Here is a 94,763-nt window from a genome sequence, read left to right as displayed (position 1 = left end):
TCGCATGGCGTCCGTTCGGTGTGTGGAAACGCGAACGTACCGCCATCGCCGGGGAGGCGGCGATATGAGTTTTCAGATTCGCCCGCGAGCAGGCCGCGCCTGTTGGACGAAGTTCGCGGCCGCTTGCGGCTGGAACGCTACAGCTTGCGTACCGAGCACGCATACCTCTACTGGATTCGCCGCTATATCCGTGAGAACGGCGTCCGCCACCCGCGCGAGTTGGGCGGTCCGGCGGTGGAGCGGTTCCTGACCAATCTGGCGGTGCGCGACAGGGTGGCGCCCAGCACCCAGAACCAGGCGTTGGCGGCGCTGCTGTTCCTCTACCGCAAGGTGCTGCTGCTGGACCTGCCGTGGATGGAGGACGTGGTGCGCGCCAAGCGCCAGCCGCGACTGCCTGTGGTGCTGTCGCGCGCGGAAGCCTCGGAACTGCTGCGGCACATGGCAGGCCGGGATGCGTTGATGGCCGGGCTGCTGTACGGCAGTGGCCTGCGGTTGATGGAGTGCCTGCGCCTGCGGGTCAAGGACGTGGACTTCGCCCGCAACGAGATCACGGTCCGCGAGGGCAAGGGCGGCAAGGATCGCAAGACCGTGCTGCCCGGTCGGCTGCACCAGGCATTGCAGCTGCAGCTGGCGGAGGTGCGTGCGCTGCATGCGCAGGACCTCGATGCCGGCCACGGGGCCGTGCAGTTGCCGCATGCGCTGGCCCGCAAGTATCGGCAGGCGGCATGGCTGCTGGACTGGCAGTTCGTGTTCCCGGCGACGCGGCGTTCGAACGATCCGCTCGACGGGCAGGAGAAGCGCCACCATCTCGACCCCGGCGTCCTGCAGCAGGCGGTGCGCCGTGCGGCGCGGGCCTGCGGTTTCAGCAAGCCGGTCACGCCGCATACGCTGCGTCACAGCTTCGCCACCCATCTGCTCGAGGCCGGCGCCGACCTGCGCACGATCCAGGAGCTGCTGGGACACAAGGATGTCAGCACTACGCAGGTCTACACCCATGTCCTCAACCGGGGCCCCGCTGGCGTGCTCAGTCCGCTGGATCGTTGACGCCTCTACGACATGACGGCATGGCGAAGCACCGGCGGGACTGCCGACTCGCCGGGAGACGTCAGGAAGCTGGCAGGGGCAGGCCGCGGAAGGCCTTGACCGTGCGCAGCACGAAGCTGGAGTTGACGTCGGCCACGCCGGCCTGGGCCAGCAGCTTGTCGAGCAGGAAGCGCGAGAAGTGCTCCAGCCCGCCGACCGCCACGTGCAGCAGGTAGTCCATGTCGCCGGTGAGCGCATGGCAGGCCACCACTTCGGGCCAGTCGTTGACGTGGGCGGCGAAGGCGGCGATGGATGCCGCATCGTGGCGCGCCAGATGCACGCGCACGAAGGCCTGCAGGCCCAGGCCCAGGCGATCCCCATCGAGTTCGGCGCGATAGCCGGCGATCACCCCCTCGCGCTCGAGCCGCTGCACGCGGCGCAGGCACGCCGAGGCGGACAGGTGCACGCGTTCGGCCAGTTCGGCATTGGTCTGGCGGCCTGCCCGCTGCAGCTCGGCCAGGAGCATCAGATCGGTGCGATCGAGGTGGATTGCCGCCATTTCATGCTCCAGATCCTGCCGTTGCGCAACAATCCTGCGCCATCGCCGCGCCTGTGTGCAACTTTGCAAGCCTGTTGCGCGCCGGCCCGGCTACCCTGCGGTGAGATCCCCTCCAACGCGCCCCGTCCCGGCGGCAGGCGCCCAGCGCCGGAGTCGAGCCATGTCCCTGCAACAGCCGCGTCGCGTCGAGAACCTGCACACCGACAAGGGCAAGGTGCCGGTCTATGCGACCGGCATCGTCGCGCAGCCCTGGGACGACTACACCGCCGAGGACCACGCCACCTGGGCCACCCTGTTCGAACGGCAGCGCGAGATCCTGCCCGGTCGCGCCAGCCAGGCCTTCCTGCACGCGCAGGACGCCATGGGCATGAGCCCGCACGCGATCCCCCGCTACACCGAGCTCAACCGGGTGCTGGGCGAGGCCACCGGCTGGCAGCTGATCGGCGTGGAAGGCCTGCTGCCGGAGCTGGATTTCTTCGACCACCTGGCCAATCGCCGCTTCCCGGTGACCTGGTGGATCCGCAAGCCCGACCAGATCGACTACATCGAAGAGCCCGACCTGTTCCACGATCTGTTCGGCCACGTGCCGCTGCTGATGGATCCGCTGTTCGCCGACTACATGCAGGCCTACGGCCGCGGCGGGGTCAAGGCGCACGCCATCGGCCCCGATGCGCTGCAGAACCTGACGCGGCTGTACTGGTACACCGTCGAGTTCGGCCTGATCCGCGAGGCCGAGGGCCTGCGCATCTACGGCAGCGGCATCGTGTCCTCGAAGGGCGAGTCGATCCACGCGCTCGAAAGCGATGCCCCCAACCGCATCGGCTTCGACCTGGAGCGGATCATGCGCACGCGCTACCGCATCGACAGCTACCAGAAGACCTATTTCGTGATCGACAGCTTCGAGCAGCTGATCGAGGCCACCCGGCCGGACTTCACCCCGATCTACGCGCGCCTGGCCGACCAGCCGTCGATCCCGGCCGGCGAGATCCTCGCCACCGACCAGGTCCTGCAGCGCGGCACGGGTGCAGGCTGGGCCAGCGACGGGGACGTGTAGCCCGGGGGCTTGCGGGGCCGCATCGCACAGCGTGGTTCGCCGCGCGCTCGACCCTGCACCGCCACGGTCCGCCACCCGCGGACGGTCGTTCGGGGCAGCCGGCACCCGGCCGCCGACCTCGACGGTTCCGTCCGCAACCGCCCGGGCCCGCGTCCACGCAACTGCTAGAATCACGCGGTTTTTCGCCGCATGCCGGCGCCCCTCCCCTTCCTTCTGCGACGACTTGCCGTGCCCTTTTTCGCGAATGTTGAACTGGTTCCCGGTGATCCGATCCTGGGCCTGACCGAGGCCTACAACGCCGACACCCGCGCCACGCGCGTCAACCTCGGCGTGGGCATCTACTACGACGAGGACGGCCGCATTCCGGTGCTGGGCGCGGTGCAGCAGGTCGAGCGCCAGCTGGCCGAAGCCAGCAAGCCGCGCGGCTACCTGCCGATCGACGGCATGCCCGACTACACGCGCGCCACCCGCGAACTGCTGTTCGGCGCCGGGTCGCCGCTGATCGCCGAGGGCCGCGCCGCGACCACCCAGACCATCGGCGGCAGCGGCGCGCTGCGCACCGGCGCGGAACTGCTGAAGAAGGCGCTGCCGTTCGCGCGCATCGCGATCAGCAATCCGAGCTGGGAAAACCACCGTGCGGTGTTCGGCGCGGTCGGTTTCGAAGTCGTGGACTACACCTACTTCGACGCGGCGGCGCACGGGCTCGACTTCGACGGCATGCTCGCCGACCTGCGCAGGCTCGAGGCCGGCACCGTGGTGCTGCTGCACGCCTGCTGCCACAACCCCACCGGCGCCGACCTGACCGCGCCGCAATGGGAACAGGTGATTGCGCTGCTGCACGAGCGCAACCTGTTTCCGTTCATCGACATGGCCTACCAGGGCTTCGACCGCGGGATTGCCGAGGACGCACTGGCGATCCGCCTGCTGGCTGCCTCGCCGATCCGCAACTTCGTCGTCGCCAGTTCGTACTCGAAGTCGTTCTCGCTGTACGGCGAGCGCGTCGGCGCCTTGACCGTGGTCAGCGACAGCGCCGACGAGAGCAAGCGCGTGCAGTCGCAGATCAAGCGCCTGATCCGCGCGAACTACTCCAGCCCGTCCACGCACGGCGCGGCGCTGGTGGCCGGCGTACTCAACGATCCGGCGCTGCGCGCACAGTGGGAGGACGAACTGGGGCAGATGCGCACACGCATCCACGCCCTGCGTGCGGGCCTGGTCGAACGACTGGCTGCGCACGGCGCGCCGCAATACGGCTTCATCGAGCGCCAGGCCGGCATGTTCTCGTACTCGGGCCTGTCGAAGGCGCAGGTGGATCGCCTGCGCGAGGAGTTCGGCATCTACGCCGTCGGCACCGGGCGTATCTGCGTGGCCGCGCTGAGCGCGAAGAACCTGGACTACGTGGCGCAGGCGGTGGCGGCGGTCAGCTGAGCGGGCCGGCGGCGACCTGGTGCCGGACTCGAGCCTCGCGGTCGTTTCCATGCGCGGTCGCGGCGCGGGTTGCACCCGTCGCCTCATGCGCATCCCGCATGACGCCCTCTGCCGGCACCGACTGAAAGCGGGGATGTGGTGCACGCGTGCGCCCGGTCCCGGCGCCGTGCGATCCACCAATGCTGCGCAGTCCCACCACGCAGGTGGCCTGCCACGACGACCCGTTCATGCCGCGCGCCGGACACTGCCGACGATGATTCCCCGCCTCCTTTCATGATGCCCGCGATCCGTTCAGGGCACCGCCGCCGCCACCTGCGCGGGCGGTTGCCGATGCTCCTGGCGCTGGCGCTGCCGGCCGCTGCACTGTCCGCAGCCGAGCCCGTTGCGCTCACCCTCGACCGCATCGAGGTGTCCGCCGCGCGATTGCAGCGGGTCGCGCCGTTCGACGTGCCCGCGTCCTTCGATCGCATCGAACTCGACGGTGGCGAGGCCGGCGCCGGCGTGGCGGTGTCCGAGGCGCTGGCCGGCGTGCCCGGGCTCGCCGCGCGCGAGCGGCAGAATTTCGCCCAGGACACGCAGCTGTCGATCCGCGGATTCGGCGCGCGTTCCACCTTTGGCGTGCGCGGGCTGCGGCTGTACGCAGACGGGATCCCGGCGACCATGCCCGACGGCCAGGGCCAGGTCTCGCATTTCGTGCTGGCGGGCGCCGAGCGCGTCGAGGTGCTGCGTGGTCCGTTCTCCGCGCTGCACGGCAACTCGTCCGGCGGCGTGGTGCAGATCTTCAGCGCGGACGGGGACGCGCCCACGCGCGGCCACCTGCAGGCGAGCGCGGGACGCGACGCTGCCCGCGCGATCACGGCCAGCCTGCGCGGCGCCGGCGACGTGCTGGGTTACGCGCTGGCGGCCAGTCACTTCGAGACCGACGGCTGGCGCGACCACAGCGCCGCGCGGCGCAGCTGGCTCAACCTCAAGCTGCATGCGCCGCTGCCGCGCGACGGCCGCCTGCAGCTGGTGGCCAATCATTTCGATGCGCCCGGCGCGCTCGATCCGCTGGGCCTGTCCTGGGACCAGGTGCAGGACGATCCGCGCCAGGCCACCGCGGTCGCCACGCAGTACCGCACGCGCAAGTCGGCGCGCCAGGACCAGCTGGGCCTGCGCTGGGAGCAGCCGCTGGCGGGTGGCCATGCGCTCGAGGCCATGAGCTACGGCGGGCGTCGCGAGATCGAGCAGTTCCTGTCGGTGCCGGTGGGCGCGCAGGGCAATCCGCTCAGCTCCGGCGGCGTGATCGACCTGGACAACGACTACGGCGGCGTCGACCTGCGCTGGCGTTGGTCCGGGTCGCTGGCCGGGCGTGCGCTCGAGTTCACCGCCGGCGGCAACGCCGACCGCCAGCGCCAGCACCGGCGCGGCTACGAGAACTTCGTCGGCGACACGCTGGGCGTGCGCGGCGCGCTGCGGCGCGACGAGCGCAACCGCGTCGACAACCGCGATCTCTACGCGCAGGCCTGGTGGCAGTTCGCGCAGCGGTGGTCGCTGCTGGCCGGCGTGCGCCGCAGCCAGCTGCGCTTCGAGTCGAGCGACCGCTACATCACCGCCAGCAATCCCGACGACAGCGGCCGCGTGGACTACGCCGAGACGACGCCGGTGCTGGGGCTCATCTTCGCGCCGGCGCAGGACTGGCGCGTGTATGCCTCGGCGGGGCGCGGCTTCGAGACGCCCACCTTCAACGAACTGGGTTACCGCGCCGACGGCGGCGCCGGGCTGGCGTTCGACCTCGCGCCAGCGACGAGCCGCAACCTCGAACTCGGCGCCAAGTGGCGCAGCGACGGCGGCGCGCACGTGGAGGCGGCGCTGTTCCGCGCCGACACCGACGACGAACTGGCGGTCGCGCGCAACGTCGGCGGCCGCAGCAGCTACCGCAACGTCGGCCGCGCGCGGCGCGAGGGCGCCGAACTCTCGGCGACGCTGCCGCTCGCCGAGGCCTGGTCGCTGCGGCTGGCCTGGACCTGGCTGGACGCACGCTTCCGCGACGCGTTCCCGATCTGTACCGGGGCCGGCTGCACCGACCCGTCGGTCCTGGTCGCGGCCGGGACAACGATCCCCGGTACCGCGCGACGCCAGGGCCATCTTCGCCTGCAGTGGCAGCCGCGCGACTGGCAGCTTGCGCTCGAAGCCACCGGCAGTTCGTCGATCAGCGTCAGCGACACCGGCGCCCGGCACGCACCGGGCCACGTGCTGCTGCATCTGCAAGCCGCGCGCGACTGGCGCACCGCGCACGGGCGGCTGCGCGGTTTCGCCCGCCTCGACAACGTGTTCGACCGCGGCCATGTCGGGTCGGTCATCGTCAACGAAGGCAACGGCCGCTACTACGAACCCGGTCCCGGCCGCGGGCTGCTGCTGGGGCTGCGCTGGGACTGGCAGGCGCGCGCAGACTGAACCACGGCGACGCGTCCGCGACCGGGGCGGGCGCCTGGCTGGACGCACATGCGCGGTCGGCATGGCCGCGCCAGCGCTAGAATCGGGCCGTGCATCCCCCCGACTTCATCGAGGTGTATCCGGGCGCGCTGGCGACCGAGGCCTGTGCGGCGATCGTGGCGCGGCTGCGCGCCAGCGATGCGCTGCAGCCCGGCCAGGTGGGCGGCGGCGTGCATCCCGAGCTCAAGCACAGCCGCGACCTCTCCATCAGCGACCGACCCGACTGGGCCGATGTCGCGCAGGCGCTCAACGTCGCCGTGTATGGCGGCCTGCTGGCCTACCTGCGCCGCTATCCGCAGGCCCTGGTCGCGCCACTGATGCTGCAGCAGCCCGACGGCAACGGCGGGCTGCGTCGCCTCTCGGCCGAGGACCTCGCCGCGCTCGACGATCGCGCGCTCGGCCAGCTGGCGCGCACCTGCCTGCGCCCGGGTCCGGTCAACCTGCAGTGGTACCGCGCCGGCGAAGGCGGCTATCCCTACTGGCACTGCGAGCTGTACCCGCGCGTAGGCGATGGCGACACCCTGCACCGCCACCTGCTGTGGACGCTCTATCTCAACGACGGCTTCGAAGGCGGCGAGACCGAATTCCTGTTCCAGCAGCGCAGGATCGAACCCCGCACCGGCCACCTGCTGATCGCGCCGACCGCCTTTACCCATACCCACCGCGGCAATCGCCCGCAGGGCCGGGACAAGTTCATCGCCACCAGCTGGATCCTGTTCCAGCGCGCGGAGGCGCTGTACGGGGCCGGATAGGCGGATCCGCCGTTGCAGGCGCGCATCATCCCGCGTCGCGGGAGCGGCGCCAGCCGCGACCGGAGTCCGGCCTCAGCCGGCCACGCGCGGCTGGTTGAGCACCAGCCAGTACAGCCCGATCTGCTTGACCACGCCGACGAACTGGTCGAACTCCACCGGCTTGCGGATGTAGCTGTTCACGCCCAGCGCGTAGGTGGCCTCGACGTCGAAAGGCTCGTCGCTGGTGGTCAGCACCACCACCGGCAGCGAGCGGGTCCGCGCATCGCCGCGGATCGCCTGCAGCACCTCGCGTCCGTCGATCTTGGGCAGGTTGAGGTCCAGCAACACGATCGCCGGCAGCTGGCTCACGTCGCGCGAGCCGTGCGCGCCGCGCGCGAACAGGTAGTCCAGCGCCTCCGCCCCGTCGCGCACCACCACCAGCTGCCGATCGATGCCGGCCTCGGAAAAGGCGATGCGGGTCAGCTCCGCGTCGTCCGGGTTGTCTTCGATCAGCAGGATCTCGCTATGCGTCATTGCGCTCATCCAGGTCGCGACCGGTCGCGGCCGGCAGGTCGATGAAAAAGGTGCTGCCCTGGCCGGGACGCGACGTGCCCCGGATCCGGCCCCCATGGCGCTCGGCGACCAGTTGCGCGATCGCCAGGCCGAGGCCGTTGCCGCCCCCCTGTTCCGATCCATGCAGGCGCTGGAAGGGAACGAACAGCTTGTCAGCATAACGCATGTCGAAACCGCAGCCGGCATCGTGCACGGCCAGCTGCAGGCGGTCTTCGGCGACCGTTCCCTCGACGCGGATGTCGACGTGATCGCGCGTCGCCGAGAATTTCCAGGCGTTGTCCAGCAGGTGCCCCAGCATCGTCTTGAGCCAGTGTTCGTCGCCGCGGGCGAACAGGTCCGGCGCCACCTCGATCTGCGCCTTGCGCGCGGGGTTGGCATCGCGCAGTTCGCCGGCCACCCAGTCGCACAGCAAGCTCACGTCGACCTCGTCCGCGCGCAGCGGCTGCCGCGCCGCGCGCAGCAGTTCCAGCAGCCCGTCGACCAGATGTTCGGCACGCATCGCGGCCGCACGGATGCGGGCGAGGTCGGTTCTTCCGGATTCGGACACCGCGCCCGACTCGTCCAGGCGCGCCGCGAACCCGGCGATGCTGCGCAGCGGTGCGCGCAGATCGTGGGAGATGCCGTGGCCCAGGTGCTCCTGCATCCGCTCCGTGGCCGCACGCGCCTGCGCACCCGCATCGACATCCAGCTGCAGCAGCAGTCCGCCCGCTGCCAGGCGCACCAGCGACAGCCGCCAGGCTTGGCCGTCCGCTCGCTCCACGGTGAAGCCGCGACGCGGCTCGCCTCCGGCCAGCGCCGCGTCGATGCGCTGCGCGGTGTCCACGTCGAACACGGTCTCGTGCGCGCGCGTCCCCAGCAGTTCCGCGGCCGGCGTTCCGAGCTGCGTGCACAGCGCCGGATTGGCCGAGCGCCACGCGCCATCGGGCGCGAGCAGCGCCAGGCCAGCGTCGGCCTGGGCAAACGCTTCCTGATACAAGGACACATCAACCTGCACGATCGGTCACGTCGAGACGGCAAGAGCGCCGGCGGCCGACAGTCTACGGAACAACGGTGTGCAGGGTCGGTGCAGGATCGGTGAAACAGGCGGCCTTCAGAACAGCCGGCCCTGGTCGCCGGCGGCGGCGGGCGCGCGGAAGCGGCCGCATTCCAGCGGCGGCAGCCGGCCATAGCCCAGCCGTCGCCGCGCGCGCTGGAAACGCGCCTGGATCAGCTCCGCGAACGGCCCCTGCCCGCGCATCCGGGTGCCGTATCCGCTGTCGTAGTCGCGGCCGCCGCGCATCTGCTGGACCAGGCTCATCACGTGCGCGGCGCGGTCGGGATGGTGCAGCTGCAACCATTCGCGCCAGATCTCCTTGAGCTCGTGCGGCAGCCGCAGCAGCACGTAGCCGGCCGACCGGGCGCCGGCCGCGTGCGCGGCCTCCAGGATCGCCTCGATCTCGTGGTCGTTGATCTTCGGGATCACCGGCGCGGCCATCACCCCGACCGGAATGCCGGCCTCGGCGACCTGCCGCATTGCCCGCAGCCTGGCGTGCGGCGCAGAGGCGCGCGGCTCCATCGTCGCCGACAGCCGGTTGTCGAGCGTGGTCACCGAGAAATGCACGGTCACCAGGCCCTGCTCCGCCAGCGGCGCCAGCAGGTCGAGGTCGCGCGTGACCAGCGCGTTCTTGGTCAACAGGCTGAACGGATGCTGGAATTCGGCCATCACCTCGATCAGCGACCGCGTGATCCGGTAGCGGCGTTCGATCGGCTGGTAGGCATCGGTGTTGATGCCCAGCGCGATCGGCGAACAGCGGTAGCCCTTGCGCGAGAACTCGGCGCGCAGCCGCTCGGCCGCGTTGGTCTTGGCGAACAGGCGGGTCTCGAAGTCGAGTCCCGGCGACAGCTGGAGGTAGGCGTGCGACGGCCGCGCGAAGCAGTACACGCAGCCGTGCTCGCAGCCGCGGTAGGGATTGACCGACTGGCTGAAGCCGACGTCGGGCGAATCGTTGCGGCTGACGATGCCGCGCGCGGTCTCCTCGTGCACGCGGGTGTCGGGATGCGGCGCGGGATCGGTCTCGTCGCGCGCCTGCAGGCAGTCCCAGCCGTCGTCCTCGGCGTGCACGGTGGCGGTCTCGTAGCGGCCGGGCACGTAGGAGGCCGCGCCGCGGCCCTTGAGCGGCGCGGCGGGCACGGCCCTGGCTTTGGTCGCCATCGACATCGGCGCAGTGTGCGGCAGCGTCGTCTCAGCCGTTGCGACAACTCCGGAGACTGGCCAGCCACCCCGCACCACCGCGCCCGGCCACGACGGAGCGTTCAGATCACCCGCAGGGTGATCGCCTTCAACACCGCTCGGGTGCGGTCGCGGGTGTCGAGCTTGTCGAGGATGGCCGAGACATAGTTCTTCACCGTGCCCTCGGCGAGGAACAGCGAGCGGGCGATCTCGCGATTGGAGTAGCCGCCCGCGAGCAGGCGCAGGATCGCGACCTCCCGGACGCTGAAGGGTTCAGCGGGCGCATCGGCGGCGTGGTAGCGATAGCGCGCGCGCACAGGGCCGGTACTCACCGGCTGCAGCAGCGCCTCGCCGGCGGCGATGCGCACGATGGCCTCGCGCAGGTCTTGCGGCGCGGCGTCCTTGAGCAGGAAACCCTGCGCGCCGGCATCGGTGGCACGCAGCAGCAGGTCGCTGTCGTCGAAGGTGGTGAGCAGCAGCACCGGGGTGGCGTCGCCGCGTTCGCGCAGCCGCACCAGGGCTTCGATGCCGTCGATCCCGGGCATGCGGATGTCGCTGAGCACCACATCGACCGGGCTGGTGGCGAGGCCGTCGAGGAGCGCCGCGCCATCGTCCGCTTCGAAGGCGATGGCGATCCCCTGGCGTTCGAGCAGGGCGCGCAGTCCCGCACGCACCAGCGCCTGGTCGTCGGCGAGCGCGATCCGAGGCGCGCTCATGCAGGCAGGCTCGCATCGATGCGCATCCCGCCGCACGCCGATACCGACAGCGCCAGGGTGCCGCCAGCCTCGGCCAGGCGCTCGCGCATTCCCGACAGGCCGTTGCCCTCGCGCAGCGGCACCTGCGCGCGGCCGTCATCCTCGATCGTGACCGCGATGCGGCCGCTCTCCTGCCGGATCGCCACGTGCAGATGGCGGGCCTGCCCGTGGCGGGCGGCATTGGTCAGCGCCTCCTGCACCATGCGCAGCAGGACTTCCGCGGTGCCCGCCTCCTCGACGCAGACGTCATCGGCCATCGCCAGCCGCAGCGACGGGCGCGGGAACGGCGCGGCGATGGCGTGCAGCGCGGTGGCGAGGTCGAGGCCGCGATCGTGGCGCAGCGCCTGCACCACCTGCCGCAGGTCCGCCATCAGCTCGGCGGCCATCGTCCGCGCGACCTGCAGTTCCGCGCGTCCGGCCAGCGCCGGCACGTCGGCCAGTGCCCGCAGGTTCAGCGTCAGGGCGGTGAGCCGGTGCCCGGCCACGTCATGCAGCTCGCGCGCGACCCGCATCCGCTCCGCGTCGCGGATGCTGTCGCTCAGCAAGGCGCGGGTGGCAAGGAGATCGGCGTTGACCTGGGCAAGGCGATCGCGCGCGAGTTCGGTGCCACGCGCGTAGTAGGCCACCAGCGCGGCGAACCCCTGGAATCCCAGGAACACGCCGACGGCGTGGCCGGGGGCGCCGTGGCCGCCCGCACGGAGCACCAGGTACAGGGCCAGGTTCAGCAGTGCGGCCATCACCAGCACCCGCCAGGCCGGGTAGTCCACGGCCAGCGCCGCGACCAGCACCACGACCAGGATCGGCGACGTACCGGTGCGCGGGGCGAGGGCCACCACCGCCATCGCGCAGGCCACAAGTACCACGTAGCCGGCCACGCGCAGTCGCGGGCGCGACCCCAGCCGGTCCAGCAGCAGCAGGATGGTCCCGAACAGCCCCAGCAATCCCCACCCGAGCGGTCGCTGCGCGCCCAGTTCCCCATGGATCGACCAGGCGACGGTCGCCAGCGTCACCAGGGCGGCGAGGGTCAGCGGTTGCAGCAGCGGCTTGAGCTGGCCGTGCATGGCAGGCCTCCGGGTCGGACGGCCATCCTGCGGCCCGCGGCGCCGCACGGCAACGACACGCCCGCAGAAAGTGACTTCCGGCACCCCGGATCGATGACACCCGGCACTGCGGCCGCGGCCCCGCGCACAGCATGCTGGCCGTCCCGCCGCAGAGGTGCCGCCATGACCGGTTCCACCAGCTTCGTCGTCATGCACGTCGCCGCCGGCACCTTCGCGCTGGGCACGTTCTGGCTGTCGGCGATGTTGCGCAAGGGCAGCGGGCCCCACCGGCTGTGCGGCCGCGTCTACCTGCTGGCCATGGTGCTGGTGGTGGCGAGCGGCGTTCCGCTCACGCTCGCACGCCTGGCCGCCGGGCAACTGGCCGGCGCAGCCTTCCTGGGCTACCTGCTGCTCCTGGTGGGCACCTCGGTGTGGCTGTCGTGGCGCGCGATCCGCGACCGGCCGCATCCGGCACGCTATCTGGGCCCGACCTACCTCGCCCTGGCGATGGCCAACCCGCTGGCCGGGCTGGCGGTGCTGTGGCTGGGCCTGGATCGCGGCCAGCCGCTGCTCGCCGGATTCTCGCTCGTCGGGATCCTCACCGGCGTGGACATGCTGCGCCGCCGGCGGATCATCCCGACCCTTCCGCGCTGGTGGCTGCAGGAACACTACGGCGCGATGGTCGCCAATGGCGCCGCCACCCATGTCGCGTTCCTGTCGATCGGCCTGCCGCGGCTGGTCCCGGCGCTGCAGGGGCCGGTGTGGTTCTACCTGGCCTGGTTCGGACCGGTGCTGCTGGCCGTGGCGGCGCGGCTCTGGCTGGACCGACGCTACCGCATGGCGTCGCCACCCCGCGGCGCACGGATCGTGCCCGCCTGACTCACCTTCCCCACTGTCGGAGCCCCTCCATGGATCCATCGCGCCGCCTGCGGCCGCTGCTGCTCGCGCCCCTGCTCGCCACCGCGGTGGCCGTGCCCGCGTTCGCGGTCGAACTGGTCGTGGACATCGAGCGCGTCGGCGCCCAGACCGGAAGGTTGACGGTCTTTCTCTACGATTCCGCGGAGGCCTGGGACCACCAGCGCGATGCACTGCGGATGCAGCGTGCCTACCCCGACGGCAGCGACCGGCTGCAGGTGCGCTTCGACGGCCTGAAGGCGGGCCGCTACGGGGTGATGGTGCTGCACGACAAGGACGGCAACCGCAGGTTCGACGTCGGGCCCCTTGGCATCCCCAGGGACGATTACGGGTTCTCCAACAACCCCACCGTGTTCTCGCGCCCCGGCTTCGACCGCATCGCTTTCGAGTTGCCGGTGCAGGGCGGTCGCGTCACCGTACGCATGAAGTGAACGACGAGGCTCGCACGCTGCACCGGCTCGCATGGGGATGGATGGTGCTGGGTGCGCTGGCGCTCTCGGCCGGCACGCTGTTGTCGGCGGCAGCGTGGCAGTTCTACCGCGAAAGCACGCACACGCCGGGTGTGGTCGTCGCACACCAGGGTCGTGCCGGCGGCACCCGCGACCTGGGTGGGCGTTACGTGAGCTCGAACGTGGTGCCCGTCGTCGCCTACCGCGGTGCCGGCGGCCTGAGGGCTCGCGTCGTCGGCAGCTTGCCCAGGGACGAAACGAAGGCGCCGCCCATCGGTGGTGCGCTGGCGGTCCGCTACCGTGTGCTGCCCGATGGCACGACGCACGCGCGCATCGATTCTGCCTTCGAGATCGCGGGTATCCCGGCGCTGCTGCTCCTGTCCGGCGCCGGTCTGGCGGCCGTCGGTTGGTACGCGCGGCGGGTGGCGCTGGGCCGGCAGCCTGGGTCTCTGGGCCCGCGCCATCCCGGCATGGAAGACTGGGACCGGGTGCAACGCACCGCCGCCCTGCGCGCTGGATCGCCGGCACGACGCGGGCGCAGGGATGACGGATAGCTTCGCCTGTGCCTGCTGGCGCCGGGCCTGGCGCGGTTTCATGCGCTGGCGTCCCGTGGCCGCGCGGGCCTGCACATGCTTCCGCCATCGTCGGCATCCCGCTAGCCTAGTTCCGGGCGTCGCAGCCGCAGCGACGACGGAAGCGCCGTGCCGATTCTCGACCTCCTACGCCAGGGCTGGGACGCGCTCGCCTCGGTGCCGCACCTGCGCCTGTACCTGACCCTGGGCTGGGCGCTGTACATGCTGCTGCTGGGCGGCTGGATCATCCTGCAGAAGCGCGAGCCGGTGGCGACCGTGAGCTGGCTGCTGGGCCTGGCGCTGCTGCCGTACGTGGGCTTCCTCGTCTACCACGTGTTCGGCCCGCAGAAGATCGAACGCCAGCGGCTGCGCCGGGCGCGCGTGCGCGGCGAACTGCCCGCGCAGGCGCTGGCGGAAAACGAGGAGGTGGCCGAGCTGGCGCGCATGGTACGCACGGCCACCGGCCTGCCGATGACCACCGCCAGCGACGTGCGCCTGCTGGTGGACGGCGCGGCCAAGTACGACGCGCTCATCGCCGACATCGCCCGCGCGCGCGAACACATCCACCTCGAGTACTACATCTGGCATCCGGACGGGAGCGGGACCGCGCTGCGCGACGCGCTGGTCGAACGCGCCCGTGCCGGGGTCAAGGTGCGGCTGCTGGTCGATGCGCTGGGCGGGGCCCGCTGCCAGCGCTTCTTCGCCAGCCTGGTCGAGGCCGGCGGCGAGCTGGCGTGGTTCCACCCCACCCGGTTCGGCCGCATCTGGCAACGGCCGTGGACCAACCTGCGCAACCACCGCAAGATCGTCGTGATCGACGGCCGCATCGGCTACACCGGCGGCATGAACATCACCGACGACCAGAACGACCGGCTCAATGCCGCCGCCTACCGCGACCTGCACCTGCGCGTGGAAGGCAACCTGGTGCGGGCGCTGCAGCTGGTGTTCGTCGAGGACTGGGCCTACGCCACCGGCGAGCGCGACTTCATCGGCGACGTGGTCCGGCAGACCCCGCTCCTGCCGCGCGGCGAGGTCTGCGCGCAGGTGATCACCTCCGGTCCCGACACGCACTGGGAGGCGATCCACCGCGCCCACGTGGGCGCCATCCACGGCGCCCGCGAGCGCGTCTGGCTGGTGACGCCGTATTTCGTGCCGGGCGAGGCGGCGATGATGTCGCTGACCTCGGCCGCGCTGGCCGGGCTGGACGTGCGCCTGCTGGTGCCGCGCATGAGCGACTCGCGGCTGGTGACGCTGGCCGCGCGGTCCTACTTCGGTCCGCTGCTGGTGGCCGGGGTCAAGGTCTACGAGTACGGGCCGCGCATGCTGCACACCAAGGCGCTGCTGGTGGACCAGAGCACGGTGCTGATCGGCAGTGCCAACTTCGACCATCGCAGCTTCCGGCTCAACTTCGAGGTGTCGGTGCTGTTCGACGACGCGCAGCTGGGCGCGGCGCTGGCGCAGCTGATCGAAGTCGAACTCGCCAGCGCCCCGCGCGTGCGCCAGGGCCGCCATCGCGGCCTGCTCGGCGCGCGGCTGCCCGAGGCCCTCGCCCGGTTGATGTCGCCGCTGCTCTAGACGCGCCGGCTCGGGGCGCGGTCTCCCCGGCGTCGGCAGCGCTTGCACCACAGCCCGGCCCACTGCCCTGCGCTGGTCGCGGGCGGGCGGCGGCCCGCGACCAGCGGCCGCGGCGGATGGCCCAACGGCATGCCGGCGCAACGGTTGGCGTTAGACTGGCGGCTCGTCCGCAGCGGAGCCTGCCCATGCCCTGGTTGTTCCTGTTGCTCGCGATCGCCGCGCTCGCGATCGCCTTCATGACCTCGTCCATGGCACTGGTGGCGATCTGCCTGGTCGCGGCGCTGGTGCTGCTTTGCCTGTGGATCCTGGGACTGCTGTCGCAGCGGATCGATACCCAGAGCCGCGACGACAGCCAGATGCTCGACCCGCGCGAACTGCAGCGCCTGCGCGAGCTGGCCGAAGCGCGCCGCGCGGCCGCCGCGGGCGTCGCGCCGGCCACCGCCGACGAGCCGCAGGCGCCATGATGCGTCCGGTTCGCGGCGGCGCATGAGCTGCCGCCTCAGCGTCAACCTCAACAAGATCGCGGTGCTGCGCAATTCGCGCGGCGGCGGCGATCCCGACATGCTGCGCGCCGCCCGCACCTGCCTGGATGCCGGCGCGCACGGCATCACCGTGCACCCGCGCCCCGATGCCCGCCACACCCGCCACGACGACGTGCTGGCGCTGGCCGACCTGTGCCGTGCACGGGGCGTCGAGTTCAACCTGGAGGGCAATCCCTTCGCCCCGCCGCGCGAAGGCTATGCCGGCTTCATGGCCCTGTGCGAACGGGTGCGCCCGGCCCAGGCGACCCTGGTCCCCGACGCCGACGCGCAGCTCACCTCCGACCACGGCTTCGACTTTGCCCGCGACGGCGATGCGCTGCGGCCGCTGGTCGCCCGGCTCGGCACGCTGGGCTGCCGGGTCAGCCTGTTTGCCGACGCGAGCTGCGATGTCGCGCACGCGGCCGCGATCGGCGCCGATCGCATCGAGCTGTATACCGGCCCCTGGGCCGAAGCGTTTGCCGCGGGCCGCGGCGCCGGGGCCCTGCCCGCCTTCGCGGACACTGCCCGGGCCGCCCGCGCGGCAGGTCTCGGCGTCAATGCCGGCCACGACCTCAGCCAGGCCAACCTGGGCGCCTTTCTCGCCGCGGTGCCCGAGGTGGAGGAAGTGTCGATCGGCCACGCCCTGATCGGCGAGGCCCTGTACGAGGGCCTCGCCACCACGGTCTCGCGCTACCTGGCCATCATCGACGGCGCCGGCTGAGCCGGCTTACTGTCGCAGGAAGCCGATCCGCTGCAGGCCGGCGTTCTCCGCCGCCGCCAGGACCTGCACGACCGCCTGGTAGTCGGCGTCGCCGGCGGCATCGATCTGCAGCATCGCCTGGTTGCGCCGTCGCGCCTCGTCCTGCATCCGCGCCTGCAGCTGGCTGCGGTCGGCCTCCTCGCCATTCCAGAACAGCTGCCCGGATGCGGCGATCCGCAGCGTCACCGGAGGCGGCGGCACTTCGTCCGGCGCCGGGCCGGCCTGCGGCAGGGTCAGGTCGACCTGCTGCGACAGGGCCGGGGCGGTGACCATGAAGATGATCAGCAGCACCAGCAGCACGTCGCACAGCGGGATGATGTTGATCTCGGCCATCGCGGGCGTCCCGCGACCGGCCTGGTGGGCGAATGCCATGACGCACCTCCTGACGGAATGGATGCGCCCCCGACGCTACGCCGGCCCGCGGCGCGCCGCAAGCGCCGCGAGCGGGCGCACGCATCCGCACGGAGGGCGGAGTCCACGTGGAACGCTGCGCGGCCGGCAGCGCTGTCCGGAAACCTGCCGGAAGAGTCCGGCACGGCCGACCGACCAGCTCCGGATCGCGCCGACAGCGAGACGCGAGGTTGAAGATCTGGCGCGACGCGACCCCACCCGGCCCGGCCGAACCCGCGGGCGCGCCTGGCGCCGGACAAAAAAACGCCGCCCGGTGGGCGGCGTTGAAGCTGTTGCGGTAAGCGGCCGGCGCGCTGCAGGCGACGCCGGACGGTCGTGCGCTACTTCTTGACGAAACCGATCTTCTGCATGTGCGCGTTCTTGGCCGAGGCGAGCACCTTGGCCAGCACGCCGTACTCCGCATCCTCGCTCATGTCGATCTCCAGCGTGGGCTGGTTGGCGACATCGCGCTGGACCTCGGCATCCATCATGGCGCGCAGCGCCGACACCGGGGTCGGGCTGTCGTTCCAGTAGATGGTGCCGCCGGCGTCGATCCGCAGGCGGATCGGCTCGGGCGGATCCTGCGGATTGGCCGGCGGGTTCAACGAGCGCTGCGGCAGGTCGATGTCGATCGGGTAGGACACCTGCGGCGCGGTGACCATGAAGATGATCAGCAGCACCAGCATGATGTCGCACAGCGGGATGATGTTGATTTCGGCCATCGGCGCGCCGTCACCACCACCGGATGAAAAAGCCATCGTGCGTTCTCCCGATCAGTTCTTTTCGCGGGCCGAGACGAAGCCCACCTTGCGCATGCCCTTCTGCTGCGCAAGGGTCACCACTTCGTTGACGGTCCTGTACGGCGTGGTGGCATCGCCACGCACGTTGACGGCCGGCTGCGGCGTCTTCTGCGCTTCCACCGCCAGCGTGCTGTCGAGCAGGTCCATCGTCACCGGCTGGTCGTTGAGGTAGAGGTCGCCGTTGGACGTGATCGCGACGGTCAGCGGAGGCGCCGGAGGCGCCTCGCTGGGACGTTCGTCGAGATTGGCCTGCGGCAGGTCGACCTTCACCTTGTGCGCCATCAGCGGCGCGGTGACCATGAAGATGATCAGCAGCACCAGCATGACGTCCACCAACGGCACGATGTTGATCGTGGCATTGACGTTGTCGTGGCCGCCGTCACCGCCTGAACTGAAGGCCATGTCGGATCTCCGTCAGTCTGAGTCGATCAGCGATTTTCGCCGACGCGTGCGCCGGTGGCGAAGAAGTCGTGCAGATCGTGGGCGAAGGTGTCGAGCTTGTTGTTCACGCCGCGGTTGAGGCGGACGAAGAAGTTGTAGCCCAGCACCGCCGGGATCGCGACCGCAAGACCGATGGCCGTCATGATCAGCGCCTCGCCCACCGGACCGGCGACCGCGCCGATGTCGGCCTGGCCGGTGGCACCGATGCGGATCAGGGCGTTGTAGATGCCCCACACCGTACCGAGCAGGCCCACGAACGGTGCGGTCGCACCGACGGTGGCGAGCACGGTCAGGCCGGCTTCCAGGCCCAGCGATTCGCGGGTCACCGCCTGGCGCAGGGCCCGGTCGACGAACTCGGAGCGGCTGAGCGATTCGGCCAGGCGCGAAGCGTCATGGCGCTGGTGGTGCGCGGCGGCCTGGGCGGCATCGAGCGCGACCTTGGAGAACGGCTCGCTGCGCGGCTGCTCTTCCATGTAGCGGATGGCGTCCTGCGCGTTCGGGGTTTCCCAGAACGTGGCGATGACACGGTCGGAATTCTTCTTCAGCCGGATGTGCTTGAAGAAGTTGTAGATGATCCAGTAGATCGAGAGCACCGACATGAGGATCAGCACGATGAACACGATCCAGTTGACCACTGTCATGTGTTCGATCAGGTTCGCGAAGCCCATCTGGGTCAGTGCTTCGGCGTTGCCTCCGGTCGATGGGGCGGCGGTGGTTTCCTGCAGCATGACGCTTACCTTTTTGAATGTTGTTGAAGTGTAGGAGTGGAACGGTGTAACGCGGAAGGTGTTACGTGACGATCAGCCGCCGAGGTTGAAGTCCACCGGCACGCGCACGCGGCCGGCGGCCGGCTGGCCATTGACGATCGAGGGGTTGAACCGCCAGCGGCGCGCGGCCTGCATCGCGGCGCGGTCGAGGTCGCGGTTGCGGCTCGACTTCTCCACCGACACGTTGGTGACGTTGCCGTTCGCGTCGACGTCCACGACCAGGATCACGGTGCCCTGGATGCCGGCGCGCAGGGCGGACGGCGGGTACTGCGGCGGGTTCATGTTCCTGGAGGAGATGTCCACGCTGGCACCGATGTCGGGCGTCGCCTGCGGCGGCGCGGGCGGGGCCGGCGGCGGCGCGGGCGTGTCGACCGGCGACGGCTCGTCGAACACCACCGGCGGCTCTTCGGGCGGCGGCGGCAGCGGCGAAGGCTGCGGCGGCACCAGCTCCTTGATCGGCGTGGGCTTCGGCGGTTCCGGCGGCGGCGGCGGAGGCGGCGGAGGCGGCGGCGGCGGCTCGATGATCACCACGCGGGTGGCATCGTCGTCCGGCCGTTCGGCCTGGGGCGGAGTGGCGGGCGCCAGCAGCAGCAGCAGGGCCGCGGCGTGGATCGCCACCACCAGGGTGAATCCGGCGATTCGCGCCCAGTCCAGACCTTCGTCTTCGTCTTTCTTGTCGGCGGTCGGCAAGCGTTCGGTCATGCGTTGAACTCAAGTCTGGCCGGACGCCGCGCGTCCGGGGTCATGTCGTATCCGCTGCCGGCTTTTCGGCGACGGGAATTTCCAAGCTTATACCAATCCATGGGCGCGATACCAACCGGTTTCCTACGTGACGAAGGCTCAGTTGTTCCGGGCAAGAATGCGCTTGGCCTCGTCCGGATTGCGGACGCCCTTGTCAAGTGCCGACTGGGCGGCCTGCTTGGCTTCCGCCAGCCGTCCCTCGTTGGCCAGGAGCTTGGAAAGGTTGAGCCAGGTCTCGCCGGTCGGCGCCAGCGGCGCCGCTTTCTGGTAGGCGCCGATGGCCTGGTCGATCTGCTGCGGCTCGCCGAAATAATAGGCCTGCGCGAGGGCGACGTAGGTCTGGTAGTCGGGCTTGAGGATGTTCTTGGACAGGCCCTCGTTGATGATCTCGATGGCCTTGGCCTGGGCATCGTCCATGCTCAGGTAGGAGGCCATCAGGTTGCGGTATTCGCGCTCCTCGGTGAGCTCGCCCCTGGCGCGCAGCGCCTCCAGCACCGCCGCCGCCTTGTCGTACTGGTCGGTCTGCAGGTAGGTGGCGACGAGATTGAGCTGCGAGCGCTTGTCGTCGGGCGTGGCGGCGGCGATCTGCTCGGCCAGCCTGGCCGCTTCGGCGCCCTGGCCAGACTCGGCATAGGCCGCCATCAGCAGCTGCTGGTACTCGGGCTTGGCGTCGGGCGAGTCGACCAGCGGGCGCAGCGCCGCGATCGCCTCGGGGTAGCGTTCCAGGCGCAGCAGCACGTTGCCCTTGAGCGCGGCGATGGCCGGATCCTGGGTGCGCGTCTCGGCCTGCAGGCGATCGATGGTGGCGAGCGATTCGGCGTAGCGCTCGTCCTGCGCGTGCAGCTGGGCGACGATGTTCATCACCTCGTAGTGGTCGTCGTTCTTGAGCCCGTCGAACTGCAGGGCACGTTGGAAGTAGTCCAGCGCCTTGGCGTCGTCATGCCCGATCAGGCCGGCGCCGGCGATGCGCGCGGCCATGGACTTGTCGTAGCCGTTCGATTTCTCGTCGGCGATGATCTCGTCGGCCAGGGTCCGGGTCTTCTCCAGGTCCTGCGCCTCGTAGGCCTCGGACAGCTTGTTGAGCCGCGTGCCGGCCGAGCGCGAGGCCTTGGCCTCGGGCTCCTCGCGGGTGGCGTCGGGATAGCGCGGCTCGGACTTGCCCGCCTCGCCACGCGCTTCGTTCTTCTTCGCGCGCTCGGCCCGGCGCTCCTCGGCACGGGTCGTGCCCTGCGCCATCGCGGCGGTGGTGGCCAGCATCAGGCCGGTGGCCAGCATCGCGGTCAGCAGGCGGGTCGGAAGGATCGTCTTGGGCATGGGTCTCACCTTGATTCATGCGCCAGGGGCGCAAGGGCTGGAAAGGATGTCGCGAAGAAGGGTCGCGCGGGAAGCCCCGCGGGAGGTCAGCCGCAGCTGGGACGGCGTCCGGCGGCGCGCGCCTGTTCCCAGGTCGGCACCAGCTGGTTGGCGCGCACCTGCAGTTCGGAGATCCGGCTCTGCGGATCCGGGTGCGTGGACAGCCACTGCGGCGGACGGTTGCCGCCGGCGCCGATCATGTTCTGCCACAGCGCGACGGCCGCGCGCGGATCGAAGCCGGCCTGCGCCATCATCCGCTGGCCGACCACGTCGGCCTCGGTTTCCTGCGCGCGCGAGCCGGGCAGCAGGAAACCGGTCTGCGCCAGGATGCTGCCGCCCTGGGTGGCCAGCTGGCCGTAGTCGCCGGCGAGCGCGCCGATCAGCTGGACCGCACCGGAGGCGCCCATCTGGCGGGTGATGCGCTCGTCATGATGGCGCTCGACCACGTGGCCGATCTCGTGGGCGACCACCGCCGCCAGCTGGTCCTGGTTCTTGGCCACGGCAAACAGGCCGGTGTTGATGCCCACCTTGCCACCCGGCAACGCGTAGGCGTTGGGCTCCTTCTCGGCAAAGACCGCGCTCTCCCAGGCGAAGGCGCGCTGGTCGGCCGGCAGCTGCCGCACCAGCGCGTCGACCACGCAGCGCACGTAGCGGTTCTGCCGCGCGTCGTTGCTGAGCGGCCCCTTCTGCTTGGCCTCGGTGAAGGCCTGCGCGCCAAGCTGGTTGAGCTGCGCCTGCGAGACCCCGCCCACGTACTGGGTACGCCCGGTGGACGAGGTGGTGGTGGCACACGCCGCAAGTGATGCGACGATGACCAGCGCTGCGATGGTGTGCCTCATGTGGGGGACCCCTGCGGTTCGCCGCGAGTGTGGCGGCGGGCATCTTAAGTTTTCGTCAACCCGGCGACGGCGGCGGGCCGACGGCGGGCAGGCTGCGCAGGGTCCCTTGCGCATGGCCGGGCGGACGTGGACGGTCCGCGCGGCGGCACGGCCGCCGCTAGATGTCGAGGTTGGACACCTTCAGCGCATTGTCCTCGATGAAGGCGCGGCGCGGTTCCACCACGTCGCCCATCAGGGTGCTGAAGATCTGGTCGGCCGCCACCGCGTCCTCGATCCGCACCTGCAGCAGGCGCCGGGTCTCGGGATTGACGGTGGTGTCCCACAACTGCTCCGGGTTCATCTCGCCCAGGCCCTTGAAGCGCTGGATCTGGCGACCCTTCTTGGCCTCTTCCAGCAGCCAGGCCTGCGCCTGGGCGAAGCTGGTGATCGCCTGCGCGCGGTTGCCGCGCAGGATCTGCGCACCTTCGCGCACCAGGCCGTGCAGCAGCGCCGCGGCCTCCTTGAGCGCGCGCAACTCGCCACCCTCGAAGGCCGACAGCGGCAGCACCTGGATCGCTTCCACACCCATGTGCCGGCGCCTGGCGATCAGCGCCGCGGGACGATCCTCGCGCGCCGGCTGCCATTCCAGCGCATAGCGCGGACGGCCCAGCCCCTCGCGGTTGAGGCGCGTTTCCAGCACATCGAGCTCATGACGCTCGTCGGTGTTGGCGCTGAGCGCTTCGGGATCGAGCGGGGTGAAGTCGATCAGGGCCTCGAGCACCAGCGGATCGTAGCGGTGCGCATTGCGCGCGATCGCCTCGCGCGCGCCGGCATAGGCCAGCAGCAGCTTCTCCAGCGCCGCGCCCTCGATCGGCGGCTCGCCGGTCGCCGGCACCAGCGCCGCGCCCTCGACCGCGTTGCCTGCGAGGTAGGCGTCGAGCGCCGCGTCGTCCTTGAGGTAGAGCTCGGTCTTGCCCTGCTTGATCTTGTACAGCGGCGGCAGCCCGATGTAGATGTGGCCGCGCTCGAGCAGCTCGGGCATCTGCCGGTAGAAGAAGGTCAGCAGCAGGGTGCGGATGTGCGAGCCGTCCACGTCCGCGTCGGTCATGATGATGATGCGGTGGTAGCGCAGCTTGTCCGGGTTGTACTCGTCCTTGCCGATGCCGGTGCCCAGCGCGGTGATCAGGGTGCCCACCTCCGCCGACGACAGCATGCGGTCGAAGCGCGCGCGCTCGACGTTGAGGATCTTGCCGCGCAGCGGCAGCACTGCCTGGTTCTTGCGGTTGCGGCCCTGCTTGGCCGAGCCGCCGGCCGAGTCGCCCTCGACGATGAACAGTTCCGACAGCGCCGGATCCTTCTCCTGGCAGTCGGCGAGCTTGCCCGGGAGGCCGGCGATATCCAGCGCGCCCTTGCGGCGGGTCAGGTCGCGGGCCTTGCGCGCGGCCTCGCGGGCGCGCGCGGCGTCGACGATCTTGCCGGCGATGGCCTTCGCCTCGTGGGGGTGTTCCTGCAGGAACTCCTCCAAACGTGCAGCGAACGTGCTGTCAACGACCGGCCTGACGTCGGAGCTGACCAGTTTTTCCTTGGTCTGCGAGGAAAAGCTGGGGTCGGGCACCTTCACCGACAGCACCGCGATCAGGCCCTCACGCATGTCGTCACCCGAGAAGCTGACCTTGGCCTGTTTGGCTACGCCGTTCTGCTCGATGTAATGGGTCAGGGTGCGGGTGAGCGCCGAGCGGAAGCCCTGCAGGTGGGTGCCGCCGTCCTTCTGCGGGATGTTGTTGGTGAAGCAGAACATCGTCTCCTGGTAGGAGTCGGTCCACTGCAGCGCCACCTCGACGGTGATGCCGTTCTGCTCGCCCGACACCGAGATCACGTTCGGGTGCAGCGGGGTCTTGAGCTGGGCCAGGTGCTCGACGAAGCTGGCGATGCCGCCTTCGTACTGGAACACGTCGCGACGGCCCTCGCCGCGCTCGTCCGACAGGACGATCTTGACCCCGGAGTTGAGGAAGGACAGCTCGCGCAGCCGCCGCGCCAGGATGTCGTAGTGGAACTCGACGTCGCTGAATGTCTCGGTCGAGGGCCAGAAGCGCAGCGTGGTGCCCTTGCGCGGGGACGCCTCCAGCTGCCGCAGCGGATACACCGGCTCGCCGAGCGCGTACTCCTGCTGGTGGTGGAAGCCGTCGCGCCAGATGTCGAGCATCAGCTTGGACGACAGCGCGTTGACCACCGACACGCCCACGCCGTGCAGGCCGCCGGACACCTTGTAGCTGTTGTCGTCGAACTTGCCGCCGGCGTGCAGCACGGTGAGGATCACCTCGGCCGCCGAGCGGTTTTCTTCCTTGTGGATATCGACCGGGATGCCGCGGCCGTTGTCCGAGACCGACACCGACCCGTCCTCGTGGATCGTCACCACGACCTCGTCGGCGTGGCCGGCCAGGGCCTCGTCGATCGAGTTGTCGACCACCTCGAACACCATGTGGTGCAGGCCGGTGCCGTCGTGGACGTCGCCGATGTACATGCCGGGCCGCTTGCGCACGGCCTCAAGCCCGCGCAGCACGGTGATCCGGCTGGAATCGTAGGCCTGGCTGGGGGCAGCCGCGGGGATCTGGGTTTCTTCGGTCATTCGCACCACCGTCGCGCCGCGGCGCGGCTCGGGGCCGCGCTGCACGACACTTTAGTTATTGGAACGGAAGCGCGAATTATACCGCGCCGGGGCGGCGGGCTGGGCCGGGCGCCCCGGCCCCGGCGAAGCACCGGGATCCCCGGTTCAGGCGGCCCGGATCCGCCCGTGTTCCACGTGGAACACGGCCAGCGGCCAGTCCTGCCCGCCCATCAGGACCGGCCCGGCCTCGGTTCCGGTGACGAAGACCTGGGCGCCGCTGGCACGCAGGCGATCGAGCAGACGCCCCTGGTGGTCCTGGTCCAGCTCCGAGGCGAGGTCGTCCAGCAGGAACACCGGCCAATGGCCGCGGCTGGCGGCGAAGTCCTCCGCCTGCGCCAGCAGGCAGGCCAGCGCGGTGAGCTTGGCCTGGCCGCGCGACAGGGCCTCCCCGGCGGGGCGCTGGGCATGGAGCACGCGCCAGTCCGCGCGATGCGGGCCGACCGAAGTGAAGCCGGCCGCCTGGTCGCGTTCGCGCGCCAGCAGGAGCGCGTCGGCCAACGGCAGCTGCTCGCGGCGCCAGCCGGGGCGATAGTCGAGCAACCCCTCACCGAGCTGCGGCGCCAGCGAGATCGACAGTGCGCCAAAGCGCGGCTGCAGGCGTTCGACATATTCGCGCCGGCGCTGGTCCAGCTGTTCCCCGGCGGCGGCCAGCTCCGTATCCCAGGCATCGAGCTGCGCCGCGGGCGAACGCTGCTTGAGCAGGGCGTTGCGCTGCTTCAAGGCGCGGGCATAGCGCCGCCACAGCGGGTGGAACCGGTCCTCGCCGTGTTCCACGTGGAACAAGCCCCAATCCAGGTATCGCCGGCGCGCCTCCGCGCCGGCCGTGACCAGGGCATGGCTGCCCGGCTCGAAGCTGATGGCGGCCAGGGCTGCGCACAGGTCGCCGAGCTGCTGCACCGATTCGCCGTCGAGGCGTCCGGTCCAGGACTGCCCGCCGTGGCGGAGCCCCGCGCGCCGGCGCACGTCGTTGGGTTCGGCCCATTCGGCGAAGACTTCCAGCGCCTCGGCGCCGGTGCGGACCAGGCCATCTCGCACCCGGCCACGGAAGCTGCGGCCGTAGGCCAGCAGGTGGATGGCCTCGAGCAGGCTGGTCTTGCCGGCTCCGTTGGCGCCCAGCACCAGGTTCAGCTGCGGACCCGGGCTCAGCTCCAGCGGCTCCAGGTTGCGCACTCCCGAGACAGCCAGGCGGATCAGCCGCACCGCGAGCATCCACGTTGGTGGCGGCAGCGGGCTGCGGTTTGCCCTGCCACGAAACGACTTCGCCCGGCCGAAGCCGGGCGAAGCGCAGGTTCCACGTGGAACACTGCCGCCTGCATCACAGGCGCAGCGGCATCACCACGTGCCGGCAGCGCTCGCTGGACGCCTCGCGGACCAGGGCCGACGAGTTGGCGTCGCGCAGCTGCAGCACCACCTGTTCGTCGCGCAGGGCGGACAGGGCATCGAGCAGGTAGTTGACGTTGAAGCCCACGGCCAGGCCGTCGACCTTGGTCTCGGCCTCGACCTCTTCCTGAGCCTCTTCCTGCTCGGGATTGTGCGCATTGATCCGCACCAGGCCGGGCGACATCTCCAGCCGCACGCCGCGGTACTTTTCGTTGGACAGGATCGCGGCACGCTGCAGCGAGGCGCGCAGGGCTTCGCGGTCGATCAGCACCTCGCGATCGGCGCCGATCGGGATCACCGCCTCGTAGTCCGGGAAGCGGCCGTCGATCAGCTTGCTGGTGAAGGTCACGTCGTCGCGCTTGATGCGGATGTGGTTGCGGCCCATTTCCAGCACCACGGCGCGGTCGCCGCCCTCGAGCAGGCGCTGCAGTTCCTGCACGCCCTTGCGCGGCACGATGATCTGGCGCTTGGTCGGCACCGTCTCCTCAAGCCCGGTTTCGCACAGCGCCAGCCTGTGACCGTCGGTGGCGACGCAGCGCAGGCGCTTGTCGGCCAGGTCGAACAGCAGGCCGTTGAGGTAATAGCGCACGTCCTGCTGCGCCATCGCGAAGGCGGTGCGCTCGATCAGCTCCTTGAGCGCGGTCTCGGGCACGCTGACCCGCTCGGTCGCCTCGACCTCGTCGACCGACGGGAAATCGTTGGCCGGCAGGCTGGACAGGGTGAAGCGGCTGCGCCCCGCCTGCACGGTGATCTTGTCGCCCGACTGGCTGAGGGTGACCTTGCTGCCGTCGGGGAGGGCGCGAACGATGTCGAACAGCTTGCGCGCCGGGATCGTGGTCTCGCCGTCCTGGGCGTCGTCGACCGCGACCCGCGAGACCATCTCGACCTCGAGGTCGGTGCCGGTCAGTGACAGCTGGCCGCCCGAGACCTGGGTCAGCAGGTTGGCCAGGACCGGCAGGGTCTGGCGCCGCTCGACGACGTTGACCACTTGCGCGAGCGGTTTCAGGAGGGCTTCGCGTTGCAGGCTGAAACGCATGCGTTGGGTTCCTGTAGCAATGCTTTTAAACGGTAAGAACTTAAAAAGCGGTGGTGCTGGGGGGCCTGCACAACGGGAACAACTCTACAACTTGTTGTTTTCGCTGGATTTTTCAGGGGTCATCGGGTGTGGACAAACAACATGGCCGGAGGGGAGCAAGCTGTGGATGGTTTGTCCCCCTCGAGCTTGTCCACAGCTTGTGCGCCTGCTGTCCACGGACACCACAACATCTAGTGTAGCGAAGGTTTCAGGGCGCGGGGCGGCGGCTTCTGCACAGGTCGGAGGCGGTCGCTGCGAGCCGGTGGGAGGGGTGGCGAGGGGTCGGGCGCGGGAGGATCCCCAGCGCAGGCAAGCGAGCCCCCAGGCGGGCGGGGCGGCAGAGCAATGCCTGCGGATGCGGCCATCTCCGACGATCAGCACGAGGTTGCGGGCGGAGTCTCGTGCGCACGGATGTCCGTCGGTGTGCCGTCGACCTGCGACATGCCGGCCCGGGTGCCGGCCTCGATCACGCCAGGCCCGGCGTTGACGTAGGGATCGCACCCGGGGATCGTGCGCGCCCGGCAGGGCGAACAGCCCGTCGACCATCCGCGTGCAGCGATCGTGCTGCTGTAACCCCGGAAAATGTGCTCGCCGGTCACCAGCACGCTGGCCGCGCGCGCGCGTACGGGATGCCGTGGAAGAGGCGCACGTCGTGTGGCAGCAGCGCGGCGCGGCCTGGGCTGCGACAGGGGGCGTGGGGCGGGGCGACCGCGGCCAGCGCGTCGGCCGCGACCGGCGCAAGTTCCTGCGATGGAGGGACGTGTGCCGGGGCTGCTTTCGGACCGGCGGGACTACGTCGCGTGCCTCGCACGAAGCCCGGAAACGCGCGCTGCCGACCGGCAGCCGCACGCCGCCACGGCACGGTCCGCGAACGGCCCCTTGCGGTGCGGACGGAACGCCTTCGACCACGGGCGCATGGCGCCGGCGGGACGGTCCGTCTACTCGCTCAGCTTGCGGATGAGCTTGTCCCTCGCTGCCAACCGCGCCGGAGCGCGTGCGTCATCCGACTATTCGGACAGCTTGCGGATGAGCTTGTCTTTCGCTCCCTGCCAACCGCGCCGGAGCGCGTGCGTCATCCGTCTATTCGGACAGCTTGCGGATGAGTTTATCCCAGTCCTCGCGCAGCTTGCCGTCGGTTTCCATCAGGTTGCGGATCTGGCGGCAGGCGTGCAGGACGGTGGTGTGGTCGCGGCCGGCGAAGGCGTCGCCGATCTCGGGCAGGCTGTGCTCGGTCAGCTCCTTGGCCAGGGCCATGGCCATCTGCCGCGGCCGGGCCAGCGAGCGGGTCCTGCGCTTGGACAGCAGGTCCTTCATCTGCAGGCCGTAGTAGTCGGCCACGACCTTCTGGATGTTGGGGATGCCGATCGACTGCTGCTGCGCACGCAGCAGGTCGCGCAGGGTTTCCTGGGCGAACTCGACGGTGATCGTGCGCCCGGTGAAGTTGGCGCGCGCGGCCAGCGAATTGAGCGCGCCCTCGAGGTCGCGGACGTTGCCGTGCATCTTCTTGGCCAGCAGGAAGGCGACCTCGTCGGGCACCAGCGTGCCGCGCTCGCGCGACTTGGCGAGCACGATCGCCGCGCGCGTCTCGAAGTCGGGCGGATCGATCGCCACCGACAGGCCCCAGGCCAGGCGCGACTTCAACCGCGGCTCCAGGCCTTCGACTTCGCGCGGATAGCGGTCGCAGGTCATGATGATCTGCTGGCGGCTGTCGAACAGCGTGTTGAAGGTGTGGAAGAACTCTTCCTGGGTGCGGTCCTTGCCGGCAAAGAACTGGATGTCGTCGATCAGCAGCGCGTCGATCTGGCGGAACTGGCGCTTGAACTGGTCGGACGTCTTCTCCTGGATCGAGCGGAAGAACGCGCTGTAGAACTCCTCCGAGCGCAGGTACAGCACGCGCGCGGCCGGATTGGCCTGGCGCATCGCGTTGCCGGCGGCGAACATCAGGTGGGTCTTGCCCAGGCCGGTGCCGCCGTACAGCAGCAGCGGGTTGTGCGCGCGGTCGCCGGGCTTGAGCGCGGCCTGCCAGGCGGCGGCGCGGCCGAGCTGGTTGCTGCGTCCCTCGACGAAGTTGTCGAAGGTGTAGTGGCTGTCCAGGTGGCCGGCGAAGGACACCATCGGCGCGGGTGTCGCGGCAGCCGGCGCGCTGGCCGCCGGACCGGCCGCCGCAACGGCCGCGGCACGCGGCAGCGAGCCGATCTCCAGCTGTACGTCGCCGCTGCCGGCGAAGTGCGCCAGCAGCTCGCGGATGCGCTGCAGGTAGCGGCTTTCCACTTCGTCGCGCACGAATGCATTGGGCGCATACAGCACGGTCCGGCTGTCGTGGCGGCGCGCCTGCAGCGGCTTGAGCCAGGTGTGCACATCCTCGGCCGGCAGTTCGGCTTCCAGGCGTTCGAGGCAGCGGGGCCAGGCATCCATAAAACGTTCGCGTCGCTGTCGTGGTGGAAAAGGAGAGCGCCCGGCGCGCGGCTGCGGCCGGTCGGCGAGGTCGAAAAGGGGAGGGCAGACTACCACCCGCCCCCGGCCGGCGCATCCGCCGGCGCCGGGTGGCGAGCGGGGCGGACTTGACCGGCGACGGGGCACGTCGCTAGAATTGCCGGTTCTTTCCGCCCGCTGCACGTCAGTACACGCCATGGCCACCAAGCGCACCTACCAGCCCAGCAACCTCAAGCGCAAGCGCGACCACGGCTTCCGTGCCCGCATGGCGACCGCCGACGGCCGCAAGATCCTTGCCCGCCGCCGTGCCAAGGGCCGCAAGCGCCTGTCGGCCTGAGCCGACGAGCTGCTGCCACCGGGTCGCATGACGGCCCGGGGCCCCACCGATCGATGACCGACGCCTGCTTCCCGAGACAGGCGCGGGTCCGCGCGAGCGCGGATTTCGACCGCATCTTCCGCGACGGCCGCCGCGTGGCGCTGCCCATGCTGGCGCTGCACTGGCTGGCCGACGGACAGGCGCCGCGCATGGGACTGGCCGTTTCGCGCAAGGTCGATCGCCGCGCGGTGGGCCGCAACCGCATCAAGCGGATCCTGCGCGACGCGTTCCGACACGACCGGGCCAGCCTCGCCGCGGGCGCGTACGTATTCGTGGCGCGGCCGCCGGCGGCTACGGCGACGTCCACCGCCCTGCGCGATGCCATGACCAGCCTGCTGCGCCGTGCCGGTGCGTTGCCGCACCCGGCCCCGGACGGCACAATGCCCGCCGCGGATTCCCGCACGGCATCCCCGCCTCCTCCCACCGCGCCGCGTCCTTCCGGCGAATGAGCCTGCCTGCCCGATGAACCAGACCCGCACCTTCCTGATCGTTGCCTGGCTGATGGTGGCGGTGCTGCTGTGGATGGCATGGAACAAGGAACAGACCGCGCCGCCGGTCCAGGAGATCGCGCAGGCCCTGCCCGCGGGCGGCAGCGCGGTCCCGGTATCGCCGCCGGCCGGCCAAGCCACCGTGCCCGGCGCGCCCGCGGTGCCGCAGGCCCCGGCCACGGGGCCGGAAAGCAGCGCCACGCCGCAGCGGGCCAGCGCGGTGCAGGTCGAGACCGACGTGCTGCGCCTGGTCATCGACGGCGGCAGCGTGTTGCGCGCCGAACTGCTGACCTACCCGCAGACCCGCGACGAGGCCAGCCCGCCGGTGCTGCTGTTCGACAGCGCCCCACAGCACTTCTATGCGGCGCAGAGCGGCTGGGTCAGCACCGCCGGCCCGGCGCCCAACCATGAGCAGGGCTTCGTGCCGGCTGGCGACGCGCGCAGCTTCAGCCTCGCGCCGGGACAGGACGAACTGGTGGTGCCGTTCGTCTGGCGCGGCCCGGACGGCGTCGAGATCCGGCGCAGCTACGTGCTGGCGCGCGGGCAGTACGCCATCACCGTGCGCGACGAGGTGGTCAACACCGGCAGCCAGCCCTGGCAGGGCTTCGCCTATCGCCAGCTGCTGCGCGGCTCGCCCGACGTCAAGCGCGGCATGACCAACCCCGAGTCGTTCAGCCTGACCGGCGCGACCTGGTACGGCGACGAGGGCGGCTATGCGCGGCGCTGGTTCACCGACTACGAAGATGGCGCGATCAACGCCACCGACAGCAACACCTGGATCGCCTTCGTCCAGCACCACTTCTTCGGCGCCTGGCTGCCGGGCGAAGCCGGCGGCGCGAAGAACGCGATCACACTCGACACCGATACCAGCAGCGGCGTGCCGCGCTACCTGATCCGCGAGATGGCCACCACGCCGGTGGTGGTCGCGCCGGGCCAGCAGGCGGTCGACAGCGCACGCCTGTGGGTCGGGCCCAAGCTGGTCGGCCAGATCAAAGCGCAGCAGGTGCCAGGCCTGGACCGCGTGGTCGACTACAGCCGCTTCTCGATCATGGCCTGGCTGGGCGAAGGCCTGTTCTGGGTGCTGGAGAAGCTGCACGGCCTGTTCGGCAACTGGGGCTGGGCGATCGTCGGCCTGGTGGTCCTGGTCAAGATCCTGCTGTTCCCGCTGGCGACCGCGCAGTACAGGTCGATGGCGAAGATGCGCAAGTTCCAGCCGCGCATGCAGCAGCTCAAGGAGCGCTACGGCGACGACAAGCAGAAGTTCCAGGTCGCCATGATGGAGCTGTACAAGAAGGAGAAGATCAATCCCGTCGGCGGCTGCCTGCCGGTGCTGCTGCAGATGCCGATCTTCTTCGCCCTGTACTGGGTGCTGCTCGAGTCGGTGGAGCTGCGGCACGCGCCGTGGATCGGCTGGATCCAGGACCTCACCGCGCGCGATCCCTGGTTCATCCTGCCGGTGATCAACATCGCGGTGTTGTGGGCCACGCAGAAGCTCTCGCCGATGACCGGCATGGACCCGATGCAGCAGCGCATGATGCAGCTGATGCCGCTGGTGTTCGGCGTCATGATGGTGTTCTTCCCGGCCGGCCTGGTGCTGTACTGGGTCACCAACGGCGGTCTGGGCCTGCTGCAGCAGTGGTACATGCTGCGCAAGTACGGCGACGCCGCGCCGTCCAAGGCCTGACGCACGCGCCGATGCCCGAAGCCCGCCGCCCGGCGGGCTTCTTCATTCCGCAGGTCCCATGAACGTCCGTTCCGCCGATACCTCCGACACCATCGCCGCGATCGCCACGCCCGCGGGCGCGGGCGGCGTCGGCATCGTGCGGCTGTCCGGCCCGGACGCGCTGGCGATCGGGCGCCAGCTGTGCGCGCTTGCGCTACGCCCGCGGCATGCCCACCACGTGCGGTTCCGCGACGGCGACGGCGACGTGCTCGACGACGGCATCGCGCTGGCCTTCGCCGCGCCGGCCAGCTTCACCGGCGAGGACGTGGTCGAACTGCAGGCGCACGGCAGCGCGCCGGTGCTGCGCCAGCTGCTCGCGCGCTGCTGCGCGCTGGGCGCGCGGATCGCGCGGCCGGGCGAGTTCAGCGAGCGCGCCTATCTCAACGGCCGTCTCGACCTGGCCCAGGCCGAGGCCGTCGCCGACCTGATCGCGGCCGGCGATGAGCGTGCCGCGCGCGCCGCCCGGCGCGCGCTCGACGGCGAGTTCTCGCAGCGCGTGGATGCGCTGGCCGAACGCCTGCTGGCGCTGCGCGTGCACGTGGAGGCGGCGATCGATTTCGCCGACGAGCCGATCGACACGCTCGGCGGCTCCGCGCTGCGCAAGGGCCTGGCCGAAGCGCGCGCGCAGCTGGACACGCTGATGGCCGCCGCCGAGCGCGGGCGCAAGCTGCGCGAGGGCCTGCATGCGGTGATCGTCGGCCCGCCCAACGCGGGCAAGAGCTCGCTGCTCAACGCGCTGGCCGGCAGCGAGCGTGCGATCGTCACCGAGATCGCCGGCACCACCCGCGACCTGCTGCACGAAACGCTGCGCATCGACGGCTTCGAACTCAACCTGGTCGACACCGCCGGCCTGCGCGAGGACGGCGACGCGATCGAGCGCGAGGGCATGCGCCGCGCGCGCGCCGAACTGCGCCGCGCCGACCTGGCGCTGGTGGTGCTGGACGCGCGCGACCCCGGCGCCGGCCTGCGCGCGGTGGCCGCCGACATCGTCGGCGTGCCGCAGCGCATCGTCGTGCACAACAAGTGCGACCTGGTGGACGCGCCGGCGCTGACCGAGGGCGCGCTCGCGGTGTCCGCCCGCACCGGCGCCGGCCTGGACCTGCTGCATGCGCGGCTGCGCGAGGCGGCCGAAGGCAACACGCCGGCCGAAGGCGCGTTCACCGCGCGCGCGCGCCACGTCGACGCCCTGCGCCGGGCCGCGCAGGCGCTGGTCGATGCCGCGGCGGTGCTGGCGCACGACCAGCTCGACCTCGCCGCCGAGGCGCTGCGCCTGGCCCACGACGCGCTCGGCGAAATCACCGGCCGGACCCTGCCCGACGAACTGCTGGGGCGGATCTTCTCCACCTTCTGCATCGGCAAGTAGCCGCCGCGGCCGCGCACGCCGGGCGCCGGCCGCGAACGCGGCGGGCGCGACCCTTTTCGCAAACCCCATCACAGTTTGCGGGCGCCTGGCCGCGCAGACTCGACGCCGGCCGCGGCGCCAGTTGACAATCGCAGCGCGCTGTCGCGTCCTAGACGTACACGGGAACCGTCTCAACAGGGGAAAATCGATGTCCACCAACACCACCGCGGGCGGCCGGAGGGGGTCGCGTCGGCTGCTGACCGGCACCGCGCTCGCACTGAGCCTGGCCGGCCTGCTGGCCTCTTGCGGAAAGGACGAGGCGCCACAGCAGGCCGCCACGCCGGCCGCGACACCGACGCCGGCCGCGGAGCAGCCGCCTGCCGAAGCGGTCTCGGCCGAAGTGGCCGCGCTCAGCTCCGAGCAACTGCGCGAGGCCGCGTCCAAGGCCTACCAGGAAAGCCGGCTGTACGCCCCCGGTGGGGACAACGCGATGGAGTACTACCTGGCCCTGCGCGACAAGGAGCCGGCCAACGCCGGCGTGTCCAGCGCGCTGGTCGACCTGCTGCCGATGACGGTGATCGCGACCGAGCAGAGCCGCGATCGCGGCGATTTCGACGAGGCCCGCCGCCTGCTGGCCCTGATCGAGAAGACCGATTCGTCCTACCCGGCGGTCGAGCGCCTGAAGACCACCATCGCCAGCGCCGAGACCGAAGCCGAGCGCCGCGCGCAGCAGGAACAGCTCACCGCCGAGCAGGAAGCCGAACGCCGCCAGCAGCTCGAGCGCGAGCGCCAGGAGCAGCAGCGCCAGGCCCAGGAACAGGCCGCGCGCGACCTGGCCGCGCAGCAGCAGCAGGCGACCCAGGAAGCGGCCCGGCAGGAAGCCGCGCGCCAGGAAGCGGCCCGCCAGGAGGCCGCGCGCCAGGAAGCGGCCCGCCAGGAAGCCGCGCGCCAGCAGGCCGCCAGCCCGTCGCCGGCCAACCGTCCGGCCGCGAGCGCCAGCGACCTGCGCGCGATCAGTACGCCGGCGCCGCGCTATCCGCCCGACGCCCTGCGCTCGGGCACGTCGGGCGAGGTGCAGGTCGAGTTCACCGTCGGCGTCGACGGCTCGGTGAGTGCGGTGCGCGTGGTCCGCGCCGATCCGCCGCGGGTGTTCGACCGCGAAGCGATCAACGCGGTCCGCCGCTGGCGCTTCGAGCCGGTGCCGGCGTCGGTCACCACCCGCCGCACCATCAACTTCAGCCCGACGCAGTAATTCGCACGGCCGTCGCGGAAAAAGAAGAAGCCCGGCATCCGCCGGGCTTCTTCGTGATGGACATACCGCTGCCGGCTCGGGCGCCGGCCGGCCTGCATCAGGCCGAGATCGCCAGCTTCTCGCGGTGGTACAGGCGCGCCGCCAGCAGCCACAGCACCAGGCCCAGGCCGAAGCCCGCGCCCATGTACACCGCCCACTCCTGAACCGGGATCGCCTCGCTGCGCACCAGCTTGAGGATCATCTGGTTCTGCGCCAGGAACGGCACCGCGAACTGCCACAGCTGGTTCTTGACCGGGTTCACCATCAGCACGATGGTCGGGATGATCGGCAGGAACATCAGCACGCTCATGTAGCTCTGCGCTTCCTTCACCGACTTCACGCTGGCCGCGATCAGGGTCAGCAGGGTGGTGCCGATCAGCACCATCGGCAGCAGCACCAGCAGCAGCTTGGCCATCACCGGCGCCGATACGTCCACCAGCTGCATCGGCCCGGGCGCCAGCTGGAACGACAGCTTCAGCGACAGCACGATCAGCAGCAGCGAAAGCATGCCGAACAGGCAGGCGGCGAGGATCTTGCCGCTCATGATCGAGGCGCGCGCGGCCGGCGTGGCCAGCAGCGGTTCGAGCGACTGCCGCTCGCGCTCGCCGGCGGTCACGTCGATCACCAGCGCCGCGCCGCCGAGGAAGCTCAGCAGGATCAGCAGGTAGGGCAGGAACGCCAGCAGCATGCCGCGCCGTGCTTCGGGCGTGGCGACGTCGCGCTGGCCCACCTGCACCGCGAACCCGGCCTCGGGGCTGACCCCGCGGTTGATCCCGCGCAGCACGCCGACGGTGCGGCTGTACTCGACCAGCACCCCGCGCAGGCGGTCGACCGGGATCTGCGAATCCTGGCGCGAACTGTCGTAGATCAGTTCCACCCGCGCCGGCCGGCTGCCGCGCCACTGCTCGCCGAAATCCGGATCGATCTTGAGCACCACGTCGAAGTCCTGCTCGCGCACCGCGCGGTCGGGATCGGCGGGCGCGGCCTGCGCCTCGATGTTGCGGCCCTTGAGGAAGGCCACCAGGTTGGGCGCGTGTTCGGCGCCGATCACCGGCAGCTCGAGCGTGGACTCGAGCTGGGTGCGCATCTTCTTCTCGGCCAGCGCGCCCATGCCCAGGATCAGCGCCGGGATCACGATCGGGCCCATGAACAGGCCCAGCGCCATGGTCTTGCGGTCGCGGAACAGGTCCAGCAGTTCCTTCTTGGCCACGGTCCAGATCGACTTCATGCGCGTGCTCCCGCGTTGGCTTCCGCTTCGAGGTCGGCAAGACGCACGAAGACGTCCTCCAGGTCGGCCAGGCCGGTCTGTTCGCGCAGCTCGTCGGGCGAGCCGATCGCGCGCACCTCGCCATGCGCGACCACCACGATGCGATCGCACAGCGCGGCGACCTCCTGCATGATGTGGCTGGAGAAGATCACGCAGCGGCCGTCGTCGCGCAGCCCGCGCAGGAAGCCGCGCAGGCCTCGCGTGGTCATCACGTCCAGGCCATTGGTGGGTTCGTCGAGGATCACGTTGCGCGGGTCGTGCACCAGCGCGCGCGCGATCGCGGTCTTGGTGCGCTGGCCTTGGCTGAAGCCCTCGGTGCGGCGGTCGAGGAAGTCCTCCATCACCAGGGTGCGCGCCATCGCCTCGGTGCGGGCGCGGATGGTCGCCTCGTCCAGCCCGTGCAGGCGGCCGAAGTAGGCGATGTTCTCGCGCGCGGTCAGGCGCTTGTAGATGCCGCGCGCATCGGGCAGCACGCCGAGCTGGCGGCGGACCGATGTGGGGTCGCGCGCCACGTCGATGCCGTCGACCTCGATGCGGCCCTGGTCGGGCGCCATCAGCGTATAGAGCATGCGCAGCGTGGTGGTCTTGCCGGCGCCGTTGGGGCCGAGCAGGCCGGTGATCTCGCCGTCGCGCGCCTCGAAGCCGACGCCCTTCACCGCGTGCACGGTGCCGGTCTTGCTCTTGAAGGATTTATGCAGGTTGTCGATGCGGATCATGGGAATGCCGTGATTGGGGATTGGGGATTCGGGATTCGAAGACGGGGCGGACGGGAACGAGGATGGGGATCGGGCTGTTCCGAATCCCCAATCTCCAATCCCGAATCCCGGCCTTCAGGGCTCCCAGCCGTAGTTGCCGGCGAACGGCGGCTGCGCGCTCAACCGCTCCAGGCACTGGGCGTCGAGCGAGCCGGCATCGGCGGTCTCGATGAACTGGGCGAACAGCTTGGGCATGCAGCCGGTACCCAGCACGCTGTGGCCCTGGCCGGGCAGCACCAGGTGGCGGGCGTTGGGCAGGCCTTCCACCACCTCGTCGCCATAGCGCGGCGGGGTGACCGGGTCGTACTCGCCGCTGACCGCGAGCAGCGGCACGTCGCCGGCCAGCGGCTCGCGGAAGCGCTCGGCGCGGGCGCCCCTGGGCCAGACCTCGCACTGCGCGCGCAGCGTGTCGGTCAGCACCGCGCCGAGCACGGTGGCGTCGTCGCCGCCATCGTCCTCGCCGAACTCGGCCGCGTCCTCGCTGCAGCTCACCGACAGGCCCATGCCCATCGCCATGGCGTCGCTCATCTGCACGCTCAGCATGCGCGACTGCGCGAGCAGGCTTTCGTAGCGCTGCTGCGAGGCTTCGTGCAGCACCAGCGGCAGGGTCGCGGCCATCGACGGCTGGTAGGCGTACATGCGCAGCAGGCCGACCAGGTGCATGTAGCGCGGCACCTCCTCGCGCCACTCGCCCGAGACCGGGTCGCGATAGCGCACCGGGGCGATCCCGCCGGCCTGCAGCCGCTCGCGCACCAGCACCAGCTGCTGGCGCGGATCGCCGAGGTTGGTCAGGCAGGCTTCGTTGGCGCGGCAGCGCTGGAACTGCGCGTCGAGCGCGTCCTCCAGGTTGCGCGCATGGTCGCGTCCGAGCACCAGCGAGTTGGGCACCACCGAGTCGAGCACCACCGCGCGGGTGTGCTGCGGATACGTGGCGGCGTACTGCTGGGCCACGCGCGTGCCGTAGGAGACGCCGACCAGGTTGATGCGCGGCGCGCCCAGCTTCCCGCGCACCAGCTCGAGGTCGCGCACGTGGTCGCCGGTGGTGTAGAAGCGCAGGTCGCTGCTTTGCTGCAGCCGGTCGCGGCAGGCTTCGGTCAGGCGCACCATCGCCTCGATGCTGTCGTTGCCCGGGTCGGCGAGCATCTCCTCGTCGCTGAAGTCGGGGCAGTGCAGCGGGTTGGATCCGCCGGTGCCGCGCGCGTCGATGAGCACCACGTGGCGGTTGCGGCGTGCGTCGGAGAAGGCGCGTTCGATCTGGGGATAGCTCTCGAGCGCCGACTGGCCCGGCCCGCCGGCGATCATGTAGATCGGGTCGGCTTCGGCCATTCCCTTGGCCGGCACCAGCGCGATCGCCAGCGCGATGCTGCGGCCGTCGGGTGCGTCGTGGTTCTCGGGCACTTCCAGCGTGGTGCACTGCGCTTCGACGGCGTTGCCGCCGGGCGCCGGCAGCGAACAGGGTTCGAAGGCCAGTTCGCCGTAGTGGAGGCGGCCCTGGGCGTCAGCGTGGGGGCCGGCCTGGCGGCCATCGCCGCCGTCGCAGGACGCCAGCAGCAGGGTGCCGGCGACAAGGGGGAGCAGGTACTGCAGGCGCTTCATGCGGATGCCTCCGGGAAGAAGATCGTTTCGATGGTGGCGTCGAACACGGCGGCGATCCGGAATGCCAGCGGCAGGCTCGGGTCGTACTTTCCGGTCTCGATCGCGTTGACTGTCTGTCGTGACACATCCAGACGTTCGCCGAGCTGCGCCTGTGACCAGCCGCGCGCTTCGCGCAGTTCGCGGACCCGGCTCTTCATGACCGTGCCCTCAGCGGTAGCGCCGCGCCACGAAGGACTTGGCGATGCCGTAGACCGCGCAGACCAGCGGGAACACCCAGATCATCGCCACGTCGCCGGCCACATGGATCAGCCGCGCCGACTGCAGCAGGCCGGCGGTCATGTACAGCATCGACACCAGCACCGTGGCCACGCCGACCGCTTCGAGTTCGATGCGCTGCTGCATCTCGTCCAGCCCGCGCATGTAGCCGACCATGGCGCGGACCGCGAAACCGATCGGCATCACCGGCGCCAGCGCGATGATCGCGCGCAACGCCGGGACGTCGACCCGCTTGAGCAGCCAGATCGAGGCGCACAGCACCAGCACGTACAGCGACATCGATCCCAGCAGCGCGCGCAGGTAGCGGCGGGTGAGCCCCGGCGGTGCGGCATCGCAGTCGCCGCCGCGGTGCGTCATGGCCATCGCGCCCAGCAGCAGGGCGCCGACCAGCAGGATGATGGCCACATCGCGCGGCGTGCCCGGCGACAGCCGCGGCAGCAGCAGCGCAGCGGCCGCCAGCAGGATCGCCAGCCCGGCCAGCGCGCGCATGGCGGTCGGGCGGAACAGGGAGCGTGCGGTGTCGTCGGGCGGGTGGGGCATGGCAGGTGTGTCAAGCAAGCTTGACAGCAGCTTGCCCGCTGCCCGGTAGGCTGTCAAGCAAACTTGACTCCGACGGGGCCTCCGTCCGATCGCGCGATTGCAGGCGCTGCCGCAGCCCGCCACGCCCTGACCCGGATGGCGCGCGAGACTACTTGCTGCTGACGTACTTCTCGCGACGGATCTGCGGCACCGCCAGCCCCGCCTCCTTCAACGCCTCGAAGCAGGCATCGACCATGTTCGGGTTGCCGCACAGGTAGGCGATGTCGGTGGCCGGGTCGGGCGCGAACTCGGCCAGGAACTGCTGCACGTAACCGTGGCGCACGTCTTCGTGCGCCTGCAGCGAACCGGCGGCGGGCAGCTCGCGCGAGAAACAGGGCACGAAGCGGAAGGCCGGGTGGCGCTGCGCGAACGCGCGGAACTCGTCGCCGTACAGCAGTTCGGCCGGAGTGCGTGCGCCGAACAGCAGCACCACCTCGATGCCGCGTTCGGCGATCGCCTGCTCCAGCAGCGGCAGCATCGCGCGATAGGGCGTCACGCCCGTGCCGGTGCCGATCAGCAGGTAGCGGCGATTGGCGTCCTGCGGCATCAGGCAGAAGCGCCCGAACGGGCCGCTGGCCTGCACCGTGCCGCCGTCTTCCAGCCCTTCGAACAGCGCGGTCGCCGCGCCGCCGGGCACGTAGCTCACCGCGATCTCGACCGCCTCGCCCGGGCCGCGCGCATGGTCGTGGATCGTGGCCAGCGAATACGAGCGCTTGGTCGCGGTGCCGTCGGCGTACTGGAAGTGCACCTGGATGAACTGGCCGGGGATGAAATCCAGCGGCTGCCCGTCGTCGCGGGCAAACGTGAGGTGCGCGACCGAGGGCGCGAGCATGCGCCGGCCGGTGAGCCTGAGGGGGAACTGGACGATGGCCAAGACGGATTTGGGACGCTCCGGCCCGGGAGTAGGCCGATGGGCCGCCTATACTAGCGGCTTGCCGCGAACGGCGCGGCCAAGGCCCACGCGATGATCCCAGAATCCATGGCGGCTCCGGGCGCGCCCGCGCTGCGGATCCGCGACCTCCGCAAGACCTACGACAACGGCGTGCAGGCGCTCAAGGGCGTCTCGCTCGACGTGCAGCCGGGCGACTTCTACGCCCTGCTCGGCCCCAACGGCGCCGGCAAGAGCACCCTGATCGGCGTGATCTCCTCGCTGGTGAACAAGAGCGGCGGCGAGGTCTCGGTGTTCGGCATCGACCTGGCCGCCCAGCGCGGCGCGGCCATGCGCCAGGTCGGGCTGGTGCCGCAGGAAATCAACTTCAACATGTTCGAGAAGCCGCTCGACATCCTGGTCAACTACGCCGGCTTCTACGGCGTGCCGCGCGCGCAGGCGCTGGTGCGCGCCGAGGAGGAACTCAAGCGCGCCTTCCTGTGGGACAAGGCGCGGATGATGAGCCGCACGCTCTCGGGCGGCATGAAGCGGCGGCTGATGATCGCGCGGGCGATGATGACCCGGCCGCGGCTGCTGATCCTGGACGAGCCCACCGCCGGCGTGGACATCGAGATCCGCCGCGACATGTGGCGCGTGCTGCGCGAGATCAACGCCGCCGGCACCACCATCATCCTGACCACCCATTACCTGGAAGAAGCCGAGTCGCTGTGCCGCAACCTGGCGATCATCGACCGCGGCGTCATCGTCGAGCAGGGGCCGATGCGCGCGCTGCTGGCCAAGCTCGACGTCGAAGGTTTCCTGTTCGACGTCGAGGGCGCGTTGCCCGCGACGCTGCCGCCGATCGAGGGCGCCACACTGGCCGCGCTCGACGACCACACGCTCGATCTGGACATGCCGCGGGCGATGGACCTCAACCGCGTATTCGCCACGTTCGACGCGGCCGGGATCCGCGTGCGCTCGATGCGCACCAAGTCCAACCGGCTGGAGGAACTGTTCGTGCGCATGACCGGCAGCGGCGCCAGGCCGCAGGAGCAGGCCGCATGAGCCGCGTGGAGACGGGCGCCGTCGCGGTCGAGGATGCCGCGCGCCGCAACTGGATCGCGCTGGGCACCGTCACCCGTCGCGAGATCATGCGCATCCTGCGCATCTGGAGCCAGACCCTGGTGCCGCCGGCGATCACCATGGTGCTGTACTTCCTGATCTTCGGCCAGCTGATCGGATCGCGCATCGGCGACATGGGCGGCTACACCTACATGGAGTTCATCGTCCCGGGCCTGGTGATGATGAGCGTGATCCAGAACAGCTACGGCAACATCTCCTCGAGCTTCTTCGGCGCCAAGTTCGGCCGCCACGTCGAGGAACTGCTGGTCAGCCCGATGCCGAGCTGGGTGATCCTGGGCGGCTACGTGGCCGGCGCGGTGACGCGCGGGCTGATGGTCGGCGTGATCGTGCTGGGCATCGCGATGCTGTTCACCGACGTGCGCGTGCCGCATCCGCTGGTCACGCTGTCGACCGTGCTGCTGGGCGCGACCATCTTCTCGCTGGCCGGCTTCGTCAACGCCATCTACGCCAAGAAGTTCGACGACGTGGCGATCGTGCCGACCTTCATCCTGACCCCGCTCACCTACCTGGGTGGCGTGTTCTATTCGATCACCCTGCTGCCGGGCTGGGCGCAGGCGGCGACCCACGCCAACCCGATCTTCTACATGGTCAACGCGTTCCGCTACGGCCTGCTGGGCGACAGCGACGTGCCGCTGTGGATCGCCTACACGCTGATGCTGTTCTTCGTGGCCGCGCTCGGCGGCCTGTCGCTGTGGCTGCTCAAGCGCGGCGTCGGACTGCGCAGCTGATGCGCGTGCTGGTGCTCGGCGCCGGCGGCACCGGCGGCTACTTCGGTGGCCGCCTGGCGCAGGCCGGGGCCGACGTCAGCTTCCTCGTGCGTCCGGCGCGCGCAGCGCAGCTCGAACGCTGCGGCCTGCGTCTCCGCAGCCCGCTGGGCGACGCCGACATCGCGGTGCGCGTGCTGACCGCCGGCACGCTGTCCGGGGCCGTGGCGCAGGCGCCGTTCGACCTGGTGATGCTGTCGTGCAAGGCCTACGACCTCGACGGCGCGATCGAGGCCGTGGCCCCGGCGATGGGCGACGGCACGACGCTGCTGCCGATCCTCAACGGCCTGCTGCACTACGACGCGCTGGATGCGCGCTTCGGCCGCGACCGCGTGCTGGGCGGGCTGTGCTTCATCAGCGTGGTCAAGCACGACGACGGCAGCATCGCGCACCTGGGCCGGCCCGCCTCGATCACCTTCGGCGAACGTGGCGGCGGTAGCAGCGCACGCGTGGAGGCGTTCGCGGCACTGTGCGCGCAGGCGGGCATCGACCACCGCGCCAGCGACGCCATCGGCCAGGAGCAGTGGAACAAGTTCAGCTTCCTCGCCACGCTCGCCGCCGGCACCTGCCTGATGCGCGACAGCGTTGGCGGGATCGTGGCCTGCGAGGGCGGCGCGGAATGGATGGCCGCGCTGCACGACGAATGCCTGGCCGTGGCCGCCGCGGCGGGCCGGCCAGTGCCGGAGAAGGCGCGCGACCTCGCCCGCGCCAGCCTGGCCGACCCGGCATCGGATGTGAAAGCATCGATGCTGCGCGACCTCGAAGCCGGCGCCCGCGTGGAAGCGGCGCACATCGTCGGCGACATGCTGCGACGCGCGCAGGCGGCAGGACTCGATGCACCACGGCTGCAGGCGGCGTGGGTGCACCTGCAGTGCTACGAAACCGCGATCGGATAACCTTTCCGCTTCCATCCAAGGGAGCAGGACGAATGGGGATCAGGTACACGCTCGCCGCCGGCATGCTGGCGGTGGCGCTGGTTGCATGCGGAGGCGGCGAATCGCAGGACCAGGCGCAATCGCCGTCCGACGTGGTGCAGGCGGACGAAGACGCGGTGGTGCAGGAAGCGGGGGCGCCGGACGCGCCTGCCCCGGAGTCCGGCGCAACGGCCAGAGAGGCGGACGCCGCCGCAACTGCCGACGTGCTGCTGGACAAGGCCGGCAACCCGATTGCGCTGCTGCCCTTCGACATCGAAAGCGTGCCGGTCAGCAACGCCACGCTCGGCGAGCTGCCGTTCTTCTCCATGCCGGACGGCTATGGCCTGGTGAACAGGCCCGATACCCGTGCCTTCGCGCGTTTCCCCGTGCGCATGGGCGAGGGCCTGCACTGGGTCGAGGGGGCGACCTGGGCAGGGCGCCTGGGCGTCGCGCGCGACCGGCGCCGCGACAAGGAGTTCTCGGCGCTGGAGCTGCGCCGCAACTTGGAAGCGGTGCTCGAGCAGGCCGGCGCGCACAAGGTCTTCGACGGGCCGCTGCTGCGCGACCTGTACTACGGCCAGCTCAATGACGAGATCGGCCAGGGCTTCATCGAGGGCGTCAACCTGGACAGCAAGATCCCGACCTGGGTGTACGTGATCCGCCAGCCGCAGCGCACGGCCTGGGTGCAGTTGTCGATCGGTCCGCGACAGGCGGCGATGGTGGTCATCGACCAGCAGCCGTTCGAGCAGAGCGCGCACTGGGGCGACGCGTTTCCATGGCTGTCCACGCCCGCCGGCTATGGCGGCCCGACGAAGCAGCGCGACTTCGACATGTATCCGTTCTGGACCGGATCGGACTTCGAGGAGGTCGAGGGCAAGGCCTGGATCGCGCGGGTTGACCACGACGAGCGCGGCTCGCATTCGATGTACGAAGTGCGCCGCAACCTGCAGGCGATGATGGACGAGGCCGGTGCCGCGCTGGTGTTCGAAGGCCGCATCCCGAAGCAGGCGGCCGAGCGTTATGGCGCCGACCTCCGGAGCCCCTACAGCACCGGCACCGGGCACAGCTGGCACGGCTACGACTCGATGGTCTATCGGGTCGACCGTCCCGGCGGCCGCGAGGTCTGGGTGCATGCGCGCCTGGAGTACAGCGGCGCCGGGTGGGTGGTGGTGGAGCGCGAGGGCTTCGTGCAGACAGCGGCGCTGCTGCCGGCCGCTGCGCTGAAGCAGCAGCTCGATGCCGATGGCCGGGTCGCGATCCAGGTCAACTTCGCGGTCGACCGCGCCGAGATCCTGCCCGACTCGCAGCCGCAGATCGAACAGGTGCTGGCGCTGCTGCAGCAGGATCCCTCGTTGCGACTGTCGGTGGAAGGGCATACCGACAACACCGGGGGCGCCGACCACAATCGCAGCCTGTCGCAGGCGCGCGCGGCCTCGGTGGTGGCCGCGCTGACCGCGCAGGGCATCGACGCCGCACGGCTGTCCGCAGCCGGCTTCGGCGCGGACCGGCCGGTCGCCGACAACGGCAGCGATGACGGCAAGGCCAGGAACCGCCGGGTCGAGCTGGTCAAGCGCGGCTGAACTGCCCGCAGGATCGTCCTCGCCGGACGCCGCGCACCGATGGCGCGACGTTGGCGGGGCTGGCGACCTGGCGCCAAGCTGAGGCAGTTCGCCGACCACCGCATCGGATCGTCGGGGTTGCCGTCCTGGAACAGCGCGGCGCCGCGGCCGTCGCTGTTCAGCCCCAGGCCGGGCAGGTGGTGGTCGCTGGTGGTGAAGGTGAATTCGACGCCCTCCAGGGTGTCGATGCGGGGAGGCAGGCAGGCGGCACCTCGCCTGGCTTCAGCCGGGCAGGCGGAAGAACGCGGCCGCGGTCGCGGTGGTCGCCGCGGCCGTGGCCGCCGTCGTCTCGCCGCGGTCGCGCGCCAGCTCCTCGACGATGTGGGGCAGGAACGCCGGCTCGTTGCGCCGGTCCTTGGGCAGCGGCCGCAGCGTGCGCGGCAGCAGGTAGGGCGCGTCGGTCTCGACCATCAGCCGGTTGGCCGGGATGTTCCCCACGATCTCGCGCAGGTGCTGCCCACGGCGTTCGTCGCACAGCCAGCCGGTGATGCCGACGTGCCAGTCCTGGTCGAGGTAGTCGAACAGCTCCTCGCGCGTGCCGGTGAAGCAGTGCACCACCGCCGGCGCGAGCCGGCCGTCGAACTGTTTCATGATCGCCATGAAGTCCGCGTGTGCGTCGCGCTGGTGCAGGAACACCGGCTTGCCGGTGTCCACCGCGATCTGCAGCTGCTGCTCGAAGGCCCGGCGCTGCGCCGGGCGCGGCGAGAAGTCGCGGAAGTAGTCCAGCCCGCATTCGCCCACCGCCACCACTTCCGGGTGCGCGTGTAGCGCGCGCATCTCCGCGTCGCATTCGGCGGTGTATTCGGCTGCGTGGTGCGGATGCACGCCGGCGGTGGCGAACCACTCGCCCGGGCGCGTGCGCGCCAGTTCGAGCGCGGCCGGCGAATGCGCGCGGCTGGCGCCGGTGAGGATGGCGCGGCCCACGCCGGCGTCGCACGCGCGCTGCCAGACCGCGGCGCGGTCGCGGTCGAAGCTGTCGTGGGTGAGGTTGAGGCCGATGTCGATCAGTTCCATGCGCCTATTGTAGGAGCGCGGCCGCAAGCGTCCGCATGCGCGCGTGCGGGCGCGCGTCCCCGCCGCGTCGGTGTGCCCGGCGCTCCTACAATGGCGCGATGACGTTTCCGATCACGCCGCTGCTGCCGCAGATCCAGCGCAGCCTCGCCGGGCATCCGCGGCTGGTGCTGGAGGCGCCGCCGGGCGCGGGCAAGACCACCCAGGTGCCGTTGGCGCTGCTTGATGCGTCGTGGCTGGCGGGCGGCCGCATCGTGATGCTCGAGCCGCGCCGCGTAGCCGCGCGCAGCGCCGCGATGTTCATGGCGCGGCAGCTGGGCGAAGAGGTCGGCGGGACGGTCGGCTACCGCATCCGCTTCGAGAAGCGCGTGTCCGCGCGCACCCGCATCGAAGTGGTCACCGAAGGCATCCTGACCCGGATGCTGCAGGACGATCCGATGCTCGAAGGCATCGGCGCGCTGGTGTTCGACGAATTCCACGAACGCCACCTGGCCGGCGACCTGGGCCTGGCGCTGGCGTTGGACGTGCAGGCCGGCCTGCGCGAGGACCTGCGGCTGCTGGTGATGTCGGCCACCCTCGACGGCGAGCGCCTGGCCGCCTTCCTCGATGCGCCGCGGCTGACGAGCGCCGGGCGCAGCTTCGACGTGCAGGTCGCGTTCTTCCCGGCCCGGCGCGAGGAGGCGCTGGAGGTGCAGGCGCGGCGCGCGGTGGAGCACGCGCTGGCGCGGCATCCGGGCGACGTGCTGGTGTTCCTGCCGGGCCGGCGCGAGATCGCGCGGCTGGCGGCGGCGCTGGCGCGGCCCGATGCCGCCGCCTTGACGGACACCGCGGCCGTGGACGTGCTCGAACTGCACGGCGACCTGCCCGTCGAGCAGCAGGCGCGGGTGCTGCAGCCTGCCGCCGATGGCCGCCGCCGCGTGGTGCTGGCGACCAATGTCGCCGAATCCAGCGTCACCCTGCCCGGCGTGCGCGTGGTGATCGACAGCGGCCTGGCGCGCGAGCCGCGCTACGACCCCAACAGCGGCTTCTCGCGGCTGGAGGTGGTGGCGATCTCGCAGGCCTCGGCCGACCAGCGCGCCGGCCGCGCCGGCCGCGTGGCCGAAGGCTGGGCCTATCGCCTGTGGCCGCAGTCGCAGCGGCTGGAGCCGCAGCGGCGCGCGGAGATCGGCCAGAGCGAACTGGCGCCGCTGGCGCTGGAACTGGCCGCCTGGGGCAGCGACGCGTTGCGCTTCGTCGATCCGCCGCCGCCGGGCGCGATGGCGGCGGCGCGCGACCTGCTGCGACGGCTGGAAGCGCTCGACGAGGGCGGCGCGATCACCGCGCCGGGCCGGCGCATGCTCGCGCTGGGCACGCATCCGCGCCTGGCCGCGATGCTGCTGGCCGCCAGCGGCGGGACGGAGCGCGCGCTGGCCTGCGACCTGGCGGCGCTGGTCGAGGCACGCGATCCGCTGCGCACGCGCAGCGACGGCTGGCGCCAGCGCTGGCTTGCGCTTGCCGCGTTCCGGGGCGGTCGCCTGCAGGCCGATGCCAACCGCGCCACGTTGGCGACCATCGACCAGGCCGCGCGCCAGTGGCGTCGCCGGCTCGGCCTGGATGGCGCGCCGCCGGCGGACGCATCGGCGCACGCGCTGGGCGCGCTGCTCGCGCGCGCCTTCCCCGACCGCATCGGCCGCGCGCATCCGCGCGACCGGCTGCGCTATCCGCTCAGCAATGGCCGCATGGCGCGCCTGGCCGACGACAGCAGCCTGTGCGGCGAGGCCTGGCTGGTGGCCAGCGAACTGCGCCTGGAAGCGCGCGACTCGCTGGTGCTGCGCGGCGCGCCGGTCGACGAGGCGGCGCTGCGCTCGGCCTTCGGCGAACGCTTCGTCGAACGCGACGAAGTGCGCTGGGATGCCGGCCGCCGCGCCCTGGTGGCCGAACGCGTGCGCCGGTTCGACGGCATCGTGCTCGACGCGCGGCCCGCCGGTCGCGTCGATCCGGCGCAGGCCGCGCAGGCGCTCACCGACGCGGTTGGCGAACTCGGCCTCGACGCGCTGCCCTGGAGCGACGGGCTGCGCCAGTGGCGCGCACGCGTGCAGTCGCTGCGCGCCTGGATGCCCGGCCTGGATCTGCCGGACCTGTCCGATGCGGCCCTGCTGGCCAGTCGCGACCGCTGGCTGCGGCCGCTGTTCGCGGGCGCCAGCCGGATCGACGCCCTGTCTGCCGAGGCGCTGGCCGAGGGCCTGCGCGGGCGCCTGGACTGGGGCCAGCGCCAGCGGCTCGAACAGCTCGCGCCCGCCCGCATCCGCGTGCCTTCAGGCATGGAACGCGCCATCGAGTACGCGCTCGACCACGACGGCGCGCCGCAACCGCCGGTGCTCGCGGTGAAGCTGCAGGAACTGTTCGGCCTGGGCGAAACGCCGGCGATCGTCGAAGGCCGGATCCCGCTCACCCTGCACCTGCTCTCGCCCGCCGGACGCCCGCTGCAGGTCACCAGCGACCTGCGCGGCTTCTGGGAACGGACCTGGCCGGAAGTGCGCAGGGAAATGAAGGGGCGCTATCCGAAGCACCCGTGGCCGGAGGATCCCTGGAACGCGGCGCCGACGCATCGCGCCAAGCCGCGCGGCACCTGAGCGTCGCCGCCCAGGAGCGATGCAAGCGCTTGCGCAAGGGTCCGGCGGCGGCGGGCCGGAAAGGCAGCGGGGGCCTCTTCCGCTCCGCCGTGGCGACGGCGAGGGGCCGGCAGCGCATCGCGGACGTCCCGCGCGGATCACGCCGCAGCCACGCGTCCTGCCGCACACTCCGCCCGTATCGACCCCCAGGACCCCCGACCCATGAGCAGACTCGACTCGATCCCAGGCAAGATGATGGACCTCGTCGGCAACGTCGGCGACAGCATCCGCGACCACATGCCGACCCGCGCCGGCACCCTGCTGCAGACCGGTGCCGCGCTCGGCATGGCCAAGACCGGCACGCGGGTGGCCGGGCACTTCCTGCGCCGCAATCCGGCGCTGGTGGTGGCCACGGTCATCGGCGCCGGCGCGGCCTGGTATGCGGTGCACCGCTATCGCAGGAAGCAGGCCGCCGGCGAGACCATCGACGGCCAGGCGCGCCGGGTCGAGCCGCGGCGTGCCCCGCGCAAGACGGCGTCGTCGCGCACGGTGCGCCAGTCCACGCAGAACACCGCGTCCGAGGAGTAGGCCCGCGTCCGAGGAGTAGGCCCGGCGCACGCGCACGGCCGCTGGCCGCTGCGCGTGCGGGGTGTGTCGGGTCCGCCGGTGCGTCGGTTTCGGTCGCGCGCCACGCGCCGACCCTGCGCCGCAGGCGTCAGGCGGCTTCGCGCAGTTCCAGCACGAAGCAGGCGCCGCCGCCCTCGCGGTCTTCGTAGCGCAGTTCGCCGCCCGATGCGGCCACGATCTGGCGCGCCAGCGACAGCCCGAGGCCGGTGGAGATGCCGTCGGTGGCGGCGTCGCCGGAACTGATCCGGAAGAACGGGGTGAACAGCTCCGACTGCTGGCTGGGCGGAATCCCCGGCCCGCGGTCTTCCACGCGCAGCTGCCAGTAACCCGGCGCACTGGGCCGCACCACCAGGTCGATGTCGCTGCCCGGCGCGTACTTGATCGCGTTGCTGATCAGGTTTTCGCAGACCTGCCGCACCACCAGCGCGTCGATGGCGACCTCGGTGCGCCCCGGCAGTTCCCCGATGCGCAGGCGCGACCCGCGCTCCTCCAGCTGCAGCGCGTAGCGCTGCTCGATCCACTGCGCCAGCTCGGACAGGCAGGCGCGCGCAACCGGGTCGTCGCCGCGCGGCCGCGCCGAGGCCTGGGTCTCCAGGTAGCGGCGGATGTAGCCCAGCGCGTCCTCGGCGCTGTCGCGGATCATCTGCAGGTAGCGCGGGATGCGATCCTCGCGGGTCTGGCCGGTGATCAGCAGGTCGCTGGCGAAGAAGATGCTGCTCAGCGGGTTCTTCAGGTCGTGCGCGACCAGGTTCACCAGCTCCTGGCGCTCGCGCGCCACCCGCTCGAGCCGGTCGCGGGTCAGCTTCAGGCCGATGTGGGCCTGCACCCGCGCCAGCAGTTCCTCGGGCATGAACGGCTTGGTGACATAGTCGACGGCGCCCGAATCGAACGCGCGCAGCAGCAGGTCGCGATCGTGCGCGGCGGTGAGGAACACCACCGGCAGCGAGGACCAGTCCGGGTGCCGGCGCACCTCCTCCAGCAGTTCGAAGCCGTCCATGCCGGGCATCATCATGTCCAGCAGCAGCAGGTCGGCGCTCTGCTTCCCCAGCGCCTGCAGCGCCTCCTCGCCGCTCTCGGCGGTGTGCACGGTGTAGCCCTGGCGCGACAGCAGCGCGCTGATGATGCGCAGGTTCGACGGCTGGTCGTCTACGACCAGGACCCGTCCAGCGATGGTCTTGCCCGTCGGCATCTTGCGTGGAAGTCCCTGTCGAAGCCGGAAGGGCCGTGTTGGCGGTCCGGCCGGACACGTTACCAGACCGGCCGCGGGGCCGGAATCCGGTGCAGGTTCAGTTTGTTCGGCCCGGCCGGTGCAGCGCTTCCACCTCGCGCCACTGCCCCGGCGCCAGCGCCCCCAGCGACCAGTCACCGATCGCCACCCGCACCAGGCGCAGGGTGGGCAGGCCGACGGCGGCGGTCATGCGCCGCACCTGGCGGTTGCGGCCCTCGCGGATGGCGAGGCGCAGCCAGGCATCGGGGACGCTGCGTCGGAAGCGCACGGGCGGATCGCGCGGCCACAGCGCGGGTGGCTCGATGCATGCAGCCTCGGCCGGCAGGCTGCGTCCGTCGTTGAGGTCCACCCCCTCGCGCAGGCGTTGCAGCTGTGCCTCGGATGGCGCGCCTTCCACCTGCACCAGGTAGGTCTTGGCCTGCTTGTGGCGCGGATCGGTGATGCGGTGGGCGAGCGCGCCGTCGTCGGTGAGCAGCAGCAGGCCTTCGCTGTCGTGGTCGAGGCGGCCGGCGGGATAGACCCCCGCCGGCAGCCCGAACTCCGCCAGCGTGCGCCGGGGCGGCACGCTGCGGTCGGTGAACTGGCACAGCACGCCGAACGGCTTGTTGAGCGCGATCAGCGCCATCGGCCGTTACTCGTCGCTGATCACGCTGGCGCGCAGGCTGTACGCGCCCAGGTGGCCTTCGCCCATCGGCAGCGAATTGACCCGCACCGTGTAGAGGCCGGTTTCGGGCGCCGACACCACCAGCAGCGGATCGGTGCTGCCGTCCTCGCGGTCGTCGTTCTCGCCCAGCAGGTCGCCGTCGGGCTTGAACACGATCACCACGGGGTCGAAGTCGGTCGACTTCACGGTGATCGCGACCAGCTGCCCTTCGGCCAGGCGCAGGCGGTAGTCGTGGCTGCGGCCGCCGCGGTCGCTGGGCCGGTCAGTGGCCAGCAGCTGGCCCTGTACGGTGGTGCCGACCGACATCGGTTCGGCGGCGGTGGCCGCGAAGGCGGCGCTGGCGAGGCTCAGGGCGAGAAGGGTCTTGCGCATGGAAATCCTGTGGTGGGGCGTGGGGCGCGCGCGGATATGCCGCAGCCGCGGCGCGCGTCGCGGCTGCAGGGCCAGGGCGGATCGCCCGGGGTGGCTAGCTTAGTGGGGCCGCGTGCGGCCGGGGATGGGCCGCCTGCGGGCGGAGCCGGCAGGATGGATCGTTCGACCTCCGGCAGGCAGGTGCAGGCGCGGCAGGCCTGCGTCGGCGCAGGGGCGCGGCGGGCGGGCGTCGCCCGCGCGCGCGGTGCCGGGCCCGTCGCCCGTGCGGTCAGTCGCGGGCGGGCTTCACGAAGCGCAGGGTCATGCGGTCGCTTTCGCCGATCGCGCGGTACTTCTCCGCATCCGCGGCCTCGTGGTTGTTGCCCGGCGGCAGGGTCCACACGCCGTTGGGATGGTCCTTCGTGTCCCTGGGGTTGGCGTTGACCTCGCTCTTGCCGTCGAGCACGAAGCCCGCGGCCTCGGCCATCGCGATCACCTGCGCCTCGCCGACGTAGCCGCTGCGGTCGTCGGCCGGCACGTCGGCCTTCGCGCGATGCTCGACCACGCCCAGCACGCCGCCGGGCTTGAGCACGTCGAAGAAGCCCTTGAACATGCCCTCGGCCTGGCCGCTTCCGCGCCAGTTGTGCACGTTGCGGAAGGTCAGCACGAGGTCGGCCGAACCGGCGTCGCCGAACTTCGGCGCGGTCGGATCGTAGCCGACGATCTTCGCCGCATCGAACCGTGCCGGCGCCTCTGCGAAGCGCTGCTCCAGCCCGTCCTTGCTGCGCTGCTGGTAGTCGCGGCCGCGGCCTTCGGGCACCGCGGCGGGATCGACGATGGCGGCGACGTACTGGCCGCTGCCGCGCAGATAGGGCGCGAGGATCTCGGCGTACCAGCCGCCGCCGGGCGTGATCTCGACCACGGTCTGGCCGGGCGCGAGGCCGAAGAAGCCCAGCGTTTGCGCCGGGTGGCGGTAGGCATCGCGGGCGCGGTTGGCCTCGCTGCGCCAGTCGCCGGCGAGGGCGGCCTGCAGCGCGGCATCGGGTGCGGCTTCGGGTGCGGCGGCCGGCGGGTCGGCGGCCAGGGCGGGCGCGGCGCCCGCGGCGGCCAGGGCGAGGATCAGCAGGGAAGCGCGGAACGCGGAACGGGAGGCACGGCGCATCGGGAACTCCGGTGGCGACAGGTAGGCCAAGCCTGACACATCACGGCGGCGGCCGGATCACGCCGGGCCGCTGTCGACGCTGCGCGCATAGCCGGCCGCCTCGGCGAGCAGCCAGTCGCGGAATTTCGCGAAGCCCTGGTGCTGGCGCGAGCGCTCCGGATACACCAGCCAGTGGCCGTTGGCGGTGCGCAGCCGCCGCGGCGAGAGCAGCACCAGCTGGCCGGCCTCCAGCAGCAGGCGCGCGCGGGTCATCCGGCCCAGCGCCACGCCCACCCCGGCGGCCGCGGCGCGATGGTGCGCCTCGGTGTCGTCGAGCATCGCCACGTAGCGCGCCGGCGGCGGTTCCCCGGCCAGCGCGAACCAGCGGTTCCACTGCCCGTCGCTGTCGCCCAGCAACGGCCACTGCGCCAGCGGTCGCGCGTCGATCCCGCCCATGCGCGCGACCAGCTCCGGACTGGCCATCGGCGCCAGCGCGTCGTCGAACAGGTGCTCGGTCACCGTGCCTGGCCATTGCCCGCGACCGACCCGCAGCGCGGCGTCGACCTCCGGCGAGCGCTCGAAGTCCACCACCGCCGTCTGCGACTGCAGGTTGATCTCGATCGACGGATGCGCGCCCAGGAATCCGCCCAGCCGCGGCAACAGCCAGGCCGAGGCCATCGACGGCAGCAGGCTCATGGTCAGCACGTGGTCGCGCCGGGCCGGGTAGGGGTGCAGGGCCTCGGCGATCGCATCCAGGTGCGGCGCGATGCGCTCGAGCAGGCGCTGGCCGTCGGCGGTCGCCGACACGCCGCGCGCGCCGCGGGCCAGGACCGCGTAGCCCAGCCGGTCCTCCAGCGCGCGCATCTGGTGGCTCAGCGCGCTGACGGTGAGGTTGAGCGATTCGGCGGCGCGGGTGAGGTTGCCGTGGCGGACCGCCGCGACGAAGCCCTGCAGCGCATGCAGCGGGGGTCGGGACATCTTGAATCCTGTTCAAGACTGGCTTGCGAAACATTCGCTTTTTCGCTGCGGATCATGCGCCTACCTTTCGCCCTACCCAACAAGTAGGGCGAATCATGAACATCTACGGCGGCCTGCTCTTCAACCAGGGCCATGTCCAGGACCCGGCGACGGCGCGAATGCTGGCGGGCGTGCCGGAACCGGCGCCAGCGTCCCCCGACAGCGACCGGCCGCGCGGCGCGACGGCGGCGCCCGGCACGCGCGAGTACGCGGCCGGGCTGCTGCAGGGCCGCCGCTGGCACGGCTGGGTGGAGCTGGAGACGGCGCTGCTGGCGGCGCTGCGCTGAGCGGCGGACGGCTGGCCGGCCTCCCGCAGGCCGCGGGCCGGACCGGGCGGCGCCGGTCGCGGCCTGCCCCGGCGCGTGGCCGGGGCGGCGGGCCGGATCAGCCGGCGACGAAGGCCGCGAGCGCGGCGTTGAAGGTCTCGCTGGGCCGCATCGCCGCCGACACCTTGTCCTGGTCGGGGCGGTAGTAGCCGCCGATGTCGACTGCGCGGCCCTGCACGCCGTTGAGCTCGGCGACGATCTTCTCCTCGGCGTCGGCCAGCGTCTTCGCCAGTGGCGCGAACTTCGCCTTCAGGCCCGCGTCCTCGTCCTGCGCGGCCAGCGCCTGCGCCCAGTACAGGGCCAGGTAGTAGTGGCTGCCGCGGTTGTCGATGGTGCCCAGCTTGCGGCCGGGCGACTTGTCGTTGTCGAGGAAGCGGCCGTTGGCCGCGTCCAGCGCATTGGCCAGCGCCGGCGCGGCCGAATTGAGCCAGCGGTGGCTGATGTGCTCGAGCGAGGCGGCCAGCGCCAGGAACTCGCCCAGCGAATCCCAGCGCAGGTAGTTCTCTTCCAGGAACTGCTGCACGTGCTTGGGCGCGGAGCCGCCGGCGCCGGTCTCGAACAGGCCGCCGCCGGCCATCAGCGGCACGACCGACAGCATCTTGGCGCTGGTGCCCAGCTCCATGATCGGGAACAGGTCGGTGAGGTAGTCGCGCAGCACGTTGCCGGTCACCGAAATCGTGTCCTGGCCCTTGCGGATGCGCGCGAGCGAAACCTGCATCGCCTCCACCGGCGGCAGGATGCGGATGTCGAGAGCGCCGGTGCTGTGTTCCTTCAGGTACTGCTCGACCTTGGCGATCACCTGCGCATCGTGGGCGCGCGCGCGGTCGAGCCAGAACACCGCGGGCGTCTGGCTGATCGCGGCGCGGTCCACCGCCAGCTTCACCCAGTCGCGGATCGGCGCGTCCTTGGTCTGGCAGGCGCGCCAGATGTCGCCGGCCTCGACCGCGTGCTCGAACATCGTGTTGCCGGCCGCGTCGGTGACGCGGATGTGGCCGTCGCCCGGCACCTGGAAGGTCTTGTCGTGGCTGCCGTACTCCTCGGCCTTCTGCGCCATCAGGCCGACGTTGGGCACGCTGCCCATCGTGGCCGGATCGAAGGCGCCGTTGACACGGCAGTCGTCGATCACCACCTGGTAGATGCCGGCGTAGCAGCGGTCCGGGATCACCGCCTTGGCATCCTGCAGCTTGCCCTCTGCATTCCACATGCCGCCGGAGTCGCGGATCATCGCCGGCATCGAGGCGTCGACGATCACGTCGCTGGGCACGTGCAGGTTGGTGATGCCCTTGTCGGAGTTGACCATCGCCAGCGCCGGGCGCTGCGCGTACAGCGCGGCGATGTCGGCCTCGATCGCCTCGCGCGCGTCGTCGGACAGCGACTGGATGCGCGCATACAGGTCGCCGATGCCGTTGTTCGGGTTGAAGCCGGCCTCGGCCAGCGCGGCGGCATGCTTCTCCAGCACCGGGCGGTAGAACTCCTCGACCACCACGCCGAACATGATCGGGTCGGAGACCTTCATCATGGTCGCCTTCAGGTGCAGCGAGAACAGCACGCCCTGCGCCCTGGCATCCTCGATCTGGCGCGCGACGAACGCGGCCAGCGCCTTGCGCGACAGGCGCGCGGCGTCGACGATCTCGCCGGCCTGGACCTTCAGCGATTCCTTGAGCACCGCGCGGCTGCCGTCGGCGCCGTGGAAGGCGATCTGCAGGGTATCGGCTGCGGCCATCGTCGCCGACTGTTCGCTGCCGTAGAAGTCGCCCTCGTCCATGTGCGCGACGTGCGACTTCGATTCGCCCGACCACTTGCCCATGCGATGCGGATGCTTGCGCGCGTACTGCTTCACCGACAGCGGCGCGCGCCGGTCGGAGTTGCCCTCGCGCAGCACCGGGTTGACCGCGCTGCCCATGGCCTTGCCGTAGCGCGCGCGGATGTCGCGCTGGGCGTCGTCCTGCGGGTCGTCCGGGTAGTCGGGCAGCGGATATCCCTGCGCCTGCAGCTCCTTGATCGCGGCCTTGAGCTGCGGCACCGAGGCGCTGATGTTGGGCAGCTTGATGATGTTGGCTTCGGGGGTCTTGGCCAGGGCCCCCAGTTCGGCCAGGTCGTCGCTGACCTTCTGCGCATCCGCCAGCCGGTCGGGGAACTGCGCCAGGATCCTGCCCGAGAGCGAGATGTCGCGCGTCTCCACCGAGATGCCGGCGGCGCCGGCGAACGCCTGCACGATCGGCAGCAGCGAGGCGGTGGCCAGGAACGGCGCTTCGTCGGTCAGGGTGTAGAGGATCTTGGGCGTGTCGGGCATGCGCGGGTCTCGGCTCGAAGGACGGGTGCGGTCAACGCGCCATTGTCGCGCTTCGGCCACAACAGGGCAAAACGCACGGGTATGGCGCGTCGCCGCGATGCACCATGAAAAAAGGCGCGGCTCGCGCCGCGCCTTTCCGGGGATCGGACCGTGGAAGGCCTACTTCACGTCGAACTCGCTGGTGTTGATCACGCTGCCGTCCTGGGAGATCTCCACGCGATAGCGGCCGGTCGGCCAGCCGTCGGGCTTGCTGATGTGGAAGTCGGTGGTCTGCGCGCCCGCGGCGACCTGCTTGGTTTCCTCGGCCACCGTCTGGTTGCTGTCCAGGTGGGTCCACTTGGCGACCAGCGTGCTGCCGGAGGGGCTGTCGGTGGCCACCGAAGCGTGGATCGTGTCGCCGGCGGCGAACGAGGTCAGCGGGGTGGCGATGGTGTTGTTGGCATCGATCGCGTTGCCCAGCGTCACCGACGCGGTGCTGGCCGGCGCGGTCACCGGTGCGGCCGGCGGCGGCGCGGCGGGCGGCGCGGTCTCGGTCGGGGTGGTCGGCGGAACCACGGGCGCGGGTTCGTCCTTGCGGCAGCCGGCGAGGGCGGCTGCGCCGACGACGGCGACCAGCAGGGCCTGGGAAAGACGGGTCTGGTTCATGGCGGTGTCCTCTTGGATGGAGTCGTCGGGATCGGCGGTCAGGCGGAGGCGGGCGGTGGGCCCTTGCCTTCGCCGTCCTGCTCGAGCTCGGGCAGGGTGATCACCTGGCCCGGGAAGATCCGGTCGGGGTTGTCGATCGCATCGCGATTGGCCTCGAAGATCCGTCGCCAGTGGCTGGCCTTGCCGTACACCCGCTGCGCGATCGAAGACAGCGTGTCGCCCTGCTCGATCGTGTAGCTGCGCGCGCCGATGCTGCCCGGCCCGCCCTGCGCGGTGGGCACGCTGTCGGCGCCACTGGAGACGTTGGAGAAGTCGGGCCTGGCGCCGGCCAGCGTTCCGCTGCCGGCGCCTGTGCCGCTGCCGCCGCCCGGCGTGGTGCTGGCACCACTCTGGACGTTGGAGAAATCGGGTTTCCTGTCGTTGCTCATGACCGGGCGCTCCCGCCAGTGGAATGTGCGGCGACGACGGTGGCACGCGGGATGTTAAGACCGCATCGCGACGCCGATGCGCTACTGCCGCGGATCGCGCCGCGGCGGCGGCGGCGTGCGCCCCGGCGTGGCCCGCCAGGGATTGATGTCCAGGCCGCCACGGCGGGTGTAGCGCGCCTCCACCGACAGCCACTGCGGCCGGCAGCGTTCCAGCACGTCGATGAAGATCTGCTCCACGCACTGCTCGTGGAAACCGGCGTGCTCGCGGAACGAAACCAGGTAGCGCAGCAGGCCGGCGTGGTCGATGCGCGGGCCGCGGTAGGCGATGTCCACCGTGGCCCAGTCGGGCTGGCCGGTGACCGGGCAGTTGGACTTGAGCAGCGCGCTGCGCAGGCGTTCGGTGGCCTCGGCGCCGGCATCGGCCTGCAGCAGCCCGGCATCCGGCGGGCCGTAGCAGTCGATGTCCAGCTCCAGCGCGTCGATGCCGATCGCGCCGTCGTCGTCGCCCGCCAGCGGCGGCAGCCCGAACGCGACCTCGACCGGCCCGCCGGCGGCCTGCGACAGGTCCGCCGCCAGGCGCGCGCGCAGCGCCGCGGGATCATCGAAGCGGGTGGCGTTGAGCGAGTTGAGGTAGAGCTTGAACGACTTGGATTCGACCAGGTTCGGGGTATCGGCCGGCACCGTCACCGTGGCGGTGGCGGCGACCGGCTTGCCGCGCGCGTCGAGCCAGGACAGCTCGTAGGCCTGCCAGCGGTCGTGGCCGGTGAACGGCAGCGCGCCCGCGAGCCGCAGCGGCTGGCGGCCGGTGGCGCGCGGGATCGGGAACAGCAGCGACGGGTCGTACTGCCTGGGGTAGGCGACCTCGCGACCGAGCAGCGAATCTTCGGGTCGGGACATGCGCGCATTCTATCGCCGCGCGCGTCGGCCGCCCCGGCGTCCGCGCAGGACCCGTGCCGCTCAGCCGGCTGGCTGCAGGTAGTCCAGGCTGACCTGCAGCAGCGCGCGCAGGCCCACGTCCAGCGCCGATTCGTCGAGGAAGAACTCCGGCGAATGGTTGCTCGGCGCCTTCAGCGGATCCTGCCCGGCGGGCGTGGCGCCGACGAAGAAGAACATCGCCGGCACCTCGCGCGCGTAGAACGAGAAGTCCTCCGCGCCCATGGTCAGACCCGGGTCGACCACGTTGCCGGCGCCCACCACCCGGGCCAGGCTGGGCCGCATGCGCTGCGTCAGCGCCGGGTCGTTGACCGTCACCGGATTGCCCTTGCTGTCGGGCACCTGGGCCACGGCGCTGGCGCCGTGCGCCTGCGAGACCTTCTCCGCGACGTTGGCCAGGTCGGCGAAGACCTGCTGGCGCATGTCCTCGTCGAAGGTGCGGATGGTGCCGACCAGCTCCACGCTGTCGGGAATGATGTTGTAGCGGATGCCGCCGCGGATCGAGCCGAAGCTCACCACCACCGGCTGCTTCGAGATGTTCTGGCGTCGGCTGACGATGCTCTGCGCGGTGCCGATCACGTCGGCCGCGGCCACGACCGGATCGATCCCGCCCCAGGGCCGCGAGCCGTGGGTCTGGCGGCCCTGCACGACGATGTTGAAGCGGTCCGAGGCCGCCATCAGCGGCCCGCCGCGCACGCCGACCTGGCCGGCCTGCAGGGTCGAGAACACGTGCAGGCCGAACACCGCGTCGGGCTTGAAGTCCTCGAACAGGCCCTGCGCCAGCATCTCCTCGGCGCCGCCTTCCTCGCCGTCGGGCGGGCCTTCCTCGGCCGGCTGGAAGATGAAGAGCACCTCGCCGGCCAGCTGCTCGCGCATCGCGACCAGCGCCTGCGCCACGCCCATCAGGATCGCGGTGTGCGCGTCGTGGCCGCAGGCGTGCATCACCCCGGTGGTCTCGCCGCGATAGGTGGCCGTGGCGGTGGAGGCGAACGGCAGTCCGGTGCGCTCGGTGACCGGCAGCGCGTCCATGTCGGCGCGCAGGGCGATCCGCGGGCCGGGCCGGCCGCCCTTGAGCACGGCGGTCACGCCGGTGGTGGCGATGCCGGTGCGCGGCTCCAGGCCCAGCGCGCGCAGGTGGTCGGCGACCACGCCCGCGGTGCGGGTTTCGCGGTTGCCCAGTTCGGGGTGCCGGTGCAGGTCGCGGCGCCATTCCACCACCTGCGCCTGCAGCCGCTGCGCGGCCGCGGCGACTTCGGGGCGCTGTCCGTCCTGCGCCTCCTGCGCCGCCACGGGCAGGGCCAGGCAGGCCGCGAGTGCGAACCACAGCGACGACAGCGGGCGGGCAGGACGCATCGGGCTTCTCCAGTCGGGATGCGGCCGATGCTACCGGGATTGCGCCGGCGTGGCCGCGTACAATCCGGCCTCCCGCGCGGCACCCGCGCGATCTCCCTGTCCCGCTTCCGTGTACGAACTCGCCCTGCAGGCGCTGGCGTGGCTGTTCCTGGCTGCGCTGCTGGCCGGCTTCATCGATGCGATCGCCGGCGGCGGCGGCATGGTCACCATCCCGGCGATGCTGCTGGCCGGCATTCCGCCGCTGCAGGTGCTGGGCACCAACAAGCTGCAGGCGGTGTTCGGCTCGGGCGCGGCCAGCTGGAGCTATGCGAGCGGCGGCCACGTCGACCTGCGCACGCAGTGGCGCATGGCGCTGGCCGCCGCGGCCGGCGCGGCCGGCGGCGCCCTGCTCGCGACGGCGATGCCCACCGACTGGCTGCGCGCGGTGCTGCCGCTGCTGCTGGTCGCCATCGCGCTGTACTTCGGGCTCAAGCGCGGGGTCGGCGAACTCGAGCGGCACCGGCGGATCAGCCCGCTGCTGTTCGGCCTGGCGTTCGTGCCGGCGATCGGCTTCTACGACGGCGTGTTCGGGCCGGGTACCGGCTCGTTCCTGATGCTGGGCTTCGTGTCTCTGGCCGGCTTCGGCATTCTCAAGGCGACGGCCCACACCAAGTTCCTCAACTTCGGCTCCAACGTCGGCGCGCTGGCGGTGTTCCTGGCGGCCGGCGCGGTGCTGTGGAAGGTGGGCCTGGTGATGGGCGTGGGGCAGTGGATCGGCGCGCGCCTGGGGTCGCATTTCGCCATGCGCCAGGGCGCGCGCGTGATCCGGCCGCTGCTGGTGGTGGTGTCGATCGCGCTGGCGCTGCGCCTGCTGGCCGATCCGGCGCATCCGCTGCGCCAGTGGCTGGGGCTGTAGGCCTCAGCCGCCGCCCAGGAAATCCACGGTGGCCTGCAGCATCGCGCGCAGGCCCAGGTCGAGCGCGGATTCGTCCGGCGCATACTGCGGCGAGTGGTTCATCGGCGCCGATTCCAGCGGCTGGCCGCGCGGGGTGGTGCCGACGAAGAAGTACAGCCCCGGCACCACGTTGGCGAACTGCGAGAAATCCTCGGCGATGGTGTAGCGCGGCACCTCGACCACGTTGCCCTGGCCCGCGGCCGCTTCCAGCGACGGCCGCAGGCGTTCGAGCAGGGCCGGATCGTTGCTGGTCGAGGGTGCATTGCCCGCGACCTCGAGCGTGGCGGTCGCGCCGCTGGCGGCGGCGAAGTGCTCGGCCGTGTTGCGCAGGCGCGCGATCACGTCCTCGCGCACGCCCGGGTCGAAGGTGCGCAGCGTGCCCACCATCGTCGCCTCGTCGGGAATGATGTTGAAGCGGGTGCCGCCCTGGATCTGGCCGGCGGTGAGCACCACCGGGTGCGCGGTGATGTCGACCTGGCGGGCGATGATCGACTGCGCCCCCAGCAGCACCTGCGCGGCCACGGTGAGCGGATCCACGCCCGCCCACGGCTGCGAGCCGTGGGTCTGGCGGCCCCGGATTTTCAGCGTCCACTCGTCGGCGCTGGCCATGAAGGGCCCCGCGCGTACGCCGAGCTGGCCGGCATGCAGCCGAGACCACACGTGCAGGCCCAGCACCGCATCGGGCTTGAAGTCATCGAAGATGCCCTCGTCGAGCATCCGCTTCGCGCCCGCGACCTCGCCCGCCACCGGCGGGCCTTCCTCGGCCGGCTGGAATACGAACATCACCTCGCCGGCGAGCTGCTCGCGCATGCCGGCCAGGGCCTCGGCCACGCCCATCAGGATCGCCACGTGCAGGTCGTGGCCGCAGGCGTGCATCACCCCGACCGGCTGCCCGCGGTACTCGCTCTTCACGGTGGAGGCGAACGGCAGGCCGGTGGCTTCGGTCACCGGCAGCGCGTCCATGTCGGCGCGCAGGGCGATGCGCGGGCCGGGGCGCGCGCCCTTGAGCACCGCCACCACCCCGGTCGGGCCGATGCCGGTGCGCGGCTCCAGGCCCAGCGCGCGCAGGTGGTCGGCGACCACGCGCGCGGTGCGGGTTTCCTCGTTGCCCAGTTCCGGATGCCGGTGCAGGTCGCGGCGCCACTCCACGACCTTCGGCTGCACGGCCTGCGCCGCGGCATCGAGGTCGGGCCGCGCCTGCGCCAGGGACAGCGCGGGGACCAGTGCAAGTGCGAACAGGGCGAGGGCGGGACGGGGCATGGGCAGGTCCGTGGCACGGGAACCCGCATCGTATGCGAGCACGGCATCCGGGGCGGACCGTCGTGTGCGGACTACGCATTCCGACCGGGGCCGCCCGGGCCGACGGACATCTGTCCGTTTAGCGGTCATGACGGGCAAAAGCGAAACGCTCACAGCTCCTAGCCGAAGAAACGACATCCAAGTCGCGATGCCGCAGTGACCCAGGCGGAGGTGGCGCAAGCGGCACATGGATGTGCCGCGGCCGCGAGTGCGGACAAGGATGTCTGCCCGAGCGGTGCGCCACTCCCGCCCGGGGCGCTGCGGCCCATCCGGAGCTACGCGCCCCGTGGGAGGTGCATCGAAAAACCCCCGGGTGGGACGTGCTGCCCACCGTGCGACGCTACGGAAAGTTGCCCATCACCGCACTCCCGCCGCCGCCACTTGGCGGCCGCGGGCTGCTGTCGTCGCCAGCCGAGGGATCGGCGGCGCTGGCCTGGAGCTGCGGAACCGGCTCGCCGCGCCAGCGCCGGGTCGCGCGCTGGAAGAACAGGCTGTTGGGCACGCGCAGCACGCTCTCGCCGCCCGCCGGATGGGTTTCCTCGAGCGTCACGTAGACCAGGTTCATGTCGATCACCCGCCCGCGCAGCCCGGCCTTGTCGCCGCTTTCCACCAGTTCGATGTGGTCGAGCAGGCGGAACGGCCGCGTGATCAGGATCAGCAGCGCGCAGAACACGTTGGTCAGCACGCTCCACAGCGCGAAGAAGGCGACCGCCGCCACCGTGGCGAAGCCGGTGAACGCGCCCCACAGCACCGCGCCCGACACGCCCAGCACGCGCAGCACCAGCAGCAGCGCGGCGAACCCGACCAGGAAGCCGATCGTGCGCCGGGCGATGATCACGATCTCGGCCGGCAGCTCGTAGCGCGCGGCCACGCGCTTGACCACGCGCAGCAGCAGCCAGCGCAGCAGCAGGGCGCACAGCACCACCACCACCACCTGCACCAGCGCGGTGAGTTCGCCCAGCCAGGCCTGCAGCCAGGGCGGCAGGAAGCGGCTCATCGCGGGAGGACCGCGCGCACCGCCGCGCGCGCCGGGGCAGGCGTGCGGTCAAGGCGGGCGATCGTGGAGGAATGCGGGCCCATGCTGGTTCCAGACGGCGTGCGGAGGCCGGGATCGAGGGTCGGCCAGCTTGCAGCAGCGGCCCCGGGCCGGCAAGCGAACGCAAGCAAAATTATCTTCTGAACATCGGAACGCCATCTTTGATCGCAGTGTGGATTGCGCACACTGGCCGCGATCGCGGGAGGGGTGATGCGCAGCAAGCTGTTCGTACCGGGCGCACGCCCGGACCTGTTCGCCAAGGCCTGGGCCGGCGCCGCGGACGCGGTGTCGTTCGACCTCGAGGACGCCGTGGCCGAGGACCGCAAGGCCGCGGCGCGCGCCGACGTGGCCGCCTTCCTCGCCGGCCGCTCCCCCATCGCCGGCGGGAAGTTGGCGATCGTGCGGGTCAACGCCGTCGACTCGGCCCACTTCGCCGCCGACATGCAGGCACTGGCGCCGGTGCGACCGGACCTGATCAACCTGCCCAAGATCGAATCGCCCGAGCAGGTGCAGGCGGTGGGCGCGTTGCTGGAACGGCTCGAGGGCGGCACGGATGGCCCGCGCGCACCGCGCCTGCTGCTCAACATCGAGACTCCGCGCGGCCTGCGCCGGGCTGCCGCCATCGCCGCCGCGCATCCGCGCGTGGCCGGGCTGCAGCTGGGGCTGGGCGACCTGTTCGAGCCCTATGGGGTAGGACGCGACGGCGCCAACGTGCACGCGGTGATGTTCGACCTGGCCATGGCGGCGGCCGAGGCCGGGGTGTTCGCCTGCGACGGCGCCTGGCCGGCGCTGGACGACGACGCAGGCTTCGAGCGCGAGGCGCGGATGGCGCAGCGCCTGGGCTTCGTCGGCAAGAGCTGCATCCATCCGCGCCAGGTGCCGCTGGCCAACGCGGTGTTCGCCATCGACCCGGACGAGCTGGCGCGGGCACGCGACGTGGTGGCGGCGGCGGACGCGGCCGGGCGAGAATCGCGGGCGGTCTTCGCGGTGGCCGGGCGCATGATCGATGCGCCCTACCTGCAGCGTGCCCGCAACCTCGTCGAGGCCGCCGCCCGCAGGGGCGATTCCGCTGGCGCGGGCCGCTGACCGCGTGTCGTCCTTCCCCCTTCGAACGCGCCCGCCCTGGCGTGCTGTTCGTGCTTTCGCCAGGTGCCCGATGATGTTCCATCCGCCAGGTAACGCCGGCCTCCGCGCCTTGGCCGCGCTGGGCCTCTGGCTGCTGCTGTGCATTCCCGCGCTGGCGCGCGCCGAGAGCCTGGCTTCGGTCGAAGGGACCGCGCTGCCGGCGCTGCCCGCGGGGGCGCAGGTCCGATCCCTGGTCACCGTCGAGGACCGGCCGCTGGCGCTGGGCGATGGCCACGGCTGGCTGCTCGATGCCTCCGAGCGGCAATGGGCGCCGGTCGAGCTGCCTGCTCTTGCCGGCGCGCGCGTCCTCGATGCCGCCCAGCACGCCGGGCGCAGCTGGCTGCTGCTTAAGCACGACGACGCCCTGCGGATCCATTCGCTGGTCTGGCGCAACGGCGCTCTGCGCCACGCAAGCCTGGGCGCGCCTGCGCAGCTCGCTGGCGAGCCGCGCATGGCCGTGCTCGACGGCCGCCTGTACCTGGCCGGGCGCGAGGAGGGCGGTGCCGGCCTGTGGTCGCGGGCGATCGACGGCACCGATGCCGCCTGGCTCGAGCACGGCGGCTGGCCGGGAGCCGCGGCACCCGCTGCGCTGGGCGCGCAGAAATTCGCCCTGTACCTGGTCGCGCAGGACGGCCATCTGCGGCAGTGGACGCCAGCCGCGGGCTGGGCCGACCGCGGCGCGGTGCCGGCCGCGATCGTCGCGGGACCGGCCTGGCCGATCGGCCAGGCGCACCTGCTCTATGCGGCCGGCTCGGCGCGTTCCGGCGGCGTGGCGTCGCTGCGGCTGTTCCACACCATCACCGGTGCCTGGAGCGAACTGCCCGCGCAGCTGCCCGCCGGCGCCGGCCTGGTGGCCGGCTGGCGCAACGGCGTGGTCCTGCAGGACGGCGCCGGCCGCCTGCACGCGCAGCAGATCCGGACCGGCCAGCAACTGGTGGGCTGGCTGGACTGGACCGTCATCGTGGTCTACCTGGTGGCGATGCTCGGCATCGGCGGCTACTTCTACTTCAAGGGCCAGACCGGTTCGGAATCGGAGTTCTTCGTCGGCGGCCGCAGCATCCCGTTCTGGGCGGCGGGCATCAGCCTGTACGCCACCAACACCAGTTCGATCAGCTTCATCGCCATCCCGGCCAAGGCCTTCGACACCAACTGGCAGTACATGACCAACAACCTGATCGCGGTGCTCGGGTTGATGTTCGTGGCGGTGTGGATCGTCCCCCTGTTGCGGCGGCTCGACCTGATGAGCGTGTTCTCCTACCTGGAGACGCGCTTCCATCCGACCATCCGCATGCTCGCCAGCGCGCTGTGCATCGTGATGCAGATCGGCAGCCGCATGAGCGTGATCCTGTTCCTGCCGGCGCTGGCGATCTCCACCATCACCGGCCTGGACGTGGTCTGGTCGATCATGGTGATGGGCGTGTTCACCATCATCTATTCCACCATCGGCGGTTCCAGGGCGGTGATCTGGACCGACGTGGTGCAGGTGTTCGTGATGTTCGGCGGCGCCCTGTTCGCGATCGGCTTCATCTTCTGGAGCGCCGGCGGCGACCTGTCCTCGCTGATGGCCGCCGCCGCCGCGGAGGACAAGACCCGGCTGTTCGACTTCAGCTTCGACCTCACCAAGGCCACGGTCTGGGGTTTCATCTTCCTGGTCGTGTTCGACGTGGTGCTGACCTTCCCCAAGGATCAGGTGCTGATGCAGCGCACCCTGTCGACGAAGGACGACAAGGCCGCCGGGCGCTCGATCTGGACCTTCGCGGCGATCATGATCCCGGGCGGCATCGTTTTCTACGGCATCGGCACCGCGCTGTGGATGTACTACCGCGACAACCCCGAACGGCTCAACCCGCTGCTGCCGATCGACGCGACCTTCCCGTTGTTCATCGCCGCCGAGCTGCCGGCCGGCGTCACCGGCCTGATCATCGCCGGCATCTTCGCCGCCGCGATGTCGACCCTGTCGAGCATCATCAACTCGGTCTCGACCCTGGTGTCGGTGGACTTCTACCAGAAGCTGGCGCGCAACCCGGACGAGAAGACCGCCCTGCGCATCGCGGAATGGTCGGGGGTGGTGGTGGGCCTGGTCGGCATCGCGATCGCGCTGGTGATGAGCCGCTACGACATCCACTCGCTGTTCGATGTCTCCATCGAGCTGGCCGGGTTGCTCGGCGGCGGCTTCGCCGGTGCCTACACGCTGGGGATGTTCACCCGGCGGGCGAATTCGGCGGGCGTGGCGATCGGCGTGGCGGCCTCGATCCTGATCACCCTGGCGTGCTGGTCGATGGACCTGGTGCACCCGTACTTCTACCTGGCGATCTCGATCGCGCTGTGCATCGTGATCGGCTACATCGCCAGCCTGTTCTTCCCCGCCACCACGCGTTCGCTCGAAGGCCTCACCATCCATTCGCCGGCGCCCCGGCCCGGCTGAACCGGGGCCGCCCGCCGCCGCGTCCCGGCGCGCGGGCCATGCCTTTCGGCCCGCGCCGGTGCGGGCCGTTCCCGGCACACTGGCGCCGCCGCAGGGGATGTCATGGATACCCAGTTTCTCTATACGTTCGTCAACGTGGTGGACCGCGGCTCGATGGCTGCCGCGGCGAGGTTCCTCAACATCACGCCGGCGGCGGTGGCGCAGCAGATCCGCACCCTGGAGCGCGAGCTGGGCGTGCCGCTGATCGCCCGCGCCGGGCGCACGGTCAACGTCACCGAAGAGGGCGCGCGCATCCTCGAGCGCGTGCGCGGGCTGCTGCGCGACGTCTCCGACCTGCGCAGCGTCGCCAACGATGGCGCGATCGCCGGCGAACTGCGCCTGGGCGCCTGCCCGACCGTGCTGGTGGGCATGCTGCCCGACGTGCTGGCGCGCATGGTCAGCCGGCTGCCGCAGATCAACGTGTTCATCAAGCCGGGGCATTCGGCCGAACTCTACGGCGACGTCGAGCGCGGCGAGCTCGACGCGGCCCTGGTGCTGCAGGCGCCGTTCGAACTGCCGAAGACCTGTCGCTGGGAACTGCTGCGTGAGGAGCCGCTGGTGGTGCTGGTGCCCGAGGCCTTCGCCCATCGCGACCCGCACGAGGTACTCGCCAGCGAGCCGCTGATCCGCTACGACCGCCACCAGTGGGGCGGGCGCCTGGCCGAGGACTACCTGCGCCGGGTCGGCATCGTCCCGCGCGAGCGCTTCGAGCTCAATGCGCTGAACTCGATCGCGGTGATGGTCGACCGCGGCCTGGGCGTGTCGCTGGTGCCCGACTGGCTGCCGCCGTGGCCCGAGGGACTGCGGCTGGCGCGGCTGCGCCTGCCGGAGGCGAGCGAGGCGCGCTGCATCGGCATGGTCTGGTCGGCAAGCAGCGTACGCGCGCGCGTGGTCGCGGCCCTGCGCGAGGAATGCCAGGCGGTCGCGCAGGCCCTTGCCGGCGCGACGGAGCCCGGCGTGACGCCGATGTTGCAAAGCAGCAATCTTTCCTGTGTTCGTAGCCAATAAAAACTAGCTTCTGAACATAGGGCGCGCCGGTTCATTCGCGCGCAGGCGGCGCATAGGCTTCGCCGCAATGTCGCTGGCCCGCGGGCCCGCACACGACAGCACACGGGCGCCGACGGTGGGGAGGCGGACGCATCGTGGACCCTGACAGATACAGCAACGACCTGCCGGTACCCACGCGCCCGGCCGGATCGATGGAGTCGCATCCCATGCTCAAGCCCCTCAGCTCCGCGATCGCGATCGCGCTGGCCGCCTCGCTGGCGCCCGCGCCGGCCTTCGCCCAGTCCGCCCAGGACGCACAGGCCGACCGCGAGACGGAAGTCACCCGGCTCGACAACGTCATCGTCACCGGCACCCGCGTGGCGACCTCGATCGACAAGATCCCCGGCGCGATCAGCGTGATCACGCCCGAGCAGGTGCAGCGCAACCTCAACATCACCGAGGACGCGACCGCGGTGCTGGCGCGCATGGTGCCGGGCTATTCCGAATCCTCGCAGGCGATGAGCAACTCCGGCGAAACCCTGCGCGGCCGCATCGCGCTGCGCCTGTTCGACGGCGTGCCGCAGGGCTCGCCGCTGCGCGAGGGCACCCGCAACGGCACCTTCACCGACATGGGCGTGATCGGCCGCATCGAGGTGATCAACGGCCCGTCCGCGGCCGAGGGCATCGGCGGCGCCGGCGGCGTCATCAACTACCTGTCCCGCGTGCCGGACCAGGACGGCCACGAGACCACGGTCAGCACCCGCGTCGGCAGCCAGTTCGAGGGCGACAGCGCGCAGTACAAGTTCGGCGTGACCCACGCCTACCGCGGCGATGCGGCCGACTTCCTGGTCAGCGCCGCCTACATCGACCGCGGCATCTCCTACGACGGCGACGGCCGCCGGATCGGCATGAACACCTCCGGCTCGCTGTCGGATTCCTACACCAAGAACCTGTTCGTCAAGGGCGGCTACAACTTCGGCGAAGGCCAGACCCAGCGCATCCAGGCCAGCTACAGCGACTTCCACATCGGCGGCAAGCACAACTACGTGCAGGTCGAGGGCTGCCGCTTCGATCCGGTCGAGTGCCCGGTGCCGACCACCAACACCTCCGAGCGCGGCCAGATCGCCGGCTCGCTGGCCGAGTTCAACGACTTCCAGCAGTTCGCGGTGAAGTACACCAACGCCGACTTCTTCGGCGGCGACCTGAGCGTGGACGCCTACTGGGCCGACCAGGCGATGCGCTACCTGCCCGAGAACGGCTCCGACCGCCAGCTGGTCAAGCCGCCGCCGCCGGAAGCCGAGCGCATCTGGGACCAGTCCGAGATCGTCTCGGAGAAAAAGGGCCTGCGCCTGGGCTACGCCTACGGCGACCTGTTCGGCGTCGAGGGCCTGCGCGTGCGCACTGGCATCGACCTGGTCGAGGACACCGCGGCGCAGCGCCTGGCACTGACCGACCGCGTGTGGGTGCCGCCGATGGAGTACAGCAGCCTGGCGCCGTACGTGCAGCTGAGCTGGGACATCGGCCCGGTGACCCTGGACGCGGGCATCCGCCGCGAGGACGGCGAGCTGCAGATCGACAGCTACACCACCACCGCCTACCGCGACAACACGCCGGTGCAGGGCGGCACGCTGGACTACAAGGCCAACATGCCCAACTTCGGGGCGATCTGGCGCATCGGCGACGAATGGTCGGTGTTCGCCTCCTACGCCGAGGGTTTCGGCATCGCCAACGTCGGCATCCCGCTGCGCAACATCCAGGCCACCAGCCCGTGCAAGGCCGTGGCCTGCGTGGCCGACCTGCAGCCGCTGATCACCGAGAACCGCGAGGTCGGCGTGAACTGGCGCGGCGCCCGCGGCCAGTTCGGCGCCTCGGTGTACCGCTCCACCTCCGACTTCGGCTCCAGCCTGACCATCGACCCGGAGACCGAGGACTTCATCCTCACCCGCGCGCCGGTGGAGATCGAGGGCTTCGAGTTCAGCAGCGGCTGGACCTTCAGCGAGCAGTGGAAGGGCAGCCTGCTGTACTCGCGCATCCGCGGCCAGACCGAGTACTTCCCCGGTTCGGGCCTGGAGCGCGAGATGGGCATCCTCGACATCTCGCCGGACAAGGTGACCGCCTCGGTGACCTGGACGCCCACCGATGCGCTGGATGCGACCCTGGGCGTGACCCGCACCTTCTCGCGCGACCTGCGCGAGACCTACGCCAACCCGGCCAACGGCAACACCTACGCCAACGAAGAGGACACCTACGGCTACGCGCTGTGGGACCTGAGCGTGAACTACGACACCGGCCGCTTCGGCAACCTGTCGCTGGGCGTCGAGAACCTGCTCGACAAGCAGTACGTGCTGACCTGGTCGCAGCTGCCGGGCTGGCAGAACTATTGGGCCGGCCGTGGCCGCATGGTGTCGCTGACCCACACGATCAAGTTCTGATCGAAGCCCGCGGCATCCGGCCTACCGCCGGATGCCGTCCGCGGGGGCCGGTCCCGCGCCGCGCCCGTGGCGACCGCCGGGCGCGACGTGGTCGGGCCTTGCGGACGTTGTCGTTCGCGCGCCGCCACGCCGGCGTGCATGGAGAAGCCTCTTGATCCTGCCCCGCGCCGCCTGCTCCGGACTGCTGCTTGCCCTGGCTTTCGCGCTGGCGCCAGCCGCGGCGACCGCGCACGACGCCGCAGTGCGGCCCGGGTCGGCCGAGGCGATGCCCGCAACCGGATCCGCGCGCTGGCTGCGCGAAACGGTGCTGGCAGGCGGCTATCCCGGCGCGCACCTGCTGATCGCCACCCAGGACGCCGTGCTGGTCGACCTCGCCCTCGGGCATGCCGACCTCGCACGCACCCGGCCGTTGCGCCGCGACGCGATCTACCGCATCCATTCGATGACCAAGCCGATCGTCTCGGCCGCGGCGCTGCGCCTGGTCGGCGAAGGCCATGCCGGCCTGGACGATCCGGTCGCCGCGCACCTGCCGGCGCTGGCCGGGCTGCAGGTGCTCGACGAGGGGCGCCTGCGCGATCCGGCGACGCCGGTGACGGTGCGCCACCTGCTCACCCATACCGCCGGTTTCGCGGTGGGCGGGGGCGAGGCGCTGCAGCGGCGCGAGGCCGCGCAGCTGGAGCGCAGCCGCGACCTGGCCGACCTGGTCGTCCGCGCCGGCAGCGTGCCGCTGGAACGCGACCCGGGGCTGCGCTTCGTCTACGACGGGCTGGCCACCGACGTGCTCGGCCGGCTGGTCGAGGTCTGGAGCGGGCAGTCGCTGGACGCCTACCTGCAGGCCACGTTCTTCGATCCGCTGGGCATGGCCGACACCGGCTTCGAGGTGCCCGCCGGCCAGCGCCATCGCCTGGTGGAGCTGGGCCGGGTCGATGCGCGCGGCCGGCTGGTGCCGGCGATCGAACCGCCCGGGCACGTGCCCGGCACCGCGCTGCGCCCGTATCCCAGCGCGGCCGGTGGGCTGTACTCGACCGCATCGGACTACCTGGCCTTCGCGCGCATGCTGCTGGCGCGCGGCCGCCACGGCGACGCCAGGCTGCTGCCCGCCGACCTGGCCGAGGCGATGCTGCACGACCAGCTCGCGCCGATGGGCCTGGCGCATCCCTGGATCGAGGACGGCCGCGGCCGCGGCTTCGGCCTGGGGCTGTCGGTGCTGCTCGACCCGGCGGCGATCGGCCGCACCGGCGCCGCGGGGCAGGCCGGCTGGACCGGTTCGGCCTCGACCTATTTCGTGATCGACCCGGCCAGCGCCGGCATCGGCCTGCTGATGCTGCAGCACTTGCCCGGCGATGCGGACGCCGACCTGCCGCGCGTCGCGCTGCCCTTCTACAACCACGTGCAGCAGGTGCTCGCGCCATGAACGCGATGCCGCGGACCCGCGTGCTGGTGGCCGGTTCGGCCAATCTCGATTTCGTGGTGCGCGCGCCGCGCGCGCCGGCGCCGGGCGAAACGGTGCTGGGCGGCGACCTGCAGACCTTTCCCGGCGGCAAGGGCGCCAACCAGGCCGTGGCCAGCGCGCGGGCCGGCGATGCGCCCACCACCATGCTGGTCGCGCTCGGCGACGATCCGCAGGGCGCGCGCCTGCGCGACTCGCTGCGCGAGGCGGGCGTGGCGTTGGCGGAAAAGCGCGCGCCTGGCACCGCCAGCGGCGTGGCCTTCATCTGCATCGCCGCCTCGGGCGAGAACTCGATCGTGGTCGCGCCCGGCGCCAACGATCTGCTCGCCGCCGAGGACCTGCCGCCGCTCGACGGCATCAGCCACCTGCTACTGCAGCTCGAAACCCCGCTGTCCAGCGTCACCGCCTGGGCCGAAAGCGCGCGCGCGGCCGGCGTCACCGTCGTGCTCAACGCCGCACCCGCGCGGGCGCTGCCGGCGCGGCTGCTGGCCGCGGTCGACATCCTGGTGGTCAACGAGGGCGAGCTGGCGATGCTGGCCGGCGACACCGCCGACCTGGAAGCCGCGCTGCGGCGCCTGCCGGTGCCCTGCGCGATCGTCACCCTCGGCGGCGACGGCTGCGTGGCGCGCCAGGGCGATGCGTTCCTGCGCCAGCCGGCGTTCGCCGTGGACGTGGTCGACACAACCGCGGCCGGCGACACCTTCTGCGGCGCGATGGTGGCCGCGCTGGCCCGCGGCGAACCGCTGCGGCAGGCCCTGCGCGAGGCCAGCGCGGCCTCGGCGCTGGCCTGCACCGCGGCAGGCGCGCAGTCGAGCATTCCGCAGCACGAGGCGGTGCTGCAGCTGGCCGCGCAGCCGATTCCGTCGCGGCGGCCGCGCGCCGCGCGCCGCGGACGCTAGCGTGGCGACCACGCACGGCGCTGCGTGCGCGCCTTGCCTGTCACGACGCCCGCGCGGATCGCCTGCGGACATTCCGGCATTCCCCTACGATTCGATGACGCCATGACCTCCCCCTACGACATCCCCGAATCCGATCCCGCCGACGCCGACCACGGCCCGGCGCCGCTGCGCAGCGAGTACAAGTTCTCGCACGTCACCACCGGCCGCTACCTGCCCACGCCGGGCAAGGCGCCGGGCTGGCCGTTCGCCGACATCGGCCAGTGGATGATCGACGCCAACGAAAGCGCCGCCGACTGGCTGGCCGAACTGCGGGACTGGCGCCGCGAACACCTGGTGCGCATCGGTTACGACGACGCCCACTACCGGCGCCCGGAACTGCAGTGGGCGCAGCGCAACTTCGTGCACGCGCAGATGATGGTCGAGGACCGTCACTTCTTCGACGTCGGGACGGGCGAGTACACGGTCGATCGCTACCTCGACGATCTCGAGCGGCGCTTCGGTGGCCTCGATTCTGTGCTGATCTGGTACATCTACCCCAACATCGGCATCGACGACCGCAACCAGTTCGACCTGGCGCACGACCTGCCCGGCGGCCTGGCAGGCCTCAAGCGCGCGGTCGATGCCTTCCACCGGCGCGGGGTCAAGGTGTTCCTGCCGGCCAAACCCTGGGATCACGGCACCCGCGACCCCGGTTGCACGCACTGGGACGGCCTGGCGGCGATCGTGAAGGCGGTCGGCGCCGACGGCATCAACGGCGACACCTTCAACGGCGTGCCGCGCGCGTTCTTCGACGCCTGCGATCGGCTCGGGCATCCGGTGGTGGTGCAGCCAGAATCGACGATCAGCGCCGAGGAGCAGCTGATCTGGAACGTGCAGAGCTGGGGCAAGAAGGCGCCCGACGGCCCGGTGCCGCCGGTGTCGAAGTGGAAGTGGCTCGAGCCGCGCCACATGGTCAACTACGAGAACCGCTGGGGCCGCGACCGCACCCACGACCTGCAGTACTGCTTCCTCAACGGCATCGGCTACAACGCCTGGGAAAACATCTGGGGCATCTGGAACCAGTTCACCCCGCGCAACGCCGAAGCGCTGCGCCGCATCGCCACCATCTACCGGCAGTTCCCGTCGCTGGTGGTCAGCATGGACTGGGCGCCCTACCAGCAAAGCGCGCAGCGCAACGTGTTCATCAGCCGCTTCCCCGGCGACGGCCGGGTGCTGTGGACGATGGCCAACCGCAACGAATACGACGTGGACGGCGAGCAGTTCGCGATCGAGCATGTCGACGGCACACGCTACTGGGACGTCTGGCACGGCCGCGCGCTGTCGCCGCGCGTGGTCGACGGCCAGGCGCTGCTGGAACTGCCGCTGGAGGCGCGCGGTTTCGGCGCGGTGCTGGCGCTGGCGCCGGGCGCCGTGGAACCCGGCCTGGAGGACTACCTCGCCGTCGTCGCCGCGCAGGCGGCGCAGCCGCTCAATGCGCATTCGGCGGCCTGGCGGGCGCTGCCGCAGGCGATGGTCGAGGTCGCGCCGACCGCGCCGCGGGCGACCGCGCCCGAGGGCATGGTCACGGTGCCGGCAGGCGAATTCCTGTTCAAGGTCGATGGCATCGAGATCGAGGGCTTCAACTGGGCCGGCGTGGACGTGCAGTACCCCTGGGAACCCGCGCCGCGCCGCCACCACCACCGGCGCATGCAGGTGCCGGCGTTCCACATAGACCGGCATCCGGTGACCAACGCGCAGTTCCAGCGCTTCGTGCGCGATAGCGGCTACGCGCCGCGCGACGCGGCCAACTTCCTGCGCCACTGGGTCGACGGGGCGCCGCGCCCGGGCTGGGAACATCGGCCGGTGACCTGGGTGTCGCTGGAGGACGCGCGCGCCTACGCGGCCTGGGCCGGCAAGCGCCTGCCGCGCGAGTGGGAATGGCAGTACGCCGCGCAGGGCAACGACGGCCGCCTGTACCCGTGGGGCAACGACTGGAGCAAGGCCTGCGTGCCGCGGGTCAACCGCGGGCGGCGCCTGCTGCCGCCCGACGAGGTCGGGCAGCATCCGCAGGGCGCGTCGCCGTTCGGCGTCGAGGACCTGGTCGGGCACGTCTGGCAGTGGACCGACGAGTTCGTCGACGAGCACACCCGCGCGGCGATCCTGCGCGGCGGCAGCAGCTACCAGCCGCAGACCTCGCACTGGTACTTTCCGCAGGCCTACCGGCTCGACCAGCACGGCAAGTACCTGCTGATGGCGCCGTGCAAGGACCGCTCGGGCACGGTCGGCTTCCGCTGCGTGGTCGACGCGGAGCCGGCCCATGGCTGAGCGCGGCGCGCAGGCGCAGCAGCCGGCGCGGCCCGGCCAGGTGCGGCTGGACGGCGTGCTGGGCGAGGCGCTGGAGGCCAACCGGCGCGGCCGGCTGTCGCACTTCATCACCGGGCCGGACAGCCCGGCGATCGCGATCTTCGATCCCGCCCACCGCGAGCACAACGAGGAAGGCGACTGGTACGGCGAGCACGCCGGCAAGTGGCTGGCGGCCGCGGCCAAGGCCGCGGCGCGCAGCGACGATGCCGCGCTGCGGGCGCGCGTGCTGGCCGTGGCCGACCATCTGGCCGACGTCCAGGCCGACGACGGCTACCTGGGCAACTACGCGCCGCAGCGCCGCTTCATGGTGCCGCAGCCGCCGAAGCCCGAGAGCTGGAACGGCGAGCCGGCGCTGCGCACCTGGGACATCTGGACCCACAGCTACCTGCTGCTGGGCCTGATCGAGGTGCACCGCTGCTTCGGCCAGCCGCAACACCTCGAGGCCGCGCGGCGCATCGCCGACCTGTGCTGGCGCAGCTTCTGCGAGGACGGCCTGGACATCACCAGCGTCGGCAACCACCACGGCATGTCGGCCACGGTGCTGCTCGACCCGGCCGCGGAGCTGTACCTGCTGACCGGCGAGCCGCGCTACCTGCAGCTGGCCGAATGCGTCCTCGAGCAGGCCAACGCCAATCCGCGCCTGGCCCTGCTCGACCGCGCGCTGGCCGGCGCCGATCCCTCCGAGATCGCCACCGGCAAGGCCTACCAGCTGTGCTGGAACCTGGTCGGCCTGGCGCGCCTGCACCGCGCCACCGGCCGCGCCGACTATCGCGAGGCGCTCGACCGGCAGTGGCAGGCGATCCGCGAGCACCACCTGAGCCTGGGCGGCGGGCCGTTCGGCGGCATCGGCCACCGCTCGCGCGAAGTGTTCAACCCCGCCGGCGTGTTCGATCCCGAGGCCTACATCGAGACCTGCTCGGTGCTGGCCTGGATCCAGCTCAACCGCGAGCTGCTGGCGATCACCGGCCAGGCCCGTTACGCCGAGGAAATCGAGCGCAGCGCCTACAACGACCTGATCGGCGCGCAGGCGCCCGACGGCGAGGACTGGGTCTACTACTCCTACGCCAACGGCCGCCGCATCCACACCAACTACTGGCGCTGCTGCAAATCCAGCGGCGCGATGGCGCTGGAGGAGCTGCCGGCGATCGCCTGGGCCAGCGACGCGCAGGGCGTGGTGGCCAACCTGCTGGGACCGGGCCAGGCGCGGCTGCCGCTGTCCGGTGGCGGCGAGGCGACGCTGCGACAGCGCACCGGCTATCCCTTCACCGGCACGATCCGCATCGAGGTCGAGCCCGACGCGCCCACGCGCTTCCGCCTGCGCCTGCGGGTGCCGGCCTGGGCCGATGGCGCGACCCTGGCGATCGGCGATGACGCCCCGGTCGCGGTGGCGGCCGGCGACTATGCCGACGTCGAGCGCGAGTGGTCGGCCGGAGACGCGCTCGTGCTCGAACTGCCGATGCGCCCGCGCGTGCACCGGCGCGTGCACCGCAACGTGCAGGAATCACGCGCGCCGGACGGCTCGCCGGTGCGCCAGCAGGTGCTGCACAACGCCTGGCTGGCGCTGTCGCGCGGCCCGCTGGCCTATGCCACGGGGCTGATCGACGGCTACAAGCCGCGCGAGACCGTGCGCCTGCCCGACGACGATGCCTTGCTGCGCATCGAGGAACTGGCGCCAGCCGAAGGTGTATCGGCTACCGGCCTGCGCCTGCACTTCGACGACCGCGCGCCGCTCGATTTCGGTCCCTGGTATGCCGTCGGCGGCCGCCGCGACCGCAGCTGGCGCCTCACCTGGCTGCACTTGGCGCCGTCGCCCGATGGCTTCGCCGACGACGACTGCGGGACGCGGTGACCATGCGCCACGCGCTCAAGCAAGATTCCCTGTACGCAGAAGATAGGCGCGCGCGCTGTCCCGGCACCGGGCCTTCGGCAAGACTTCCGCACCCCCGACCATGGACGATCCGCCGGAGGCCCCGTTGAGTCCTGTTTTCCACCACGCCCGCGAAGGCGATGCCGGCCCGCTGGGCGGCGTGCGCGTGCTCGACCTGAGCGCCTACATCGCCGGCCCCTACGGCTGCACGCTGCTGGCCGACCAGGGCGCGGAGGTGATCAAGGTCGAGCCGCCGGGCGGCGACAACCTGCGCAACTATCCATCCACGCTGGAGGCAGAGAGTCGCGCCTTCCTCGGCGTGAACCGCAGCAAGCGCGGCGTGGTGCTCGACCTCAAGCGCGACGAGGAGCGCGCGGTGCTCTATCGGCTGCTGCGCGAGGCCGACGTGCTGGTGCACAACTTCCGCCCCGGTGTGCCGGAACGGCTCGGCATCGGCTACGCGACGCTGTCGGCGCTGCACCCGCGGCTGGTGTACTGCGCAGTCACCGGCTACGGCGAGACCGGGCCGCTGAAGGACAAGGCCGGCTACGACCAGGTGCTGCAGACCATGACCGGCATGTGCGCCATGCAGGGCAAGCGCGGCGGTCCGCCGGAATTGATCTACGGCTCGGTGGTGGACTACTACGCGGCCGCGCTGCTGGCCGCCGGCGTGTCCTCGGCGTTGTACGAACGCGAGCGCAGCGGCCAGGGCCAGTACGTGGGCGTGTCGCTGCTGCGCAGCGCGCTGACCATGCAGTCCGCGCGCATGGTCTGGGCGCAGGGCGAGGACCACGACATCAGCCGCGACATGCGCTCGGGCGGCGTGACCGGCATCCATCCCACCCGCGATGGCTTTCTCTACATCTCGGCCAACACGCCGCGCTTCTGGCGCGCGCTGTGCGCCAAGACCGGCCTGGACGCGCTGGCCGACGACCCGCGCCTGGACAGCGTGCGCAAGCGCGCCCGCCACGCCGACGAGATCCTGCCGCAGCTGCACCGCGCGCTGCAGGCGCACACGGCGCTGGAGTGGGAGGAGATCTTCGGCGAGGACGTGCCCTGCGCGGCGGCGCGCCAGGTCGAGGACATGTTCGAGCATCCGCAGGTGCTGGCCGAAGGCATGATCGCCGAGATCGGCCATCCCGTCCTGGGCAGCTATCGCGGCATCGCGCGTCCGATCCGCTTCGGCCGCACGCCGGGACCGGAACCCTTCGCGGCGCCGACCCTGGGCCAGCACACCGGCGAGATCGTGGACGCGGCGGCCGGCGACGAAGGCGCCGACGAAGCGAGCTGAAGCGGCGCGGCAGGCCGGACTCCGTCGCCTGCCCGCGGAATCCCGTGCCATCGCCCCGCCTGCCGGCAACCGCCGGCGGGCGGCGCTATCATGCCCGGCTCCGGCGCATGACCCGCCCATTGCACAGGAAGACACCGACCGTGGCCATCCATCCCCAGCAACGCGACCGCATCGCCTCCGGCAAGGGTTTCATCGCCGCGCTCGACCAGAGCGGCGGCAGCACGCCCAAGGCGCTCAAGCTCTACGGCGTGGACGAATCGGCCTATTCCAACGAGCAGGAGATGTTCGAGCAGGTGCATGCGATGCGCACCCGCATCGTCACCAGCCCGGCCTTCAGCGGCGAGCGCGTGCTGGGCGCGATCCTGTTCGAGCGCACCATGGACGACGACTTCGCCGGCAAGAACGCGGTCGCCTACCTGTGGGAAGACAAGGGCGTGGTGCCGTTCCTGAAGATCGACAAGGGCCTGGCCGACGAGGCCGACGGCGTGCAGAAGATGAAGCCGATCCCCGGCCTGGCCGACCTGCTGGCGCGGGCCAAGGCGCGCGGCGTGTTCGGCACCAAGGAACGTTCGGTCATCAAGGCCAACAACGCCAAGGGCATCGCCGAGGTGCTGGACCAGCAGTTCGAACTGGGCCAGCAGGTCCTCGCCGCCGGCCTGGTGCCGATCATCGAGCCCGAGGTCGACATCAACAGCCCCGACAAGCAGGCGATCGAGGTCGAGCTCAAGCGCGGCCTGCTCGAGCGCCTGGACAGGCTCGATCCCGCCACGCCGGTGATGCTCAAGCTGACCCTGCCCAGCGTCGACGGCTACTTCCAGGAACTGGTCGACCACCCGGCCGTGCTCAAGGTCGTGGCCCTGTCCGGCGGCTACAGCCGCGACGACGCCAACGCCATGCTGGCCAGGAACCCCGGCGTGATCGCCAGCTTCAGCCGCGCGCTGACCGAAGGCCTGAGCGCCCAGCAGGACGACGCCGCCTACAACCAGGCGCTGGACGCCTCGATCGAGTCGATCTACCGCGCCTCGATCGCCTGATCCGATGCGTTCCGGCCCGGGGCGATGCGCCGTGCCGGGCGCCGAGGCGCTCAGCAAGTGGACACTGGACTCCCTCCCCGCCTGCGGGGAGGGAGCAAAGACGTGACCTCGCTGGTGGTTGCGACCAACCGGTGCATCAGCCTGCAGGGCGGTCGCCGCATTGCCTCGATCGCAGCGATGCGGCGGGCGCAGCGGAATGGAATGACGGACCCACGTTCGGCTGTTGCTCCCTCCCCCGCCTGCGGGGGAGGGCCGCGCGCCGAGGCGTTCAGCAAGTGGACGCTGGACTCCCTCCCCCGCCTGCGGGGGAGGGCCGGGGTGGGGGCCCGCCGAAGCCGCGCCAGCCCGCACACGAGGATCCCCCCGATGTCCCTCCAGCCCACACACGAGGATCCCCCCGATGCCCCTCCACCCTGACACCACCGCCTTGCTCGTGATCGACCTGCAGCCGGACTTCATGCCCGGCGGCGCGCTGCCCTGCCACGAGGGCGATGCGGTCGTGCCCGGAATCGCCGACCTGCTGGCATCCGGCGCCTACCGCACCGTGGTCGCCACCCAGGACTGGCATCCGCCCGGGCACGCTTCGTTCGCCTCCAGCCATGCCGGCCGCCGGCCGTTCGAGACGATCGAACTGCACGGCCATCCCCAGGTGCTGTGGCCCGACCACTGCGTGCAGGGCACGCCGGGCGCCGCCCTCGATGCGCGTGTCGACTGGAGCCTGGCCGACCTGATCCTCCGCAAGGGCACCCGCCCGCAGGTGGATTCCTACAGCGCCTTCCGCGAGAACGTCGGTCCGGACGGCCGCCGCCCGCCCACCGGCCTGGCCGGCTGGCTGCGCGAGCGCGGCATCGAGGACGTGCACCTGTGCGGCCTGGCGCGCGACTACTGCGTGCTGTGGTCGGCGCAGGATGCGATCGAGGCGGGCTTGCGCGCGAGCGTCCTGTGGGAGCTCACGCGGCCGGTGACGCCGGAAGGCGATGCACCCACGCGCGCCGCACTCGGCGCGGCGGGTGCATCGGTGGAACAGGTCTCGCCCCCATGAGGGGCATGGACGCTAGGCGGCCGCCTGGTCCAGGCGCAACTCCTTGGCCGCGGCAACCATCGCCTCCAGGGCGGCCGTTGTCTCGGCCCAGCCGCGGGTCTTGAGTCCGCAGTCCGGGTTGACCCAGATCTGGTCGACCGCGAGCACCGACGTGGCCTTGCGGAGCAGGTCGCCCATCTCATCGCGATCGGGAATGCGCGGGGAATGGATGTCGTAGATGCCCGGGCCGATGGCGTTGGGATAGCGGAACTGCGCGAACGCATCCAGCAGCTCCATCCGCGACCGCGAGGTTTCGATCGAGATCACGTCCGCGTCCATTGCGGCGACCGCTTCGATGATGTCGTTGAACTCCGAGTAGCACATGTGGGTGTGGATCTGCGTCCCATCGTCCACCGGCGAAGTCGTGATGCGGAAGCACTCCACGGCCCATTCCAGATACGCGTCCCAGTCCTTGCGCAGCAGCGGCAGGCCCTCGCGCAGCGCGGGTTCGTCGACCTGGATGATGCCGATGCCGGCCGCCTCCAGGTCCGCCACCTCGTCGCGCAGCGCGATCGCGATCTGCCGGCATGTGTCCGCACGCGGCTGGTCGTCGCGCACGAACGACCACTGCAGCACGGTCACCGGGCCGGTCAGCATGCCCTTCATCGGTCGTTGGGTCAGCGACTGGGCGTAGGTCGACCAGCGCACCGTCATCGGCGCGGGGCGCGACACGTCGCCATAGATGATCGGCGGCTTCACGCAGCGCGAGCCGTAGCTCTGGACCCAGCCGTTCCGGGTGAAGGCGAATCCTTCCAGCTGCTCGCCGAAATACTCGACCATGTCGTTGCGTTCGAACTCGCCATGCACCAGCACGTCGATGCCGATCTGCTCCTGTACCTGCACGCAGTGCGCGGTCTGCTGTTCGAGGAACTGGACGTACTGTGACTCGTCCAGCCGGCCGGCCCTGAACGCGGCGCGCGCCTTGCGCACCTCCGGGGTCTGCGGAAACGACCCGATCGTGGTGGTCGGAAACGCCGGCAAGCCATAGCGGCGCTGCTGGAGCGCGCTGCGCTGCGCATATGGGCTCTTGCGGCGCGCATCGTCCGGGGTGAGGGCCTCGACCCTCGCAGCGACCTCGGCCCGGTGGACGCGCCTGGACCGGCGGCGTTGCTGGAGACGCTCGCGTGCGAGCTCGAGGGTCGCGTTTGCCGATGCCAGGCCATTGAGCGCATCGGCCACCACCCGAAGCTCGCCGATCTTCTCCTTCGCGAAGGCAAGCCAGCCGCGAAGTTCCGTCGCCAGTCCGGTTTCGAGGCTCGCGTCGATGGGCACGTGCAGCATCGAACACGAGGACGCCACCTGCAGGCGCTCCTTGCCGAGGCGGTCGGCGGCGCTGCGGGCGAGCAGCACGGCCCGGTCGAGATCGGTGCGCCAGATGTTGCGGCCGTCCACCAGCCCGAGCGACAGCACGCAGTCCTCGCGCAGCGCATCGAGCACCGCATCGAGCACCGCATCCAGCTGCCCGGGGGCACGCACCAGGTCCACGTGCAGCCCCTGCACCGGCAGGGAGGCGGCCCACGGCAGGTTGTGTTCCAGCGTGCCGAAGTAGGTCGCCAGCAGCAGCTTCGGCCCGCCCACATCCGCAAGCGCGCGATAGGCCTCATCGTAGGCGCGTCGCTCCGCATCCCCGAGGTCCAGGACCAGGCAGGGCTCGTCCAGCTGGACCCACTCCGCGCCGGCATCCCGGAGTCGGGCGAGCAGTTGCGCATACGCCGGAAGCAGCGCCGGCAACAGGTCCAGGGGCCGGCTGCCGTCGACGCACTTGGACAGCAGCAGGAAGCTCACCGGTCCCAGCAGCACCGGGCGTGCCCTGGCGCCGGCGTCGCGCGCCTCGATGAACTCCGCGAGCGGCTTGTCGCCGCGCAGGCGGAACGACTGCCCGCGCTCGAGTTCCGGCACCAGGTAGTGGTAGTTGGCGTCGAACCACTTGGTCATCTCCAGGGCGGGCAGGTCGAGGTCGTCGTCCTGCCAGCCACGCGCCATCGAGAAGTACCCGCGCAAGGGGTCCGCATCGAACAGGGGCCTGTAGCGTGCGGGAATCGCGTCGAACAGCACGGCCGTGTCCAGCACGTGGTCGTACAGGGAAAAGTCGTTGCAGGGCACGACATCGGCGCCTGCAGCGTGCTGCAGCTGCCAGTGCCTCAGCCGGAGTGCCCTGGCCTGGTCGTGCAGCTGTCCGGCGGTGGCGTCACCGCGCCAGTAGTCTTCGACGGCCTTCTTCAGTTCGCGTCGCAGGCCGATGCGTGGAAAGCCCAGATTGCATACGGTGGTCATGTACATGTACTCCTCGGTTCGTGGTCGCCCCCTCGGGCGATTCGGAGCCGCGCGGACACACGCGAAGGCACGCGCCTTCGTTCGAAAGGCGCGACCTTCCCGCGCCTCCCACGGGCGCCAGGTCGACGGAGATCGCTCTCCGGCCGAGGCAGGTCTTCGGGCTCGTGGACGCAGGACGGGTCGCGTCCTCCCTACTGTTCGCCGCTTCCCGGGCAATGCCCAGTGCTTCATGGCGAAGGTCGTTTCCACATACCGCTGCGGGGCAGCGCCGGCTTCAACCCATGGCTCCTACCGGCTTCCCTTTCAAACGTATCGCTCTATCAAGATAGAGCGATACGTACCTTGGCGGGCTGGACCTTACGCCGGTGCGCGAGGCGGGTCAAGCGGCCGCGACGCATGCCCTGGGAATCCCGCCGATGTCGTCATCGCGGCGCGCGGAAGCGGGCCGATTCAGATCGGGGCGCCGCGCTGCAGGCAGGTCGCGCGGGTGTCGGCAGCCGGGAAGGCGCCGGGCGCGCCAGGGGAACGGACTCATGCGGCCCGCGCCGGGGCCGCGCACCTGCATCGCGTCAGGGCATCCGGGAACGACGCCTCAGCGGAACACCACCGTCCGATGCCCGTTGAGCAGGATCCGGTGCTCCACGTGCAGCCGCACCGCGCGCGCCAGCACGCGCGATTCGATGTCGCTGCCGATGCGGATCAGCGCCGCCGGGGTCATCGCGTGGTCCACGTGGGCCACGTCCTGTTCGATGATCGGCCCTTCGTCGAGGTCCGGCGTCACGTAGTGCGCGGTGGCGCCGATGATCTTGACCCCACGCGCGTGCGCCTGGTGGTAGGGCTGCGCGCCCTTGAAGCTCGGCAGGAAGCTGTGGTGGATGTTGATCGCGCGCCCGGCCAGCGCTTCGCACAGACGCGGCGACAGGATCTGCATGTAGCGCGCCAGCACCACCAGGTCGATGCGCTCGCGCTCGACCAGTTCCAGGATCCGCTGCTCCTGCGCTACGCGGCTGCCGGCATCGACCGGGAAGTGGTGGAAGGGCACGCCGTAGCTGCCCGCAAGCTGCGCGTAGTCGGCGTGGTTGGACGCCACCGCGGCGATGTCCGCGCGCAGCTGGCGGCTGTGGGTGCGGAACAGCAGGTCGTTGAGGCAGTGGCCCTGCCGGCTCACCAGCACCAGCAGTCGCGCGCGCCGGCGCACGTCGTGCATCGCCCAGTCCATCGCATGCGCGGCGGCCAGCGGTGCGAACGCCTCGCGCACGGCGTCGATGGCGCCGGCGGCCGGGACGTCGAAATGCACGCGCAGGAAGAAGCGTCCGGTCTCGGCATCGCCGAACTGCTGCGCGTCGACGATGTTGCAGCCGTGCTCGAACAGCAGCCCGGAGACGCGATGGACGATGCCGGTGCGGTCGGGGCAGGAGAGGGTGAGGACGTGGTCGCGGGACATTGCGGGCGCTGCGGCGTGCGGGCGCGCGACTATGTCACACGCACCGCGCGCGCGGTAGGTCGGTTGCGGCCGCAACCGTGGCGCTGCGCCGCTACAGGCCGGTCTGGCGCTTCACCGCATCCTCGTGCAGCGATTCGTTGAGCTGGTCGACGATGGTGGTCCATTTCGCGTCGGCACCGATGCTCTCGGCCAGGAACTGGCGCTGGCCGTCGTTCCAGAACGGAGCCTCGTAGACATGCACCGCGCCGGCCAGCTGGTGGGAGGCGATGAAGCCGTCGATGGCGTCCGGATCGGCGTCGAGCCCGAGCTGCTCGAACAGATGGGTCATGCTGGGGGTGGTCTCGTCCACGCGTGGTCCAGGTCAGCGCCGGGTCTCCGGCCAGGCCGGCAGCATCGTCGGGCACGCCGCAACGCGATGTGATCGGGGCGGTGCCTGATCGGCAGCGACCGCGGTGCCGACGGGCGCCCGGCTCATGCCCCCGCCGTCTCGGCCGCCGGCAGCCACAGCTGCAGCGCGCGCAGGATCTGGCCTGGCGCCTGGAAGCCCGGCAGGCGCTTGGCCTCGACGCCCTCGCGGAACAGCGACAGCGTCGGCGTCTGGCGCAGGCCCAGCGAGCGGAAGAAGTCCTCGCCGACCGTCTCCAGCTTCACCTTGAGCAGCATCAGCCCGGCGCAGGCGTCCTCGCCCGCGACTTTCTGCAGCGACATGTCCAGCATCCTGCAGCCGGGGCAGTCGTCCTTGTGGTAATCCACCAGCAGGCGCGGATGCGCTTCGATGGCGGCGTGATAGTCGTCAGGCGACGACGCGTGCAGGGTCAGCATGGCGCGGGCTCTCGATGGAATTGAGGATCAGGTCGGTCCATTCGCGGATCCGGTGCGCGTCGCGTTCGCCATGCGGCATCTGCTCGATCTCCAGGCGCGGCAGGGGCGAGTCGAAGAAGCGGGCGATGCGCCGCACCGCGCCGCAGTAGTAGGCCTCGCCCCACTGCGTCTCGCCGGTGCCGAACGCCGCCAGGGCCGCCGGTTTGCCGACCGCGCCGACCAGCTCGGCGATGAATCGCTTCATCTCCGCCGGCGTGCGCCCGGCGTTGTCGGTCCAGGCGCCGAGCAGGTACAGGTCGTGGCGCGGATCCGGTCCGGCGGCGGCCAGGCCCTCGATGTCGGCTTCGACCCAGCTCACCGCATGCCCGCGCTGCTCGCAGCGCGCGCGCACCATCCGCGCGACGTCGCGCGTGTTGCCGCTGAGCGAGGCGAAGGCGATCAGGACCCGCATGACGCGCGTACCGCCCGGCCGGGGGAGCTGCAGCCATTCGCGACCCATCCTGTGGCGGCCCGGTCTGTGGGAGCGGCCTTGGCCGCGAAGGCCGGGGAGGCGCGACGCCGGCCGGGGCGTTCGCGGCCAAGGCCGCTCCCACGGGGATGTGGCAGGGCCGTGCGTTCGTCGGGGCGACGGGCCGCACTCACAGGTCGTCGAAGCCGTTGTCGAGGTTGGTCTTCTTGTAGGACGCGTTGCGCATCTCGAAGAAGTCCGTCTTGGTTTCGGTGAAGTTGTCGGCATAGGCGCGGATCCACGGCATCACGTTGTCGGTGGCGTCCGGGTACAGCTTGTCGATGCCGAGCATGCCGGCCATCTTGTTGGCGCGGTACTTCACGTAGCGGATCATCTCGTCCACGTCGATGCCGTCGATGCCGTCGAGCACCTCCCCGGTCCACTGCGTCTCCAGCTCGATCGCATGCGCGAACGCGCCGTGCACGTAGTCGGTCAGTTCATCGGTCTGCAGCTCGGGGTTTTCGCCGACGATGGCGCGGATCACCTCGCTGATGAACTTGGTGTGCGCCAGCTCGTCGCGGTTGATGAAGCTGATGATCTTGCCGGTGCCCGTCATCCGGTTCTGGCGCACCAGGTTGTAGAAGTAGGCGAAGCCCGAATAGAAGTTGATGCCCTCCAGGATCGAGGACTGGATCAGCGAGCGCAGCAGGGTCTCGGCGGTCCTCTCGCGCATGAACTCGTCGTACGAGGCCATGATCGGCGCATTGCGCGCAATGATCGTGGGATGGGTACGCGCGAGTTCGAACACGCGGTTCTGGTTGGCCAGGTCGGTGATCGAGGCCAGCACGTAGCTGTAGCTCTCGTTGTGGATCACCTCCTGCTGGCCGATGATCGCGGCATTGGCGTGCGCGGCCGGATCGGTGATGTATTCGGCGACGTTGTAGATGAAGCGCGTCTGCGGCGAGTCGAGCGTGGCCAGCAGGCCGATGATCGAATCGTAGGCGTTCTTCTCGCGCGCGGAGAGCTCGCCGTACTGCCTGGCGTCGCTCTTCATGTCGACCTCGTCCGGGATCCAGAAGTTGGTCGAGAGCTCCTTGTAGGCACGGTAGAACGACGGGTACGGGATGTCGTTCCAGTTGAGGATGCCCGAGGTGGTGCCGTTGATGATGCCGGTCGAACGGTTCGGATGGCGCGGCTCGAGGATGCGGATGCGTTCGAGCGGCGTGGCGGTGAGCGGTGCAGTCGCGGACATGGAGTCATCCCGTCGGTGTTGTCTGTGTGCTCCCTCCCCCGCTTGCGGGGGAGGGCTGGGGTGGGGGCGCGCCGCAGGTTCGCGAAAAGCAGGCCCGCATCCGGCCCTTCGGGCCGACTTCCCCCGCAGGCGGGGGAAGTGAAGGTCCAGCGCGTCAGCTCGAACACCACTCGCACTCGGCGATGTCGATATCGTTCGAGCGCACGTAGTAGGTCGTCTTCAGCCCCTCCCGCCACGCCGTCATGTGGAGCTCCAGCAAGGTCGAGGCGCGGATGGTCGAGGGCACGTACAGGTTGAAGCTGATCGCCTGGTCGACGTGGCGCTGGCGGCGCGCGTTCTGGCGTACCGAGGCGAACTGGTCGACCTTGTAGGCGCCCTTCTCGTAGTAGGGCCAGGTGTCGAGCGACAGGCCCGGCGCCGCGACCGGGCGGCGATAGTCCTTCTTCTCCTCGTAGTAGAACGCCGAGTAGATCGGGTCGATCGAAGCGGTGGAGCCGGCGATCTGCGCGGTCGACATGTTCGGTGCCACCGCCAGCAGCCAGCCGTTGCGCACGCCGTTGACCGCCACCTGCGCGGCCAGGTCCAGCCACTGCGGGCTGTTGTAGCCGCGGTCGCGGAAGTACGCGCCGGTATGCCAGTCGCTGCCGCTGAACGCCGGATAGGTGCCCTTCTCCTTCGCCAGGTCCGTGCTCGCCTGGATGGTGAGGTAGTTGATCCGTTCGTACAGCGCGTCGCTGAACTCCTCGGCCGCCGGCTCGTTCCAGTGGATGCCCTTGCGCGCCAGCAGGTGGTGCCAACCGAACGTGCCCAGGCCGATCGCGCGGTACTTGCGGTTGGTGATCGTCGCCTGCGGCACCGGAAGCTCGTTGAGGTCGATCACGTTGTCGAGCATGCGCACCTGGATCGGGACCAGCCGCTCAAGCACGTCGGTGATCAGGTCACCCTGGCCTTCGGGCGGCAGCACGGCGCGGCCGAGGTTGATCGACGACAGGTTGCAGACCACGAAGTCGCCGGCCTGGCGCGTGGTCACGATCTGGTTGCCGGAGATGATTTCCTGCATGAGCTTCGTCGGGCTCATGTTCTGCAGGATCTCGGTGCACAGGTTCGACGAGTACACCATGCCGGCGTGCTTGTTCGGGTTCTTCCGGTTGACCTCGTCGCGGTAGAACATGAACGGGTTGCCGGTCTCCAGCTGGCTGACCATGATCCGCTTGAAGATGTCGATCGCCTTGACCGTCCTGCGGCTGATCCGCTCGTCGGCGACGACCTCTTCGTAGCGCTCGCGGAAGCTGCCCTGGCCGCGGCGCTCGTCGTAGAAGTCCTGCAGGTACCAGCCCTTGATCCGCCGCACCTCGTGCGGGTCGAACAGGTACCACTCGCCGCGACGCTCCACCGCCTCCATGAACAGGTCGGGGATGCACACCGAGGTGAACACGTCGTGCGCGCGCAGGCGCTGGTCGCCGTTGTTGAGGCGAAGGTCGAGGAAGGCCTCGATGTCGCGGTGCCAGATGTCCAGGTACACCGCCACCGCGCCCTTGCGCTGGCCGAGCTGGTCGACCGACACGGCGGTGTTGTTGAGCTGCTTGATCCACGGCACCACGCCGCCCGAGGAGTTGGGCACGCCGCGGATCGACGAGCCGGACGAGCGCACGTAGCCCATGTAGGCGCCCACGCCGCCGCCGCCCTTGGAGACGCGGGCGATGTCGGTATTGGAGTCGTAGATGCCCTGCAGCGAATCGTCGACCGTGTCGATGAAGCACGACGACAGCTGTCCGCCGGTCCTGCCGGCGTTCTGCAGCGTCGGCGTGGCCACGGTCATGTACAGGTTCGACAGCGCCCAGTAGGCCTCGCCCACCAGCTGCATGCGTCGCTCGCGTGGGCGTTCGTGCTGCATCAGGTACAGCGCGATGGTCAGCCAGCGCTCCTGCGGCAGTTCGTAAACGTTGCGCGCATGGTCGGTGGCGAGGTAGCGCGTGGCCAGCAGGTACAGGCCGTTGTAGGCGAATAGCCTGTCGCGCGCCGGATCGATCATCCGGCCCGCCTCGATCAGCTCTTCCTTGGAGTAGGCGCGCAGGATGTCGTTGGAATAGATGTTGCGGTCGGCCAGCGATTCCTGCAGCCCGACATAGGAGCCGTACTTCTGCCCGGCGTCGTAGAAGCGGTTGCGGCCGGCGCGCTTGTACAGGCGGTGCAGGTACAGGCGCGCGGCGAACATCTCCCACTCCGGCGCGGTCACGTCGACGCGGGCCTCGGCCTCGCGGATCAGGTGGTCGGTGAGATCGTCGGCGTTCACCGCGTCCTTGCGCTCGACGAAGCCGAACACGCTGCGCTTGTAGTCGGCGATGTCGAGCTGCGCGAACTCCGCGTGCACGCGGTCGATCGCGCGCTCCAGCCGGGCGCGGTCGTAGGGAATGCGGCGGTTGCCGGCTTCCTTGGTGATCCAGGTCCCGACGTGCCCATCAGCGGTCGCTGCGGTGGCGCCGGCCTCGGTATCGGCCTTCGGCGGCGGGATCGCGTCGTCGCCGTCGACGGCGGGGGCCGGCGCGGCCATGCGGCTGCTGGCGGCGCCGGCCGGCGGCGTGCGTGCAGGGGCGGCCGCGACGGCGTCGTGGGGCTCGTTGGAATGGGGCATGCGTCCTCCGTGGATGGCGCACGGCCGACCTGACCCTCGCAGGCGGGCGTGGCGTTGGAGGCAAGGGTGGACGGGCGGCGTCGCAGGAACGGGGACGCAGCGACGGGCCGCGTCCGGATTCCTGCTTCACCAGCCATCTCCCCCCGGAGATTCCGCGGCCGGCACCGCGCGGCGTGCATGCGCGCGGCTGTCGGCAGGTCTTCGGACTCACGGGTACGGACGCCTTGGCGTCCACCTCCCCCGCCGCTTCCCGGAGCGCAGGCTCCAGTGCTGGTGGCGGGTTCGTTCCCGGTTACCGCTGCGGGGCAGTGCCGGACTGGCCGCGACCCTCGCGGGCGGGCGTCACCGGGCTTCCCTTTTCATCCCTGCGCTGGGCGCAGGGAACCGACGGGCCACAAGATAGTGGGGTCATCCGGAGCGGTCAACCGGAAATGTTGTGGCCTGAACAGGGATTCCTGTGGGAGCGACCCCGGTCGCGAACGCCTCTCGCGCGCAAGCGCGCTCCCACCACGCGAAGGTCGGCGGCCTTGTGCAGGAGCGACCTGGTCGCGAGTGCCCTTCGCGCGCAAGCGCGCTCCCACGGGGCGAGAGTCCTGCAGCTGGCGGTGGGAGTAACCCTGGAAGCGAATGCCCTTCGCGCGCAAGCGCGCTCCCACGGGGTGAGCGTCCTGCAGCCGGCAGTGGGAGCAACCCTGGGCGCGAGTGCCCTTCGCGCGCAAGCGCGCTCCCACGGGGCGAGCGTCTTGCAGCTGGCAGTGGGAGCTTGCAGCTGGCAGTGGGAGCGACCTTGGTCGCGAACGCAGTTCGCGCGCGAGCGCGCTCCCACGGGCCGGGGTCTTCAGCCGCCGCGGTGCTCGCTGGCCAGGTACTCGGCGCTCTGCATCTCGATCAGGCGCGAGGCGGTGCGTTCGAACGCGCCGACCAGGCGCTCGCCGGTGTACAGCGCGTGCGGCGCCGCGTCCGCGGTGCAGACCAGGTTGACCTGGCTGTCGTAGAGCTCGTCGACCAGATGCACGAAGCGGCGCGCGGCGTCGTTGCGCAGGTCGTCCAGGACCGGGATCCCGCCGACCAGCACGGTGTGGAACTCGCGTGCGATCTCGATGTAGTCGGCATTGCCGCGCGGGCCTTCGCACAGCGCCGCGAAGTCGAACCAGGCCATGTCCTTGCAGCGCGCGCGCACCGCGATCCGGCGCCCGTCGATCTCGATGCCGGCGTCGCGGTGGCTGTCGTCGCCGCCCAGCTCGCGCCAGCGCGACTCCAGCCAGGCATGCGCGCCCGGGTCGAGCGGCGCGCGGTAGACCGGCGAGCGGGTCAGCGCGCGCAGCCGGTAGTCGGTGTCGCTGTCCAGGTGCACGACCTGGCAGTGGCGCTGCACCAGCTCGATCGCCGGCAGGAAGCGCGCGCGCTGCAGGCCGTCGCGGTACAGGTCGGGCGGGTCGACGTTGGACGTGGTCACCAGCACGATGCCCTCGGCGAACATGCGCTCCAGCAGCCGCGCCAGGATCATGGCGTCGCCGATGTCGCTGACGAAGAACTCGTCGAGCACCAGCACGCGCATCCGGCGTCGCCATTCGCGCACGATCGTCGCCAGGGGGTCGCGCTCGCCGGCGTGGGCGCGCAGCTGCGCGTGCACGCTGCGCATGAAGCGGTGGAAGTGGGTGCGGCGCTTGCCCGCCGGGCCGCGGGCCGGCGCCGGCTGCGGCAGGGCGCCGCTGGCCAGCGCCGCGCTGCGCACCTCCGGCAGCGGCAGCGCGGCGTAGAACAGGTCGACCAGGAAGGTCTTGCCGCGGCCCACCCCGCCCCACAGGTACAGGCCCTGCGGTGCGTCCTGGGGTTCGCTGCCCAGCAGGCGCGCGAACAGCCCGGTACGCGGCGCCGGCTGCAACAGCGCGGCGTGGATGCGGTCGAGCGCCTGCAGCGCCTCGCGCTGCGCCGGGTCGTCGCTCCAGTCGCCGCGTTCGACGCCGGCGCGGTAGTGCGCCGACGGCGGCATCGCCGCGTCCGCCTCAACCATTGGCGGCAGGCAGGTAGGCGTGCACGCCGTGCTTGATCGCGCCGCGCAGGTCGATCAGCTTGCGGTGGAAGAAGTGGCTGGTGTCGGGCATGCGCACCAGTTCGGCCTGGGCACCGCTCTCCTCCAGCCAGTCGTAGACCGCCTGCGGCTCGACGACCTCGTCGGCCTCGCCCTGGATCACCAGCCAGGGCATGGTCGGCAGGGTGATGGCCTCGAAATCCCAGCGCCCGGCCGGCGGCGCGATCGAGATCAGGAGCGCCGGCCGCAGTTCGGCCGCCGCGCGCAGCGAGACATAGGCGCCGAAGCTGAAACCCGCCAGCCACAGGGTGTCGCCCGGTCGCTGCGCACGCACCCAGGCCGCGACCGCACGCAGGTCGTCGAGCTCGCCGTCGCCGTTGTCGAAGGCGCCCTCGGACTGGCCGGTGCCGCGGAAGTTGAAGCGCACCGTGGTCGCGCCGGACTCGCGCAGGGCGCGCGCGGCCATGGTCACGACCTTGTTGTGCATGGTGCCGCCCTCGGTGGGCAGCGGATGGCAGACGATCGCCACCAGCGGCCGCGCGTCCACGTCGGCCTCGGGCGGATCGACCGCGACCTCGAGCGCGCCCGCCGGCCCCGGCAACAGCAGGGTGCCGCTTTCGGCGGGAAAGTCGGGGAGGATGGCCATGACGTCATGATACCCGGGCCACCCCGTGCGCCCGTCGTGATGCCGGCGGCGCGCCGGCCAGCGGCTGCCGGCCAGGTCGTCCGCAGCGCCGCTGCGCGCATCGGCGCGTCTGGGCACGGCTGGTCCGGGCGAGTCGGCGGACGCTTCCGCCCTTGCCGGGCACGGACTCACCGGCCGCCGCTGCGGCGGCGCCCGCCGGATCGCAGCTGACGGCGCGCACGTCCCCAGGCTGGCGCAACCGCATCGCGCCCCGCGATCCGGGCCCCTGCAATCGGCCCGGATCACGCGCCAACGCGCGGGAGCGTCGGGACCGGCGCCCTACAGGTCCAGTCCCACCAGCAGCGGATCATGGTCGGAGCTGCGCCACGGCAGCGCGACGTCGGCCCCGGCCTCGCGATCGCGGGCGCCGGCCGGCTCGTCGGCATTGCTGTGCCAGATCGCGGCGCCGGCCAGGCGGGCCGCCAGGGACCGGCTGAGCAGCACGTGGTCCAGGCGTCCGGCCATGCCGTCGTACACGAAGCTGTGGCGCCCGGTTGCCGTGGGCGCCAGGGCGTCCACCCAACCCTGGGCGCGCAGCAGGCGCAGCGGTTCTTCCTGCGCATAGGCGTTCAGGTCGCCGACGATCGCGACAAGATCGCTGCCTGATGCGGTCGGATCCGTGTCCAGCCAGCGCCCCAGCAGGCGCGCCGACTCCACCCGCCGCGGATTCCAGCAGGCCTGCCCGTCGCCCTGGTCGGCCTGCTCGCCCTGCGCCTCACCGCAGCCCTTGGACTTGAAGTGGTTGGCCACGACCACGAACGCGGGCCCCGCCTTGCGCCCCTGCGCCAACGGCACGAACGCCTGCGCCAGCGGCACCCGGCTGCCGCGGCCGAGCGGACCCTCCTCGAGCACGGCCGGGCGTCCCAGCGGTCGCAGTCGGCTGCTGCGGTAGACGAGGCCGACCCGGATCGCGTCGCTGCCGGGGCCCTGGCCGGCGTCGACGAAGGCCCAGTCGCCGCCGTCGGCGTTGAGCGCGCCGACCAGCTGGGCCAGCGCCGACTCCGGTCCGTAGCCATCGTTCTCCAGCTCCATCAGCGCCGCCACGTGCGGGTCCAGCGCGCGCAGGGTGGCCGTGGCGCGGGCCAGCTGCGCCTGCCACTGCGCAGGCGTGCGCGCCCCGCGCGCGGTCGGGAAGCCGCCGCCGCGGCCGTCGCCGTTGAACAGGTTGCCCAGGTTGAACGAGGCCAGCCGCAGGCTGCCCGGCACGCTCGGCGCCGGCGGGCGCGCCGCCGGTTCGATGCGCGGCGCACGGGTCAGCTGCAGCCGCCAGTCGCCCCAGCGCTGGTCGACGATGCCCTCGGCGCGGCTGACCACGCTGCCCGAGCGCGGTGCCGGCCCGCCGCCCAGGTACCAGATCCTGCGCGGCCGCTCCTGCGCCATCGCGTCGTCCAGCAGCAGCCGTCGGCGTGCGTTGTCGGCGGCCACGCGCGCGGCCTGCGGGCCGGGCGGCGCCAGTTCGGTGGGGGTGTAGAGCCGGTCGCCGAAGCTGGCGTGCAGCACGCCGCGGCGCGGGAGTTCATGCTGGCCGTCGATGGTCAGCGGCGCGTCGATGCGCACGTGCATGCCCTCCAGCGGTTCCCAGTCGGTGGGTGGAGCGTCGAGCACCAGCGGCGCGACCGTGCCGCGACCGGCCACCTCGATCGAGTTGGCCTGCAGCGAGGTCAGCGTGCCGCGCCCGCGCTCGCCGTGTTCGACCACGCGGCCCTCCACGCGCACCCGGTCGCCGGCGCGCAGCTCCGGGGCGTCGTCGGCGACCACGAACAGGGCGTCGGAGGTGGCCGCGTCGCCGTCGCCTTCGTCCTGCACGAACCAGCCGCCCAGGTGCCGGCCGAAGTTGCCCGTGACCACGCCCTCGACGCTGACGGTCCGGTCGAGCAGCGGGCTGGTCGCGCCGTCGCCCTGCACCTGTCCGATCGCCAGCACGCCCTCGGCCCGGGGCGGCGCGGCGGCGGGCGCCTCGACGGCGGGCGTGCCGCAGCCTGCCAGCAGGGCGGCGAGCATGAGCGACGGAGCGGGGCGGGGCAGGGACATGCGAGCGTTCCTCGGCGAACGGACACGAAAAACGCCGCCCGGGGGCGGCGTTCCTGGCGACCGCGACAGGCGGTCAGGTTACTGCAGGTTGGCGACCATCCAGTCGACCGTGGCTTCCACCTGCTCGGCGGTCAGCGCCGGGTTGCCGCCCTTGGCCGGCATCACGCCGGCGCTGCCGGTGTAACCCTCGATCGCGTGGAGGTACAGGGTCTCGGTGCCCTGGGCGATACGTGCGGTCCACTGTGCGGCGGCCAGGGTCGGCGCGCCACCGGCGCCCGAGGTATGGCAGCCCGAGCACAGGTTCTGGTAGATCACCGAGCCGTCCAGCGTGCCGCCATAGGCGACCTGCGAAGCGGCCTGCGCGGCGGCGGCCGCGGCGGCGGCGGCCTGGGCGGCGGCGCCGGTGCTGCCGGCATAGACCGCGCCGGCCGGCGCGATGCGGTTCTGCGTGCGCTTGGCGGCCGAGGGATCGACCTCCGCCGGCAGCGCCCGGTGCAGGAACACGGACGCGATGATCAGGCCCAGCGTCAACAGCGCCAGGAAGCCGATCACCAACGAGAAGCGCTTGAGGAATTCGAGGTCGTAATTGCGCACGAAAGCACCCTTGGCCCGCGGCAGACGGAGCCGCAGCTAGCCCCGAAGTATAAACACCAAAGCCGGCCGGACCCAGCCCGCACCCCGTCGCGGGCCTTGCCAGGCGGGCTTGCGCGGCGCCGGTGCGGGGTCGCGGGGGCTGCGACCGGTTCCTGCACAATGCCCGGACGCATGCACACCGACGCCCGGACCGACTTCCGCCTCTACCACTCCAACGCGCTCGACGTGCTGGCCGGGCTGCTGGCCACCGAGCTGCGCACGCCCGCGCCCGGGCAGGGGCTGCTGGCGCCGGACGTGATCCTGATCCCGCAGGTGGCGATGCGGCGCTGGCTGCAGGCCACCCTGGCCCAGGCGCATGGCGTGGCGGCCAACCTCGAGTTCCTGACTCCGGGCGAATTCGTGCAGCGCGCGCTGGACGCCAACGTGCCCGGTCGCGGCGACGACCTCGACGCGGCCGCGCTGCGCTGGCGCATCCATGCCGCGCTGGCCGATCCGGCCCTGCTGCGCGAGCGCGCGCTGCAGCCGCTGCGCGCGTATCTGGAAGGTGCGCCCGATCCGCTCAAGGCCTGGTCGCTGTCGGGCGAGCTGGCGCAGGCCTTCGAGAAGTACAAGGCCTGGCGGCGCGAATGGCTGCTGGCCTGGGAGGCGGGCGAGGCGCCGCGCGACCCGCAGGCGGCGCTGTGGCGGCGCGTGGCCGGCGGCAGCGACCACCGCGCGCGCCGCATCGACGCCTACCTGCGCGGCTTCGCCGATCCCGGCACGCCGCTGCCGGCCGGGCTGCCGCCGCGGCTGTTCGCCTTCGCCATCCTCAACGTCTCGCCCGACGTGCTGCGGGTGATCGCCAGCCAAGCGCGGGTGGGCACGCTGCACCTGTACGTGCCTTCGCCCAGCCGCGACTACTGGGGCGACCTGCAGCGCGTGCGCGGCGGCGATCCCGACGCGGCCGCGGGCGAGAACCCGCTGCTGCGCGCCTGGGGTGCGGCCGGCCGCGACTTCATGGCGGTGCTGGGCAATTACGAGGTGGTGCATCCGGACCTCGAGATCCGCGGCGACGCCGATCCGGGCGAAGGCGGCGGCGCGCTGCACGGCAGCCTGCTGCGGCGCCTGCAGTCGGACCTGTTCCATCGCCGTCCGTCGCCGCCGCCCGCGCCCACGGCGCAGGACCCGCGCACGCGCCTGCCCGGGCTGCGCCTGGACGA

The 94,763-nt window shown here is 71.2% G+C and carries 82 protein-coding genes, 1 pseudogene and 2 riboswitches (1 of these 85 cut by a window edge); of the genes and pseudogenes, 36 read left to right on the top strand and 47 right to left on the bottom strand.

Annotated elements, in window-relative coordinates; all coding sequences use genetic code 11:
- Positions 1-99: 99 nt before the first annotated feature.
- Complete coding sequence (locus tag Q0863_RS10445) at positions 100-1,044, top strand: integron integrase (protein WP_298577815.1); 945 nt, start codon at positions 100-102, stop codon at positions 1,042-1,044.
- 61 nt (positions 1,045-1,105) lie between these two features.
- On the opposite strand, the gene Q0863_RS10440 is transcribed toward Q0863_RS10445, so the two are convergent.
- On the bottom strand, positions 1,106-1,582 hold the full coding sequence (locus Q0863_RS10440; protein ID WP_298577791.1) for an Lrp/AsnC family transcriptional regulator: 477 nt from the start codon (positions 1,580-1,582) through the stop codon (positions 1,106-1,108).
- A 160-nt stretch (positions 1,583-1,742) separates the two neighbouring features.
- Here Q0863_RS10440 and phhA point away from each other — a divergent pair, with 160 nt between their 5' ends.
- The 4 genes from phhA (at position 1,743) to Q0863_RS10420 (ending at position 7,288) form a co-directional block, all read left to right on the top strand.
- Positions 1,743-2,636 carry a phenylalanine 4-monooxygenase gene (gene phhA, locus Q0863_RS10435; RefSeq protein ID WP_298577790.1) on the top strand — a complete coding sequence of 298 codons (894 nt, stop codon included), beginning with the start codon at positions 1,743-1,745 and terminating at the stop codon, positions 2,634-2,636.
- 228 nt (positions 2,637-2,864) lie between these two features.
- Positions 2,865-4,061, top strand: coding sequence for an amino acid aminotransferase (locus tag Q0863_RS10430; protein WP_298577789.1), 1,197 nt, complete (start codon positions 2,865-2,867; stop codon positions 4,059-4,061).
- Between the two features lie 330 nt (positions 4,062-4,391).
- Positions 4,392-6,497, top strand: coding sequence for a TonB-dependent receptor (locus Q0863_RS10425; RefSeq protein ID WP_298577788.1), 2,106 nt, complete (start codon positions 4,392-4,394; stop codon positions 6,495-6,497).
- Positions 6,498-6,586: 89 nt separating this feature from the next.
- Entirely contained in the window at positions 6,587-7,288 is a 702-nt protein-coding gene (locus Q0863_RS10420) for a 2OG-Fe(II) oxygenase (RefSeq protein WP_298577787.1), read from the top strand.
- A gap of 72 nt (positions 7,289-7,360) precedes the next feature.
- On the opposite strand, the gene Q0863_RS10415 is transcribed toward Q0863_RS10420, so the two are convergent.
- The 5 genes from Q0863_RS10415 to Q0863_RS10395 all read right to left on the bottom strand — a co-directional run bounded on the left by Q0863_RS10415 (position 7,361) and on the right by Q0863_RS10395 (position 11,865).
- A complete protein-coding gene (locus Q0863_RS10415) occupies positions 7,361-7,801 on the bottom strand; it encodes a response regulator (RefSeq protein WP_298577785.1) in 441 nt (146 codons plus the stop codon).
- Complete coding sequence (locus Q0863_RS10410; RefSeq protein WP_298577784.1) at positions 7,791-8,822, bottom strand: ATP-binding protein; 1,032 nt, start codon at positions 8,820-8,822, stop codon at positions 7,791-7,793. Before Q0863_RS10410 ends, Q0863_RS10415 begins: the two co-directional genes overlap by 11 nt.
- Positions 8,823-8,930: 108 nt before the next feature.
- On the bottom strand, positions 8,931-10,031 hold the full coding sequence (locus Q0863_RS10405) for a PA0069 family radical SAM protein (RefSeq protein ID WP_298577782.1): 1,101 nt from the start codon (positions 10,029-10,031) through the stop codon (positions 8,931-8,933).
- A 101-nt stretch (positions 10,032-10,132) separates the two neighbouring features.
- Complete coding sequence (locus Q0863_RS10400) at positions 10,133-10,765, bottom strand: response regulator transcription factor (RefSeq protein WP_298577781.1); 633 nt, start codon at positions 10,763-10,765, stop codon at positions 10,133-10,135.
- Entirely contained in the window at positions 10,762-11,865 is a 1,104-nt protein-coding gene (locus tag Q0863_RS10395; RefSeq protein WP_298577780.1) for a histidine kinase, read from the bottom strand. Before Q0863_RS10395 ends, Q0863_RS10400 begins: the two co-directional genes overlap by 4 nt.
- A gap of 162 nt (positions 11,866-12,027) precedes the next feature.
- Between Q0863_RS10395 and Q0863_RS10390 the strand changes: the two genes are divergently transcribed.
- The 6 genes from Q0863_RS10390 to Q0863_RS10365 all read left to right on the top strand — a co-directional run bounded on the left by Q0863_RS10390 (position 12,028) and on the right by Q0863_RS10365 (position 16,597).
- On the top strand, positions 12,028-12,723 hold the full coding sequence (locus Q0863_RS10390; RefSeq protein WP_298577778.1) for a hypothetical protein: 696 nt from the start codon (positions 12,028-12,030) through the stop codon (positions 12,721-12,723).
- 29 nt (positions 12,724-12,752) lie between these two features.
- Positions 12,753-13,190, top strand: a complete 438-nt coding sequence (locus Q0863_RS10385; protein WP_298577777.1) for a DUF2141 domain-containing protein — start codon at positions 12,753-12,755, stop codon at positions 13,188-13,190.
- The gene (locus Q0863_RS10380) at positions 13,187-13,762 is read left to right on the top strand and encodes a hypothetical protein (RefSeq protein WP_298577776.1); all 576 of its coding nucleotides are present in this window, start codon (positions 13,187-13,189) and stop codon (positions 13,760-13,762) included. Before Q0863_RS10385 ends, Q0863_RS10380 begins: the two co-directional genes overlap by 4 nt.
- A gap of 153 nt (positions 13,763-13,915) precedes the next feature.
- The gene (cls, locus tag Q0863_RS10375; protein WP_298577814.1) at positions 13,916-15,355 is read left to right on the top strand and encodes a cardiolipin synthase; all 1,440 of its coding nucleotides are present in this window, start codon (positions 13,916-13,918) and stop codon (positions 15,353-15,355) included.
- Positions 15,356-15,540: 185 nt separating this feature from the next.
- A complete protein-coding gene (locus Q0863_RS10370; protein ID WP_298577775.1) occupies positions 15,541-15,819 on the top strand; it encodes a hypothetical protein in 279 nt (92 codons plus the stop codon).
- Between the two features lie 22 nt (positions 15,820-15,841).
- Positions 15,842-16,597, top strand: a complete 756-nt coding sequence (locus Q0863_RS10365) for a pyridoxine 5'-phosphate synthase (protein ID WP_298577774.1) — start codon at positions 15,842-15,844, stop codon at positions 16,595-16,597.
- A gap of 6 nt (positions 16,598-16,603) precedes the next feature.
- Here the strand turns inward: Q0863_RS10365 and Q0863_RS10360 are convergent, their stop codons facing one another.
- The 11 genes from Q0863_RS10360 to dnaA all read right to left on the bottom strand — a co-directional run bounded on the left by Q0863_RS10360 (position 16,604) and on the right by dnaA (position 29,481).
- Positions 16,604-17,008 carry a biopolymer transporter ExbD gene (locus Q0863_RS10360; RefSeq protein ID WP_298577773.1) on the bottom strand — a complete coding sequence of 135 codons (405 nt, stop codon included), beginning with the start codon at positions 17,006-17,008 and terminating at the stop codon, positions 16,604-16,606.
- Positions 17,009-17,367: 359 nt separating this feature from the next.
- Entirely contained in the window at positions 17,368-17,784 is a 417-nt protein-coding gene (locus tag Q0863_RS10355; protein ID WP_298577772.1) for a biopolymer transporter ExbD, read from the bottom strand.
- Between the two features lie 15 nt (positions 17,785-17,799).
- A complete protein-coding gene (locus tag Q0863_RS10350; protein ID WP_298577770.1) occupies positions 17,800-18,228 on the bottom strand; it encodes a biopolymer transporter ExbD in 429 nt (142 codons plus the stop codon).
- Between the two features lie 26 nt (positions 18,229-18,254).
- A complete protein-coding gene (locus Q0863_RS10345; RefSeq protein WP_298577769.1) occupies positions 18,255-18,995 on the bottom strand; it encodes a MotA/TolQ/ExbB proton channel family protein in 741 nt (246 codons plus the stop codon).
- 72 nt (positions 18,996-19,067) lie between these two features.
- On the bottom strand, positions 19,068-19,736 hold the full coding sequence (locus tag Q0863_RS10340) for an energy transducer TonB (RefSeq protein WP_298577768.1): 669 nt from the start codon (positions 19,734-19,736) through the stop codon (positions 19,068-19,070).
- A 138-nt stretch (positions 19,737-19,874) separates the two neighbouring features.
- Positions 19,875-21,089, bottom strand: a complete 1,215-nt coding sequence (locus Q0863_RS10335; RefSeq protein WP_298577767.1) for a tetratricopeptide repeat protein — start codon at positions 21,087-21,089, stop codon at positions 19,875-19,877.
- Between the two features lie 86 nt (positions 21,090-21,175).
- Positions 21,176-21,967 (bottom strand): M48 family metallopeptidase, encoded by a 792-nt coding sequence (locus tag Q0863_RS10330; protein ID WP_298577766.1) that lies wholly within the window; start codon positions 21,965-21,967, stop codon positions 21,176-21,178.
- 157 nt (positions 21,968-22,124) lie between these two features.
- On the bottom strand, positions 22,125-24,572 hold the full coding sequence (gene gyrB, locus Q0863_RS10325) for a DNA topoisomerase (ATP-hydrolyzing) subunit B (RefSeq protein WP_298577764.1): 2,448 nt from the start codon (positions 24,570-24,572) through the stop codon (positions 22,125-22,127).
- Positions 24,573-24,716: 144 nt separating this feature from the next.
- Positions 24,717-25,811 (bottom strand): DNA replication/repair protein RecF, encoded by a 1,095-nt coding sequence (recF, locus tag Q0863_RS10320; protein WP_298577762.1) that lies wholly within the window; start codon positions 25,809-25,811, stop codon positions 24,717-24,719.
- Positions 25,812-25,926: 115 nt separating this feature from the next.
- Entirely contained in the window at positions 25,927-27,027 is a 1,101-nt protein-coding gene (gene dnaN, locus Q0863_RS10315; protein ID WP_298577761.1) for a DNA polymerase III subunit beta, read from the bottom strand.
- A 1,119-nt stretch (positions 27,028-28,146) separates the two neighbouring features.
- Entirely contained in the window at positions 28,147-29,481 is a 1,335-nt protein-coding gene (gene dnaA, locus Q0863_RS10310; protein WP_298577760.1) for a chromosomal replication initiator protein DnaA, read from the bottom strand.
- 214 nt (positions 29,482-29,695) lie between these two features.
- Between dnaA and rpmH the strand changes: the two genes are divergently transcribed.
- The 5 genes from rpmH (at position 29,696) to Q0863_RS10285 (ending at position 34,680) form a co-directional block, all read left to right on the top strand.
- Entirely contained in the window at positions 29,696-29,836 is a 141-nt protein-coding gene (gene rpmH / locus Q0863_RS10305; RefSeq protein WP_027070414.1) for a 50S ribosomal protein L34, read from the top strand.
- 53 nt (positions 29,837-29,889) lie between these two features.
- The gene (gene rnpA / locus Q0863_RS10300) at positions 29,890-30,324 is read left to right on the top strand and encodes a ribonuclease P protein component (protein WP_298577759.1); all 435 of its coding nucleotides are present in this window, start codon (positions 29,890-29,892) and stop codon (positions 30,322-30,324) included.
- Positions 30,325-30,337: 13 nt separating this feature from the next.
- On the top strand, positions 30,338-32,047 hold the full coding sequence (gene yidC / locus Q0863_RS10295; protein ID WP_298577758.1) for a membrane protein insertase YidC: 1,710 nt from the start codon (positions 30,338-30,340) through the stop codon (positions 32,045-32,047).
- A gap of 58 nt (positions 32,048-32,105) precedes the next feature.
- A complete protein-coding gene (gene mnmE / locus Q0863_RS10290; RefSeq protein ID WP_298577757.1) occupies positions 32,106-33,449 on the top strand; it encodes a tRNA uridine-5-carboxymethylaminomethyl(34) synthesis GTPase MnmE in 1,344 nt (447 codons plus the stop codon).
- Positions 33,450-33,636: 187 nt separating this feature from the next.
- Positions 33,637-34,680, top strand: coding sequence for an energy transducer TonB (locus tag Q0863_RS10285; RefSeq protein ID WP_298577756.1), 1,044 nt, complete (start codon positions 33,637-33,639; stop codon positions 34,678-34,680).
- A 97-nt stretch (positions 34,681-34,777) separates the two neighbouring features.
- Here Q0863_RS10285 and Q0863_RS10280 read toward each other — a convergent pair whose 3' ends face one another.
- The 6 genes from Q0863_RS10280 to Q0863_RS10255 form a co-directional block, all read right to left on the bottom strand.
- Positions 34,778-35,947 carry an ABC transporter permease gene (locus Q0863_RS10280; protein WP_298577755.1) on the bottom strand — a complete coding sequence of 390 codons (1,170 nt, stop codon included), beginning with the start codon at positions 35,945-35,947 and terminating at the stop codon, positions 34,778-34,780.
- Positions 35,944-36,702: an ATP-binding cassette domain-containing protein gene (locus Q0863_RS10275; protein ID WP_298577754.1), complete on the bottom strand. Its 759-nt coding sequence runs from the start codon at positions 36,700-36,702 to the stop codon at positions 35,944-35,946. Before Q0863_RS10275 ends, Q0863_RS10280 begins: the two co-directional genes overlap by 4 nt.
- A 114-nt stretch (positions 36,703-36,816) precedes the next feature.
- A complete protein-coding gene (locus Q0863_RS10270) occupies positions 36,817-38,337 on the bottom strand; it encodes an alpha/beta hydrolase (protein WP_298577753.1) in 1,521 nt (506 codons plus the stop codon).
- Positions 38,334-38,534 carry a helix-turn-helix transcriptional regulator gene (locus Q0863_RS10265; protein WP_298577751.1) on the bottom strand — a complete coding sequence of 67 codons (201 nt, stop codon included), beginning with the start codon at positions 38,532-38,534 and terminating at the stop codon, positions 38,334-38,336. Before Q0863_RS10265 ends, Q0863_RS10270 begins: the two co-directional genes overlap by 4 nt.
- Positions 38,535-38,544: 10 nt before the next feature.
- A complete protein-coding gene (locus tag Q0863_RS10260; protein ID WP_298577750.1) occupies positions 38,545-39,153 on the bottom strand; it encodes a hypothetical protein in 609 nt (202 codons plus the stop codon).
- 148 nt (positions 39,154-39,301) lie between these two features.
- Positions 39,302-40,024 (bottom strand): ferredoxin--NADP reductase, encoded by a 723-nt coding sequence (locus tag Q0863_RS10255; RefSeq protein WP_298577813.1) that lies wholly within the window; start codon positions 40,022-40,024, stop codon positions 39,302-39,304.
- Positions 40,025-40,156: 132 nt separating this feature from the next.
- On the opposite strand from Q0863_RS10255, the gene Q0863_RS10250 reads away from it, so the two are divergent.
- From Q0863_RS10250 to Q0863_RS10235, 4 genes are read left to right on the top strand one after another with little or no spacing between them, the layout of a single operon-like run.
- The gene (locus Q0863_RS10250; protein ID WP_298577749.1) at positions 40,157-41,125 is read left to right on the top strand and encodes an ABC transporter ATP-binding protein; all 969 of its coding nucleotides are present in this window, start codon (positions 40,157-40,159) and stop codon (positions 41,123-41,125) included.
- Positions 41,122-41,931: an ABC transporter permease gene (locus tag Q0863_RS10245; protein WP_298577748.1), complete on the top strand. Its 810-nt coding sequence runs from the start codon at positions 41,122-41,124 to the stop codon at positions 41,929-41,931. The genes Q0863_RS10250 and Q0863_RS10245 overlap by 4 nt, the downstream gene beginning before the upstream one ends.
- A complete protein-coding gene (gene panE, locus Q0863_RS10240; protein ID WP_298577747.1) occupies positions 41,931-42,863 on the top strand; it encodes a 2-dehydropantoate 2-reductase in 933 nt (310 codons plus the stop codon). Before Q0863_RS10245 ends, panE begins: the two co-directional genes overlap by 1 nt.
- 32 nt (positions 42,864-42,895) lie before the next feature.
- Positions 42,896-44,461: an OmpA family protein gene (locus Q0863_RS10235; protein WP_298577746.1), complete on the top strand. Its 1,566-nt coding sequence runs from the start codon at positions 42,896-42,898 to the stop codon at positions 44,459-44,461.
- Positions 44,462-44,722: 261 nt separating this feature from the next.
- On the opposite strand, the gene Q0863_RS10230 is transcribed toward Q0863_RS10235, so the two are convergent.
- Positions 44,723-45,514, bottom strand: coding sequence for a TatD family hydrolase (locus Q0863_RS10230; protein ID WP_298577745.1), 792 nt, complete (start codon positions 45,512-45,514; stop codon positions 44,723-44,725).
- A gap of 98 nt (positions 45,515-45,612) precedes the next feature.
- Here Q0863_RS10230 and hrpB point away from each other — a divergent pair, with 98 nt between their 5' ends.
- Together hrpB and Q0863_RS10220 are read left to right on the top strand one after the other, a co-directional pair.
- The gene (gene hrpB / locus Q0863_RS10225; protein WP_298577744.1) at positions 45,613-48,123 is read left to right on the top strand and encodes an ATP-dependent helicase HrpB; all 2,511 of its coding nucleotides are present in this window, start codon (positions 45,613-45,615) and stop codon (positions 48,121-48,123) included.
- 201 nt (positions 48,124-48,324) lie between these two features.
- Positions 48,325-48,690, top strand: coding sequence for a hypothetical protein (locus tag Q0863_RS10220; RefSeq protein ID WP_298577743.1), 366 nt, complete (start codon positions 48,325-48,327; stop codon positions 48,688-48,690).
- Positions 48,691-48,817: 127 nt separating this feature from the next.
- On the opposite strand, the gene Q0863_RS10215 is transcribed toward Q0863_RS10220, so the two are convergent.
- The 5 genes from Q0863_RS10215 to Q0863_RS10195 all read right to left on the bottom strand — a co-directional run bounded on the left by Q0863_RS10215 (position 48,818) and on the right by Q0863_RS10195 (position 53,091).
- Positions 48,818-49,918, bottom strand: coding sequence for a hybrid sensor histidine kinase/response regulator (locus Q0863_RS10215; protein WP_298577742.1), 1,101 nt, complete (start codon positions 49,916-49,918; stop codon positions 48,818-48,820).
- Between the two features lie 97 nt (positions 49,919-50,015).
- On the bottom strand, positions 50,016-50,582 hold the full coding sequence (locus tag Q0863_RS10210) for a pseudouridine synthase (RefSeq protein WP_298577741.1): 567 nt from the start codon (positions 50,580-50,582) through the stop codon (positions 50,016-50,018).
- Positions 50,583-50,588: 6 nt separating this feature from the next.
- A complete protein-coding gene (locus tag Q0863_RS10205; RefSeq protein WP_298577740.1) occupies positions 50,589-50,993 on the bottom strand; it encodes a PPC domain-containing protein in 405 nt (134 codons plus the stop codon).
- A 268-nt stretch (positions 50,994-51,261) separates the two neighbouring features.
- The gene (locus Q0863_RS10200; RefSeq protein ID WP_298577739.1) at positions 51,262-52,134 is read right to left on the bottom strand and encodes a methyltransferase; all 873 of its coding nucleotides are present in this window, start codon (positions 52,132-52,134) and stop codon (positions 51,262-51,264) included.
- 57 nt (positions 52,135-52,191) lie between these two features.
- Entirely contained in the window at positions 52,192-53,091 is a 900-nt protein-coding gene (locus tag Q0863_RS10195; RefSeq protein WP_298577738.1) for a LysR substrate-binding domain-containing protein, read from the bottom strand.
- 95 nt (positions 53,092-53,186) lie between these two features.
- On the opposite strand from Q0863_RS10195, the gene Q0863_RS10190 reads away from it, so the two are divergent.
- The gene (locus Q0863_RS10190) at positions 53,187-53,417 is read left to right on the top strand and encodes a hypothetical protein (protein ID WP_298577737.1); all 231 of its coding nucleotides are present in this window, start codon (positions 53,187-53,189) and stop codon (positions 53,415-53,417) included.
- 97 nt (positions 53,418-53,514) lie between these two features.
- On the opposite strand, the gene Q0863_RS10185 is transcribed toward Q0863_RS10190, so the two are convergent.
- From Q0863_RS10185 to Q0863_RS10165, 5 genes are all read right to left on the bottom strand, one after another.
- Positions 53,515-55,749 (bottom strand): NADP-dependent isocitrate dehydrogenase, encoded by a 2,235-nt coding sequence (locus Q0863_RS10185; protein WP_298577736.1) that lies wholly within the window; start codon positions 55,747-55,749, stop codon positions 53,515-53,517.
- A 159-nt stretch (positions 55,750-55,908) separates the two neighbouring features.
- The gene (locus tag Q0863_RS10180; RefSeq protein WP_298577735.1) at positions 55,909-56,394 is read right to left on the bottom strand and encodes a hypothetical protein; all 486 of its coding nucleotides are present in this window, start codon (positions 56,392-56,394) and stop codon (positions 55,909-55,911) included.
- Positions 56,395-56,432: 38 nt separating this feature from the next.
- Complete coding sequence (locus Q0863_RS10175; RefSeq protein WP_298577734.1) at positions 56,433-56,822, bottom strand: LysM peptidoglycan-binding domain-containing protein; 390 nt, start codon at positions 56,820-56,822, stop codon at positions 56,433-56,435.
- Between the two features lie 81 nt (positions 56,823-56,903).
- The gene (queF, locus tag Q0863_RS10170; RefSeq protein WP_298577733.1) at positions 56,904-57,719 is read right to left on the bottom strand and encodes an NADPH-dependent 7-cyano-7-deazaguanine reductase QueF; all 816 of its coding nucleotides are present in this window, start codon (positions 57,717-57,719) and stop codon (positions 56,904-56,906) included.
- A 60-nt stretch (positions 57,720-57,779) separates the two neighbouring features.
- A complete protein-coding gene (locus Q0863_RS10165; protein WP_298577732.1) occupies positions 57,780-59,108 on the bottom strand; it encodes an amidohydrolase in 1,329 nt (442 codons plus the stop codon).
- A 109-nt stretch (positions 59,109-59,217) separates the two neighbouring features.
- On the opposite strand from Q0863_RS10165, the gene Q0863_RS10160 reads away from it, so the two are divergent.
- Entirely contained in the window at positions 59,218-60,003 is a 786-nt protein-coding gene (locus Q0863_RS10160) for a TSUP family transporter (protein ID WP_298577731.1), read from the top strand.
- Positions 60,004-60,006: 3 nt separating this feature from the next.
- Here Q0863_RS10160 and Q0863_RS10155 read toward each other — a convergent pair whose 3' ends face one another.
- Positions 60,007-61,302 carry an amidohydrolase gene (locus Q0863_RS10155; protein ID WP_298577730.1) on the bottom strand — a complete coding sequence of 432 codons (1,296 nt, stop codon included), beginning with the start codon at positions 61,300-61,302 and terminating at the stop codon, positions 60,007-60,009.
- A 496-nt stretch (positions 61,303-61,798) separates the two neighbouring features.
- Positions 61,799-62,338, bottom strand: a pseudogene (locus Q0863_RS10150) (mechanosensitive ion channel family protein); the annotation flags it as partial.
- 249 nt (positions 62,339-62,587) lie between these two features.
- Here Q0863_RS10150 and Q0863_RS10145 point away from each other — a divergent pair.
- The 11 genes from Q0863_RS10145 (at position 62,588) to Q0863_RS10095 (ending at position 79,311) form a co-directional block, all read left to right on the top strand.
- Positions 62,588-63,463, top strand: a complete 876-nt coding sequence (locus tag Q0863_RS10145) for a CoA ester lyase (RefSeq protein WP_298577729.1) — start codon at positions 62,588-62,590, stop codon at positions 63,461-63,463.
- A 73-nt stretch (positions 63,464-63,536) separates the two neighbouring features.
- Positions 63,537-65,927, top strand: a complete 2,391-nt coding sequence (locus Q0863_RS10140; protein WP_298577728.1) for a sodium:solute symporter — start codon at positions 63,537-63,539, stop codon at positions 65,925-65,927.
- A 102-nt stretch (positions 65,928-66,029) separates the two neighbouring features.
- The gene (locus Q0863_RS10135; protein WP_298577727.1) at positions 66,030-66,974 is read left to right on the top strand and encodes a LysR family transcriptional regulator; all 945 of its coding nucleotides are present in this window, start codon (positions 66,030-66,032) and stop codon (positions 66,972-66,974) included.
- 134 nt (positions 66,975-67,108) lie between these two features.
- Entirely contained in the window at positions 67,109-69,385 is a 2,277-nt protein-coding gene (locus Q0863_RS10130; protein ID WP_298577726.1) for a TonB-dependent receptor, read from the top strand.
- Positions 69,386-69,536: 151 nt separating this feature from the next.
- On the top strand, positions 69,537-70,799 hold the full coding sequence (locus Q0863_RS10125; protein WP_298577725.1) for a serine hydrolase domain-containing protein: 1,263 nt from the start codon (positions 69,537-69,539) through the stop codon (positions 70,797-70,799).
- Positions 70,796-71,734: a ribokinase gene (locus Q0863_RS10120; protein ID WP_298577724.1), complete on the top strand. Its 939-nt coding sequence runs from the start codon at positions 70,796-70,798 to the stop codon at positions 71,732-71,734. The genes Q0863_RS10125 and Q0863_RS10120 overlap by 4 nt, the downstream gene beginning before the upstream one ends.
- A gap of 102 nt (positions 71,735-71,836) precedes the next feature.
- Positions 71,837-74,038 (top strand): SUMF1/EgtB/PvdO family nonheme iron enzyme, encoded by a 2,202-nt coding sequence (locus Q0863_RS10115; protein WP_298577723.1) that lies wholly within the window; start codon positions 71,837-71,839, stop codon positions 74,036-74,038.
- Positions 74,031-75,926 carry a beta-L-arabinofuranosidase domain-containing protein gene (locus tag Q0863_RS10110; protein WP_298577722.1) on the top strand — a complete coding sequence of 632 codons (1,896 nt, stop codon included), beginning with the start codon at positions 74,031-74,033 and terminating at the stop codon, positions 75,924-75,926. The genes Q0863_RS10115 and Q0863_RS10110 overlap by 8 nt, the downstream gene beginning before the upstream one ends.
- Positions 75,927-76,050: 124 nt before the next feature.
- Positions 76,051-77,235: a CoA transferase gene (locus Q0863_RS10105; RefSeq protein ID WP_298577721.1), complete on the top strand. Its 1,185-nt coding sequence runs from the start codon at positions 76,051-76,053 to the stop codon at positions 77,233-77,235.
- A gap of 140 nt (positions 77,236-77,375) precedes the next feature.
- Complete coding sequence (locus Q0863_RS10100) at positions 77,376-78,269, top strand: fructose bisphosphate aldolase (RefSeq protein WP_298577720.1); 894 nt, start codon at positions 77,376-77,378, stop codon at positions 78,267-78,269.
- A gap of 400 nt (positions 78,270-78,669) precedes the next feature.
- The gene (locus tag Q0863_RS10095) at positions 78,670-79,311 is read left to right on the top strand and encodes a nicotinamidase (protein ID WP_298577718.1); all 642 of its coding nucleotides are present in this window, start codon (positions 78,670-78,672) and stop codon (positions 79,309-79,311) included.
- A 12-nt stretch (positions 79,312-79,323) separates the two neighbouring features.
- Here Q0863_RS10095 and metE read toward each other — a convergent pair whose 3' ends face one another.
- The 11 genes from metE to Q0863_RS10040 form a co-directional block, all read right to left on the bottom strand.
- Entirely contained in the window at positions 79,324-81,624 is a 2,301-nt protein-coding gene (metE, locus tag Q0863_RS10090) for a 5-methyltetrahydropteroyltriglutamate--homocysteine S-methyltransferase (RefSeq protein WP_298577717.1), read from the bottom strand.
- Positions 81,625-81,753: 129 nt separating this feature from the next.
- A riboswitch (cobalamin riboswitch) is annotated at positions 81,754-81,984 on the bottom strand.
- Positions 81,985-82,216: 232 nt separating this feature from the next.
- Positions 82,217-83,068: a formyltetrahydrofolate deformylase gene (gene purU, locus Q0863_RS10085; protein WP_298577715.1), complete on the bottom strand. Its 852-nt coding sequence runs from the start codon at positions 83,066-83,068 to the stop codon at positions 82,217-82,219.
- 91 nt (positions 83,069-83,159) lie between these two features.
- A complete protein-coding gene (locus Q0863_RS10080; RefSeq protein ID WP_298577714.1) occupies positions 83,160-83,417 on the bottom strand; it encodes a DUF2789 domain-containing protein in 258 nt (85 codons plus the stop codon).
- A gap of 122 nt (positions 83,418-83,539) precedes the next feature.
- Entirely contained in the window at positions 83,540-83,890 is a 351-nt protein-coding gene (locus Q0863_RS10075) for a thioredoxin family protein (RefSeq protein ID WP_298577713.1), read from the bottom strand.
- Entirely contained in the window at positions 83,862-84,341 is a 480-nt protein-coding gene (locus Q0863_RS10070; RefSeq protein WP_298577712.1) for a flavodoxin, read from the bottom strand. The genes Q0863_RS10075 and Q0863_RS10070 overlap by 29 nt, the downstream gene beginning before the upstream one ends.
- Positions 84,342-84,528: 187 nt before the next feature.
- Positions 84,529-85,590, bottom strand: a complete 1,062-nt coding sequence (locus tag Q0863_RS10065; protein ID WP_298577711.1) for a ribonucleotide-diphosphate reductase subunit beta — start codon at positions 85,588-85,590, stop codon at positions 84,529-84,531.
- 154 nt (positions 85,591-85,744) lie between these two features.
- Positions 85,745-88,141 (bottom strand): ribonucleoside-diphosphate reductase subunit alpha, encoded by a 2,397-nt coding sequence (locus Q0863_RS10060; RefSeq protein ID WP_298577812.1) that lies wholly within the window; start codon positions 88,139-88,141, stop codon positions 85,745-85,747.
- Positions 88,142-88,396: 255 nt separating this feature from the next.
- Positions 88,397-88,626, bottom strand: a riboswitch (cobalamin riboswitch).
- Between the two features lie 434 nt (positions 88,627-89,060).
- Complete coding sequence (gene zapE / locus Q0863_RS10055; protein WP_298577811.1) at positions 89,061-90,215, bottom strand: cell division protein ZapE; 1,155 nt, start codon at positions 90,213-90,215, stop codon at positions 89,061-89,063.
- A gap of 13 nt (positions 90,216-90,228) precedes the next feature.
- Positions 90,229-90,900 (bottom strand): alpha/beta hydrolase, encoded by a 672-nt coding sequence (locus Q0863_RS10050; RefSeq protein ID WP_298577710.1) that lies wholly within the window; start codon positions 90,898-90,900, stop codon positions 90,229-90,231.
- Positions 90,901-91,218: 318 nt separating this feature from the next.
- Positions 91,219-92,970 (bottom strand): ExeM/NucH family extracellular endonuclease, encoded by a 1,752-nt coding sequence (locus Q0863_RS10045; RefSeq protein ID WP_298577709.1) that lies wholly within the window; start codon positions 92,968-92,970, stop codon positions 91,219-91,221.
- Positions 92,971-93,048: 78 nt separating this feature from the next.
- Complete coding sequence (locus tag Q0863_RS10040) at positions 93,049-93,564, bottom strand: c-type cytochrome (RefSeq protein WP_298577708.1); 516 nt, start codon at positions 93,562-93,564, stop codon at positions 93,049-93,051.
- 171 nt (positions 93,565-93,735) lie between these two features.
- On the opposite strand from Q0863_RS10040, the gene recC reads away from it, so the two are divergent.
- Positions 93,736-94,763 carry the start of an exodeoxyribonuclease V subunit gamma gene (recC, locus tag Q0863_RS10035; RefSeq protein WP_298577707.1) on the top strand. The gene runs 2,377 nt beyond the window's last position, so only the first 1,028 of its 3,405 coding nucleotides appear in the window; it begins with the start codon at positions 93,736-93,738; the stop codon falls past the right edge of the window.

Origin of the sequence: uncultured Luteimonas sp. (assembly GCF_947492465.1) — a bacterium.
Classification (GTDB): domain Bacteria; phylum Pseudomonadota; class Gammaproteobacteria; order Xanthomonadales; family Xanthomonadaceae; genus Luteimonas.
This window is presented reverse-complemented; position numbering and strand designations above follow the sequence as displayed.

What these genes read in the sequence shown, in the direction of transcription:
- rnpA (WP_298577759.1), top strand. Translation starts at nt 29,890, where the DNA reads ATGACCGACGCCTGCTTCCCGAGACAGGCGCGGGTCCGCGCGAGCGCG.
- hrpB (WP_298577744.1), top strand. Translation starts at nt 45,613, where the DNA reads ATGACGTTTCCGATCACGCCGCTGCTGCCGCAGATCCAGCGCAGCCTC.
- dnaA (WP_298577760.1), bottom strand. Translation starts at nt 29,481, where the DNA reads ATGGATGCCTGGCCCCGCTGCCTCGAACGCCTGGAAGCCGAACTGCCG.
- yidC (WP_298577758.1), top strand. Translation starts at nt 30,338, where the DNA reads ATGAACCAGACCCGCACCTTCCTGATCGTTGCCTGGCTGATGGTGGCG.
- Q0863_RS10195 (WP_298577738.1), bottom strand. Translation starts at nt 53,091, where the DNA reads ATGTCCCGACCCCCGCTGCATGCGCTGCAGGGCTTCGTCGCGGCGGTC.
- Q0863_RS10405 (WP_298577782.1), bottom strand. Translation starts at nt 10,031, where the DNA reads ATGGCGACCAAAGCCAGGGCCGTGCCCGCCGCGCCGCTCAAGGGCCGC.
- Q0863_RS10075 (WP_298577713.1), bottom strand. Translation starts at nt 83,890, where the DNA reads ATGCTGACCCTGCACGCGTCGTCGCCTGACGACTATCACGCCGCCATC.
- Q0863_RS10165 (WP_298577732.1), bottom strand. Translation starts at nt 59,108, where the DNA reads ATGCGTCCTGCCCGCCCGCTGTCGTCGCTGTGGTTCGCACTCGCGGCC.
- panE (WP_298577747.1), top strand. Translation starts at nt 41,931, where the DNA reads ATGCGCGTGCTGGTGCTCGGCGCCGGCGGCACCGGCGGCTACTTCGGT.
- Q0863_RS10425 (WP_298577788.1), top strand. Translation starts at nt 4,392, where the DNA reads ATGCTCCTGGCGCTGGCGCTGCCGGCCGCTGCACTGTCCGCAGCCGAG.
- rpmH (WP_027070414.1), top strand. Translation starts at nt 29,696, where the DNA reads ATGGCCACCAAGCGCACCTACCAGCCCAGCAACCTCAAGCGCAAGCGC.
- Q0863_RS10360 (WP_298577773.1), bottom strand. Translation starts at nt 17,008, where the DNA reads ATGGCATTCGCCCACCAGGCCGGTCGCGGGACGCCCGCGATGGCCGAG.
- Q0863_RS10185 (WP_298577736.1), bottom strand. Translation starts at nt 55,749, where the DNA reads ATGCCCGACACGCCCAAGATCCTCTACACCCTGACCGACGAAGCGCCG.
- Q0863_RS10370 (WP_298577775.1), top strand. Translation starts at nt 15,541, where the DNA reads ATGCCCTGGTTGTTCCTGTTGCTCGCGATCGCCGCGCTCGCGATCGCC.
- Q0863_RS10135 (WP_298577727.1), top strand. Translation starts at nt 66,030, where the DNA reads ATGGATACCCAGTTTCTCTATACGTTCGTCAACGTGGTGGACCGCGGC.
- Q0863_RS10120 (WP_298577724.1), top strand. Translation starts at nt 70,796, where the DNA reads ATGAACGCGATGCCGCGGACCCGCGTGCTGGTGGCCGGTTCGGCCAAT.
- Q0863_RS10260 (WP_298577750.1), bottom strand. Translation starts at nt 39,153, where the DNA reads ATGCCCCACCCGCCCGACGACACCGCACGCTCCCTGTTCCGCCCGACC.
- Q0863_RS10395 (WP_298577780.1), bottom strand. Translation starts at nt 11,865, where the DNA reads ATGCACGGCCAGCTCAAGCCGCTGCTGCAACCGCTGACCCTCGCCGCC.
- Q0863_RS10045 (WP_298577709.1), bottom strand. Translation starts at nt 92,970, where the DNA reads ATGTCCCTGCCCCGCCCCGCTCCGTCGCTCATGCTCGCCGCCCTGCTG.
- queF (WP_298577733.1), bottom strand. Translation starts at nt 57,719, where the DNA reads ATGTCCCGACCCGAAGATTCGCTGCTCGGTCGCGAGGTCGCCTACCCC.
- Q0863_RS10270 (WP_298577753.1), bottom strand. Translation starts at nt 38,337, where the DNA reads ATGAAGCGCCTGCAGTACCTGCTCCCCCTTGTCGCCGGCACCCTGCTG.
- Q0863_RS10400 (WP_298577781.1), bottom strand. Translation starts at nt 10,765, where the DNA reads ATGAGCGCGCCTCGGATCGCGCTCGCCGACGACCAGGCGCTGGTGCGT.
- zapE (WP_298577811.1), bottom strand. Translation starts at nt 90,215, where the DNA reads ATGCCGCCGTCGGCGCACTACCGCGCCGGCGTCGAACGCGGCGACTGG.
- Q0863_RS10180 (WP_298577735.1), bottom strand. Translation starts at nt 56,394, where the DNA reads ATGAACCAGACCCGTCTTTCCCAGGCCCTGCTGGTCGCCGTCGTCGGC.
- Q0863_RS10440 (WP_298577791.1), bottom strand. Translation starts at nt 1,582, where the DNA reads ATGGCGGCAATCCACCTCGATCGCACCGATCTGATGCTCCTGGCCGAG.
- Q0863_RS10220 (WP_298577743.1), top strand. Translation starts at nt 48,325, where the DNA reads ATGAGCAGACTCGACTCGATCCCAGGCAAGATGATGGACCTCGTCGGC.
- Q0863_RS10335 (WP_298577767.1), bottom strand. Translation starts at nt 21,089, where the DNA reads ATGCCCAAGACGATCCTTCCGACCCGCCTGCTGACCGCGATGCTGGCC.
- Q0863_RS10415 (WP_298577785.1), bottom strand. Translation starts at nt 7,801, where the DNA reads ATGACGCATAGCGAGATCCTGCTGATCGAAGACAACCCGGACGACGCG.
- Q0863_RS10265 (WP_298577751.1), bottom strand. Translation starts at nt 38,534, where the DNA reads ATGAAGAGCCGGGTCCGCGAACTGCGCGAAGCGCGCGGCTGGTCACAG.
- metE (WP_298577717.1), bottom strand. Translation starts at nt 81,624, where the DNA reads ATGACCACCGTATGCAATCTGGGCTTTCCACGCATCGGCCTGCGACGC.
- purU (WP_298577715.1), bottom strand. Translation starts at nt 83,068, where the DNA reads ATGTCCCGCGACCACGTCCTCACCCTCTCCTGCCCCGACCGCACCGGC.
- Q0863_RS10345 (WP_298577769.1), bottom strand. Translation starts at nt 18,995, where the DNA reads ATGCTGCAGGAAACCACCGCCGCCCCATCGACCGGAGGCAACGCCGAA.
- Q0863_RS10050 (WP_298577710.1), bottom strand. Translation starts at nt 90,900, where the DNA reads ATGGCCATCCTCCCCGACTTTCCCGCCGAAAGCGGCACCCTGCTGTTG.
- Q0863_RS10280 (WP_298577755.1), bottom strand. Translation starts at nt 35,947, where the DNA reads ATGAAGTCGATCTGGACCGTGGCCAAGAAGGAACTGCTGGACCTGTTC.
- Q0863_RS10250 (WP_298577749.1), top strand. Translation starts at nt 40,157, where the DNA reads ATGATCCCAGAATCCATGGCGGCTCCGGGCGCGCCCGCGCTGCGGATC.
- Q0863_RS10355 (WP_298577772.1), bottom strand. Translation starts at nt 17,784, where the DNA reads ATGGCTTTTTCATCCGGTGGTGGTGACGGCGCGCCGATGGCCGAAATC.
- Q0863_RS10350 (WP_298577770.1), bottom strand. Translation starts at nt 18,228, where the DNA reads ATGGCCTTCAGTTCAGGCGGTGACGGCGGCCACGACAACGTCAATGCC.
- mnmE (WP_298577757.1), top strand. Translation starts at nt 32,106, where the DNA reads ATGAACGTCCGTTCCGCCGATACCTCCGACACCATCGCCGCGATCGCC.
- Q0863_RS10210 (WP_298577741.1), bottom strand. Translation starts at nt 50,582, where the DNA reads ATGGCGCTGATCGCGCTCAACAAGCCGTTCGGCGTGCTGTGCCAGTTC.
- Q0863_RS10110 (WP_298577722.1), top strand. Translation starts at nt 74,031, where the DNA reads ATGGCTGAGCGCGGCGCGCAGGCGCAGCAGCCGGCGCGGCCCGGCCAG.
- Q0863_RS10275 (WP_298577754.1), bottom strand. Translation starts at nt 36,702, where the DNA reads ATGATCCGCATCGACAACCTGCATAAATCCTTCAAGAGCAAGACCGGC.
- Q0863_RS10255 (WP_298577813.1), bottom strand. Translation starts at nt 40,024, where the DNA reads ATGCTCGCGCCCTCGGTCGCGCACCTCACGTTTGCCCGCGACGACGGG.
- dnaN (WP_298577761.1), bottom strand. Translation starts at nt 27,027, where the DNA reads ATGCGTTTCAGCCTGCAACGCGAAGCCCTCCTGAAACCGCTCGCGCAA.
- Q0863_RS10070 (WP_298577712.1), bottom strand. Translation starts at nt 84,341, where the DNA reads ATGCGGGTCCTGATCGCCTTCGCCTCGCTCAGCGGCAACACGCGCGAC.
- Q0863_RS10095 (WP_298577718.1), top strand. Translation starts at nt 78,670, where the DNA reads ATGCCCCTCCACCCTGACACCACCGCCTTGCTCGTGATCGACCTGCAG.
- Q0863_RS10390 (WP_298577778.1), top strand. Translation starts at nt 12,028, where the DNA reads ATGACCGGTTCCACCAGCTTCGTCGTCATGCACGTCGCCGCCGGCACC.
- Q0863_RS10365 (WP_298577774.1), top strand. Translation starts at nt 15,842, where the DNA reads ATGAGCTGCCGCCTCAGCGTCAACCTCAACAAGATCGCGGTGCTGCGC.
- Q0863_RS10285 (WP_298577756.1), top strand. Translation starts at nt 33,637, where the DNA reads ATGTCCACCAACACCACCGCGGGCGGCCGGAGGGGGTCGCGTCGGCTG.
- Q0863_RS10155 (WP_298577730.1), bottom strand. Translation starts at nt 61,302, where the DNA reads ATGCCCCGTCCCGCCCTCGCCCTGTTCGCACTTGCACTGGTCCCCGCG.
- Q0863_RS10200 (WP_298577739.1), bottom strand. Translation starts at nt 52,134, where the DNA reads ATGCGCCGTGCCTCCCGTTCCGCGTTCCGCGCTTCCCTGCTGATCCTC.
- Q0863_RS10230 (WP_298577745.1), bottom strand. Translation starts at nt 45,514, where the DNA reads ATGGAACTGATCGACATCGGCCTCAACCTCACCCACGACAGCTTCGAC.
- Q0863_RS10145 (WP_298577729.1), top strand. Translation starts at nt 62,588, where the DNA reads ATGCGCAGCAAGCTGTTCGTACCGGGCGCACGCCCGGACCTGTTCGCC.
- Q0863_RS10205 (WP_298577740.1), bottom strand. Translation starts at nt 50,993, where the DNA reads ATGCGCAAGACCCTTCTCGCCCTGAGCCTCGCCAGCGCCGCCTTCGCG.
- Q0863_RS10115 (WP_298577723.1), top strand. Translation starts at nt 71,837, where the DNA reads ATGACCTCCCCCTACGACATCCCCGAATCCGATCCCGCCGACGCCGAC.
- gyrB (WP_298577764.1), bottom strand. Translation starts at nt 24,572, where the DNA reads ATGACCGAAGAAACCCAGATCCCCGCGGCTGCCCCCAGCCAGGCCTAC.
- Q0863_RS10340 (WP_298577768.1), bottom strand. Translation starts at nt 19,736, where the DNA reads ATGACCGAACGCTTGCCGACCGCCGACAAGAAAGACGAAGACGAAGGT.
- Q0863_RS10330 (WP_298577766.1), bottom strand. Translation starts at nt 21,967, where the DNA reads ATGAGGCACACCATCGCAGCGCTGGTCATCGTCGCATCACTTGCGGCG.
- Q0863_RS10215 (WP_298577742.1), bottom strand. Translation starts at nt 49,918, where the DNA reads ATGCCGACGGGCAAGACCATCGCTGGACGGGTCCTGGTCGTAGACGAC.
- Q0863_RS10060 (WP_298577812.1), bottom strand. Translation starts at nt 88,141, where the DNA reads ATGGCCGCGCCGGCCCCCGCCGTCGACGGCGACGACGCGATCCCGCCG.
- phhA (WP_298577790.1), top strand. Translation starts at nt 1,743, where the DNA reads ATGTCCCTGCAACAGCCGCGTCGCGTCGAGAACCTGCACACCGACAAG.
- Q0863_RS10245 (WP_298577748.1), top strand. Translation starts at nt 41,122, where the DNA reads ATGAGCCGCGTGGAGACGGGCGCCGTCGCGGTCGAGGATGCCGCGCGC.
- Q0863_RS10175 (WP_298577734.1), bottom strand. Translation starts at nt 56,822, where the DNA reads ATGAGCAACGACAGGAAACCCGATTTCTCCAACGTCCAGAGTGGTGCC.
- Q0863_RS10235 (WP_298577746.1), top strand. Translation starts at nt 42,896, where the DNA reads ATGGGGATCAGGTACACGCTCGCCGCCGGCATGCTGGCGGTGGCGCTG.
- Q0863_RS10190 (WP_298577737.1), top strand. Translation starts at nt 53,187, where the DNA reads ATGAACATCTACGGCGGCCTGCTCTTCAACCAGGGCCATGTCCAGGAC.
- Q0863_RS10385 (WP_298577777.1), top strand. Translation starts at nt 12,753, where the DNA reads ATGGATCCATCGCGCCGCCTGCGGCCGCTGCTGCTCGCGCCCCTGCTC.
- Q0863_RS10065 (WP_298577711.1), bottom strand. Translation starts at nt 85,590, where the DNA reads ATGTCCGCGACTGCACCGCTCACCGCCACGCCGCTCGAACGCATCCGC.
- Q0863_RS10140 (WP_298577728.1), top strand. Translation starts at nt 63,537, where the DNA reads ATGTTCCATCCGCCAGGTAACGCCGGCCTCCGCGCCTTGGCCGCGCTG.